The sequence below is a fragment of the Acidobacteriota bacterium genome, from assembly GCA_016716905.1.
Classification (GTDB): Bacteria; Acidobacteriota; Vicinamibacteria; order Vicinamibacterales; family SCN-69-37; genus SYFT01.
Genome location: JADJUS010000003.1, coordinates 288,358 through 403,700 on the forward strand (window position 1 = coordinate 288,358; position 115,343 = coordinate 403,700).

Below are 115,343 nucleotides of genomic sequence, written 5' to 3' on the forward strand. Positions count from 1 at the left end.
CACCGTGGTCTGCGGCCTCCCCCAGGATCTTCGGCACCGGCACCGGCATGGCGCCAAACAGCTCGGACACGTTCACGAAGGGCAACGTCTTGTAGTCGAATGGCCCGGCACTGACCGCAAGCACAAACGACTGTCCTCCCGGCGGCAACACACGGAAGTACCGCCGATCTGACGCATCACCGGTCAGCGGCACCACGCGCGCGGACGACTGTTTCGAACGGTCCAAATAGATCTGTACAGGAGCGGGAAGAGCGGGAGATGCCACGATCTGAGTCTACCGGGAAATTGAGGATACGATCACCCTCCATGCTTCCAACGGTCGTACTCACCGCCGGTTTAGGAACGCGCCTTGATCCGATCACGCGCTACGTGGCGAAGCCGGCCGTGCCGATGGCGGGGAAGACGCTGATCGAGCGAGTGCTCGAGTGGCTGCACCGCGAAGGGATCAATGACGTCGTGCTGAATCTGCACCACTTGCCAGAGAGCATCACGTCGGTTGTTGGTGATGGCGGCGCGCTTGGGGTGCGGGTGCGGTATTCCTGGGAGCCGGTGATTCTCGGATCTGCGGGTGGACCGAAGCAGGCGCTGACTTTGTGGCCTGGCCTGACGGGCCCGTGCCTGATTGTCAACGGCGACACCCTGACGGATGTGCCGCTGACGCCGCTGATCGAGGCCCATCGCGCGTCTGGCGCTCGCGTCACCATGGCCGTCGTGCCCAACACGCGCCCTGACCACTACAACGGTATTCGCGTGGATGCGAATCTTCGCGTGACGGACTTCGTGGCGAAGGGGCACACCGATCAGACGTGGCACTTCGTCGGCGTGCAGATCGTGAATGCGGATGTGTTCGACACCCTCCCGGCTGGAGCCCCTGCCGAGACCGTGGCCGGCGTGTATCGCGATCTGGTGCGCACTGAGCCGGGCGCCGTTCACGTGTGGACGGTGGAGGCGCCGTTCCTGGACGTCGGCACTGCGGCCGACTACATTGCGGCCGTACTCCACACAGCCGGTACGGAGACGTTCGTCGTCGAAGGCACGAGCGTTGTGGATTCGTCAGCCGTACTGACTCGTTGCGTTGTGTGGGACGGGGCGACAGTCGGCCCCGGCGCGACGCTCACCGACTGTGTCGTCCTCACCGGTGCGCACGTGCCTGCCGGCACCGTGGCGGCCCGCAGAGTGTTCGAGGGAGTGTAGGGCGTGGCTTTAGCCGCGCCGGCAGCCCCGTGTTACCGTCTTCCGCATCCGGACTCTCGGTAAAAAGGAGTTTCGTCATGACAGCAGGAAAGAGCGTCGGCAAGGCCACACCCTCCGAGACCGAGGAACTGAAGGACAGCGACCTGGAAGCGGTAGCTGGCGGCCTCTCGGCGTCGGGTGCCGGAACTATCAAGACCCCCACGTTCAAGATCGAGATCGAAGGCGCGAAGGGCACCTCGCCTGGGAAGGTCATGTTCGACGAGGCCGACGCTCTGTTCGGGAAGCGCTGAGCCATTTCCGGCCAGCACTCGGGCTTGAGGAACAGCCCGAGCTACGTACCGGACTGAGACTCTCCGAACGTAGCTCGGGCTGTTCCTCAAGCCCGAGGCCCCGGCGTTACCGCTTGCGGACGACCGCGACCTGTTCCTGGCCACCGCGCCACACGAGCACGCGGATGAGCGTGCCGACCGTGGCACGCGAGAGCCGGGTGGTCACGTCGGCGGGTGTCGAAACGGCCGCGCCGTTAATCGCGAGAATCACATCACCGGGCGCCAGCACACCAAGAGCTGCGCTGCGCGGCGATACCTCGGCGACCACTGCGCCTCCACGGCCATCGGGCACCCGCAAACGGCGCGAGATTTCAGGAGTGATGGGCTCGATCGAGACGCCAATGCCGGTCTCAATCGGCGCATCAGGCGCCGCCTCTTCAACCACTTCGGTTTCGCCGGCCTCGGTCGCCAGATCGAGTTCCTCGACCTTCACGTTGAGCGTCAGTTCCTTGCCGCCTCGCATGACCTTTACCGGCACGGATGTGCCAGGCATGGTGCGCGTGACCATGGCGATCAGGTCTTCGCTGCGGGTGACGGGCTTGCCACCGAACGCCACCACGATGTCGTCCGCCTTCATGCCAGCGCTATCCGCAGGACCGCCTTTGGTCAGGTCCACGATGATCGCGCCGCCAGGTTTGGCGAGGCCGAACTCCTTGGCGTCCGCCTCACTCATCATGCCGGGGAACACCTCAACGCCAATCCGGCCGCGCACGACTTTCCCGTTGCGCAGACCCGGCAGAATCTCTTTCACGGTGTTGATCGGAACCGCGAAGCCGATGCCGATGTTGCCGCCGGCATCGTCTGAAATGATGGCAGTGTTGATACCCACCACTTCACCGCGGACGTTCAAGAGCGGGCCACCCGAGTTGCCACGGTTGATCGCGGCGTCGGTCTGAATCATCTCGAGGTCGCGGCCGCGCACGGGACGCAACTGCGTGTCGGTGCGACCGACCGCGCTCACCACGCCCACCGTCACCGTGTTCGAGAAGCCGAAGGGGTTGCCAATGGCCATCACCCAATCGCCGGGCTGAATCTGCTGCGAGTCACCAAACTTGGCCTCGGACAGGGGCGTCTTCGGCATGTCCGTGATCTGCAGCAGGGCACTGTCGGTCAACTTGTCGCGGCCGACCACCTTGGCCTTCAGTCCGGTGCCGGTTTGCGCCACGTCCATGCCGAACAGGAACACTTCGATGCCCGTGGCGTCTTCGACGACGTGGTTGTTGGTGAGGATGAAGCCCGTCTTGTCGATGATGAACCCGCTGCCGGCGCCCTGGGCGTCGGGCAGTTCCTGCTGGCGCCCGCGGGGCTGCCGCTGCAGGAATTCTTCGAGCAGGCCGCCACCCTGACCAGGCGCCGTGCGCATGCGGCGCGGTGTGGTGGTGCGGATGCTCACGACCACCGGGTTCTGGTCGTGCGCGATATTGCGGAACGTGGCGGCGTCGATGGGACCATCAAGCGGTGCGCTGTTGGTCTCGGGCACGTTGATGGTGCCGGCGAACGAGGCCGGCGTGAAATCGAAGCGCGCCGCGATCACCATGCCGGCCACAACCGACGCCAAAGCAATCAGGAGCCCGTAAAAAAAGGTCGCCTTGCGATTTGACATGACTGTTGTTAACTCCTCAAAAAAGTGTTCCTGAATACCCCAGGTATTCCGGCAGTATACATACAGCTAGGACGCCGCCCCCCGACTGAAAGTTTCGGCCCGGGCGGGAGCTACAGATTCTTTACATTTCGCCGTTCCAGTCGTCGGGCTCAGCTGCCGTTGACCGGAAGACTTCCAGGTGCCACTTGCCGCCGCCCCAGGGTTCGATGATGTCGGCCGCAATGACGTCCACCAGGATTTCGGCGAACGACCGCTGCTCGGGATCCTTCTCCAGGTGGTACGCCGGATCGTCCCAGACGAAGCTGGGGTAGAGCAGCAGGGTCAGAAAGAGGTCGAATCCGTCATCGATGACCGTGATGAGCCCGACAGGCCGCTTCTGAGTGGAATGGTAGACGAGATACTTTTCGGCGCTTTGCGCACGGATATACCGCTTGAGCGTGAACTCGCGGGCCACGATGTCTTCGACCGCGATCTTCTTCTCCCAGCATTCGCGGCAGTAGCGCTCGTCGCCCCGGGGCTCCACCACGTCTTTCGCGTTGCACAACGCGCACCGCACCACATCCGCGCTCTTTCGGGCCATCGCCTGATTGTACCTTCCTACTTCCGGAACGAAGGCGCGTAGGCGCGTTCGATGTAGTCCTTCAGCATGCGCCTGGTGCTGAACCTGGGCGTCACCGTGGCAATCGACTGTTTCACGGTGGACATCCAACGGGTCGGTACCCCCTTGGTGGACCGTTCGTAGAAGCGCGGAACGACCTCGGTTTCGAGCAATCGATACAGCGCATCCGCATCCGCGTCGTCCACCGCGCCGTGGTCCGCGCCGGTGATTCCGCCGTCGATGAGCCACCCGTTGTCGCCGGTATAGCCTTCGGCCCACCAACCGTCGCCAATCGAGAGGTGGGGCACGCCGTTCATGGCCGCCTTCATGCCGCTGGTGCCACTGGCTTCGAGCGGCTTGCGCGGGTTGTTGAGCCACACGTCGCAGCCCTGCACCAGCTTGTGCGCCACGTGCAGGTCGTAGTCGTCGACAAACGCCACGCGTCCGCCGAACATCGGGTCCAGCGCCTGACGGAAGATGTTCTGCAGATGATGCTTGCCGCCGTCATCAGCGGGATGCGCCTTGCCGGCAAACACCAGTTGCATCGGGTGCTTGGGGTTGTTGATGAGACGCGCGAGCCGCGCCGGGTCGCGGAAGATCAGGTCGGGCCGCTTGTAGCCGGTGAAGCGTCGCGCGAAACCAATTGTCAGCGCGTGGGGATCGAGCATCGCGCCCCCGGCCACCACTCGCGCGGTGCCGGCGTTTTCTTCGGCGAACCGCACGCGTGCGCGTTCGCGCACGAACTCAAACAAGGACTCGCGCAGGGACCTGCGAACCGCCCAGAGTTCCTCGTCGGGAATGTCGAAGACTGCGGTCCAGAAGGCCGGTTCATCGTATCGGTCGCGCCATTGCGCACCCATGTGCCGGTCGAACAGCTTGCCCAGGTCTCCGGCCACCCACGTGGGCACGTGCACGCCGTTGGTGATGGCGCCCACAGGTCGGTCGCCGGTGGCCAGGTCCGGCCACAACGGCGCGAACATCTCGCGCGTCACGTCGCCGTGCAATTGGCTCACGGCGTTGATGGCGCCGGCCGATCGCATCGCAAGCGCCGTCATGTTGAACTGCGGTCCCGCGCCGTTGTCGTAGGTGCCGAGCGCCAGGAAGTGATCGCGCTCTTCGCCCATCGAGCCCCAGCAGTTGGCGAGTTGCTGTTCGACCAGGTTGAAGGGGAACGCATCGTGGCCGGCCGGCACCGGCGTGTGGGTGGTGAACACCGTGGTGCGCCGCACTTCAACGAGGGCGGTTTCCCACGTGGCGCCGGTCGCCAGTTCATCGCGCAACCGCTGCAATACAACAAACGCCGCGTGGCCTTCGTTCAGGTGCCAGACCGCGGGCGCGAGTCCGAGGGCTCGCAGCGCCAGGACGCCGCCGAGGCCGAGTATGACTTCCTGCTGCAGGCGCATGTCCTGACCGCCGCTGTACAGGCGCGCCGACAATTCGCGGTCCCACGGCTGGTTCTGCTCCAGGTCGGTGTCGAGCAACAGCAGTCGCACACGCCCCAAGCGCACTTCCCACACCTGCACCAGCACGGTTCGGGTGCCCAGCGGCACGGCCACCACACACGGTTTGCGATCGTGGGTCTGGGCCTTGGCGATCGGGGCATCGGCCCAATTCAGCCGCTCGTACACTTCCTGCTGCCAGCCATCGGCCGAGACGCGCTGGCGGAAGTAGCCCTGCGGATACATGAAGCCCACCCCGACAAACGGGATGCCCAGGTCGCTTGCTTCCTTGCAGTGGTCGCCTGCCAGCACACCAAGTCCGCCGGCGTAAATCGGCAGTGACTGATGCAGCGCGAACTCCGCCGAAAAGTAGGCGACGACGCGATCGGGGGCCCCGCCGGGACGTTCTGATGGCGCGCCTACGCGAGTCTGCCAGTACGTCCGCGCGTGGCCGTTGGCCGGTGCGCGCCACGCATCCATCGTCAGCAGCGCGCGATCGTAGGCGGCAAGGAAATCCGGGTCGTTGGCCGCGCGTTCAAGCACGGCCACGTCCATCTGCCGGAGCATGAGCACCGGGTTGTGCGCGGATTGTTTCCAGCGCAGGTAGTCGAGCCGCCGGAACACTTCCCGGCCGGCGTTCCAGGTCCATGACAGGTCGTGCGCAAGTTCGGGGAGCCGTGAGAGACGTTCGGGGAGCAGGGTCAGGTCTGGTGGAGTCATTCCGTAACAGTCATTCCGTCACAACCGCGGCGAAGCGGGAGAGATCAATGTTGCCGCCCGACACCACCACGACAATGCGTTTGTGGCCGGCCGCGCGAACCTTGGGAGAAAGTGCGGCGGCGATGGCGCATGCGCCCGCGCCCTCCGCGATGATGTGGCAACGCTGGGCGGCCAGGCGCATGGCAGCGGCGGTGTCGGCGAGTGACACCACCACCGACGCATCCACGGCGTCCTTGAGCAGGGGCCACATCGACGGCAGCACTGAGCGACCGCCGGCGCCATCCACAAACGATGGCGTCCACTGCTCGAACCGCATCGGGCGTCCGGCGGCGAGCGAGGCCGCGAGAGGCGCGGCAGTTTCCGGTTCGGCGGCGTAGACCTTGGCCTCGGGTTTCAGCGCACGCATCACGCAGCCGATGCCGGCCAGCAGGCCGCCGCCACCGATGGCGGCGATGACGGCGTCCACATCGGGCACCTCATCGAGAATCTCGAGGGCCACTGTGCCGTTCCCGCAAATGAAATCATCATCGTCAAACGGATGGACGAAGTGGCCGGTCATGCGCGACGAGCGATGCTCTTCGACGGTTTTCCAGCACTCATCGTAGGTGGCGCGATGAATCGTGGCGCCCAGCCGCTCGATGTTGGCGATTTTTGTCGCGGGCGCCGTGTCCATGACCAGGACCGAGGCGTGGGCGCCAGCTTCACGGGCTGCCAGGGCCACACCTTGTGCCGCGTTGCCCGCGCTCACCGTCCAGACACCTTCGGCCAGGGCGGACTTCGGGAGTCGGGCAATGGCGTTCGCCGCTCCGCGGAGTTTGAAGGAGCCGATGGGCTGGAAGATCTCGAGTTTGAGGAAGATTTCCGGGGCGCTGTGATCGATCGGATCCAGCCGGATGATCGGGGTGCGGATGGCGACCGAGTAGACCCGGGATGCGGCCGCACGAACGGCTTCCAGGGAAATGGCGCGGTTGGTTACGTCCATAGGAAACGGAAATCGTATCACTACGCGAAAACGACCAGTGAAAACGACCTCAGAGGTCGTTTTCATTGCCTCATTGGCTCATTCTCTTCTATGCTCCCGGAATGAGCAGAATCAGCAGGCGCGATTTCATGGCCAGTACGGCAGTGGCGGGTCTTGCGGCGGCAGCCGAACCATTGGTGGCGGCCTCCCATCGTGAAAGTCCTGAGCGGGCTCCGGGGGTGAAGGTGCAGAGCAGCGTACGTCCCGTCATCATCTCTTCGTCGAACGGACAGCGGTACAAGAACGGCGGCACAAAGACCTGTGTCGAGACCGCGTTCGAAATGATGATGAAGGGCAGCGATGTGCTCGACGCGCTCATCGCCGGCGTCAACATCGTGGAACTGGACCCGCTTGATACCAGTGTCGGGTACGGCGGGTTGCCGAATGCCGATGGCGTCGTGCAACTCGACGCGTCGGTGATGCATGGTCCGAAGAAGCGCGCGGGCGCGGTTGGTGCGCTCGAAGGTGTACGGACACCGTCGCTCGTGGCCAAGGCGGTCATGGACATGACCGACCATCACCTCATCGTGGGCAAAGACGCGCAGACGTTTGCCCGGAACATGGGCTTCACGATTGAGGCGGACATTAACAGCGACGTGTCGCGCAAGGCCTGGCAGGAATGGAAGCGGCGCAGCGATCCACTGCACTATCTGGACCCGAATCGCCGCGAGGCCGCGCTGCGTGACGTGATGATGAGCATGGTGGCGGATGGGTTCATCAATGAGAACCACATCTACGGCACCATCAATTGCAATGGTGTGAGCGCCAAGGGTGAAATCTGCGGCGTGACCACCACGAGCGGACTCGCATGGAAGATCCCGGGCCGGCTCGGCGACTCGCCGATTCTTGGCGCGGGCCTCTATGTGGACGGCGAAGTGGGCGCTGCCGGATCGACCGGCCGCGGTGAAGCCAATCTGTTCAGTCAGTGCTCCATGCTGATCGTCGAGGAAATGCGGCGCGGCAAGAGTCCGAAAGATGCCGGCCTGGAAGCGTGCCGCCGCATCCAGCGCAATACGATCGAGAAACGGCTGCTGAACGACCGCGGCACCCCGAACTTCAACGTGAACTTCTATGTCCTCAATGCGAAGGGCGACCACGCCGGCGTGGCGCTCTACGCAAACGCGGGCAGCACTTACGCGGTCTGTGACGAGAAGGGCGCGCGGCTCGAACAGATCGAAGCGCTGCTTCCCGGCGCCGCTTAGGCTGGTATTTCGTAGCGCGGCCTGGTTCTCAAGGCCGCGGTGGTCGGCGCGCTTGAGGACCAGCGCGCCCTACGTTCGGAATTGTCAAGTGTGGCGAGTGAAAGGGTGATCGGCGATGAAGCGAGTAGTGACGATTGTCGGAAGTCTGGCCGTGACGGCGGTTGTGGTGTGGGCGGCTGGGGCGCGCGCGGGGGCGCAGCAGGCGTCGGTGACCGCCGGGCAGACCGGGCCGGACGGCAAGACGTACCGCGTCGGTGGTGGCACGCGCGACGGGGCGTCGGCGTTCCCGCTGGTGAGGTACGAGCAGATGAAGCCGCTCGTGCCGGGGCAGGTGGACTTCAAGCACTTCCATAGTTACGAGGAAGCCAGCGACATCCTGCGCATGTGGGCGCGCCAGTATCCCGACCTGGTGGATCTCTACTCGGTGGGCCGTTCGCTTGAAGGCCGCGAGATCTGGCAGATCACGATCACCAACAAGAAGACAGGACGGCACACCGACAAGCCCGCGATGTTCATTGAGGGCGGACGGCACGCCGGCGAAATTTCCGGCATCGAAGCCACCTTGTATTTCGCCAATCACCTGCTGACCAGCTACGGCAAAGACGCCGCAATGACGAAGCTGGTGGACACCAAGACGTTCTACGCCAAGCCGCACAACAACCCCGACGGCGCGTCGGTGTATCACTACACGGCGCAGGCGCTGCGCTCCACCGTGCGGCCGTACGACAGCGACAACGATGGCCTCGTGGACGAGGATTCCGGCGAAGACCTGGATGGTGACGGGTTCGTCCGTCAGATGCGGAAGTACGTGGGCCCCGGCAAGGGCAACGCCAATGTGGACAAGGCGGATCCCAAGGGCCGGATCATGCAGAACGTGCCCATGGGCCAGGGCGAGTATCTGATGCTGGGCAGTGAGGGCTATGACAACGACGGCGACGGCCGCGTGAACGAGGACGGCATCGGCGGCCTCGATCTGCACCGCAACTACCCGGAAAACTGGCGGCCGATGACCGAAGAGACCAGCCGCGGCCAGACGCAGGGCGGCGCCGGTGAGTATCCGCTGTCGGAACCCGAGACGATGGCGGTGTTTTCGTTCCTGATGCGGCACCCGCACATCGGCGTGGTGCAGTCGCTCGATACGTCGGTGCCGATGATCCTGCGCGGGCCGTCCACCTCGAAGTCCGAGGAATCAGTGTTCCCCGAGGACCTCGTGTATCTGAAGAAGTTTGATGCCGAAGGGATCAGGATCACCGGTTATCCCTGGGCGGGTGACACGTACTGGCAGTACTCCAACCGTGGTCGGGGAGGCGCCGCGCCCAACCCGGACGCGCCGGGGTCGCCGCTCTTCGGGCACGGACCGGACTTCGGCTACCTGTATTACGGCGCGATTTGGTACGGCAACGAGATCTGGGATGGCGGCCGGTTGCTTGAAGCCGATGCGAACGGAGACGGCCAGTCGACCGACCTCGAGAAGCTGATGTGGTTCGACAAGAACTCCAAAGACACCAGCATCTTCCAGCCGTGGACGAAAACCTCGCATCCAACCCAGGGCGAGGTTGAAGTTGGTGGATGGAACCCGAAGTTCTGGAGCCAGAATCCGCCGCCGGAAATGCTCGAGAAGTGGGCGCGCAATGAGGCGATGTTCAATATCTACCTGGCGCAGCAAATGGCGCAGGTGAAGATTGTCTCGGCCACCACGAAGCCCGCGGCTGACGGCGCCACGGAGCTGACCGTGGTTGTCACCAACGAAGGCGGGCTGCCGACCGCGCTCGAGATCGCCAAGCGCGTGAAGATCGTACAGGAAGATACCGTCGCCGTTGACCACGCGGCAACACAGACGGTGTCACGCGTCGGCGCTGCGGCGGCACCAGGCGGCGGTCGCGGACGCGGCGGCTTCGGAGGTCGCGGCGGCGCGGCGCCGGATCCCAACGCTCGCCGGCGCACGGCCGAAGGCATCGGCTGGCTCAAGCCCGGCGAAACGAAGACCGTGGCGTGGACCGTGCGCGGCGCAGGACCCGTGACGGTGACGGTGGGGTCAACGCGCGGCGGCGTGGCGACTCAGACGGTCGAGATCAGGTAGGGGGACCGAGACAATAGGGGGACGGGTGTCGATCTGTGGAAAACTCCGACTGCGAAAACGACCTCTGAGGTAGTTTTCGTAGTGGTGGGTACCGAAAACTACCTCAGAGGTCGTTTTCGGTCCTGAGTTTTCCACAGATCGACACCCGTCCCCTTCATTTTCGCGCGCTGAGCCAGTCCAGCGGCAGCGCGCGAACCGTGCGCCCATTGCCCGTCATGTCGGTAGCGCGCAGGAGCGAGTTGTAGACCGCTTCCTCGGTCGCGTCCATCACGGCCTCGAACAATCCAGACACTGCGTCGGTGGGCAGGAAGGTCCGCGCTTGCGGGCCATTGGTGGCGGTGACGCGATTTTCGCGCGCGGTGGAAAACGCAATCGCGAAGTCGCCGCTGCCGTTTGAATACGTCGATCCCGTGCGTGCCAGCGCGAAGATGCCGCGCGCGGCCAGCCGTTCCAGGTCGCGTGCGTCGAGCGGCGCGTCCGTGGCAATCACGATCATGCACGACCCGTCCGCGTCACTGGCGCCCGGCGCGGGCGATACGCGCTGCCACACGGGAATGCCCGCGATCGTCAACCGGCCGCCGTAGTTGCTCTGCACGAGCACCCCGACGGTCCACACCGGCACCTCGCCACCGCCGCCATCCGTTGCGTTCCTGCGGACCACACGAGACGACGTTCCAATGCCGCCCTTCCAGCCGAACGCAATCGTGCCCGTGCCCGCGCCGACGGCGCCTTCACTCACCGCGCCGCCACGCGCATTCGTCAAGGCCTCCATGACGTGCTCACGCGTGACGTGCAAGCCGCGGATGTCATTCAAGCCGCCATCGTTGGTTTCGCCGACCAGCGCGTTCACTGAACGTACGTTGGCGTTGCCGGGCTGTTCGAGCGTCCACCGCACCACGGCGTCCAGGGCCGTGCCGACCGCGAGTGTGTTGGTCAGCACAATCGGCGTTTCAATCGTCCCAAGTTCCCGCACCTGAGTGGACCCGGCGAGTTTGCCGAACGCGTTCCCTACAAACACGCCGCCAGGCACCTTTTCGCGAAAGAGATTCCCTTCGTGCGGGAGGATGGCCGTGACGCCCGTACGCACATTCTCTCCACTGATCACCGTCGTCTGGCCCACCCGTACGCCCGAGACGTCGGTGATGGCGTTGAGGGCGCCCGGCGTGCCGGCACCGGGCGTGATGCCGATATCCCGCGCCCTGGGCCGCATCTGCGCGGATAGCGCCCCGGCCATCGCGAGAACCGCCAACACATTCACCAGTGCTCGCTGCATTTGTGCCTCCTCGGCCTTGAGGAACAGGCCGAGCTACGAAACATCCTCGGCCTTGAGATCCAGGCCGAGCTACGAAACATCCTCGGCCTTGAGATCCAGGCCGCGCTACGAAAACAGTTCCCCAGTTCCCCAGTTCCCCAGTTCCCCAGTTCCCCAGTTCCCCAGTTCCCCAGTTCCCCAGTTCCCCAGTCCCCCAGTCCCCTGTGGACTCTGGACCCCAGAGACCCCGATAATACTCGCGGTTTCCCTCCGGAGGAGTTCCTATGAGATTGCGGATGCGGCGGCAAGTACTGAGCGTGGTGTGTGTGATGACCCTGGTGGCGGCCTGGTCGGGCCTGCCGGTGGATGCGCAGGCGCCCGCCAAGCGACCGATCTCGTACGACACGATGGACTATTGGCGTTCGATTGGCGGTCAACGCCTGTCTGATGACGGCCAGTGGCTGGCCTACGGTGTTTCGTCACAGGGCGAAGACGGCGAACTCATCGTACGGAACCTGACATCGGGCAAGGAACTGAAACACCCAAGAGGGACCAACCCAGTCTTCACACCTGACGGCAAGTTCGTCCTTTTCACGATTGTTCCGGTGAAGACCAACGGAGACGATGACGCGGCGGCCGGTCGCGCGGGTGGCGCTGGTGGCGAGGCGGCCGAAGGCGCCGGGGCCGCAGCCGCGGCGCGCAACTCCGCGGGCATTATGGCGTTGCCATCGGGGCAGGTCACGGTTGTGGAACAGATCAGCACCATCCGTCTTGCCGAGGACTCAAGTGTGTGGCTTGCGCTGCACAAAGGCCGCGCGCCTGCGGCCGGTGGCCGTGGTGGACGAGGCGGAGCGGGCGGCGGACGTGCTGGTGGTGGACGAGCGGGTGGCGCGGCCACCGAGCCTCCGGCGACACCGCCTGCGGCCACACCCGCGACTGCGACGGCCCCCGGCACTCCTGCGGCACCTGCAGAGAAGCGCAAGGACGCCGGCAGTGACCTCATCATCAGGAACCTCGCAACCGGCGCGGAATTCACCCTCAATGAAGTGAACGAGTTCGCGTGGAACAAGGGTGGATCGTGGCTGGCGTATGCCGTGTCGTCCACCGACGCCGCGAAGGACGGCGCGTTCGCGCGCCAGATGTCGGACAACGCCGTCAAGACCCTGCACACCGGCAAGGGCCACTACAAGAGCTTCGCGTTCGACGAGGCGGGCACGCAGCTCGCGTTCCTCAGCGACCAGGCGGAATACGAGAAGCCCGTTGCGCCGTACCGCCTGTACTACTGGAAGGCCAACGACTCGGCCGCCGCTGAGATTGTCTCGGCGACGACACGCGGTGTGCCGCAGGGCCGGGTGGTCCACGACAGTGCGCCGCGGTTTTCTGAAGACGGCAAGCAGCTCTTCCTGAACACCGCCCCGCCTCCAGCCGCGCCGGCAGAGCCCAACGCGAAGCGCCCGATCAATGTGGACGTCTGGAACTACCAGGATGCGCAGTTGCAGCCGATGCAGCGCGTGCGGGCCACGCAGGATCGCAACCGCAGCTATCGCGCGGTGTTCCATGTGGGCGACAAGCGGTTCGTGCAACTCGCTACGGCAGACATGCCCACGGTGAATCCCGGTACCCATCCCGAGCGCGCGGTGGGCACGTCGGACCTGCCGTATCAGCAGCTTGTTTCGTGGGACCAGAGTTACAACGACGTCTACCTGGTGGATCTGAAGACGGGCCAGCGGCGGAAGATCATGGAGAAGGCGCCGCAAGCCGCCTCGCTTTCGCCCGCGGGCAACTACCTGCTGTCGTTTGATGAGTTCACCGGACACTGGTCCAGCTACCGCATTTCCGACGGGCTGAAGGTCAACCTGACCGAACGGCTCCCTGTGAAGTTCTACCAGGAAGACCACGACACGCCGGACATGCCGGGAGCCTACGGCTCCGCCGGGTGGACAGAGGGTGACAAGACCCTGCTGCTGTACGACCAGTTCGACATCTGGGAGATGCGTCCCGACGGCACGAACGCACGCATGATCACCGGCGGCGAAGGGCGCAAGCAGGGGCTGGTGTACCGCTACCGTTCGCTTGACCCGGAACTGCGCACGATTCCCAGCACCGGCCCCGTGCTGCTGGCCACCACCAACGATGCGACCAAAGCATCGGGGTTCTATCGCACCAGCCTGACCGGTACCGCCGCACCCGAAAAAGTGGTGATGCTCGACAAGTCGTTCGGTGCAGTGACCAAGGCGAAGAACTCGGACCGCCTTGTGTTCACGCTGTCGCGTTTCGAGGAGTTCCCGAACCTCTGGGTGAGCGACGGCAACTTCGGCGGCATGCAGAAGGTGTCGGATGCAAATCCCCAGCAGGCGGAGTTCGTGTGGGGCACCTCTGAGCTGGTCGAGTACATCAATGCCGACGGCATCAAGCTGCGCGCGATCCTGACGAAGCCCGAGGGCTTCGACCCGACGAAGAAATACCCGATGATGGTTTACATCTACGAGGGATTGACGGCGGGCCTGCACGGCTACTCGGCGCCCAACGTGGGCACGAGCGTCAACGTCACCCGGTATGCCAGCAACGGCTACGTGGTGCTTCGCCCAGACATCATCTACAACACCGGCTTCCCCGGTGAGGCCGCTGAAAAGTGCGTCATCCCGGCCGTGAACACGATCGTCGCGCAGGGTTACATCGATCCGAAGCGCATCGGCATCCAGGGCCACTCGTGGGGCGGTTACCAGATCACCCACCTGATCACGCGGACGAACATGTTCGCCGCGGTTCAGGCCGGCGCGTCCGTGTCGAACATGGTCAGCGCGTACGGCGGCATTCGCTGGGGCACCGGCATGGTGCGGCAGTTCCAGTACGAAAAGACGCAGAGCCGCATCGGCGCGCCGCCCTGGGACAAAACGCTGGAGTTCATCGAGAACTCGCCGATCTTCTGGGTCGAGAAGGTCAACACGCCGTACCTCACGATCCACAACGATGCCGACGACGCGGTGCCGTGGTATCAGGGGATTGAGTTCTTCACCGCCCTGCGTCGGCTTGGGAAGGAAGCGTACTTCTTCAACTACAACGGCGAGCTCCACGGCCTGCGCAACCGCGACAACATGAAGCACTGGACGGTGCATCAGGACGAGTTCTTCGACCACTACCTGCTTGGCAAGCCGAAGCCGGAGTGGATGGACAAGGGCGTGCCGTTCCTCGAGCGTGGCACGCGCGATGTCCTTGGGCTGTTCAAGCGCGAGAAGCCGGCACCGGCCGCCGCCGGCAAGTAGTGCGCATCCATCGTCTGTCGCCCGCCGTGCCGATGCCGTCGTACCAGACGGCCGGCGCGGCGGGGTTCGACCTCGCCGCCAGCGCCGACGTGACCGTGGCGCCCGGCGCCATTGTGCTGGTGCCGACCGGTCTCGTGGTTGAAGTTCCACCCGGTCATTTTCTCGGCATCTTCGCGCGCAGCAGCACGCCGCTCAAGAAGGGCCTGGTCGTGGCCAATGGGGTCGGAGTCCTCGACAGTGACTACTGTGGCCCCACCGACGAACTCAAGATCCAGGTGATGAACGTCACCTCCGCCGTCGTCGAAGTGAAGGTGGGGGACCGCCTCGCGCAAGGCGTGGTGATGCCGTACGCGCGTGTGGAGCTCGAGGATGGTGACGGTGCGACCGCGCCGTCACGCGGCGGCTTCGGCTCCACCGGCTGAGAGATCACGCTGCATCCCTGATCGGGGGTTCCGGTCTCCCCAAACCAGGGGCCCGCGCCCCCCCCCCCCCCCCCGGCCCCGCGCGGGGCCCCCGCCACGACGGATCACTGGGAGACGCTGAGGCTCGGAGTCTCCTTTTCTCCTTTGATCCTGCGTGGGATGCGCTGGGGGCCGTGGGGCCAGCGCGGGTCGTCCAATGGGCGTATGATGCTGATTGGGTGCTATGGACGCCATCAGTGGCGACTTTCTGCAGCCCGGCGATCGCCTGATCGCGATCGTCGGGAATTACGGCTCCGGCAAGACCGAAGTCTCGGTGAATCTGTCTCTGCAGCTCGCCCGGCACGGCTCCCACGTCCAAATCGCTGATCTCGACATCGTCAATCCCTACTTCCGTTGCCGCGAGGCGTCCACCCTGATGGAGGCCCACGGCATCCGTGTCGTCGTGCCGCCGGGGGCGCAGGCGTGGGCCGATTTGCCGATCGTGCTGCCGGAAATTCGCGGGATGCTGCACCCGCCCGCAGGCACGCTGTCCATCCTCGATGTCGGAGGTGATGACGTCGGCGCCCGGTCACTGGCGTCGTTCCGCACCAGCATCGCGGAGGGCGACTATCAGCTGTGGCAGGTCATCAATGCGAAGCGGCCGTTCACCGACACGGTGGCCGGCTGCCTGGCGATGCGCCGAGCCATCGAGACCGCCTCTCGCTGGTCGATCACCGGTCTCCTGGTCAACTCACATCTTGTCGACCAGACCACGCCGCAGGTGGTGCTGGACGGATGGACACTCGGCCAGGCCGTGGCGAAGGAGACGGGCCTGCCCATTCGCCTCGTGGCCGTGATGGACACTCTGGCTGACGCCCCTGAGCTCGCAGAAATCGGTGCGCCCGTGCTGCGCATGACCCGCCTGATGACGCCGCCATGGCTGGTGCCGCGTCCCGCCTCTCTCTCCCGTCTTCAAGGAGTACGCCCGTGAGCCGGATTGCCATCGACAGTATTCGCTGCAAGGGATGCGGCCGTTGCATCACCGCGTGTCCGAAGGACCTCATCTCGTTTTCCCACGAGCTCAACGATCGCGGCTACACCTACGTGGATTTCGGGGGGCACGCGGAGGACTGCACCGGTTGCACCCTGTGCGCAGTCGTGTGTCCAGACCAGGGCATCGAGGTATGGAACTTCAAGGAGAAGCAGACCTTCGTCAATACGGCCGGCCTCACCGAGAACATGTCGCACTACTGCCCGGGTTGTACGCACGGCGTGGTGCATCGCCTGGTGGCCGAGGTCCTCGAAGAACTCGGCCTGCTCGACCGCACGGTCGGGATTGCACCCGTCGGCTGTTCGGTGCTGGCCTACGAGTACTTCAACGTTGACATGTTCGAGGCGGCGCACGGCCGGGCTCCGGCTGTGGCGACCGGCGCCAAGCGCGCGCGGCCGGAGTTGATTGTGTTCACCTACCAGGGTGACGGTGATCTGGCGTCGATCGGCGGCAATGAAATCCTCCATGCGGCCAATCGCGGCGAAAAGATCACCGTCATCTTCGTCAACAACGCGATCTACGGCATGACCGGTGGCCAGATGGCGCCGACGACCATGCCCCAGCAGAAAACGACCACATCACCGCTGGGCCGGGACGTGGAGACGACAGGGTACCCGATGCGCGTCTCGGAGCTGCTGGCCACGCTGGCCACGCCGGCGTTTATTGCGCGGGGCTCGGCCCACGACGGCAAGCACTCGATGAAGCTGAAGAAACTCATCAAGCAGGCCTTCGAGTACCAGCGCGACAACACCTGCTTCTCGTTTATCGAAGTGTTGTCGACGTGTCCCACCAACTGGGGCCTGTCGCCCGATGAATCAGACGCGTGGGTGGAGAGCACGATGATGCCCTACTACCCGCTGGGCGTCTTCAAGCAGCCGGAGGCGCCGGCACCAACCGCGCCGGCAGGAGCGAGCCATGGCCACTGACACCGCGACACGCGTGGACACCGAAGTGCTGATGGCCGGCTTTGGCGGCCAGGGCACGTTGCTGGCCGGCAAGGTGCTGGCCCAGGCGAGCATGGAGGAAGGCCGGGAGGTGAGTTGGCTGCCATCGTACGGACCCGAGATGCGCGGTGGCACGGCCAACGTCATCGTCTGTATCGCGTCGAAACCGATCGGGTCGCCGCTCATTGAACGTCCCCGCGGGCTCATCGTGATGAACCTGCCGTCGATGGACAAGTTCGCGCCGAAGGTGAAGCCGGGCGGCGTGATTGTCATCAATCAGTCGCTCATCGAGAAGGATCCGCACCGGGATGATTGCGTGGTGATTCGCGTGCCGTCGCGCGAACTGGCGCAGGCGGCCGGGTCGGCCCGGGCGGCGAACTTCGTCATGCTGGGCGCGTACATCGGCGCCACGGGCGCCGTCTCGCCCGAGGCCATCGAACACGCGATTGCCGAGGAGTTTGCCGGCGGCAAAGAGAAGTTCATTCCGTCGTCAGTGGCGGCGTTTCGCGCGGGTGTGGAGGCGGTATGTCCAAAGTCCTGATGAAGGGGAACGAGGCGCTCGGCGAAGCGGCCATCCGTGCAGGGTGCGTCCATTTTTTCGGGTATCCGATCACGCCCCAGACCGAAGTGCCGGAGTACCTGGTGAAACGGCTGCCGGAAGTGGGCGGTGCGTTTGTGCAGGCCGAGAGTGAAGTGGCGGCCATTCACATGGTGTACGGCGCGGCCGGCGTGGGCATCAAGTGCATGACCTCGTCATCCTCGCCCGGCATCAGCCTGATGGCCGAGGGCATGAGCTACCTTGCCGCCTGTGAATTGCCGTGCGTGGTCATCAACATCATGCGTGCAGGTCCGGGACTGGGTGGCATCCTCCCGGCGCAGAGTGATTACTTCCAGGCCACGCGCGGACACGGCCACGGCGACTATCAACTGATTGTGCTGGCGCCGGCCTCCGTGCAGGAAGCCGTCGATCTCATGACGCTGGCGTTTGAGCTGGCCGAACAGTATCGCAACCCGGTGATGGTGTGCGCCGACGGAATGATCGGCCAGATGATGGAGCCGGTTGAATTTGCAAGTGAGGGCAGGGGAGCGCCGTTCAAGGAGAACGACTGGGAGTTGACGGGCCGAAAGGGCCGCGCGCGCCGGATCGTGAACTCGCTGTTCCTCTCTCCGGAGACCCTCTTCCAGCACAACGTGCATCTGAAGGAAAAGTACGACCGCATTCATCGCGACGAGGTGCGGTGGGAACTCTACGGTGGCGACGAGCCGTACGATTTGCTGCTGGTCGCATTCGGCACCATGGCCCGCATCTGCAAGACGGCGATTGACGATGTGCGGCGAGAGGGGCTGCGGGTGGCGCTGTTCAGGCCAATTACCTTAAACCCGTACCCGATGGCAGCATGCCGCGCGGCGATGGACGCGATGGGGGCCGCGGGCCAGGTGCTGACGGTGGAGATGAACATGGGGCAGATGGTGCACGACGTGCGCTACGCCGCCGCAGGTTCCAGGAACGTGGACTTCTATGGTATGGCCGGTGGCTTGGTGCCATCGCCCGATCAGGTGGCCGCTCAAATCCGCGCGAGGGTAAACGCCATGGCAGAACCGACTGACGACCGAACGCCGATCCGGGTGTGGACGGGCACGGGCCTGTGCGCGGAATCCCAGGGAGATGGGGTGCCCTGTACCGGCACAGACGGCACGTGTGACACGTGCGGACGCGCACTCGCCGGCCAGATCACGACGGATCACAGGAAGTTAGGAACTGAGGAACTGGGGAACTGAGGAGTTCCTCAATTCCTCAGTTCCCAAGTTCCCAACTTTCGTACGTTGTTACTTGCCCGCGTCCAGGTCGTTCCAGTGCATCAGGGTGTTGAAGCCCAGGATGAAGGTGCCCTGTGTCTGCCACCGCCAGAAGGGACGGATGGCGAACATGACGACGTGGCCCTTGCCGAGGGGCGCATCAATGACCTGCGGACGGCTCTGAAGATTCTCAGCGCCGAGTACGCCGCCTGACAGCAGCATGTCGCTGGCGCTTGGCGGGAACGCGAGGATGACCCGTGGTCGCATGAAGTCCATCAGCGCCGCGCCACCGCCCGCGCCACCGCGGCCGCCCCCACGACCACCGAAGGCCGCGCCGCCTGCGGGTGCCGCGGCCGCCGGCGCCGCCGTGGCGGCCCAGTCCACCAGCGGATTCCAGGTGCCGAACACGTTCGTGCTGGCGCCCATCGGCGCCGTGTTCTGGTAGTTGCCTCCGCCGCCACCGCGTCCACCGCGACCCGCCGCGGCCGCCGGCGCTTCCGCGAGCGGACCAGGCTGACCGGCGACGCTGAACAGCGGCCCGCCGGCGGCTTTGTAGTAGACGGGCAGGTTGTTGCGGGGAACGCCATACACGATGGGGCTCGTGCGGTCGGCCACCACGCCGCGATAGATCGAGCCCGGCGCCACCAGACCCGCCGCCTGATCCACCGTGATGCCTGGCGTCAGGTAGTTGGTCGGGAAGATCGATGAGGTGCCGCCTTCGGTGATGATCGTGCCGCCGGCCTGTGCAAACTCGTAGAGCTTCCGGAGCCCTGCCTGGCCGAGGCCGCCGCGGGTGTCTTCAGAGGAATCGGGATACCCGAGCGACTGGAACTCCGGCGTCTTCTTGAAGGGCACGGGTGTCCCGGTCGTCGGCGCTTCCTGGCCGACGCCACCGCCGTGCGGCCAGAGGATCACGTCGAACTGCGCGCGCAGATCGCGCTTCACCACTTCGTTCTCGCCGAAGTACGTGTACGGAATCTTGTAGTAGTCCAGCGCGGCGCGCACCCAGCCTTCGTCCTGGGTGTTGCCCCAACTGTGGATGTAGCCGATGCGCGGCACATCAAGGTCGTGGGTCTTCACCGTGGTGGGCACCGACGCCACCGCGTAGCCTGACAGACCCAGATCGCGCAGCACGGGTTCGAGTTGCGCACGATTGGCCCCGGGGATGATGAATGACCCGGCGCTGAACTTGTGCCCATCGGCTTCAAACGCCGTTTCTGCCGCGGCCATCTTCACGCTCGCGAACTGGAAGCGGAACTGCGCCAGCAGGTTGTCGCCCGAGTGTTCGACGACGATCGTGGAGCCGGTGCCGGTGACGCCGCCGGGCGCGCGAACGGGCGAGGTCACCGGCGCCATCGGCGCCGACAGCAGCGCCTTGTCGGTGACGGCGGTCATCACGAGGTTGCGCATCATCGGATACGTCCAGCCCAGGTCGTCATACGGGCTGGGGTTGGACATCGAATAGTCCTGCACCTCGAAGTAGATGTCGGCCACGGTGCGGTACGGCTGGTCGCCGCGCAGAATCCAGTCGCCGGGTTTGACCTGCACGTTGCCCGCTGTGAAGGCGGCCGTGGCAGTGTGCACTTCCATGCCCTGCGCCATAAGGCCGTTCACCGCTTCAGCGGCGTTGGCCTTGCTCGTTTGCGTGGCAGGAACGACCCAGCCGAACGAGGGACCGTTGGTGCCCTTCGCCACGGCGTTCTTGTTCTTGATCCAGTAGTTCTCGAGCCACCGCTCTTTGTCCTTGCCGGTAAAGCTCAGCGCAAACAGCACGGCCGACTGGCTCATGTTCACGTGCGCGCGCGGACCCCAGTTGACGTTGCCCGGATCGGGATTTGGGCGGAACCACTCGCGGCTGTTGCCGCGCCCACCGCGACCAGCCTGTGGTGCGCCTGCAGGCGCTGCGCCTGGTCCCGCGCCACGCGCGCCGCGACCCGCGCCCGGTGCCGCGACCGCTGCTGCAGCCGATGCCCCTGGCGGCACTGCTGGCGCGCCGGGATACGTCGTCGGGTTGCCGACGTTGTAGCCGCCCACCTCGTAGAAGCGTCCGGTCGCGTTGTGCGTGTGCACGGCATAGAACATGTAGTTGGGCGTCCAGCCGTCGTAGAACCCGTAGGTCCACACACCGGGCACGCCGCGTTTGGTCATCTCCATGACGTCGTTCTGCGCGAACATCCACCACTCACCAATGGTGATCGGGTCAAGCTGCTCGTTGTAGGGGCCCGTGCCGGTGGAGGCGTACAGCAACTGCGCCTGCTCGTGCAGGTCGTGCAGGACGGTGGGCTTCCATTCGGTGGCCACCTTCATCACGTTCTTGGTCATCGAAAGGAACTGGCCCATGCCGTCGCGGTTGTTGTCGTGTGCGACGTACTTGCCCCAGTAGGGAAGCCCGAGCTGGCCCGTCAGGCCTTCGGCGGCGCGTTTGGCGTTGTAGTAATACGTGTCCACGATGCGCTCGCGGCCGTCCACTTCAACGACGGGTGTGATGAACGTGATGACGTTGTTGCGAATCTGCTGGATGAAGGGTGATTCCTCCACCACAAGGCGATAGGCCAGTTCCATCAGCATCTCGGGACCGCCGCGTTCGGTGGAATGCACGCCGCTCGTAAGCCAGTAGATCGGCTTGGCCTGCGTGATGATCTGGCGCGCCTGGGTCTCGGTGGTCTTGCGCGGGTCGGTCAGCGACTGCAGGTAGCCCTTGTACTTGTCGAGGTTCTTGATCGTGTCTTCGTTGGCGATGGCCAGCACGATCTGGTCGCGGCCCTCTTCGGTCTGGCCGATGGTCCAGAACTTCGCGCGGCCCGTGCCTGAATCTGCGATGGCCTTCATGTACGCATGAATGTCCTTGGCGTAGGTGAGCACGCCGGGCTGGCCCGCGATGTGGCCGACCGCCGGGAACTTCAGCGGGGTCGGGACTTTATCGGACGCCGGCAGGTGGTCCACCAACTCGGTGTTGATGCGCGCGTCGGTCAGGTGTTGCTTGATGAGCGCCGTGTACTGCTCATCAACCTTCTGCGTCGACAGGCGCTGTGGCGGTGCCGCGGATTGGGCGGCCGGCGTGGCGAGTGGTGCCATGGCGGCAACCACCACCAGAGCCAGCGCGGCCCGGAGTGTAACGGTAGAGAATCTGGACATGAGGCCTCCTGCGGCAACCGAGGGAACGGCGCGCGCACCGGAGATGGTACATCAGGCACGCGCGCGGTGCGCGCCTACCAACGTGTGGAGAACTGGAACCCTCCGCCGCCGGGAATCGCCACCGGCGTGACTGTCCATGCGCGCGAATCATGACCGCGCGTGACCGCACGGGCAGATGCCAGGCCAAGCGCTGCGCCGAACACGACGTCGCTCACCCAATGCGCGCGGTCCCGCACGCGCGTCCACGCGACAAACCCCGCGACGGCGTAGGCGGGCGCGCCGGCCTTCCAGCCAAAGTGTTGCTGCAAGACGCCCGCAGACGCGAAGCTCGCGGAAGAGTGACCCGACGGAAACGCATGGCCGCCGTCACTGGGCCGCTGCCGGTTTACGGCAACTTTCAGGGCGCGTGTGATCACGCCGTTCAGCACCTGCGTGCGGATCAGGTCGCTGCCCACGTGGGTCAGCAGCGGTCGTTCAAGCGCCCGGCCCACGGCCCACGTGCCTACCGCCGCTCCCGCCATCGTCCATCCATCGCCACCGACGCGACCGATAGCCGTCACCGATGGCGCTGGGTGGTCAAGCGTCCAGCGGTCCACGCGGTCGTCCGAGTAGGACGCGATCACCGCTGCGAACCCACCGCCCCCGAGGATGCCGATGGTGTCGACCTTGCCGAGACTGACGAAGTCTGAGCCGAGGTTTTGGAAGAGCCGTGCGAACGGACGGTCAGGCGGCGGCGCGGGGGGCGCCTGCAAAACCGGCGGTGGCGCGGCCGCGCTCGCGGCCATGACAACGGGAACGATCCAGGCGAAGTGCGGCACGCGCGCAGGATATCAGCGCGACAAGCCGAAGGCGAAGCCCACCGCAACATGGTGCGACAGCGTCGTCGTCTGCCCGTAGCCGTTGTTTGCCGTCGTGATCTTCGGCTTGGCGTAGGTGAGTTTGTATTCGGTCACGAGCGACAGCCGGCCCTTCAGCCGCACGTCCAGGCCGATCGCCGCGTGGGCGCCCGGGCCCGCGTATTCGTACTGCTCCCGGGCTTCGCCGCGTACGGTGGTTTCGGCGTGCGGCAGCGTGATGCCCCCGCCAAGGCGGCTCACCAGCGCGAAGGGCGCCTCGCCATACGCCGAGCGGCCCAGCGGAATGCGTGAGACTACGTTGGCCACCAGGAAGTTGAGGCCGTGGGTCATCTGGTAGCGCTGGACGTCGGGCTGCAGTTGGTTCGGATTGCCGATGACCTTCAGGTGGATGAACTCCAGTTCCAGGCCCACGCGCCGCGTGTCGTTCAGGAAGCGGCCCAGCCGCCATCCGTAGTACTGCGGCGACGTGAAGGGCTGCGCTTCAAAGCTCACCTTCGGGAAGGTCAGGTCGTACCCGTCACCCTTGACGGTGACATCAGCCGCCCGTGTCGTATTGGCGCCCATATACAACGCCCCGTACCACTGAGCCGACGCGGGCGATGCGAAAGACAGGAAAACAACCGACGCAAGAAAGCGAAGCAGAACCACACGCATAAGCCCCCATTGTCTCATTTCCGAATGAGGTATTCTTAGTGGTTGGGTTAGGCAAGCGGAAGGGGACCAATGGCTGAGATCAAAGCGCTGCTCGAGAAACTCCGGATCGACGACGTGAATGCGGGCGCAAGTTCCGGCCACGACCAGTGGTATCGCAATGGTGACGAGACTGGGCGCGTGGTCTCCATCAACCCTTCGACGGGGGAGCCACTGGGGAGCGTGTCACTGGCCTCAGCCGCCACGTGCGACCGCGTGGTGGCCGCGTCGGCCGAGGCGTTTCGCAGTTGGCGTGAGGTGCCGGCGCCTAAACGCGGAGAACTCGTCAGGGATCTCGGTAACGCGTTGCGTGACATGAAAGAACCCCTGGGCGATCTGGTCAGCCTCGAGATGGGGAAGATCCGCGGCGAGGGTCACGGTGAAGTGCAGGAGATGATCGACATCTGCGATTTCGCGGTCGGTCTCTCACGGCAACTGTATGGACTCACGATGGCCTCAGAACGTCCGGGGCACCGGATGATGGAGCAGTGGCATCCCCTGGGCCCGGTGGGAGTCATCTCGGCGTTTAATTTCCCGGTCGCGGTGTGGGCCTGGAACGCAGCGCTGGCCGCAGTCTGCGGAGACACCGTGATTTGGAAGCCGGCCGAGCCGGCGCCCCTGTGCGGCGTGGCGGTGCAGCACATCGCGAATCGCGTGATGGCCGACCATGGCGTATCCGGGATTTTTTCGCTCGTCGTCGGCCAGGGCAGTCTCGTGGGTGAGCGCCTGGTGCGCGATGCGCGTGTGCCGCTGATTTCTTTCACCGGCTCAACGGCCGTCGGTCGTCACGTCGCCGAGGCGGTGGCCGGACGATTCGGGCGGAGCATTCTTGAACTGGGCGGCAACAACGCCATCATCGTGGCCGAAGATGCCGACCTGGCCCTCGCCACGCGGGCCATTGTGTTCGGCGCTGTGGGCACTGCGGGACAGCGCTGCACTTCAACGCGCCGCATCCTGGTGCAGAAGGGCATCGCCGACGAGTTGGTCAACCGGTTGGTGGCCGCGTATGCCCAGGTGCCGATTGGTGACGCGCTGGCGCCGGGCACGCTGATGGGGCCGCTCGTCAACATGCCGGCGGTCGATCAGATGTTTGAAGCCATCGAGAGCGCAAAAGCGCAGGGCGGCCAGGTGGTCTGCGGGGCCACGCGGCGTCTTGACCTGGGGCCGTTCTTCGTGGAGCCCACCATCATCCGGATGCCGGCACAAACGGCGATCGTCAAGCAGGAGACGTTCGCGCCCATTCTGTACGTCATGGAGTACGACCAGTTCTCCGACGCGTTGACGATGCACAACGATGTGCCTCAGGGGCTGTCGAGCGCGATCTTCACCGAGAGCATGCGGCGGGCGGAAGAGTTCCTGTCGGCCCGCGGGTCGGACTGCGGGATCGCGAACGTCAACATCGGCACGTCGGGCGCCGAAATCGGCGGCGCCTTTGGCGGCGAAAAGGAAACCGGCGGTGGCCGCGAGTCAGGCTCGGACGCGTGGAAGGCTTACATGCGCCGGCAGACCAACACCGTCAACTGGTCCGACCATCTGCCGCTCGCGCAGGGCATTACATTCGGCTAAGGGGTGATGTAAGCCCGCGTAATGGCGAAAATGCATTTCGTAGCGCGGCGTGGGTCTCAACGCCGCGATCCACGGCGGCCTTGAAACCCAGGCCGCCCTACGAGGACGGTCCGCATTTCGCTATTTCGGACATTTCGGTCATTTCGCCATTAACACGGCGGCCACGCGCTCCAACGCAGCCGTGACCGCCGCTTCCGTCGCGGTAGTCGGCCGCGCGTCGGCCTGCTGCAGTGTAGCGAGCAGGCCCGCGAGCGGCGAAGCGGCCGCGTTCAGCGCCTGGAGCCGCTCCGCCGAGGCTCCCGAACGGGCCGCCTCAATCTTCCGGAGCGCGTCGTCGACGGCCTTTGACAATTTGAACTGCAGCGTCAGGTCGGCGATCGGGGTGCGCACGCGCGGGTCGAGGCGCACCTGCACCGGCTGGCGAAACGTCTCGCCACCAACGGTGAGCCGCACCTGGTACTGGCCCGGCAGCGGCCAGATGCCCTGCGGCGTCTTCGGCGTATTTCGCAGAATTGCCGCGATGGGGTAACTGAAGCCGGACACCGCGGGCGGGGCGTAGCGGACATCCCACACGAATCGATGCAGCCCAGGTGTGGCGGGCAGTTTCTGCGCCGGCCGAATCCAGTAGTCGGGCAGGTTCGGCGCGTTCACCGGTGGCTCGTCAGGATCCGTGCTCGAGTAGCGGCGGATCACCGTGCCATCGACATTCGTGATTTCCAGCGTGACCGGTCCCTGCACATTCGGCCCAAGGAAGTAACTGATGGTGACGCCATCGGGCGGATTCGGCATGGCGGGCTCGTCGGGCGGCAGTGGTGTATCGGTGTTCTTGTTCCACCTGAACCGCCACGCCACGGGAGGCCGGAAGAGATAGGCGTTGGTTTGCAGGATGGCCGGCGTGATCTGTCGCAGCGGCGTGATGTCGTCAAGGATCCAGAACCCACGGCCATGTGTGCCCACCACCAGGTCATCGTCTTTGATGACCAGATCGCGAATGGAGGTGGCCGGCATGTTCAGCCGCAACGACTGCCAGGAGTCGCCGTCGTCAAACGATACCGACACATTCAGTTCGCTGGCCGCGAACAGCAGGCCTCGTCGCGCGCGATCTTCCTTCACGGCGTTGATCGTGGCTCCGTTGGGCAGCCCCTTCGTGATGTTGGTCCAGGTCTTTCCGCCATCGCGCGTGCGATAGATCCGGGGCCGCAGGTCGTCGAGCCGCAGCGTATTGATCGCCGCGTATGCCGTGTTCACATCGAAGTGTGACGCTTCGATGATTGATACTTTCTCCCACGCCTTCAGGTCGGGCGGCGTGACATCAACCCAGGTCTTGCCCCCGGTGCGCGTCACATGAATCAAGCCGTCGTCGGTGCCGACCCAGATCGTGTTGATGTCTACATAGGACGGGCCGATGGTGTAGATGACGCCGCGCTGTGTTGGGCGCGCATTCGGCCGATCGCGATAGGCTCCGACACTCGCCGGAACATCCCAGGTGGGTCGCGTCAGGTCTCCGCTGATTTGTGTCCAGTCGCGGCCGCCGTTGACGGTTTTCCACAACGTGTTGGACGCGAAATACAGGGTCCGTGGGTCGAGCGGCGAGAAGAGGATCGGCGCGGTGCGGAGTGTCCGATAGTCGGCGTCGCGCGGCGGGCTGACGTTCTGCACCTGCCCGGTTCGCCGATCGTACCGCGTGACTTTGCCGCCGTACACGATGTCGGGGTCCAGCGGATCGGGCGCCACGTAGCCGTATTCCTCCACCGCCACCGGATGCCATTCGCGGAACGTGATCTGGCCGTCGTCGCCGCGGCTCTGCACGCAGGCGGAACCGCTCTCCTGCTGGCCGCCGCACACGCGATACGGAAACGCGTTGTCCGTATTGACGTGGTAGAACTGCGCGGTGGACTGGTTGTACCAGGAACTCCAGGTGCTGCCGCCGTTGAGTGTCACGATGGCGCCCTGGTCGGCTGTCATCAGCATGACGTCGGGCATGGTCGGGTGAATCCACATCCGCTGATAGTCATCGCCACCGGGCGCGCCGCGCCATGCAGTGAACGTGCGACCACCATCCACCGACTTCCAGGCGACGATCGTCGGCACGTACACAATGTCGGGGTTGGTCGGGTGCACGCGCACGTCTGCGGCGTCCGCTGGCCTCGCCACAACGCGTGAGTCGGTGTTCGACCGCGTCCAGGTCTCACCCGCATCGTCGGACCTGAAGATGCCGCCGTTGCGTCCTGCGTCAACGGCCGCGTAGAGGCGGCGCGGATCACTGGGCGCGACGGTCACGCCGATGCGGCCCAGGCCGTCGGCAAACGACGGCAGGCCCTGCGTGAGCGGCCGCCAGGTGGTGCCGCCATCCACAGACTTGAACAGCCCGCTGCCGGGCCCGGTCCACACGCCGTTTTCCCAGGGCCCCTGGCGTGTCTCCCACATCACCGCGTAGATCGTGTTCGGGTCCGCCGGATCCATGGCGATGTCGATGCCGCCGGTATTTTCGTCCTTGTAGAGCACACGTTCGAACGATGTGCCGCCGTTGGTCGAACGATAGATGCCCCGCTCGGTGTTGGGACCGTACGGATGACCCAGCACGGCCACAAACAGCCGGTTCGGATTTTTCGGATCCACCACGATCTGCGGAATCTGCTGACCGTCCCGCAAGCCCAGGTGTGTCCACGTGCGGCCCGCGTCTGTGGACTTGTACATCCCGTCGCCGGTGGACAGGTCCGGCCGCGGCATGCCTTCGCCGCTGCCGACATAGATGATGTTTGGATCGGACTCGGCCACCGCGATGGCGCCGATGGAGCCGGTGGGCTGGTCGTCGAAGATCGGATTCCAGGTACGGCCGGCATCGTTGGTTTTCCACACACCGCCGTTGACCACGCCGACATAAAACGTGTGCGGCTGCGAGGGCACACCAGCCGCGGCTTTTGTTCGGCTGCCGCGCTGTGGCCCAATGTTGCGCCAGGTCATGGCTTTGAAGAGCCCGGGTTCGAAGGTGACGGTTGCTTGCGAAGCGGCACGGACTGGCGACGAACCCGCGAGCCACACCGCCAGTGCGCCAATCCCTAAAGTGGTGATCACGAAACGAATACGCATGCGCCGATTGTGGATCAGGAGGCGTGGCATCGGCCCTGAAATTCAGGCCGAGCTGCGTACGGAAACGCCTTGAGCCGGTACGTAGCTCGGGCTGTTTCTCAAGCCCGAGGCCTCGCGTCAGCGGCGCCGGACCAGAGGCTGGACGTCGAACGGAAACGACGGGCAGAGGCGGAGGTGCTGACCTGGCGTGGCGGTCAGGAGCCGCGCCGTTCCCGTGCCGGTCGCGCCGCCGAGCGACACCGGGAGAACGAGGGGTGCCCCAGGCGTTCTCCACGCTTCGATTCGGCTGACAAAACGTGAGGGCGGCGGCTGCGTGTAGGGCGGCAACCCATAGGTGCGGAGCTCGTCCCCCAGGTCGCGCACGTCGTCTGGGCGCGTGAGATCAAACGTTCGTCCGTGAAAGCCCCGGGTGGCCGCTGGTGGCCAGTCCAACGGCAGCATCGACAGTGCCATAGCCGCCGGCAGCAGAATCACCACTGGCCCACGTGACAGTTCATCCCCTGCGACGAGCGCCAGTTGAGTGTGACCGTCAAGTTGCGGCAGGGGCGACGGCCGCTCGGTCAGTGTGGGGGTGCACGCGTGCGCCTGGCGTACCTCGGCAAGGCCGGTCGCGCCATCGCGACCTACATGCATGAGTTCGAGGCCCAGATGCTGGAGCACCCGCTGAGATCGCGGCAATGCAAAGACGCGGCCCGCAGCCATCCCGGCGGCGACGGCCGCGCTGTCACGCGCCACAATGTGCAGGCGGTCGGCTGACCGTAACCTGCCGGGCAGCGCGCGCAACAACAGGTCGGTGGCGGCGTCTTCCTCCACCAGGGCGGCGCCCCGGGGCATCTCTCCCACGAGTGTGCCCATCGCGGACGTCGTCAAGCGCTCATGCCCATCGGGCATCCGGCCCTTCGGATCGCGCGTGGTGACGTGCAGCATCTGTAGCACCACGAGCGTCAGTGAAAGTGCGACGGCACCCACCCTTCCGCCGGTGGTGTGGCGCACCGCCTCCCACACGTCACGCAGACCTGTGGCGGCGAGCAGCCAGAACGCAACCACAAACGCGGCCATCGTCCCAGGTTGCGGCGTGGGCTCGATGATCGCGCCTGAGAACGACGCCACGGCCAGGGCCATCAATGACCAGCCGATGCCCGGTGCCAGGCGCGACATCGAGAGCAGCCCCAGCATCGCGAGCGCACCTGTCAGTGGACTCTGGGCCACAACATCCGCGAGAGCCCAGGTCGCACCCCCTATCGCGGTCACGCCGCGCGCTGGCAGAACGCAGGACATTTCACGCGGCACCACCATCTGCATGAGGAGCGCGCCGGCCACCACGGCGCCCATCGTCACGACCACCCGGGTGAGCCGCAATGCCGAGGGCGCCGAGGTGCGATGTCGCCACGCCAGCCACGCCCCGACAAGCGCTGCAGGCAGGGTGAGGGGAGGCGCGGTGGCCGCGAGCGTGGCCAGGAGCGCCACGGCAACCACGAGCGCGGCCGGCTCGTGACGCCGCGCATTCGCGCGAAGGACACACGCCCATGCCGCGATGACGGCCAGCACCTGCGCGGCCTGCGAAGGCGCCAGCGCCACAGCAAACACCGGCGAGACCGATGCCGCCACGGTGATGGCCAGCGTGACGCCGACCGCTGCGGTGATGCGGTAGACCGCGCGCGCGAGGCACAGCAACGCGAGGACGAGCACCGCAGCGTTGGCCATCGCCAGCATCGAGCCCAGCGCGGCGTCGCGCCAGGTGCGAGCCGCGACGATCGCGATCAGGTCGAAGAGGTTGGCACAGGTGCTGGGATCGGCCAGTGTGACCGGCTGCCGAAGCACCAGCAGGCTTCCGATGCCTGCCGCGATCGAGACGGCGGACCAGCCTGCGAGGGAACTTCGCACGACCGCGGCATGTTAGCATGCGCCCAACGATGCGCTCGCTCCTCCGCGCGCCAGAACTTCGCGCCGCGCTTGTCGTGAGCTGGCTTCTTGTCATCGCGCGAAGCCTGGTGTTCGTGGTCTACGAACATGCGCACTTCGACTCCGACCAGGCCATCGTCGGCCTGATGGCCAAACACCTGAGCGAAGGGCGCGCGTTTCCACTGTTCTTCTACGGGCAGTCCTACATGCTTGGCGTCGAAGCCTGGTGGGCGGTGCCGTTTTTCTGGGTGGCCGGCGCCACCGTCGCCGCGTTGCGCGCGTCGATCGTCGCGACGAATCTCGCGGTTGTGACGATGGTTATCATGGGCCTCCATCGGTGCGGTCTTCGTCCGTTCCATGCGCTGGTGCCCGCCTTGTTTCTGGTGTTTCCGCCTCCCGACACGGCAGCCTTCCTGGTGGAAGCCCAGGGTGGAAACATTGAGCCGTTCCTGTGGATTCTGTTGCTGTGGTTTGTGCGCGAACGGCCCTTCTGGCTGGGGTCCCTTCTCGCCGTTGGATTCCTGAATCGCGAATTTGTGTTGTACGCCGTCCCGGTCCTGCTGGCCGGCCAGGCCTGGTCGGGCACGCTTTTGAAGAGCGGCAGCATCCGCGCGTGGTTGTTCGCATTGGTCGCCTTCCTCGCGGTCTGGCAGGGCATACGCGCACTGGAACCACTTTCGGATGTGATGGGGCCGGGCACACGTGGAGCTGCGGCCATGGCGGCGCGCGGGTCGCAGATCGAGAACCTCTCGCAGCGCCTGCAGGTGGATGTGTGGGGGCTTCCCGCCAGGGCCTGGACGATCGTCACGAGAGATGTCGCCGGACTTCTGGGTGGCCGTTCCCTGGTTGACGCCGTCGCGCCGCAGGGCCGCGGCTGGTTTGGGTATGTCCTGGCGATCGCGCTGCTCGCTGCGATCGCACGTGTCGGTGTCCTGGCCGCACGGTCTCGGTCCACCCTTCACGCGATGTCGTTCGGGTGGTACGTATTGGGCCTGGGCGTGATGGCCGTACTGGCGTATTCGGCAACACGGCCTGCAGAAGATGTGGTTCGCCGGTATTTGTTGCTCGCTCTGCTGATGCCCGTGGGGCTGTCGGCGGTGTGGCTCATGCTGGAACCCCGGCGGCTCGTCCGGGCTGCTGTGATGACGTTCGTACTGGGGTGGGCGTTGCTGGCGGGTATCGACAACTGGCGCCAGTTCGATCGATACGCCTCCGGCCGGGTGCCTGATCCGATGCGGGAACTGGTGGTCGCGCTGGACGCCAGGGGGATTACGATCGCCGAAGCGCCATACTGGCGCGCGTACAAGCTGTCCTTTCTCAGTGAAGAGCGCATCACGGTGGCCTCCACGGATGTGATCCGGATTACCGAGTACCAACGGCGCGCGGAAGCCGCAGGCGACCGAGTGGTGCGTATCCGCGAGGAGCCGTGCGCGGGAGGGACGCAGGTGGGCGGGTGGTATTTGTGCCCTCATGGGCAATGAGCCAATGCATTTCGTAGCGCGGCGTGGGGCTCAACGCCGCGGAGCTTTGGCGGCCTTGAGACCCAGGCCGCCCTACGAGGGGAGGCAATGAGGTGACGACGATGAAACGACTGATTGCAGCAGTGTTGCTTGCCGTGGCGGTGCCGGTCGTCCAGGGGCAGGCGCCCTCGGCGGCTGACTTTGTCAGTGCGCCGTATCCCCATGATCTGGTGTCGGCCCGTCGGGTTGATCGACTGGCATGGATCACCTACGACGAAGGCAAACGCAACGTCTTCACTGCCGTCGCGCCTGCTTTCACCCCCGTGCGCCTGACGTCGTTCATGAATGACGATGGCGTGGATGTCACGAATCTGAGTGTGTCGGCTGACGGATCAGTTGCGGTCTTCGTGCGCGGCCACGATCAGAATCGCGACGGGTGGGTGGCCAATCCCGCCAGCAATCCCGACGGCACCGAGCGCGCGATCTGGGCCGTTCGTACGAATGGCGCCGGCCCGGCGATGCGGCTGGCGGAATTGCCGTCGGGTGCCCCGGTGATTTCCCCGGATGGCCGGTTTGTCCTCTATGTGAAGGACGGACAGATCTATCGCATGCGCGTGTCGACGGCGCCGAGGCTGACGCCGATCGACAAAGGCGAGCAGCCGTTCATCAAAGCGTGGGGACAGAACAGCGGGCCGCGATGGTCACCCGACGGGAAGAAGATCGCGTTTGTCAGCAATCGCGTCGACCACGGTTACATCGGTGTTTATGACGTGGCGACCCGCGCGGTGTCGTATCTGGCGCCCGACGTGGATCGCGACAGCAGCCCGACCTGGTCGCACGACAGCGCTCGCATCGCATTCATCCGTCGGCCGGGCCTGGCCTTTGGGCAACAAGCGCACGAGGGGAGCGGCGGCGTGGGCAACCCCGCCGGGCCGGCATTCGCCAGACAAGGCGGCGCGGGTGGCCGTCAGGGCGGAGCAGGTCGGCAGGGAGGCGCGCCCGCCCCTGGCGTGTCGGTGGCTGAGGCCGGAGGAACTGTGCCAGGTCTGATGCGTGCCGAGTTCAAGGGAGGCGGCACGTTGTCGTTCTGGGTGGCGGATGTGGCGTCTGGACAGGGCAAGGAGTTCTGGCGCCAACCCGCCAACGACCGAGTGGTGACGAACGTCAACGGCATCGAGTGGGCCGGGGAACACGTGGTGTTCACCAGTGTCGTGCCGGGCGACGACTTCGATCGGTACTTCTCGGTGGCCGTGAACGGCTCAACGCCCAAGCCGGTGCTGCTGACCACCACAGACGGCATCATCGAGGATGCGGCATCGGTCAATCTGTCGCCCGACGGCAAGACGCTGTACTACGCCACCAATGCGGGTGACATCGATCACCGCGACGTGTGGGCCGTGCCCACGGCCGGTGGCGCGCCGCGGCAGGTGACCTCGGGCGATGCCATTGAGATGTACCCGGCGCCGCTCGCGTCAGGCCGTCAGGTGGCGCTGTTGTACGCCGAGGCCACTCGTCCCCAGTCCGTGGCGGTGGTGCCGGCGTACGGCGAAAAGGCGCGCGTGGTGTATCCGGTGCTCACGCCGCGCTTCCCGACAGCGGCACACGTGGTGCCCACCAACGTCACGCTCACGGCCGAGGACGGCGTGAAGTTCAACAACCAGTTGTTCATGCCGGCAGACATCAAACCTGGTGAGAAGCGGCCGGCGATGATCTTCGTCCATGGTGGCCCGCAGCGCCAGATGTTGCTCGGGTATCACTATCGCCACGTGTACCACATGTTCTATGGCATCAATCAGTGGCTGGCGAGCAAGGGCTACATCGTGCTGTCGGTGAACTATCGCAGCGGGGTGGGGTACGGCCGCGCATTTCGGCAGGCCCCGAATACAGGTGGGCGCGGCAACGCGGAATACCAGGATGTACTGGCGGCCGGCAAATATCTCCACGCGCGGCCCGATGTGGATACCTCACGCGTGGCCATCTGGGGCCTTTCGTACGGCGGCGTGTTGACCGGCCAGGCCCTGGCGCGCAACTCCGACCTGTTCGCCGCCGGCATTGACCTGGCCGGCGTGCATCTCTGGGGCAGCCTGCTCGATCCGGAGGCGGTGTCCTTCAAGTCATCGGTCATCGGTGCGATCGACGGATGGCGATCGCCGGTGCTGTTGTTCCACGGCGATGACGACCGCAACGTCGCGTTCACGCAAACGGGCGGACTGGTGCAACTGCTGCGTCAGCGCAACGTGGACTACGAGCTGGTGGTGTTCCCCGACGACGTGCACGATTCGCTGCTGCACCGGCGCTGGATCTACACCTTCGAACGGATGGAGCAGTTCCTGATGAAACACATTGGGCGCTGAGCACGCTGCATTGCAGATCACGCCGGATTACAGGAGGCTCAGAGGCACAGAGGGTAGGGCTGTGAGCAGTAGCCTGGCGTGAGGCCGGCGGCGCGATGGTGACACAGAGAAAACGACCTCTGAGGTAGTTTTTGTTCTCACCCCGAAAAACTACCTCAGAGGTCGTTTTCTCTGTGTCACCATCGCGCCACCGGGCCGCCACGCGGCGACCGGCGGGCAAGCCCGCCGGTCACGCCAGGCTGTGTCCTCCGTGTCTCCGCGTCTCCCTGTTGGTCCGTCGTGATCGTGAGGTACTGATGAAGTCGGCAATCGTTCTTGGTGCAGTAGTCGTGGCGGTGGTGGCAATAGCGGCGCAGGGGACATGGACGCCGCTGACCAGCGGCGTCAACGTGACGTTTCGGGGAGTCAGCGCCGTCAACGCGGAAGTCGCGTGGGCGAGTGGGTCGCGCGGCACGGTGATGCGCACGCTCGACGCCGGCGCGTCGTGGCAGAACGTGTCGCCACAGCCACCGCTCGCGCTGGATTTTCGTGACGTGGACGCCATCGATCGAATGACCGCCTATATCCTGAGCATCGGCAACGGTGACGCGTCGCGCATCCTCAAGACGACCGACGGTGGCTCCACATGGGTCACGCAGTTCACGAGCCCCGACGCTGATGCCTTCTTTGACGCCATGGCGTTCTGGGACAAGGACAACGGCATCGCCTTCAGCGACTCGGCCAACGGCCAGTTCCGGATCATCAGCACCGGCGACGGGGGCCGCACGTGGACGCGCCTTGGCGGGTTGCCCCCCGCGCTCGACAACGAGGGCGCGTTTGCCGCCAGCGGCACGAACGTCGCTGTCTGGGGCGACCGCCATGTGTGGATCGGCACCGGAGCCGCAGCGAAAGCGCGCGTGCTTCATTCCTCCGATCGCGGCAAGACGTGGACTGTGGCCGACACGCCGATTCCCGGCGGCACGTCGGCGGGTATCTACTCCATCGCGTTTCGCGACGCGCTTCACGGCATCGTGGTCGGCGGCGACTATGCGAAAGAGGACCTCGCCCTCGACAACGTGGCCGTGACCGACGACGGCGGGAAGACGTGGCGGCTGGCTCCGGGCGTGGGAGGTTTCCGTTCGGTAGTGACGTACGTGCCGGCGGCGAACGGTCTTGCACTGCTGGCCGTGGGGCCGTCAGGGTCGGACTGGTCCACCGATGATGGCCGGACGTGGACCGCCATCCCCACACCCGCGCGAGGCCTGCATACCTACAGCCACGCACGCAGCAGCGGTGTGGGATTCGCCGCCGGGGGGCGCGGCCAGCTCGCCCGCTTCGAGGTCCGATAGGCAGGCGCATGCTCGAGCGAAGCAAAAATATCCTGCTGGTGGTGGCGTCCGTTCTGACGGCGACACTGCTCGGCGAGGGCGCCTTGCGCCTGTCTGGACGCTATTTGCCGCCCGACAATCCACTGCGGCCGACTCAGCCGCAACTCTACGAGGCTGATCCCCATGTCGGGTATCGATTCCGGCGATCACACACCGTGACGTACCGCTCCGCGGGCAGCCCGGCGCCGATGGTGATTGCCTCCAACTCTGACGGCTTTCGCAGCACTCGTGAGTTTGATGAGCCTGACGCCCGCAGGCGCGTCCTGGTGCTTGGCGATTCATTTGTCTGCGGGTGGGGTGTACAGGTCAGCGACCGGCTGACCGAACAGCTCGAAGCGTTGGAGCCCGGCTGGCGGGTGGACAACATGGGCATGACCGGGTGGGGGATCGACCTGATGGTTCGCGCGCTGGAGCACCTCGGCCCGAAGGCCGATCCCGACGTGGTCGTGCTCGCCGTGTATACGGACGACTTTCGGAGGCTCCATCCGTATTTCGACGCTTCCGGCATTCCATTCGAGAAGTTTGAACGTGCCGGAGACGGTGTGGTCAGCGTGCCTTTTCCGTATCCGGGATTCTGGGGCCGGATGCGCCTTGTCCAGGCGGGCTATCAAGCGTGGTGGAAGGTGAACAGCAATCGCTTCGATCTGAATCGGGCATTGCTGAATCGGTACCTCGATGACGTGGCGCGCCTCGGGGCGGTGCCCGTCGTGGCCTTTTTTCCAGGCCGATCAGATACGCCGGAAGACAAGCGCCGACGAACCTTTCTCATGAACTGGGCGGCGACACGCCACGTGCTTTTCCGTGACCTGACCGCAGCGATTCACGGCGCGGGCATCGACAACGTCTATCTGGCTGGCGACTGGCACTGGAACCCAGCCGGCCATCGCATCGCTGCCCAGCAACTCCGCGAGCTCATCCGCGAAGCGCGCGACCAGTAGATCCCAGCTACTTGATCGTGGCCTTCTCGAGAATGGCTTCGTACGCATAACCGGCGCCGAAGTCCTTCTTGACGGCCAGCGTCCCGGATACGGTGACCACGTCACCAACCTTCGCGAGCGCATCGGTCGTCACCGTCAGGTCGTTCGTACCGTCCGAGGCCTTGCCGGACCCGTCCTGCAAGTGAAGCCAGTTGAACCCGAGAATCCCGTTGTTGACCTTGACGACCGTGCCGCGCACGATCACGGTCTTGCCCGACAGCGAATCGCGCTTCGCCCACGTGTCGGCAATGGAGAGTCCGCCCGCAGGCGCCGCGTTGGGCTGAACCGCGACCGCGGCCGCAGCCTGAGGCGCCGGAGACGCGGTGGCGACCCCGTGGCTGGCCATCGGCATCAGACCAGGCGCAGCGGCGGCGCCTGATGCGCCCTGCAGCGGCTGTCCGGCCCGCGCCACTTGTGTGACGAAGTAGATCAGCGGAAAGTCCCGGTTCAGCGTGGTGCTGTGGAAGTTTTCCATCGGCATTTCGAGCGGCGCGGTCACGCTCTCACCCTTGGTCACAGGGAATTCATTGGCGGCGATCCATACATCCTTCTGACCGGTCTGCAGGCGCATGTAGGTGTAGCCGCCCGAGTTCATCGTCTCGGCCACGGTGCCCGTGACGGTGCCGGGGGTGGCCGGCGCGGCCGGGGCCGGCGTCGAAGCCGCCTGCGTGCCGGCGGCGGTGGTCGCATTGCTGGCCTGTGGGGTCGAGCATGCGGCGAGTGCTGAGAACGCGACCAGCAGGGCGAGGGTCTGAACGGTGGCAGGCTTCATGTGCTCAGGGTATCAAGAACGGGTCGCTGCCGGGCAGTATTGCGCCGTCTTCGCAGAGAGTGCGAGAATGACCGGGCCTTGGAGCCCCGGGGCACTGCAATCGGAGAATTCACAATGATGAAACGACTTTTGGGATGTGTTGCCACAGCAGCATTCGTGGCCGTGTTTTGGAGCACCGGCGTACCTGCGGCCGGCGCCGGTCAGGCACAGGCGCCGGGCCTGTCCGCCGATGCCCTCAGCGCGCTCGCGTTCCGCAGTCTGCCCACGAACGTGGTCACCGGCCGCGTTCAGGATATTGAGATCGACCCGAAGAATCCCAGCGTCTGGTACGTCGCCACCGCGTTTGGTGGGCTGTGGAAGACGGTCAACCGGGGCATCACGTTTGAGCCGATCTTCGATAACTACCCGGCGCACAACATGTGCTGCGTGGTGGTGGACCCGAAGGATTCCAATGTGGTGTGGTTGGGCACGGGCGAAAACGCCAGCCAGCGTTCCGCCCACTTTGGCGATGGCCTCTACAAGTCTACCGACGCCGGAAAGACCTGGGCGCGGTCGGGGCTCGCAGCCTCCGAGCACATCGGCAAGATTCTGGTGGATCCCACTAACTCCAACATCGTCTGGGTCGCAGCACAGGGACCGCTGTTCTCTGCGGGGGGCGAGCGCGGCGTCTACAAGACCACGGACGGTGGGGCCACATGGACCCGTTCGCTCCACGTGAACGACACGACGGGGTTCACCGACCTCGCGTTTGATCCGAGAAATCCCAACACCCTGTTCGCCGGCACGTACCAGCGCATGCGTCATGTCGGCCAGATGATTGGCGGCGGACCGGATGGTGGCGTGTTCAAGACCACCGACGGTGGCCGGACCTGGAACAAACTGACCAAGGGCCTGCCGCCTGGCGAAGTGGGCCGCATCGCGCTCGCGACCGACCCGAAGAAGCCGGGACGCGTCTACGCGCTCATCGATGCCAAGGTCTTTACGCCCGCCGGAGGCCGCGGCGGGCGCGGTGGACGTGGTGGTGACCCGGCAGGTGCTCAGGGCGCGGCCGGGGCAGCGGGGGCCGCTGGCGCCCAGCCGCCGGTCGCCGCTCCGGCACCGCCGCCGGAGCCGCCGCTGAATCCGGCGACCGAAGCCGATGGTCGCGGCTTTTACAAGTCCGACGACAACGGCGTGACCTGGGAGCGCATGTCGCGCGAACGCGGCGGTGGACCGGCGTACTACTCGGAGATCTACGTCGATCCGCGTCACGCCGACACCGTGTGGATGATCAACACCAACATGCAGTGGACCAAGGACGCCGGCAAGACGTTCACCAACGTGGGCATCGAGCGCGGCTCGGGTGCCTTTGCCGTGCACGTCGACCATCACGAGGTGGTCTTCGACCCGACCGACCGCAATCACATCATCATCGGCAACGACGGTGGTGTCTACGAAACGTACGACGATGGCCAGTCGTGGCGCATGTTCACGAACCTGCCCGTCACGCAGTTCTACAAAGTCGGCATTGGCAACGAGAAGCCGTTTTACTCGGTCTGCGGCGGCACGCAGGATAACTTCTCCATGTGCGGCCCGTCGGGTACGTTCCACGTCCTGGGCATCCGCACGAGCGACTGGTATCACATCGCCGGCGGCGACGGCTTCCAGGCGTGGCCCGATCCGGAAAACCCGAACTTCGTCTACGCCCAGTCCCAGAACGGTGGGTTGTCGCGCTACGACCGGCGCACCGGACGCGGACAGAGCATTCGTCCTCCGGCGGGCGGCACACTGGCGGCAGGCGCCGGTGGCGGAGCCGGAGGCGGGCGCGGGGGGGCAGGCGGCGACCGGACCAACTGGGATGCGCCCTACATGATCAGCCCTCACCTGAGCACGCGGCTCTATTGGGGCAGCAACTTCCTCTATCGGACCGACGATCGCGGCGCGAGCTGGGCGCGTGTCAGTCCTGATCTGACCCGGAACCTGGATGCGCGGGAAATCCCGATCATGGGCAAGCAGTGGCCCGCAGATTCCATCGCATTCCTCGAGTCGACGACCACGCTGAGCACGATTGTGGCGGTGGATGAGTCACCGTTGCTGGCTGGCCTGCTTTATGTCGGGACCGACGACGGGCTCTTTCAGGTCAGCGAAAACGGTGGCAAGACCTGGCGCAGGGTGGAGACGTTCCCGGGCGTGCCGAAGTGGACCTACGTGAGCGACGTCTTCGCGTCGCCCCTCGACGTCAATACGGTGTTTGTCACGCTCAATAACTGGCAGACCGGCGACTACAAGCCGTACATCGTCAAGAGCACCGACCGCGGGCAGACGTTCACGAACATTTCGGCGAACCTCCCGGCCAAGAACAATCTGTGGGCCGTGATTCAGGATCACGTGAATCCGAACCTGCTCTTTGTGGGCACAGAGTTCGGCGTGTTCACGTCGGTGAATGGCGGCGCACAGTGGGTGCAGCTCAAGGGTGGACTGCCGACCACGCAGGTGCGCGACATGCAGGTGCAGAAGCGCGAGAACGATCTGGTGCTCGGCACGTTTGGCCGGAGCTTCTACATCCTCGACGACTACAGTCCGCTGCGTGAAATCACTCCGGAGGCCCTGGCCGAAGACGCGCGGCTGTATCCCGTGAAGAACCCCTGGCTCGTCACGCTGGGCGGGATTGCGCAGGACGGTTCAGCCGGTCTTGCCACCATGGGCGGTAACTTCGCGAGCCCGAATACGCCGGTGGGCGCGAACTTCGCGTACTCGGTGGGCCAGGCCATTCCCGACGGCACCAACCTGGTGTTGACCATCACGGACGCGCGCGGCCAGCAAGTGCGCCGCATGCAGGTGGACAAGGCGCAGGGCCTGCGTCGCGTGCTCTGGAACATGCGGGCGGACCAGGCAGCAGGCGGCGGGCCGGGCGCGGGCCGCGGCGGCGCACCGGGTGGCGGCGCACCGCCACAGTTTGCCGGTCGCGGCGGTGGGGCAGGCGGCGCACTCGTCGCTGCCGGCACGTATCACGCTCAGCTCGGCAAACAGGTGGGCGACACGGTCACGCCTGTGGGGCCGATGCAGACGTTTCGAGTCCTCGAGATCGAGTAGTGGCGGGGACGGGTGTCCCCCTGTGGAAAACTCCGGGCGAGGAAACGCAGTCGCCGCCCTGGAGTTTTCCATAGGGGGACACCCGTCCCCCTAATTTGCCGCCAAGCTCCGAATGAGCGTCAGGAGCATGTCGATCGCGACACTATTGTGTCCGCCGAGCGGAATGATGATGTCGGCGTAGCGCTTTGACGGCACCGCAAACTCCAGGTGCATGGGCTTGACCGTGCCCAGATACTGATCGATCACCGACTCCACCGTGCGCCCGCGCTCGGTGATGTCGCGCTGCAACCGCCGGATGAACCGCGTGTCATCGTCGGTATCCACAAACACTTTCACGTCCATGAGTGCGCGGAGCGCGGGATCCGTGAAGATGAGAATGCCCTCGACAATGACGGCCGTGCGCGGCGTCACCGTCACGGTGTCCGGCTGTCTGGCGTGCCGCGCGAAGTCGTAGACGGGCACTTCCACCGGGTGGCCGGCGCGCAGGGCCTTGACGTGTTGTACGAGCAGGTCCGTCTCAAGCGAATCCGGATGGTCGTAGTTGAGTGCGGCACGTTCTTCGAGGCGCAGCGTCGGATGGTCGCGGTAGTAGCGGTCGTGTTCGATGACCGAGACCTGTGTGTTGCCCAGGGCTTCCACAATATTGCGGACGACCGTGGTCTTGCCGGAACCAGAGCCTCCGGCCACGCCAATGACGAACGGGAGTCGCGGCCGGCTCATCGCGCGCCCGCGCCGCCGCCGCGCCCGGCGCGTGGTTGCGGAATGGCGAACGCCACGAGTTCAGATGGCTGGCCCGACGCCTGCTGGCTGGTCCAGAGCAGTACGAACTGGCGTCCATTCACCATGTAGGTCATCGGGGAGCTGCTGGCCGAGCCCGGCAGCGCGCCCTCCCACACGCGGGCGCCCGTCGTTTTGTCGAGCGCGCGCAGCATGGCTTCGCCGCGATAGCCGTCCGCGGTGAAGAGCAGTGTCTTTGTCGCGAGCAGTACAGGTCGTGTCTGCGCGCCGGTCGCCGGAATGGTGAGTCCCTTGAGCGCGGGGTTGTTGGCGATGGCCGCAGGCGTGTTGCCGTTGGCCACCATCCACGCGTGTTCGCCCGTGCGCAGGTTGATGGCGGTGATGCGGGATGCGGAGGCTTGATGATCGGCAACCCGCGAACGTTGGGCAGGCGGCCGCCGCCGCCGACATAGTTCATGTCTGACCGCTGCGTGTCCTTGATGAGCGCGTGCACGGTGGGGTTGGTCCACGAGCCGACATAGAGCATGCCGGTCTCTGGATCAAACGCTCCGTGTTCCCAGTTGGTGCCGCCAAGGTTGCCAGGCAGGCTCAGCGTGCCTTTGGTGCCGTCAGGCGCGTCCGCCAGCGACGGCGGTGCAAAGAAGGCGCCCATACGCAGCTTGCCGTCTGCGATGAGCTTCAGCGCCTCGGCCCGCAGCTCCGGTGTGAAATCGATGAGGTCGTTCTCGGTCACGCCCTGGCGGTCGTAGGCTTTGGGTTTGGAAGGGAAGGGCTGCGTGGCGGCCGCGCGCTCTCCCGGCACATCAGAGGCAGGCACCGGCCGTTCATCGATCGGCCAGATGGGTTTACCAGTGACGCGGTCCAGCACGTACGCAAACGACTGCTTCGTCAACTGGACCACGATCTCGCGCGGCTGGCCATCAACCGTCACGTCGGCCAGAATCGGCGCCGTTGGATTGTCCCAATCCCAAATGTCGTGATGGACGGTCTGGAAATGCCACAGGCGTCGGCCTGTGCGCACGTCGAGGCAGGCAAGCGTCGAGGAAAACAGATTGGCGCCCAGCCGATGGCCGCCGTAGTAATCGCCGGTGGCCGCCTCAAGAGGCAAGTACAGGTAGCCGCGCTTCTCGTCGAGCGACAGTGGCGCCCAGGCGCCGGCGTTGCCCGTATATTCAGCGGAACCGGCCTCCCATGTTTCGTAGCCCTCTTCACCTTTCTGCGGAATGGTGTTGAAGCGCCACTTCAGGGCCCCGGTCCTGGCATCAACAGCCAGAATGCGGCCCGGGACGTTCTTGTACGAGGGCGGGCGCGTGCCCACTTCGAGCGCAGGCCCGATCACCACGATGTCCTCGAACACTAACGGCGGCGACGAATTTCCGATGGCCGCCGTCTTTGCGTCCACCTCAACGCCCAGCAGCGACTTCAGGTCCACGACCCCGTCACGGCCGAAATTCGAAACGGGCCGGCCGGTGCGGGCATCGAGCGCGACCAGGCGAAAGCCAGGGGTGACGGTGAAGATGCGCTCCTCCGTGCCGTTGGTCCAGTACGACACGCCGCGCCCGGCATCGCGCCTGGGCGCTGCCGCTGCGCGGTCGGACTCATCCAGGCGCCATGTCCACCGGGTGGCGCCGGTGGCAGCATCTGCGGCAATGACCCACCGCGACGATCCGGTGGTGAAGTACAGCGTGCCGCCAATCATCAGCGGCGTGCTCTCGTTTTTGTATTCGGGCGGCGCGCTGAAGTTATCCGACTTCCAGCGCCAGGCCACCGCAAGGCTCGTCACGTTCGCCGGCGTAATGGCTTCGAGCGGCGAGTACCGTGTTCCAGCCAGGTCGCGATGGTAGTGACGCCACTCGGCGGCAGCCGTCGTCGCAGGTGGCACAGGGGGCGCCTGAGTCGCGGTGAATACGGCGACCGACGCAAACACAAACAGGGCAGTTCCAACACGGATGCGCATCAACAGCCGCCTCCGGGCGACGCGGTCATTGTAAGATGCGTGAGCGCGGGGGGAAAGGGCATCATGGAATCTGGGCTGAAGGGCAAAGTCGCGATGGTCGCCGGCGCAAGCCGTGGTCTCGGATTGGCCGTGGCGCGCGGGCTGGCCGCCGAAGGCGTGAGCGTCTCGATGGCGTCGCGCAACACCGACTCGATCACCGCGGCCGCGGCTGCGATCACAGAGGACATGGGTGTACCGACACTTGCCTATGCCCTTGATGTGCGGTCTGGCGAGTCGATTCACGCCTGGTTCGATGCGACCACGGCGAAGTTCGGAGGCGTCGATCTCCTCTTTGTGAACGCCGGCGGACCGCCCGCCGGAACGGCGCTCTCGTTTGACGATGGGGCGTGGCAGGGCGCGTTTGAACTGCTGGTGCTCAGCGCCGTTCGCATGGTGCGGCTGGCCGTGCCTTCAATGAAACAGCGCGGCGGCGGCGCCATCGTCGTCTCCACCTCGTCTGCGGTGAAGGAACCGATTCCGAATCTGGCCCTGTCGAACGTCGTGCGTTCCTCGGTGGCGGCGCTGTCGAAGACACTCGCGAACGAACTGGCCGCGGACGGTATTCGCGTGAACCACCTGCTGCCGGGCCGTATCGACACCGACCGCATCCGCGAGCTCGACACCCTTCGGGCAACAGCCACGGGCACCTCGGCCGATGAGGTGAAGGCGGGGTTTTCGAAGGCCATCCCCCTGGGCCGCTACGGCACGCCGGCCGAGTATGCGAACGCCGCGGTATTTCTGTTCTCAGATGCCTCCCGCTACATCACGGGCGCGTCTCTCCAGGTGGACGGCGGCGCGGTCAAGGCGGCATCCTAGTGTCTGCGCTCGCCGCCGTTGCCGCAGGCGGCGCCGTTGGCGCGGTGTTGAGATACCTGGTCACGGGTTTCGTGCATCGGGCCATGTCGCCCGCGTTCCCGTACGGCACGTTGACAGTGAATGTGGTGGGTAGCCTGGTGGTGGGGTTTGCCGCCGGTGTGTTTGCGGCTCGCGCCGAGACACGTGACCATCTGCTGCAGCTGTTCCTGATCGTCGGAGTGTGCGGCGGGTTCACCACCTTTTCCGCCTTTTCGGCTGATACCTATCAACTGGTTCAGCGCGGAGACCTGGCGTCTGCGGCGCTCAACGTGACGCTTCAGGTGACTGGGTCGCTGGCTGCGGTCTTCGCCGGGTTCTGGCTCTCCCGCCAGCTCTGACGCCATGCGCGCCGCACAGTCCGGGCCGGATCGACCGAAGGCTCCACCCTCACTCCTCGTGCTCCTTGGTCCCGCCGTCTTGCTCGCGGGCCTTGAGATCGCGCGCATACGCGGCGTCGATCCGCGCGCGTTGCAGGCCTTCGTGGGCACGGTGATTGCGCTTGGCCTCTGGAGATTGTCACGAAGTTCGTCCCCGAGGCGCACGTCGCTCCTGCGCGACGTCGGCGTGACCGCCCTGGCCTCTTTGGCGATTGCCTTGGCGCCATGGGGACTGGGCTCGCCGGTTTTCAGCTCGATCACCACCGCCGTGCTTCCGGTGTTGGCCATGATCGGGAGTCTGCTCTGGCTTCGCTGGGACGAGGCTGAGCCGGTATCGATTCCAGCGGAGGCGCGCCTCGCTTCATCGGGCGCGTGGCTGTACGTCGCCCTGATCGTGTTTGTGGTGCTGGTCACGGTTGCCAACCGCGTGTTTGTTGGCGACTTTCCGGAGGCTACCGATGAGGCGAGCTACATGCTGCAGGCGAAGTGGATGCGGATGCCTGGGTTCTCCTGGCACTTCGACCCGTCGCTCAAGGACTTCTTCACTGAACGTCACCTGATCGACCGTCCCGGCCAACTCGCGACGTTGTATCCGCCCGGGTGGCCGGCGATGCTCGCGCTCTTCGACGCTGTCGGCCTTCGAGCTCAGTGGGGGCTGTTCGTGGGGAGTCTGACACTGCTCTGTACCTACCGCATAGGAGTGCTGCTCCACGAGCACCGGGTCGCAGCGCTGGCAGTCGTGTTGCTGGCGTGCTCGCAGTGGTTTCTCGCCACGTTCGCGTCGTACATGTCACACGGGGTCACGATGTTGTTCGCGGCGGCTGCGATGCTGGCCATGCTCGAAGCCGACAAGCGGGTAGGCAGGCAGGGGATTGTCCTCTGGTGCGCTGCGGGAGCGCTGCTCTCCTTCACCGTGGCCTCGCGTCCTTTGACGGGCGCGGCGCTGGGGGCCGGGCTGGTTCTCTGGGTCTGGCTCAGGGGCCAGGCGCCGCTCGTCCAACGGATGCGCCCGGCGGTGTGCCTCCTCGTCGGCGCGCTGCCTGGACTGGCCTTCCTGCTGTACTACAACGCCAGCACGACCGGATCGGCCCTGCTGTTTGGGTACAACGCTGTGTATGGTTCCATGCAGAATCTCGGCTTTGGACAACGTGGCTGGCTCGTGTACGACGAGACCCTGACACGGGTCGCGTCTGCCGAAGCGTTCACCCCGCAGATCGCGGCCATGAAGTTCGCGATGACGCTGGCGAACGCCGCGATGACGTGGCTTCCCGTGTTCGGACTCGCGCCGCTCCTGCTTGCGGCACGGCACGTCGGTGTCCGATGGCACGCGCGTTCGTGGCTGCCGCTTCTGCTGCTGCCGGTCGCGTACTACTTCTACTTCTTCAGAGGCCTGCGTTTCTGGAGCGAGGCACTCCCGTACTTCACCCTCGGCGTGGCATGGCTGCTGATTCGTGTTTCCGATCGGGCTCCGACGTTAGGCCGGCAACTCGTCGGGATCGCGTTGGCTGGACAAGTGGCGATCGGGTTCACGGGTGAGGGGGGCGCGCCGTATGGGGATCGTCCCTGGATGTCGTACCGGCAGGGCACGGCAACCCTCGTCAACTTCCAGGCCGTCGAGCAACTGCGGGCGAAGCACGGGAAGTTGCTCATCTTCGCGAAAGAACCGGGGCCCGGCTTCGCGCCACTGCGCGATCGGTTGATGGTGTACAACGGCGACGGCGAGTCGGGAGACGTGCTTGTGGCCCGCGACCGTGGTGACCAAAATGCCGAGCTGATACGGCGTTACCCAGACCGGACGCCGTTCCTGTTCACTCGCACCAGTTCGGACGGGCGTATCCCCGCCACTGTGACGCCACTGGCCCACGTTCGCGAAGGTCGTTAAGGGATACCCGAAAGGCCAACAGATGTTGGCCTGTTGTTGAACGCCCGCCTTCGCCAGGCAGTCGCTTCGCTTCTGGCTACGGTGGGCAACCTTCGCGGGCCACTGGCTGGCTCGCCAGCCGAAGCTGCCAGCGGAGCGAGCGATAAGCGAAGGTTGGTGCGGAAGAGAGGACTCGAACCTCCACCCTATTGCTAGGACTAGCTCCTGAGGCTAGCGCGTCTGCCAATTCCGCCACTTCCGCACGAAGGGGTCTTACAGGCAGGCCCGTCCACGTGAGACGGAAGCCGCAATTATATCCCAACCCAGTTCCTCATATACTGCAAGCAGGAGATCCCCCTGCTTTGAGTGCTCGCCGCGGTGTTGCTGTCGTCCTGTTCCTGATCTTTCTCGCCATGATGGCTTCGGCCGCGGGCCTGCTGATTCTGGCGCTCATGTTTGGCGGCGGGCAGACCACGCACGTGGTGGCGTCCAATTCCACCTTGTTTCTGCGCGTGCAGGCCCCATTCCCGGAAATCGACTCCGTCAGCGTCCTGTCGCCGTTTATGGCGGCGCCGCCGACGCTGCGGACCGTCCTGGCCGTCATCGACAAGGCCAAACGCGACGACCGCATTCGCGGCATGGTCGTCATCCCGAACACCAACGGTGCACTCTGGGCACAGGTGCAGGAAGTGCGCGACGCCATGGCGGCGTTCCGGGCCTCGGGCAAGTCGCTCGTCGTGTTCATGGAATACGGGGGAGCCGCCGACTACTATCTGGCATCGGCCGCCGAGCGCGTGCTGATGATGCCGGCCGGTTCCCTTGATGTCTCCGGGCTGGCCACCTACGAAGTGTTCCTGCGTGGCGCGTTCGACAAACTCGGGGTCTATCCCGACTTGCTCCACATGGGGGAGTTCAAGTCGGCCTCGAACACGTTCACCGAACGCGGCTTTACGCCCGCCCATCGCGAGATGACGCGGTCGCTGAATCGTGATGCCTACGACCAGCTGGTCAGCGCCATTGCGGCTGGACGCAAACGGAGCGTCGAGGACGTCCGGCGCGCACTCGACCAGGGCCCGTTCCTGCCCGAAGAGGCGAAGGCCGCCGGCCTGATTGATGATCTGGCCTACGACGACCAGATAGATGATGCCCCGCCCGTGCAGGGGACACGGCGGCTCGAAGGCGACGACTACACACGCGGCTTCATTGCGAGCACCGGATCGGGGCCACGGGTCGCCCTGCTGTACGGCGTCGGCACCATTGCCAGCGGCCGGAGCAGCTTCGACGGACCGACCGGCGCGGTGCTGGGTTCCGATACGTTCGTGGAGTGGATTCGCAAAGTACGGGCCGACAGCTCGATCAAGGCCATCGTGATTCGCATCGACAGCCCGGGCGGTTCGGCCATCGCGTCGGAAGTGATCTGGCGCGAACTCATGCTGGCCCGCCAGGTGAAACCCATCATCGTCTCCATGGGAGATGTTGCCGCGTCGGGTGGTTACTACATGGCCGTGCCCGCCACCGCCATCGTGGCGCAGCCGGGCACGATCACGGGGTCGATTGGCGTGGTGACCGGCAAGTACGTGCTCAAGGGGGCGTTCGACAAACTCGGGATCGGCACCGACAGCGTGAGCGACGGCAAGTTCGCCGAGATCTACTCTCCCTTCCGCGCGTTCACACCAGAGGAGCGCGCGAAGGTGGAAGCGCAGATGCAGGCCACGTACGAGCTGTTTGTCTCGCGTGTCGCAGAGGGGCGCCGGTCGTCGGCCGACAAGATCGACGCCATCGCCAAAGGGCGCGTCTGGACGGGGCAGCAGGCCCACGAACTTGGTCTCGTTGATGAGTTGGGTGGGCTCGACCGCGCCATCGCGTTGGCCAAGGAGCACGCAAAGCTCGACGCCGCCAAGCCGGTGACGCTGGTCATCTATCCGCAGAAGCCCTCCTTCGCGGACCTGTTCTCGAACCCCCTTGGCCTCAGCCTGGGCGCCTCGCTGGGACTTGCGACCCACCGACCGGAGGCACGCCTGGTGGACGCGGTCGCCGACCGGTTGCAGTTGTTCCGTCGGGGCGAGACACTTGCGCTGATGCCGAATCTGTTTTTCACTCAGGGACGGTGATTCCCGGTGGAGGGGTTTCCGCTGACGCACCTCACGGTGCTCGAGCGTATCCGCGCCGCTGACCCCACGACCCGCCTTGGGGCGTTCGGCGACCTTGCCGAAGGCTACTGGCGGCCCAGCTACCACTACCTCAGGCGCCAGTGGCGCCTGTCACCGGAGGAGGCTGAGGACATCGTCCAGGGGTTTTTTGCCGTGGCCTTCGAAAAGGGCTACCTCGAAAGATTCGATCCGGCGAAAGCGCGGTTCCGGACGTTCCTGCGCACCTGCCTCGACCGCTATCTGCAGAACCAGCGCAAGGCCAGCACGGCAGTCAAACGCGGCGGCGCGGTGGAAATCCGCTCCCTGGATTTTCCAGGCGCCGAGCGCGAATTGGCGCTCGTTTCCAGCGACGTGCAGGACCCCGACCGGTTCTTTCGCGACGAAACCATCCGCGCGCTGTTTGCGCGGACGGTCGCGGACATGCGCGAGGCCTACACGCGGGAAGGGAAGTCGCGGATCTTCGAAGGCTTCGAACGTCACGATCTGGCGGATCGAGATGATGGCCAGGCGCGGACGTATGCGTCGGTGGCGGCCGCCATGGGTGTGCCCGTCACGACGCTGACCAATGACCTTCACGCCGCCCGACGGAGATTCCGGGAGCTGGCCCTGGTCCACCTTCGAAACCTCGTCGGAAGCGACGAGGAGTTCCGCGCCGAAGCGCGCGAGTTATTCGGCGTCGAGGTGTAAGTGTTCCTGTCCAACGCCATCGTCGGGCACCTGCGTGACGTGGCTACGTGGCCGGATCTGGGCGACGGGCGATACACCAACGTCCGTCCCCTTGGTTCGGGCGGCATGGGACGCGTGTTTGCCGCGCTCGACGAACCCCTGGGACGCGAGGTGGCGATCAAGATCTCGCATGCTCCTGTGCTGGGAAGCGACCTCGATGCACGCCTGCGCCAGGAGGCTCGTGTGCTGGCGCAACTCGAGCATCCGGGTATTGTGCCGGTGCACGACCTTGGGCTGCTCGGCGACGGACGCGTGTTTTATGTGATGAAACTGGTGCGGGGCGAGACGCTCGTCCAGCGGCAGGCGCCGGCCACCGAGAGCGCGGCGCTGTCGGTGTTCGAGCGAGTGGCGGACGCCGTGGCGTTTGCTCACGCCCGCGACGTTATCCACCTGGATCTCAAACCATCGAACATCATGGTGGGCGCGTTCGGCGAAGTGCTGGTGATGGACTGGGGCGTAGCGAAAGTGCTGGCTCCTCAATTCCCCAGTTCCGCCAGTTCCGCCAGTTCCGCCAGTTCCGCCCAGTTCCGCCAGTTCCCCGGTTCCCCAGGTCGTCGGAACGCCCGGGTTCATGGCGCCTGAACAGGCGGCCGGTGGTGCTGTTGGGCCGGCGAGCGACGTTTATGCCTTGGGCGCGCTGCTGTTCTGGCTCCTGCGCGGTGTGGTGCCGCCGCGCGATCTGGCGTCGATGGTGTCGATGCTGAAGGGACAACCGGCACGGGTGCCACGCCGGCTCCGCGCCATCATCACGATGTGTCTGGCCTCGGACCCGGCCCATCGGTATCCTGACGCGTCCGCCGTGGTCGCGGACCTGGCGCGGTACCGCGCGGGAGACGCGGTGCACGCACTGCCCGAAACGCCGATCGATCGGGCGATTCGCTTCACGGCCAAACACGCGACCATCATCCTGCTGATTGCGGCGTATCTGGTGATGCGGGCGCTGGTGGCCTTCTTGAGATAGGGCGGCCACGCGCCGGGGTCCCGGGGTCCCGGGGTCCCGGAGTCCCGGGGTCTGGGGGTACGGAGGTCCCGGGCTTCAGCCCGGGACATCTTGGAAAATGGGCGACCTGCAGTACGGTTAACAGGATTCTGAAGGAGACAGTCGATGAAGAAACCGATTTTGGGAATGGTACTGGGTGGAGTGTTGGGCGTGTTCGACGGGCTGACGGCCCTGGTCTCGGCGCCGGAGTTGCGGGATCAGATGACCGGCATCGTGATCGGGTCCACGTTCAAGGGCCTTGTGGCCGGCGTGTTGATCGGGTGGTTCGCCTATCGCGTCCGGTCGCTCGGGGCGGGGATTGTTGCCGGGGTGCTGATTTCAGGCTTCTTCGCGTACCTGGTGGCCATGCAACCCACCAACGGCGTCTATTACTACCTCGAGATCATCCTGCCAGGCGCCGTGCTGGGCCTCATTGTGGGGTATGCCACGCAGCAGTATGGGACAGCGCGCAGTTAGGAACTGTCGGAAGTGACTGAACTGGCTGAACTGGCGGGATTGCAGTTCCGTCAGTTCCGTCAGTTCCGCCAGTTCCCCTAACTACCGAAGATGGTCCTGAGAGCGGCCTCGTTGAAGGTGATGCGCATCTTCTGCTTCGCCTTGGTCATGTAGGCCGCGAAGAAGTCCTGGCGGCGCTGCTGCAGCAGTTGATCGGATGACTGCGGCTTGCCTGCGGCGAGGGCTTCCGGCGTGACGTCCGTGCGGTCAACGACGCGCGCGACGACCACCGCCGAGTCGGTCTGGATGGTGCCCGACGTGGCACCCTTGGCCAGGGCAAACACCGCGTTGTCAACGGCCGTGTTCATGCCCACCTCCGGGTAGGCCGTGCCGCGCGTGATGAGTTCGGTGGTCTTGACTTCCACACCGGCCGCCTTTGCCGCCGCCGCGAATGACCCGCGCGCCGACGCCTGGGCCATGGCCGCCGCCTTGGTTGCCGCGAGCGCCACTGCGCTGACGCGAATGACGTCCTCGCGCACCTTGGTCTTCACTTCGTCAAGCGTCGGGATGGCCGGGGGCTTGATCTCGGTCATCGTGATGAACGCGATACCCTGGCTCGTCCGCAACTGCCCGCTGACCTTGTTCAGTTCCATCGTGAACGCCGCCGATGCCACGGCCGGGGCATAACCGAGTCCGGCCAGCGGCTCCTCACGCGAGAACAGTCCAGAGTCGGAAACCGTGAGTTTGCGCGCCGCCGCCACGCGGTCCAGGTCGCTCGGGTCGTCAATTTCCTTCGCGGCCGCGTCGGCGATGGTCTGCGCTTCGGCCTGCGCCTTTTCGAACTTCATCTGATCTTCGAGTTGAGCCCGCACTTCGGCCAGCTGCTGTGTGCCCGCCGCACGGCGCTCTGTGGTCTTGATGATGTGGAAGCCGAACTCCGACTTCACCACGTCGCTGATCTGTCCCGGCTGCATCGCAAACGCCGCGTCCGAGAACGGCTTGACCATGCCCTCGCGCGCGAAGAAGTTCAGGTCGCCGCCCATGGGGGCTGACCCGTCTTCTGAATACTGCTTCGCCAACGCGGCAAAGTCCTCGCCGGCCTTGGCTCTCACCAGCATCGCATCGGCGGCGGCCTTCTGCTTCGCCTCGTCCTTGCCTTCGCCGGTCTTGAACAGGATGTGGCTCGCCCGCACCTGTTCGGGCGTCGTGAACTGCGCGAGATTGTCGCGGTAACGGGTCTCCACTTCGGCTGGTGTCACCACGCGGGTGGCACGCAGGGCCTCGGCGTCGATCAGGAGATAACGGACGCGGCGTTTTTCAGGCGTCCGGTACGTCTCCTGGTTGCCGGCAAAATGCGCGGCGATCTGGGCGTCGGTTGGGGTGATCCCGGCGCTGAAATTGCCGGCCGTGAAGACCGCCATCTCCAGTTTCACTTTTTCGTTCTGCCGCCGGAATTCGCTCTCAGCCTCGGCATCCGTCACATGCACCCACGACGTGACCGCCGCCTGCAGCTTCTCCGACAGCAATCCCTTGCGCATCTGCTCTTCGAAATCCGCCGCGCGGATGGGCGGCCGCTGAAACGCCAGGACTTGCTTATACCGCACGTCCCCGATGAACACGCCGTTTTCCTGGAACCCGGGCATGCGGACGATGCGTTCCTTCAATTCAGCATCACTGACCGTCATTCCCAGACGCTCCGCCGTGGCGACGATGGCTTCTTCATCCACCATCCGCTGCACCACGCTCTGCGGGATCTGCAACTGCCGAATCATCTCTTCGGTAATCTGGCCGCCGTAGCTCTGCCGCACGCTCATCAACTGCTGCTGATACAGCCGCTGGTAGGTGCCCACCGTCAGCGGCCGGCCTTCCACGGTGACGATGGCGTCGTTCGGGTTCGTGCCCACGCCCGCCACGGGGCCGAGGAAGCTGGGCACGTAGAGAAGAACAAAAGTGACGACCACCAAGCCAAGGCTCCATTTCAGCCAGGCCTTATGGCGCCGCATCCGGTCGAGCATTGTCATGACGGAACTGTCTCCAAGCGTGCGCGGGACGACCCCGCGCAAAGTTTGCATTATGCCACGGCAGGGGGGGCGATCGCCCGAAGTGATAGAAAAATCAGGAGATTGGCATGGTAACATTCGACAACGCGATACCATGCCGGGACGACGACTGCGGGCACCTTCCACACGCCGAACGCCCCCCCCTCCAAACGCGGTGACACTGGCCGTGTTTCACCGTGCCGCAAAAGGGGAGAGCGTGGAACGACACGTGGCCCCGTTGCGGCGTACACGCCGGGTATCGCTGGTCATCACACGGCAGACGGCTTCGGCCGTACCGCCCCGGTCTGCCACGGGGATCTTGTGGGAAATTACGGCCGATGCCGGGCTCGATCGGCGTCGAGTGTCGTCGTTGCTCGAGCGGGCGCCCACGGCGTCGTATTCGGCGACCACCGACAAGCACCTGGGTGACTTGTCGCGATCGCTCGGCTTTTTGCACCACCTGACGGTGCCGCTCAGGTGGCCGGAAGTCGAACGGGCGTTGGGCCTTCCCGGCGCGGTGGACCTGGCGGATCGACTTGAGCGGGCAGCCACGAGTTTGCGGCGACTGGCCGAACGTGCCGAAGTGCTCAGCGACCTGCTGGCCGCGGTGAACGAGTCCACGGCGCCGCATGCGGTGGCTTCTGCACTGGTGGCGCGTGTGGCCACGTGGCTGCCGATGGCCACATGGTCGGTGGTGGCGGTGGAGGCCGACGGGCAGGTGCATTGGCTTGCGGGCCGCGAGGTGGAGCGAACGCTCAAGGCGCCGGCCGAGGCGATCGCGGACCTCGTCGTGCAGAGTGGCGAACCGTTCGCGACGGCGCGCGTGGCCGGTGACCGGCGCATAGGTGAGGCCGTGGAGGCGGCGGCCGTGGGGTTTCCGCTGATGGCCAACGGCGCCATCGTCGGTGTGTTGGTCGGGTTTGATCACGGCCGAGCACGGCGGGAGCCGGTCTGGCCGGTTGCCGTGAAGGTGGCATTGTCACGGCTGGTGCAGCCGGCCGCGTACGCACTTGGGCATGCCCTCCGGGTTGTGAGGGCCGAGGCCTTGTCGGTCACGGACGACCTGACGCAGTTGTTTAATTCGCGGTACCTGCACGACGTGCTGCGGAAGGAAGTCAAACGGGCTGTGCGAAGCGGCCGCGCGTTGTCGATGATTTTTGTGGACCTGGACGGGTTCAAGAAGATCAACGACGCCCACGGACATGTGCTGGGCAGCCGGGCCCTGGTGGAAGCGGCGGCGGTGATTCGCGGCGCGGCCAGGGAGACGGATGTGGTGGCGCGATTCGGCGGCGATGAGTTCGCCATCGTGTTGCCGGAGACAGACGACGAGGGCGCGCTCGGTGTGGCGACGCGCCTTCGGGAGCATGTCGCGCGGTATGTGTTTCTGGCGGATCGTGGCAACGGCAGCCGGCTGACGGTGTCGATCGGCGTGGCGACGTTGCCCACCGTGGCCGAGAACGCCGATGGGTTGTTGCACGCGGCGGATGCGGCGATGTACCGGGTGAAGGAAGCAGGCCGCGATGGCGTGCAGGTGGCGGTGGACCGGGTGGAATTGCCCGTGCCGCCCATGATGATCGACGATAGTGAAGAGGGAGAAATTCGTTGAATTTACGGTCGCTGTTTTCGCTGTTTTCCAGCGATCTTGCTATTGACCTTGGCACGGCGAACACGTGCGTCTACGCGCGCGGCAGGGGCATCGTGGTCAACGAGCCGTCCATCGTGGCCATTAACAAGATCTCGGGGCGTATTGAAGCCGTGGGGCGCGAGGCAAAGGAAATGCTCGGGCGCACGCCCGGCAACATCGTCGCCATCAAACCCATGAAGGACGGCGTCATCGCCGACTTCGAAGTCACCGAAAAGATGCTGGCGCACTTCATCAAGAAGGCGCACAACCGCACAATGTGGGTGCGGCCGCGCATTGTCATCGGGGTGCCGTCGGAAATCACACAGGTGGAAAAACGCGCGGTCAAGGACAGCGCGTATCGCGCGAAGGCCAGCGAGGTGTATCTGGTTGAAGAAGCGATGGCGGCGGCCATCGGCGCCGGGATGCCGATCGAAGAGGCGTCGGGCAACATGGTGGTGGATATTGGCGGCGGCACCACCGACATCGCCGTGATTTCGCTGGCGGGCATCGTCTATTCGAAGGCCATCCGCGTGGCCGGGAATGAGATGGACGAAGCGATCATCCAGTACATCAAGAAGTCGTACAACCTCCTCATTGGCGAGCGCACCGCCGAACAGATCAAGATGCAGCTGGGGTCGGCCTTCCCGCTCGAAGAGCGCATCACGATGGAGATCAAGGGGCGCCACCTGATTGAGGGCGTGCCCAAGACCATCACCATCACCGACGAGGAAGTGCGCGAAGCGCTGGCCGAAACGATCAATGTGATTGTGGACGCCGTGCGCGTGGCCCTTGAACGGACGCCGCCCGAACTCTCGGCCGACATCGTCGATCGCGGCATCGTGGTCACCGGCGGCGGCGCCCTGTTGAAGAACCTCGATCGGCGCTTGCGTGAAGAGACCGGGTTGCCTGTGGCGATGGCTGAAGATCCGCTGTCCACGGTTGTGCTCGGCGCCGGCAAGATGCTGTCGAACTTCGAACTCCTGAGAAAAATTTCGCTGGATTGATCTGTTGGGCAGCACGCGCCGCACCCTTCTCCTGTTCCTGGTGCTGAGCTTCGCCCATCTGCTGCTGATGTCAGTGCAGATGCAGGCGCGCAGTGGCGTGCCGTTGTTCCAGGCGGGCGCCTTCGGCGTGTTCGCGGCCATCCAGCGCGTCATCGCCGGTGGCTCCGACACGATTCGATCGGGCTGGTCCAACTACGTCGCCCTGCAGGGAGTCGTCGCCGACAACGACGCGCTGCAAAAAAAAGTGTTGTCGCTTGAAGGGCAAGTGCAGACGCAGGCGGCCATCGTCAGTCAGACGCGTGCGCTGGAGCAGTTGCTGAACCTGCAGCAGAGCCTGGTGGCCCAGACGCTCGCCGCGCGCGTCATCGCCGGCGATCCCGCGCCGGGCGCCTTCGTGATCACCATCGACCGGGGCAGCGCGGATGGCGTGGAACCCAACATGGCGGTGCTCGGGCATGCGGGTGTGATCGGCCGGGTGATCAACCGCCCCACGGCACACGCCGCGCAGGTGCAACTGCTCATCGGCCACAACGCGGGCGTCGGCGGCGTCACGGAGATGTCGGAAGCGGTTGGGCCCGTCAAAGGCGGAGCGGGCGATCCGCCGCTGGAGATGGCCTACGTGGACCTGCTCAAAGACGTGCGGGTCGGTGAGCGGGTGCTGACCTCAGGACTTGACGGCATTTTCCCCAGAGGGTTTGTGATCGGCACGATCGAACGTGTCGTCAAAGGCAGTGGCGTCTACAGCGAAATCGCCGTACGACCGGCCGTGGATTTTTCGAATATCTCGATGGTGCTGGTGATGTTGACTCGTCCGGCGCGTGCGGAAGGGGGCTCGTGAAGTTCGGGCGCGTTCTTCTGACCGTACTGGTGGCGTTGACGCTGCAGATGGCGCTGGCCCGGTTCGCGGTCGGGGGCCGGTGGGTGTTCGATTTTGTGCTGGTGGCCGTGGTCTATGGCGCCTTGTTGTGGGGGCCCGTCTCCGGAATGTGGATTGGCACCCTCGGCGGACTGATGCAGGACGCGCTGAGCGAAGATGTGATTGGTGTCGGCGGGTTTGCCAAGACGGTGGTGGGTTTTGGTGTGGGCCTGCTGGGCCTGCAGTTCCTGGTGGCCCGGCCTCTGGCGCGCGCCGCGGCGGTGGCGGCGGCAACGGTGGTGCATCGGCTGATTGTGGTCGCGTTGTGGGCGATTGCCGATCAGGATTGGAAGGGCGTGGCCTGGGCCGCTATGCTGATGGAGACCGGACTCAATGCGGCGGCCGGCCTGGCCGCGTTTCACCTGGCGCAGATGCTGCCCGGGGCGGTCCGGCACACGCGAGAAGGGCGCCGCTCGCCGCTGAGCCGGCGCAGGTGGTAACACGATGGTGAGTCCTGGCGCGAGCGGCGCATTCGGCGATCGACAGAGCACCGAAAGCCGGCTGATTGGCCTGCGCGCCATCAGCCTTGTGCTCTTCGTGTTTCTTGCGGTGGCGTTCTGGGTCCTGCAGGTGCTGCAGTATGCCGAACACCGCGAACGGGCCGAGCGCAATCACACGCGCACGTTGCCGTTGCTCGCGCCGCGCGGCGTGTTGTTCGACCGGCACGGCGAAGTCCTCGTGCAGAGTCGCCGGTCGTTCCGCATCGCCATCGTACGGGAACAGGCCCCTGACGTGCTGGCCAGTATTCGCCGTCTTGCCGCCATCACCCATGCGGACGAAGCCCACATGCTGGCGATTCTTCAGCGCCGGAAAAGTGATCCGATCTTCCGGCCGATCGCTGTGATCGAACATGCGACTGACGCGCAAGTGGCGGCCGTGGTCGCGCAACAACTTGAACTGCCCGAGGTGGTGGTTGAGCAGGTACCGACACGCACGTATCCCGAGGGTGGTCTGGCCGCGCACCTGTTCGGTTATGTGGGCGAGGTCCAACCGTCGCAACTGCTCAGGGCCGAATTCGCAGGGTTGAGCCAGGGAGCGATCGTCGGCCAGGCCGGCGTGGAGCAGGTCTACAACACCCTGCTGATGGGCACCGACGGCAATCGCTTCGTCAACGTCGACAGCCGCGGTCGCGAGGTCGAGGAGTTGCAGCGTCAGGAGCCGGTGGATGGACAACGCGTGCAGTTGACCATCGATGCCGACATGCAGCGCGCGCTCGAAGAGGCGTTCCGGGCCGACGGATACAACGGTGCCGCGGCCTTTATCGATCCCGCCACCGGGGAAGTGCTGGCGCTCACCAGTCTGCCGGCCTACGACCCGAACGACTTCGCGGCCGGGATCAGCAGTTCGGTCTGGCAGGCGTTGAACGCCGACCCGTTAAGACCGCTGGGCAACCGCCTCATTCAGGGCCTCTACATGCCGGGGTCTACGTTCAAAATCGTGATGGCGATCGCGGCGCTGGAAGAGGGCATCATCACGCCCGATTCCGTGATCGGGTGCCGGGGCAGCGGCGTGTTCTACGGCCGGTCGTTCAAGTGCTGGAACACCAAAGGCCATGGTGCCATGACGTTGCGCCATGCGCTGGAACAGTCGTGCAACGTGTTCTTCTACACCCTCGGCGAGCGGATGAACATCGACACGATCAACAAGTGGGCGGCGAAGCTCGGGCTGGTCGGCAAGACCGGAATCGACCTGCCGCAGGAGAACGCGAGCTTCATGCCCAGCACCGAGTGGGCCGCCCGCACCCGATCGGACGGCCGCTGGTACCCGGGCGAAACCATCTCGGTCGCGATTGGTCAGGGCGCGGTCACCGTGTCACCCATGGCCATGGCGATGATGATGGCGACGGTGGGCAACGGCGGTACGCTGCAGACGCCTCATCTGGTGAAGGCGGTCGACCGCGGTCAGGGCAAGGGCTGGGAGCCGGTACCGCCGCCGAACCCGCGATCCACGTTCGTGATGGCGCCAGACCATCTGGCGGCCGTGCGCGAGGGACTCTGGATGGCCGTCAACACGCCGATGGGCACGGCGACCAGACGCGGCAAGATCGACGGCAAGGACGTGTCCGGCAAGACGGGAACCGCGCAGGTGATTTCCAACGACAACAAATCCGCCGCCAAAGCAGCGGCCCGGGCCGCGGGCCGCAACCCCGCGGTCTTCGACGACCACGGGTGGTTCGTGTTCTTCGCGCCGCGCGACAAACCCGAAGTGGCCGGCGTGGTCTTTACGGAACACTCCGAACACGGCTATCTGTCGGCGCCCATCGCGAAACACGTGATGGAGACGTACTTCGCCAAGAAGGAAGGCCGGCCGCTGCCGGTCTATCAATCGCCGGCGGCTCCGGTGAAGAGCGTGGTCGGGCCGGTCATCGCGGGCGCGCCCGCGCAGGGCGGAGGGCGATAGTCGTGGAGCGCCGTCTGTGGCAGCACCTCGATTGGCCGTTGTTGCTGGCCGTGATGGCGCTGACCTGCGTCGGCCTCGCCACGATCTACAGCGTCACCTGGAACCTCGCCACAGGTGCGCCAGGCGGCGAGTTCTGGCGGCAGGCCTACGCGGTACCGGTGGGACTGGTCGCACTGATCGCCTGCGTGTTGGTGGATTACCGGACCCTGGCGCAACGCTCGCCGTTCTTCTATGTGGCCATGATTCTGGCGCTCGTAGCCGTGATGGTCTTCGGCGTCGAAGCGAAAGGGTCCCGGCGGTGGATGAGTCTCGGCGTCGGGTCCCTGCAGCCCTCTGAATTTGCACGCCTCGCGCTCGCCTTGATTCTGGCGATGGTCTACGGCGATGCGCGCCGCGGCGCGCGGTCGATGGGCGAACTGATGGTCGGCGCACTGGTCCTGGCGCCGGCATTCATCCTCATCTTCCTGCAGCCGGACCTGGGCACGGCGTCGATGTTGCTGCCGGTCTACTTCGGAATCGCCTACGTGGCCGGGTTGCGTATGCGATGGGTTGTTGGTGCCGTCGTTGTGGCGGCCATGCTGTCACCCGTGGTGTGGGCGTACGGCCTCCAGGACTACCAGAAGGATCGCGTGAGGACCTTCCTGGACCCCTACAAAGACGAGAAGGGCAAGGGATACCAGCAGATTCAGGCCCGCGTCACGGTGGGATCCGGCGGCATGCTGGGGAAGGGGTTCAAACAGGGGACCCAGGGGGCCTATCGGTTCCTGCCCGAGGGTCACAACGATTTTGTGTTCGCCGTGCTGGCCGAGGAACAGGGCTTTGTGGGCGTGATTACCGTGCTGGGCCTGTACCTCTTTGTGATCTGGCGCAGCCTCGAAGCCGCCAGGCTGGCCCGGGACCGGGTGGGGGCCTTTTTGGTGGTGGGGCTGGTGTCCTGGTTTTTGTGCCAAGTGGTGTACAACATCACTATGCAGGCCGGGTTGGTGCCCGTGAAGGGGCTGACTTTGCCGCTGATGAGTTATGGCGGGTCGTCGCTCGTGGCGACGCTCGCCGGTTTTGGCCTCATTCTCAACGTGCGGATGAGGCGTTTCACGAATTGAACGGATGACGGTCACACATGAACAAGGAGATGGTGGTCTCCTCGACGACCCACGAAACACGCGTGGCGATTCTCGAGGACGATCAGGTCGTCGAAGTATTCATTGAACGGGAACAGTCGCGGGGCGTGGTCGGCAATATCTACAAAGGCCGCGTCTCCAAGGTGTTGCCCGGCATGCAGTCGGCTTTTGTGGACCTTGGACTCGAGCGTGACGCGTTTCTCTACGTCACCGATGTCATCGACCCGACCGAAGAGAGTCTCGAGGAAGACGAAGACCAGCCGGTGGCCCCGGTGCCAGACCCCGAAGCGCTCTTCGCGGAAGGCCCGACCAACGGCGACGAGGCGGGCGCGGAGCCAGCACCCGATGCGGGAGCGCCAGACGCTCAGAAGAGCGCCGCCATACCGGCACAGGCCGGCCAGGCGGGGACAAACGGGGCCGGACAGGCCGCTCCAAGCAAAGACGCGCGCCGCGGCCGCGATCGCGATCGCACGCCGTCCACAGCCAGGATCGAAGACCTGCTGAAGGAAGGCCAGGAAGTGGTCGTCCAGGTCGTCAAGGAACCGCTGGGCACCAAGGGCGCGCGCATCACGTCGCACATCTCGCTGCCGGGCCGCTTCCTCGTCTACATGCCCACGGTGAACCACATCGGCGTGTCGCGAAAAATTGAGTCGCGCGACGAACGGCGTCGTGTGCGAGCCATCGTGCAGAAGTTCAAGGAAGACACCGGCCTTCCTGGCGGCGTCATCATCCGGACGGCGGCGGTCAACCGCCCCGAGGAAGACATCCTCAGCGACTTGCAGTACTTCCAGACGGTGTGGACCGAGGTGCAACGCCGTCGCGAGACGCAGCGTCCGCCGGCGGTGCTGTATCGCGAGGAAAGCCTCGTCGCCAAGTTGCTTCGCGATTTTCTGACCGAGCAGTTCACGGCCATCCGCATCGACGACGAAACCGAGTATCAGCGGGTGGTGACGCTGGTCGGCCGCATCATGCCGAACATGGCCGCGCGCGTGAAGAAGTACTCGAAGGACTATCCCATCTTCGACGAGTACGGCGTGCAGGGCGAAATCGACAAGGCGCTCCGCAGCAAGGTCTGGCTCAAGTCCGGCGGCTACATCGTCGTCAACCAGACCGAGGCGCTGGTGGCCATCGACGTGAACACCGGCCGGTATGTGGGCAAGAAAACCGCCGGCAGCCGCCTGGAAGACACCATCGTCAAGACCAACCTCGAGGCGGCCAAGGAGATTGTGCGGCAGATGCGTCTGCGCGATCTCGGTGGCATCATCGTGCTCGACTTCATCGACATGGAAGACAAGAAGAACCGCCAGAAGGTCTTCCAGGCGATCGAGCAGGAACTGCGCCGCGACCGCGCGCCGTCCAAGGCGGTGCAGGTCAGTGACTTCGGTCTGGTCATCATCACGCGCAAGCGCGTGAAGAGCAGCCTCGAACGCCTGCTGACCGAGCCGTGTCCCTACTGTTCAGGAACGGGTGCTATCAAGGCCAGCCCGACCATCTGTTACGACATCCTGACCGAAGTGAAGAAGGTGAGCGCCGATCTCGACGGGTATAGCCTCGTCCTGCGCGTGAACCCAGAAGTGGCCCGGGCTCTGCGCGAAGAGGGCCGGGGCGTCTTCAAGGAACTGGAGGCGGCTGTGGGCCGTCCCGTGACCGTCCGTCCGGACGATCAGCTCCATCACGAGCAGTTCGACTTGATGGCGATGTAGGCTAATATTGGGACCCATGACGATGACACGCAACGCGATTGGATTGGTACTGGCTGGCGCGATAGCTGTCGGGCAGTTCGGCGTATTGCAGGCGCAAACCCCGTCACCGGCACTCGGCAGTGTGCGGCTGAGCCGCGCGGTGATGGCCGACGGCAAGGCCTTGCCCGCAGGAACGTATTCACTTCGCCGCTCCGCAGACCCCGTGACGCCCGTTGTGGGCCAGGGGCCGGACCATGCCACCTGGGTGGAGTTCCTCCAGGGCGGTCAGGTCAAGGGCCGTGAGCTGGCGAGCGTAGTGCCTTCGGCTGAAGCGAAGACCGTCATCAAGGGCCGGGCGCCGGGCGCCAACACCTCACGCGTGGACCTGCTCAAGGGTGGGGAATATCTGCGCGTCTGGACGAACCGTGGCGGCAGCCACTACCTGATTCACCTGCTCGTCGGCAGCTAGATCCTACCGTGCTGGGTGCTCAGTGCTGACGTGCTCAGTGCTCAGTGCTCGTGTGCTCAGCACAGCAGCACCCAGCACCTAGCACCCAGCACCCAGCACTGCAGCACCTAGCACAGCACACCTAGCACTTATTTTCTGGTGACAACGACGCTTCCGCTGAAGCTGCGCGCTTCAATCACCGCAGAGCCATCGCCAAACGTGCCGTTGAGGCTGCGTGTGTCGCTCCTGCGCGCACCGACGCCGCGCGCGGCAGTGCGGCTGCCCTGAAGAGCCACGTCGCTGCGGACGCTGCCCGAGAAGGTGGACGCGTCAAATGAAAACCCGGTCTGGCCGACGAGCGTGATGCTCACATCGCCGGAGTGCGACGTGAATTCGTAGCGTCCCCGCGGCGTCAGCGAACCTTCGAACACGACATCATCGGACATCGACCCGAGCTTCACTTCTTCAGCCTGGACGTTGCGTGCGCTCACGCCGCCGGCGACCGCGCCGAGGTCCACCCGTCGGGCCTTGACCCCGGCCGCCACGATTTCTCCACTCATGGTGGAGGCTTCGAGCAGGCCTTCAGCTGCCACGTTGGTGAGTGTGAGATCGCCTGAAAGGGTTTTCGCGGACGTCAGGCGAGCCGCGTCCGTGATGACCACGTCGCCGCTCATGGTATTCACCGAGAGTTCGCCGTCGATGCCCTCGATTGAGACGTCACCCGAGAGTGAGTGGGTGGCGATCCTGGTGCCCGCGGGCGCTGAGACCACGTAGCTGACGCTGACGGAGTGCTGCTGCGTCCCCCGGCGCTGGTTGGGATACACCGTCTTGATGGTGACGCGTCCACCGCGCTCTTCGGACACGGCCTTCACTTCTGCCAGGCCGGTGCGAGCGGCCGCCTCCGTGGCGCCACGCGATTCGCGGACGATTTCGACGACGAGCTCGCGTCCTGAGCCGCGCCGCACCGTGACGTCGCCCGAGAGTGTCTCGAGGTCAAGTTGCCCGGTGGCGCCGATGTTGAACCGCCGCGTCTCGCGGTCGGTTTGCGTCGCCCGAAAGCGCTGGGACTGACCCTGGCCCCAGGTGTCTGCATCCCAGGTGAAATTGCCGAGATCGCCGAACGCCTCGGCAATGTCCCGGGCGGCGTGCCGCAATTCCTGGCGGAAGTCCGGGCCCATCGCCGAACGGACCGAATCACGGATGTCGCGCACCACGTCCTGCACGGTGTCCTGGATGACTTTGGTGTCCACCTTCATTTTGACGACCACTTCCTGCGCAAGCGCCGGGGTCGCCGTCAGGCCGACGAGAATTACCGCAGCCAATGTGTGTGATGTCATTTTCAACATGGAGTCTCTTTCGTCTACGACGGCTTGCCGCCGAACCCGGCGACGGCCTGGGCGGCGCCGGTGGCATCGCCCTTCCGCATTTCATTCATCAGCACCACGGTGTGCTGCAACAGCGTGACCTTGTTCCGCAGCGCTTCGAACAGGCTGGTGCGGGCGGGCTGGCTGTCTGGACTGCTGGTCAATGCCGCGCGACTTTCGGCGATGGCCGAGTCAATCGTGGAGAGGCTGCGCTGCAGTGTGCTGACCGACGCGGCCGAGACTGTGGCGTCTCCACTCTTGACGACCTGCTCGAGCTGAGCGATGGCCTTTTCATATTCCGCCTCGGCACGCCGCATTGTCTCTTCCACCGTTTCGACGGTGGGAACTTCGGTGGCGTTGCCGGCAGCGTCGGCGACCACCGCCGGTGACGACTCGGGGGTGGCCAGCGAATACACCGCGAGTGTGGTGAGCAGAAGCGCTGCCGCCAGACCGAGCCACTGCCAGGTGTCAGCGCGCCGCGCGACCACGGGTGGCGCTGGTGTTACTGCGGTGGCGATCGGCGTTCCGCCGTCCTGCCTGACACGGCCGGCGATTTCGAGCCAGAGGTGCGCCGGTGGTGTGATGGGGCCCAGACTCTGCGCGGCGCCGCGCACCCGGACGAGATCGTCGGCCAGGTGCCGGCAGTCGGCGCACGACGCCAGATGCGCGCGCATTTCGCGCGTGCCGGCTTCATCGAGGTGCCGGTCGAGGTAGTCGCTCAGCCGGGGCCGCAGTTGGGTGCAGGTGTTCATCGTCGCGCCCCATCCTGAGTACGCCGTGCCAGCACACTGCGCAGGCGCATACGCGCCTTGTGCAACTGCGACTTCGACGTGCCTTCCGAAATACCGAGCATCGCCCCCACCTCCCGGTGTTCAAACCCTTCCACATCGTACAAGACGAACACCTCTCGACAGCCTTGCGGCAACTCCAGCAGCGCGCGTTCCAGATCGATTCGGTCGATCACGCCGAGGATGGGCCCCAGTCCGCCTTCACGGGGCTGCGCGTCGTCTGCGTCAATCGAGTCGGTCACTTGCGCCGACCGGTTGGCCCGGCTGCGCAAGTGGTCCAGGCACAGGTTGGTGGCCAGCCTGAACAACCACGTGCCGAGGGCCGACTCGCCCTTGTACAACCGAATCTTCCGGTAGGAGCTGAGGAAGATCTCCTGCAGCAGGTCTTCGGCTTCGGTTCGGCCCACCATCCGGCACGCCAACCCGAACAACCGCGGCGAGTAGACGCGGTAGAGCTCCTCGAAGCTTCCCGGATCGCCGCTCGCACACCGTTGGGCAAGCGCCATGTCGGAATGCGCCGGCGCGGGAGTCTTCAGGGGGTTTGACGAGGACATGTGGCTGCGACGTTGCTTTGCGCTAGAGAAGACGGCAGGAACCGGCCTCCGGTTCATCTCTGGACAGTGTCCAGTCAGACGCCGTGGAATAATCGAACGGTTTGGATGCAACCCGCGGGTCCCATGCGTACCGGCCTGAGGTGGACGGCCTGCGCGCGCTGGCGGTGGCGGCGGTGGTCGTCTTCCACGCGTTCCCCTGGATGGCGCCGGGGGGCTTTGTCGGGGTTGACGTGTTTTTTGTCATCTCCGGCTTCCTCATTTCAGGAATCATCCTCCGCGCCGTCGAGCAGCGGACCTTCTCACTGACGGACTTCTATGTCCGCCGGCTTCGCCGAATCCTGCCTGCGTTACTCGTGGTGCTGGTGGCGTGCCTCGCGGCGGGTTACGCCTTCTGGCTGGTGGACGAATGGGAATCTCTCGGTCGCATGACGTTTGCGGGCGCGCTGTTTCACGCCAATATCGCGGCCGCCGGAGAGCCCGGCGGCTATTTCACAGCGCTGGGCGGGCGCACACCGTTGCTGCACCTGTGGTCGCTTGGTGTTGAGGAACAGTTTTATCTGGCCTGGCCGATCCTGTTCGCCGCCATCGTGCGCTGGTTTCGGCGGCCCTTGGTGGCGATTGTCGTGCTTCTGGCCGGGTCGTTTGTCCTGAATCTGGCCTGGGTCTACAACACGCCGGCTGACGCGTATTTCCTGCCGTTCAGCCGATTGTGGGAGCTGCTGGTGGGGGCCCTGCTGGTCTTCGTGACCGGAGGGCAGCGAGCCATGAAGCCGATGGCCGCGCAAGTGGCCGCCTTGGCGGGCCTGGCGCTGATCCTGTTCGCATGTGTGTCGCTCGACGGGTATTCGACGTTTCCCGGCTGGTGGGCGTGGCTGCCGACGCTGGGCGCGGCACTGGTGATTGCGGCGGGGCCGCAAGCCGCCGTCAATCGGTGGGGGTTGTCTGCGCGTCCGATGGTGTGGCTCGGTCTCATCAGTTATCCGCTGTACCTCTGGCACTGGCCGCTGCTGGTCTTCGGCCGGGCTGTCTGGATGGACAGCCGCTTCTGGCCCGGCACGCTTCTGCTGGTGGTGGTGTCGGTGGTGCTCGCGTATCTGACCTACCGCCTCGTGGAGTTGCGCGTGCGAACCGCACGCGGATGGACCGTCCCGGTTGCGCTCGCTGCGGCTCTGGTGGCCGTGGCAGCCGTTGGCGACGCGGTGGCAGAAGGACGCGTCCGCAGCCGGTTGACCACACTGATGGTGTCGGCGCCGACGCTGATCAAAGCGACGTCGGACTGGTCGTACACATTTACGGCGAACTTCAGGAAGCGGGCCGGGTTCGTGGGCGCGGAAGTGAACGGCGGCCGCGATCGCGCGGTGATTTTCATCGGGGACTCGTACCTCGAACAGTACTGGCCCCGCGTTGACTACCTGGTGAAAGCCGCACCACTCGACACGCCAACGGTGCGCTTCTTTACCCGAGGAGGATGCGCCCCGCTACGCCATCGTGAATCGCGGGGCCGATTGTGTGGCGACTTCCTTGATGCGGCACTCAGCGCTGCCGCGCAGCCCGATGTGCAGACCGTGGTGTTTGGCGGATTCTGGGAGTCGTACTTCGACACCGGCCGCCTGGGCGAGGCCGCAGTCCGGCCGTTGATTCAGCCAGGGAGCGAAACTGAGCGCGAGGTATTTGCCGCGTTTGCGGACATGGTGCGATCGCTTCGCGCGGCGGGGAAGCAGGTCTTTGTGCTGCTGACGAGCCCCACAGACCCGGCGTTTGATCCGCGTTTTCTCGTCTCGAGGCTGACAGGCAAACGCCTCGACGCTCCGGTGCCCGTCGGGGCATGGAGGGCGCAGGTGGGCCCCGTCCTTGCGCGTTTGTCAGAAGCTGCCGGGTCGGCGGGCGCGGTCATCCTGGACCCGGTGCCCTGGGTCTGCGATGGTGACACCTGTGCTGTGGTGGGCCCGGGTGGGGAACCCACCCACGCCGATCGTGGCCACATGCGGCCGTGGTTCGTCATCGAGCGCGCGACGTTCCTGGACCAGGTGCTGCGCTAAGACCCGTCCCAGCGGCGCGCGGCGAAGTTCGCGATCCGGCCTCGGCGAATCACGTGGCCCTCGGCGGCCAGCAGGCTGGCCTTCATCTGCGGATTGCCGCCGAATCCGCCCACCCGTCCACCCGCCGCAATCACCCGATGGTAGGGCAGTCCGGGCTCCTCGGCGCGCGCCATGATCTGGCCGACGGCGCGCGCCGCGCCGACGCGGCCGGCGAGGCGTGCGACGTCACCGTAGGTGACGACGCAGCCAGGGGGCACGCGGCGCAGCACGTGCAATACTCTACGCGTGAACGCCGATGGCGTCGGGCGCTTCATTGCGCCTCGCCCATTGCGCTTCGTTCGTAATGGCGAAATGTCACAAATGTCCGAAATGGCGAAATGTCGGACAAGCCAATGCGGACAACCATTGCAGGGAAGAATGTCCGAATGTCCTCGGTGGTCAATGGTTGAATCTGCTGATCCAAGATCATTCGTTCATTGTGCGCCTTGGACATTCCCACATTCTTTCCTGCATTGATTTGTCCGCACTTCGCCATTTCGGACATTTGTGACATTTTGCCATTGCCATGATCACCGCAGCTCCGCTTTTTCCATCCGACGTCGACGCCGTGATTGACGTGTTCAGCGACGCCTTCCACGACTATCCGGTCATGCGATGGGTGGTTGGGCCCGACGGCGATGTGCCGGCGCGGGTGCGCCGGTTGATCGCGTTGTTTGTGACACGCCGGGTGCGACGCGGGGGGCCGATGCTGGGCGTGACCGACGATGGGCGGCTGGTCGGCGCGGCGATTCTCACGCTCCCCGTGGAGCCGGAACCGCCGGCTGACGTCGCGATCCTGACCGAACGCGCGTGGCACGATCTGGGCACGGCGGCCCAGCAGCGATACGAGGCCTACGCCCAGGCCACGTCACAGTTCTTTACGGCGCTGGGGCCGCATCACCACTTGAACATGATCGGCGTCCGTCCGTCGCACGCCGGCCGGGGGCTGGCGCGGCCGTTGCTGGACGCGGTCGCCGGCATGTGTGACGCCGATCCCGGTTCAGCAGGCGTATCGCTGACCACCGAGCGCGAAAGGAACGTTTCGTTGTACCGCCATTTTGGTTTTGCGGCCATTGCGCACCAGACGTTCGGCGCCGGGCTTGAGACGTGGGGTATGGTGCGGCGCCGCGCGTAATGGCGAAATGTCGGACAAACCAATGCGGACAACCATTGCAGGGAAGAATGTTCGAATGTCCTTGGTGACTAATGGTTGAATCTGCTGCTCCAAGGTCATTCGTTCATTGTGCGCCTTGGACATTCCCACATTCTTTCCTGCATTGGTTTGTCCGCACTTCGCCATTTCGGACATTTGTGGCATTTCGCCATTACGAGCGAGCGTAATACGCGAAGCGCCTGGCGAAGCCCCTAGCGTAGCGCTTCGACGAGCACACGCCCAGTGGCCTGTCCCATAGTCAGGCCGACCAAGTGGGCGAGCGTCGGCGCGAGGTCCGCAGGCGTCGCGGAGGCGAGGTAGCGCCCTGGTTTGATGCCGGCGCCCGCGAAGATGAGCGGGACTCGCTGGTCGAACAGGTACGGCGTGCCGTGAGTGGTGCCGGTGGACTGCGCCATCCACTGCGGATCGAAGATCAGCATCATGTCGCCGCTGCGTCCCGGCATATAGCTCAGCCTGGCCGCGCGCAGGATGGGATCATCGGTCGCCACCAAGGAGCCCAGTTCGTCGGCCCAGTAGATCCGCGCGACGCCCTCGATGGCGACGAGGGACGTGTTGATGGCTTCGCGCGCGCCGGCAGTCGAGAGCACACGCGCGAGCACTCCGGGCGCCAGGTACACATTCGGCCCCAGCCGGCTCGTCACTGTTGATCCTGCCGTCCATGGTCCGCCTGGTCCGACATGGGTTTCGATGGCCGCACTGATCGCATTGCGCAGGGCAGTGGAGGAGTGGCGACCGCTGCCAGGCACCACGTTCTGATCCTGCTCAGGGATCTGCGCCACGCCGTGATCGGAACTCATGCCGAGCACGTACCGGTCACGCCCCACGAGCGTATCGAGCGTGTCGAGCAGTTCCCCCAGCGTTTCGTCAAGGCGCACCAGCACGTCCTGCACTTCGTGACTGTGCGGCCCATACTCGTGCCCGACAATGTCGAGCGCCGAGAAACTGACGGCCAGCACATCGGTGCCCGCCGATTGACCGAGCTTGAGTTCGCGAGCCAGGTGCTGGCTCAAGCGCCCCACATAGCGGTCGGCCAGAGGCGACCGGCGCCACAAGACGCCGTAATCAGAGTCGGGCTTGCCGGTCTTGCTCTCGAGCTTGTGCGGGAACTCGGCCGGGGCGATTTCGGCGACGCCGCTATCGCTGAACAGGTACGACGCCGGAGGCAGCGCTCGCGTCCACGCGTGGCCGTAGTCCTCCGAGATCGGATGCTTCGTCGCAAACGCGTCGACCACCGGCCAGGGCGTTGAAGTGTACGCGGTCGATGTGGTCCACGTCCCGTTGCCTGCTTCCCAGACCGCGTACGTCGTCGACGATGGCGTGCCGGCCATCGTGATTGCCGATCGGGCCTTCAGAGAGACCGCAACCACCGTCGGTTGGCGCACAGCGTGGATCCGAAGTTCATCAGTAAATGTGAGCGCGTTGAGCCGCGCGACGCTGTGATGTTCAACGACAGACCGTCCGCCGAAGGGCACGGACGTCTGCGAGGCATCGTCCGTGCAGACCACCGACTTGCCCAATTCGCGGTCGTACCATTCGTTGCCGATCATCCCGTGCGTGTTGGGAAACGTGCCGGTGGAAATGGTGGCGTGTCCCGGGCAGGTCACCGTGTAGGCATAGGGATACGCGGCGAGTGGGAACACCGCGCCTGTATCCAGCAGTCGCCGAAGGCCCTTGGTCCATTGGTGGCCGTAGAGCGAAATGTAGTCGGCGCGCATCTGATCCACAACGAGCATCACGACGAGTCGCGGCGGAGCGGGTGGTGCCTGCGGCGTCTGCGCGTCGGTCATCGCGCCGACGCCGCCGATGGCCAACACAAAAGCAGTCAGGGGGCGGAGTATCGTCATGGGGTTCACAAGTGGCCCGCGCGTCAATCAGGAGTCCCCGCGCGTCTTGCCAGCAAGCATAGGGCCCCGATGTGAACGTCGTATAACGTGAGGCCGAGTGTAAACCACTGCGGCACGAATTCCGCCGTGAGCATGGCGGGACGATGGGCCCACGCAAAAAAGGCGTGCGCCAGGAACAGCAGTCCAGCCCCGAGGAGCGCGTCGCGTGGTTCGAGGCGAAGCACCAGAACCGCTGCGGCCATGGCCAGAATGCCGGCGGTCGCTTCCACGAGAGCGCCTGGCGCTGCGGCGGACGCCACCGCCATGCCGATACCGGTTGCACCTACGGCCGCCAGCAGCAGCGCAGCCCACTGTGACAGCTTCAGCTGATCGATCAGGTACTCGTGTGATGAACGACCGGCGCGCGTCAGTTTCCAGGCAAAGGCCGCAAGCCCCACCGCTGACAGGATGCCGGCGGTCAGCAGGACACGCGCAGTCTCGGTCACGGTTTTAATATACTGGCAATATACTGGCGTGTGATGCGCGCGCTCGACATCATTCGCACCAAACGCGACGGCCACCCTCTGAGTCGAGAGGCCATCGACGCCTTTGTCAGCGGCGTCACCGACGGCACCTGGCCCGACTATCAAGTCACCGCATTGCTCATGGCCATCTTCCTGAAGGGGATGAGCCTTGACGAGGCGACATCGCTCACTCAGGCCATGGTGGATTCGGGCACCCGCCTGGACCTGTCTGATTTACTCAGGCCTGAGAACGGGTTGATGGCGGTGGACAAACACTCCACGGGCGGCGTGGGCGACAAGACCTCGCTCATCCTTGCGCCACTGGCGGCCGCCTGCGGCTGTCTTGTGCCGATGATGTCTGGCCGGGGACTGGGGCACACCGGCGGCACACTCGACAAACTTGACGCCATTCCTGGTTTCCGCACGGATTTGTCTGTGGCAAAGCTGCGTAAGGCCCTGGCGGCCAACGGGTGTGTGCTTATCCGCCAGACGGCCGAAGTCGCGCCAGCCGATCGACGGATGTATGCGTTGCGCGATGCGACCGGTACGGTGGAAAGCATCCCGCTCATCGCCGCGTCCATTCTGAGCAAGAAGGTGACTGAGGGGATTGGCGGGCTGGTACTCGATGTCAAAGTCGGGTCCGGCGGATTCATGGAAAATCTGGACGACGCGCGTGAACTGTCGCGCTGGCTCGTCGGTATCGCCGAGCGCAGCGGCTTGCGGACGCAGGCGTTACTGACCCGGATGGATACGCCGCTGGGCCGGCGCGTCGGCAATGCCAGCGAAGTGCAGGAAGCCATCCAGACCCTGAAAGGTGACGGTCCGAAGGACCTTGAAGATCTGTCGGTGACGCTGGCCGCCCGCATGGTGGTGCTCGCCGGATTGGCAGACGAGGACGGGGCTGAACCTCTTGTTCGCGACGCGTTGGGCAGTGGCCGCGGCCTTGAGAAATTCCGTCAGGTCATTGCGGCTCAGGGTGGCGACCCCCGTGTGATCGATGACCCGTCGCTCCTGCCCGTGGCGGATCGCGAGTCGTTGGTGGTGTCGCCCAGGACGGGTGTCATCACCCGGATCGATGCGGGTCGTGTGGGACGCGCGGCAGTCGTGCTGGGCGCGGGACGCGATCACGTGGAGGCAGTGGTCGATCCGGGTGTCGGCATTGACCTGCTGGCGGCCGAGGGCGACACCGTCAGCCGCGGAGAACCGCTCCTGCGCGTGTGTTACCGCGACAGTGGGCGCCTGGAAGCGGCCCTTGAGCACTTGCGTCTGGCCATCGAGGTCGGAGACACTGCGCCAGCACCTCGCCCGCTCGTGATTGAGACTATCGACATCAGGACCGCGAAAGTCTGAAACGCCTATGACCTCATCCCAGTCAGTGTCTTCCGATCGTTCCCTTCGTCTGATGGTGGCCGGCGTCGCGTTGGCCCTCAGCGTGGCCGTCGTGCTCATGGCCAACATGCTGTCGACGACGGTGCGCGGGGGGATAGGGATCGTGGTGTTTATCTTGATCATCGCCGCGTGTTCCACCAACCTGCGCGCGGTGAGTTGGCGCACGGTCGGTTGGGGAATCGCCTTGCAGTGGCTGATGGCGCTGTTCATCCTGAAACTCAACATCAACGGGTGGCGGCCCGGGTACGACTTGTTCGCGGCAATCTCCGGTGTCGTCAAACGCTTCCTGGATTTTACGAACGCCGGATCGCAGTTTGTGTTCGGTGACCTGGCGAACGGCGAGGCGCTGGGCCGTGTGTTGCCAAACGGGTTTGTGTTCGCGTTTACCGCATTGCCGACGATCATCTTCGTGTCGTCGTTTTTCACGGTGTTGTATTACTTCGGCGTTCTGCAATTCATCGTGCGCGTGATGGCGCGCGGGATGATGTATCTCATGCGCACCAGTGGCGCCGAGACGCTGTCGGCGGCGGCCAATGTCTTCATGGGCCAGACCGAAGCGCCCATCATCGTGAAGCCGTACGTGCCGCGAATGACGCAGTCTGAGTTGCTCGCGATGATGATCGGCGGCATGGCGACCATCTCGGGTGGAGTCATGGCGGTCTACATCACGCTGGGCGCCGACCCGGTGGCGATCTTGACGACCAGTGTCATGGCTGCGCCGTGTGGGTTGTATCTGGCCAAGATTCTGCTGCCCGAGACCGAGGTGCCCGAGACGCTGGGCAACGCCAACACCGCAGTGGAGCGCCTGCACGTGAACGCAGTCGATGCCGCGGCTGCGGGCGCGTCCGACGGCACGCAGCTGGCCATCAACGTCGCCGCCATGTTGATCGCGTTCCTGTCGTTTATCGCCATGTTCGACTACATGCTCGGTGCCGCGTGGCCGGGCCTGACGCTGGCGATGGTGTTCGCCAAGGTGTTTGCGCCGGCGGCCATTCTCATGGGTGTGCCCATGGGTGACGTGCCTGGCGTGGCGGACCTGCTGGGCACCAAGCTCGTGGCCAACGAGTTTGTGGCGTACGTGAAGCTGACCACGGTCTACCGCAATGTGCTGAGCCCCGAAGGCTATGTGCTGGCCACCTACGCGTTGACGGGGTTCGCAAATTTCGCGTCGATCGGGATTCTGCTCGGCGGCATTGGCGCCATGGCGCCGACCCGGCGCGGCGACCTGGCGCGACTGGGTGGACGTGCGCTGCTTGGTGGTTTCCTGGCCACCATGATCAATGCGGCCATCGCGTCGATGTTGATGTGATAGCCGGGAACCGCAATGTCAGACTTTGATTTGATCGAGCAGGCTGCCGGGTTTTTGCGCCAGGCGCTGGTTCCGGTGCCCGAGATCGCCGTGGTCCTCGGCTCCGGTCTAGGAGATTTCGCTGACACTCTGGACAATCCCACGGCTGTCGCATACCGCCAGATTCCAAACTGGCCGGTTTCGCGAGTGGTGGGGCATGCCGGCCGGCTCGTGGCGGGCGGTGTGGGCGGGCGGCGCGTACTGGCCCTCGCCGGGCGCTCGCATTTCTATGAGGGCCATCCCATGGGCGTGGTCACATTCGCCACGCGCGTGCTGGGCCGGCTCGGTGTGAAGACGCTCATCGTGACCAACGCCGCCGGAGGTATCAATCAGCGGTTTTCATCCGGCGCCCTGATGCTGATAGACGACCATGTGAACTTCATGGGGTCCAATCCGCTCATTGGCCCCAACGACGATCGGTTCGGCGTGCGGTTTCCCGACATGTCCGAGATCTACTCCGCCAGACTTCGGAGTTTGGCCACCGAAGTGGCCCGTGACCAGGGACTACCCCTTGAGCACGGCGTGTACGTCGGCGTCCACGGTCCGAGCTACGAAACCCCGGCCGAGATTCGAGCCTTCCGAGTGCTCGGGGCCGATGCCGTGGGTATGTCCACGGTACCAGAGTCGATCGTCGCTCGCCACATGGGGATGGAAGTCCTTGGCATCTCCTGCATCACGAACATGGCGGCCGGCGTACTGCCCCAGGCGCTGGTGCACGACGAAGTGATGGAAACCGCGCAACGCGTGAAGGGCGGTTTCATCGCCCTGTTGAAGGGCATCATTGGCCGCCTCTGACGCTCTGGTGGCGGCCGCGCGTGAGGCGCGCGAACACGCCATCGCTCCGTACTCCGGGTTTCGTGTTGGCGCTGCCATCGAAACCGCCGACGGAAGCGTAGTCGGCGGTTGCAACATCGAAAACTCGACCTACGGTTTGACGATGTGCGCGGAGCGGGTGGCGTTGCTCAAGGCGCTGTCCGATGGGCATCGAGCGTTTGTGCGGATCGTTGTGGTGGCCGATACCGCGGCGCCCACGCCGCCGTGCGGCCCATGCCGGCAATTGCTCTGGGAGTACTGCGGCGACATTCCCGTGGTGATGGCGAACCTCAGCACCGTCACGGCCACCGTGCCGCTCGCCGAATTGTTTCCGCTGCCATTCGACCGCCGGCTTCTGTAACGCCCGCGATATCATGCAGGTCGAATGCTTCCGACCGTAGCGTGGCAGGACAACTCCATCGTGATGGTCGATCAGCGAAAGCTGCCCGGCCGCGAAGTTTACGTGCGCTGCAAGAATGCGAAGGATGTGGCGCGTGCGATCACGACCATGGTCATTCGTGGGGCGCCGGCCATTGGCGTGGCCGCCGCCATGGGCATCGCGCTGGGGATGCGGCTGAGCAAGTCCACCGGCACGCGCCAGTTCGCCGTTGAATTTAATCAGACGTGCGACCTGATGGCGGCCACACGGCCGACAGCGGTGAACTTGTTCTGGGCCATCGAGCGGATGAAGCGGGTGTTCGGCGAGGCTGTGCTGGCCGGCGGGTCGGTGGGCGAGTTGAAGGACCGACTCGAGCGCGAAGCCCACGCCATCCACGATGAAGACGTGGCGTCGTGCCGCGCGATGGGGGCACACGGCGCGACACTGGTGCCGATGGGCGCGCGCATCCTCACGCACTGCAACGCCGGCGCACTGGCGACCGCCGGCTACGGCACCGCGCTGGGCGTGATTCGCGCCGCGGCCGAGCAGGGGAAGGTGGCCGCAGTGTTTGCCGACGAGACGCGGCCGTTCCTGCAAGGCGCAAGGCTGACGGCCTGGGAGTTGGTACGCGATGGAATAGCCACCACCGTGATCACCGAGAGCATGGCGGGCCCGCTCATGCGCCAGGGTGGCCTCGACTTCATCGTCGTCGGCGCCGATCGGATTGCCGCGAATGGAGATGTGGCCAACAAGATCGGGACCTACACCGTGGCCATGATGGCAAAGGCGCACGGTGTGCCGTTTTACGTCGCGGCACCGCTGTCCACGATTGACCTGGCGACGCCAGACGGCAGCGGGATTCCGATTGAGCAACGCGACGCGCGCGAGATCACTCACCTTGGACCGGTTCAACTGACGCCGGAGGGCGCGTCGGTATGGAACCCCGCGTTCGACGTCACCCCCAACGAGCTGGTGGCCGGGATCATCACCGAGCGCGGCGTCGCCCGCGCACCCTACGCCACCAGCCTTCCCGCATTGTTTACGACGACATGAAAATTCTCGGCATCGAGACGTCGTGTGATGAGACGGCGGCGGCCGTGGTGGAGACCACGGGCGATGCGGCACGGCCGTGGCGTGTGCGGTCCAACGTCATCGCGTCGCAGACCGATGTGCATCGCGAGTGGGGCGGTGTGGTGCCCGAGTTGGCGTCGCGACAACACGTGCGCGATATCTGCGGTGTGGTGGAACGCGCGCTCGCCGACGCCCAGTGCGGATGGCCGGACGTTGATGCGTTCGCTGTCACCCAGGGGCCCGGTCTGGTGGGGTCGTTGCTGGTGGGTGTGTCGTTTGCGAAAGCCGCGGCCGTGTCCCTCGGCAAGCCCGTGGTGCCGGTGCATCACCTGTCGGGGCATATCGAGTCCATCTGGCTCGAACATGGGGAGATTCCGTTGCCGGCCGTGGTGCTCGTGGTGTCGGGCGGTCACACATCGCTGTACGAGGTGCGGGAGAGCGGCGTCTATCGCCTGATTGGGCGCACGCGTGATGACGCAGCGGGTGAGGCGTACGACAAGGTGGCGCGGCTTCTGGGACTTGGGTATCCGGGCGGGCCCGTGGTGGACCGTCTGGCGCGTACGGGCAACGATCAGGCCGTTCCACTGCCGCGCCCGCGGTTCACAGGGCCCTCGCGGTCGAAGCCCCACCTCGAGGGGATGACCGAGTTCAGCTTCTCCGGGCTCAAGAGCGCGACCGTTCGCTTGCTGCAGGAACGGCTGAAGTCCGGGCCGCTGTCGGATGCGGAGATCGCGGACGTGTGCGCAAGCTTTCAGCGCGTGGTGGTTGAGACGCTGATCGATCGCACGTTCGCGGCCGCCATGGCCATGGGCGCGAAGAGCGTGGGCATTTCGGGCGGCGTGTCGGCGAACAGCCGCCTGCGCGCCGACGCCACCGCGCGCGGCGTGGCCGAAGGCATTCCCGTCTACGTGCCCGCGCTCTCACTTTCCACGGACAACGCGGCGATGATCGCCGCCTCGGGGCTCAGGCGCATTTCGCGCGGCGCGGTCTCGTCGCTGGACTTCAACGCCGACCCGGGCCTGGCAATGAGCCCATGAGCCAATTGGGCAATTCCCCAGTTCCCCAGTTCCTAAGTTCCCCAGTTCCGCAGGTTCCTGTATTGTGATGCGAGTGCTCGGAGAGTAGGAGATGGTCGGGGGGCGGGGCGCCGGGGGGGGGGGGGCGCGGCGGGCGGGGGGCGGGGGCGGGGGGCGGGGGCCCCGGGGGGGCCGGGGGGGGGGGCGCCGGGCGGCGGGGGCCGGGGCGGGCGGGGGGGCCCGGGGGGGGGGGGGGGGGGGGGGCCGCCGGGGTCCGGGGGGGGGGGGGCCGGGGGGGGGGGGGGGGGGGGGGGGGGGGCCGGGGGGGGGGGGGGGGGGGGGCCGGCCGGGGGGCGGGGGGGGGGGGCGGGGGGGGGGGGCGGGGGGGGGGTGGGGGGGGGGCGGGGGATGCGTCGATATGTGTTTGCGTGTGTGTTTGTGGCCCTGGTGTCGGCGCCGCTCAGCGCGGAGCTGAAGTTCACCAGCAAGATGACCGCGAAGGCTGTGGCGGGGGCGCCGGCCGGCAACGACATGATGGCCGCGATGGTCGGCCCGATGTTGCTGCAGATGTACGGCGGAGCAGAGGGCGTGGAGATGACCGTCACGATTCACGAAGACGGGCGGATGCGCACCGACTACGCGGCGTCGTTTGTGGGGATGCCTGCCGGCGCCGTCGTCCTGATGCGCGCCGATGGGACGGCCGTGGGGTACGACGCCGCGGCGAAAACCTGGTGGAAGATGACGGACCCCGGAACCAACCCCGAGATGACCGCCATGATGGCCCAGATGAAACCCGACGTGACCACCAAGAAGACCGGCGAGTTTGCGACCGTGGCCGGCCTGAAGGCCGAACGCGTGACCATGGTCATGGTCATGCCCATCCCGATGCCGCCTGGCGCCGAAAACTTGCCTGCCGAGGTCATGGCCATGATTCCGAAGGAAATCAGGATGGAGGGCGACATGTGGCAGGCCCCTGTGTACGGCAAGTACACCAAGGGCATGGCCAAGGCGCTTTCGCAGGGACCGATGGCAGCCATGGGTCTCGATAAGCTGATGGGAGACACCCAAGGATTCACCGTGCGCCAGGTCATGCGGATGAGCATGCTCGCCGGCTACGAAATGGAGACGATCGTGACGCGCGTGGCGGAGGAAGACGTGCCTGACACGGTGTTTGACCTGCCGACGGGCTTCAAGGAAATTCCGATGCCGACGTCGGTCATCAAGTAGACTTCCTGACCTGATGAGCGACTTGTCACGGCCACGCGCCTGGGCGCTGGTCACCGAGCACGTCCAGAGCGAGAGTTTGCGCAAGCACCTGCTGGCGGTGGAAGCGGCCGTGCGCGGCTATGCGCGCGCGGCAGGTGAGGACGAAGACGCCTGGGGATTCGTGGCTTTGGTTCACGACTTCGACTACGAGAAATACCCCGACCGCGAGAATCACCCCTACCGTGGTGTGGAGATCCTGCAGGGACTCGGTTACCCGGAGTGGGTGACACGCGCCATCCTGTCGCACGCCGACTATTCGGGCGTCACGCGCGAGTCGGCGCTCGAAAAGACGTTGTTCGCCTGTGACGAAATGGCCGGGTTCATCACCGCGGCGGCGCTCGTGCGTCCCTCCCGCAGCGTGCTTGATCTTGAAGCCAAATCGGTGATCAAGCGCATGAAGGACAAAGCCTTCGCGCGGGCCGTCCCGCGTGAGGACCTGGTGAAAGGCGCCGCCGAGATCGGGCTGCCGCTTGAAACCCACATCACAAACGTCATCGAGTTTCTGAAACCGCAGGCCGACGCGCTCGGGCTGCGCGGCACGTTATGATGCCCGCTGTCGAACTGACAGCGGTGCCTGTCCGTATACGACACTGACTCATGGCCGACACTCCACCAGCGGTGATCCTTGACCGCGTCACCGTTATTTACGGCAAGAACCGCGCGCTGCGGGATGTGAGCGCCGTGTTTCCGGCCGGCGCGGTCGGACTGCTGGGGCCAAACGGGGCCGGCAAAAGCACGATGCTCAAGGCGCTGCTGGGGTTCATCGAACCCACCAGCGGCCGACTCGAAGTGCTCGGGATGAACGTGGCCGAGAAGCCGCTCGAGGTGCGGGCGCGCCTGGGATACATGCCCGAGACCGACGGTCACATTCCCGGCATGAACGCGGTGACGTTTGTCGCCTACTGCGCACAACTGGCCGGGCTGCCCAAAGCCGACGCCATGCAGCGGGCCCACGAAACGCTGTTTTATGTCGGCCTGGGCGAGGCGCGTTATCGCAACCTCGAAACCTATTCCACAGGCATGAAGCAGCGCATCAAGCTGGCACAGGCGCTGGTGCACGACCCCGACCTGGTCTTCCTCGATGAGCCCACCAACGGCATGGACCCCAAGGGCCGCGAGGAGATGCTCGAACTGATTCGCGACATTGCCCACAACAAGGGGATCAACCTGATCCTGTCGTCGCACCTCCTCCCCGACGTGGAATACACCTGCGACCACGTGGTGGTGCTCGACAAGGGCACGGTGGCGACGTTCGGGCCGATCGAGGAACTCAAAGGCCCGTCGGGCCGCGTCTACGAAGTGCGCGTCAAAGGCGACCTCGCGCCCTTCATCGTCGCGCTTCATGCCGTCGGGATGGAATGCCGGGAGACTGACGAGGACGTGATGCGCGTCTTTGTGCCGGGCGCGCTCACACGCCCCGGCGGCGACCAACAGAATATCTGCGCCGTGGCGGGGCAGGTGCGCGTGCAGGTCCGGCACCTCAAGACCAGCCTGCCCACGCTTGAAGACGTGTTCGCGCGCGCGATAGGTGAACTATGAGTCCCATTCACGACCAGTCCTATCGCCGGTATGCGGGCACCCGTCTGCCTGTCGGGCGCAACTGGGGTGTGATCGCCAGTCACGGCATCCGGGCCATGGTCGAGAAGCGGCCATTTCTGGCGCTCATGCTCTTTGCCTGGATCCCCTTCATCGTCCGTCTGGTGCAGCTCTACATTGTGGCGAACTACCCACAGGCTGGCGCGATCATTTCCGTGAACCCTGCGATGTTCCGTGAGTTCCTGGACCAGCAGGGTGTGTTTGTCTTCTTCACCACCATCTATGTTGGCGCGGGACTCATCGCCGCCGACCGGCGCGCCAACGCCCTGCAGATCTACCTGTCGAAGCCACTGCTGCGCATGGAGTACATCGGCGGGAAGTTGCTGGTGCTGGTCTCGTTCCTGCTGGCTGTCACGCTGCTTCCGGCGCTGCTGCTGATCCTGATGCAAGTGGCGTTCTCAGGCACGCTGGAGTTCGTCCGCAACAACTTCTTCGTCATTCCCGCCGTGGTGCTCGCGTGCTTCGTGCAGGTCATCGTGGCGTCGTTCACCATGCTGGCGCTCTCGTCGCTCTCGAAGAGCACCCGGTATGTGTCGCTGCTTTACACCGGCGCCATCTTCTTTACCGAGGCGCTGTTCAACACACTGCGCATGATCACCGGCTCCACGCGCGTCGCCTGGATCTCCATCACGGCCAACCTGCAGCAGGTCATCGATGCCATGTTCAGGATGCCGGCGAGATATGAAACACCGGTGCTGGTGTCTGCCCTTGTGCTGCTCGCCCTCGTGGCGGTGTCGGTCTCCGTCCTCGAACGGCGGGTGAAAGGCGTCGAGGTGGTCTCGTGAGCGCGCCCATTGTGGCCGCCGACCACCTCTCGAAGTGGTACGGCCAGGTCATCGGCCTCAACGACGTCACCGTATCGGTGCCTCCGGGCATCACCGGTCTTCTTGGTCCCAACGGCGCCGGCAAGAGCACGTTCATGAAGCTCATCACCGGCCAGCTTCGCCCCAGCAAGGGTGAAGTGACCGTGTTGGGTGAACCGATCTGGAAGAACCCGAAGCTCTACTTCCGCGTCGGGTTTTGTCCTGAGCAGGACGCCTTCTACGAGCGCATGACGGGCCTCGAATGGGTCAGCGCGTTGGTGCGCTTGAACGGATATTCAGAAAAAGAAGCCGGTCAGGCGGCCGAGGCGGCGCTCACCAGCGTGGACTTGATGGAGGCCGCCAACAAGAAGATTGGCGCGTACAGCAAGGGCATGCGGCAGCGCGTCAAGCTCGCGCAGGCCATTGTGCACGACCCGGAAATGCTCATCCTCGACGAACCGCTGTCGGGCATGGATCCGCTGGCCCGGCGCAGAACGATGAAGATGATCCGGGAGTGGGCGCGTCAAGGGAAGAGTGTCCTGGTATCGAGTCACATCCTCCATGAAGTGGAGTCGATGACGTCGAACATCCTGCTCATCAACAACGGGCGCATCCTGGCCGAGGGCAACGTCCACCAGATTCGCGATCTCATCGACACACATCCGCATACGGTGTACGTGAAGGCCGCAGACCCGCGAGGCCTGGCGCGCGAGTTCCTGTCGCGCGCCGATGTGATCAGCATGCGGTTCGAGCCAGGCGCGGTGATTGTGGAAACCGGAAAACCCGACGAGTTCTACAGCCGGCTCACGGAGCTGGTGGCCGAGGGCGCCTGTGGCGCCGTCGAGGAAGTCTCGTCGCCTGACGACAACCTCCAGGCCGTCTTCAAGTATCTGGTGAAGCAGTGAGCGTCCCCATGCAGACAGCCCCTCCTCGTCAGGCACCTGGCTTTGTATCGGCGTCACTGCGCGTGTTCGAACTGTCGCTGGGCGAGATGTTGTGGTCGCGCCGCACCATCTTCATGGGGCTCGTGGTGGGCCTTCCCGTGGTGCTGGCGCTGGTCGTTCGCTTGTTCGATCTGGCCGGGGTCAGCGGGGTCAGAGTCAACAACATGGCCGTGGATGGCCCGGCGGTGTTTGGCCTGATCATCTGGGCGTTCTTTGTGCGGTTCAGCATTCCCGTGCTCGGCGTGTTTTACGGCACGTCCCTCATCGCCGACGAAGTGGAAGACAAGACCATCACGTACCTGTTTTCGCGGCCCATCTCGCGGCAAGCGGTGTTGTACGGCAAGTACCTGGCCTACCTGGTCTGCACCGTGATGGTGGTGCTGCCCTCCATCGTGCTGGTGTGGCTGCTGGTCATTCCGATGGGCGGAAGCCTGGGCGGCAATTTCATCGACCTGGTCAAAGACCTGGCCATCGTCGCGACGGGCCTGGCGGTGTATGGGGCGGTGTTTGCCTTTATTGGCGCCAAGTTCAAGCGCCCCCTGCTGGTGGGCCTGGTGTTTGTGTTCGGCTGGGAGCCGGTGGTGCTGGCGCTGCCCGGCTATATGAAGCAGTTCTCGGTGGCGTACTACCTGCAGGGTTTTGTGCCGCACGCGATGCCGAACGACTCATTTGCCAGTCTGGTTCAGTCCATCTTCCGCGAGACGCCCGCCCTGGGCACGAGCCTGGTCACTTTGGGGCTGATCGAGGTGGTATTCTTGTATTTTGCGGCCAGAATCGTGGCAAATCGGGAGTACGTGCTGGAACAGTAGGTCACCAGACCCCGTATTGGTGCTTAGAGGTATCGCCGATGAACAAGCGCACTCGCTATTTTGTGGTTGGTTCGGTCGCCATTGTCGCCGTGGGCCTGTGCACGGGGCTGGTGGCGTTCTACAACGGGGGCATGACCCTGATGTCGGCGGCGCAGGGCCCCAGCGAACTGGCGTACCTGCCGGCGAACGCCACTGCCGTGGCCTACGCCAACGTTCGCGACGTGATGAATTCGGAGTTCCGCCAGAAGCTCAATCAGGCGATTCCGACCGGCGAAGGCCGTGACGAATTCCTCAAAGAGACCGGCATCGATATCGAGCGCGACATCGACACGGTAGTGGCCAGCATGAGCGCCGCCGAAAAAGAAGCGGTCGTTCTGGTGCGCGGGCGATTCAACGAAGGACAGATTGAGTCGCTGCTTCGCCAGGGTACCGGCGACGTGGAGCAGTATCAGGGGATTCGCGTCGTCACGGGAGCGCCCAAGCCCCCCGCGATGATGGACGGCGCCGACGGCACGATGCCGCGCGATATCGCGAACCCAGGCGAACACACCATGTCAGTGGCGTTCCTTGAGACCGGGCTCCTGGCCATCGGCCAGACGGCCGCAGTCAAGCGCGCGATTGACTCCAAGGTGTCGGGCCAGAACGTCACCACCAACGGCGAACTGATGAAGTACGTCAACGACATCCGCGGCGGCCAGAGCGCATGGGCCGTGGGCCGCATGGACGCGATGAAACAGCAGGCCGAAATCCCCGAGCAGGTCCTGCAGCACATGCCGGCCGTGCAGTGGGTGGCGCTGACTACGCAGATCAACGGCGGCGTGACCGGTTCCATCCGTGCCGACACGCTGGACGATGCTGCGGCCGAGAACCTTCGCGATGTCATCCGTGGCGGGCTCGCCATGGGGCGTCTGGTGTCTGGCCAGGATCAGAAGTTCAAGATGTTGCTGGATTCGCTCCAGATGTCGGGCACGGGCAAGACGGTGGCGCTCACGTTCTCGGTCTCACCCGAGATGGTGGATGTGCTGGCCGGACTCGCGCAGCTCTCAGACATGCAGCCCAAGCCGGCGACCACGCCGGAGGCCGGGAAGATTCAGTAAGACCTTCAGCCGGAAGGCTGACGGGCCCGGGTGGTTCCTTCCAGGAATCGCCCGGGCCTTTTGTTTTTGGTAGACTCTGGCCACCCGTGAAAACCTGCGTGTTCTTTTATGGCACCCTCATGGCCGGTTTTGATCGCCGGCGCCGTGCCGGGATTGATGATCGGTTGACGTACCTCGGCCGAGGCTGGGTGAAGGGGAATCTGTACGATTTGGGCCTGTACCCGGCAGCGGTGCCGGCTGAGGGCGGCCGTATCTGGGGCGAACTGTACGAGACGGATGCCCCTGAACCGGTGCTTGCCGCACTCGACGCGCTCGAGGGGTATCACCATGGAGATCCCGACCGGTCGCTGTATCAGCGGCAGATGGTGGCGGTGACGCTTCCGCAGGGGGCCACCGTGGATTCCTGGGTGTACTTCTACAACGCGCCCATCGGCCAGGCCTCCCGCATCCCGTCGGGCGATTACCTGGAACACTTCAAGCACCGATAGCACCCAGCACACATCAGCAGCACCCAGCAGTTCCCCAGCGGTATGATCGGTGCTTATGTCTGTCGTCATCGTGGGCGCAGCCCGCACACCCATCGGCCGCTATGGCGGCACTCTTCGCCAAACCCATCCCGCTGATCTCGGTGCTCGCGCCGCGAAGGCCGCACTCGAGCGCGCCAACGTCCCACCGGGGGATGTTGACGAAGCTATGTTTGGCCACGGCCGACAGGCCGGCTCGGGACCGAACCCGGCCAGGCAGGTGTGCCAGCGCGCGGGCCTGCCGTTCACGGTGCCTGCTCAGACCATCAACCAGGCGTGCGCATCGGGGATGCAGACCGTCGCCCTTGGAGCGCAGGCGATCCTGCTGGGCCAGTCGCGCATCGTGCTGGCAGGCGGCATCGAGTCCATGAGCCGGATGCCGTACCTGGTGGATGCCGAAGACGCCCGGTGGGGTCACAAGATGGGGAACTTCACGCTGGTGGACGCCATGTATCGCGATGGCTTCCGCTGCTCGCTGTCGGGCCTCATCATGGGAGAGACTGCGGAGCTTCTGGCGCGCCAGTACGGCATCACGCGCGAGGAATCAGATGCGTTCGCGCTTGAGAGCCAGCGCAAAGCCGAAGCCGCGATCGGGGCGGGCCGTTTCAAGGACGAGATGACGTCGGCCCCCGGCCAGGACGCGAAGGGCAAGCCGGTGGAGCTTGAGGCGGACGAACATCCGCGTGCCGGCGTCACCCTCGAGATGCTTGGAAAACTGCCGCTGGTGTTTCCGACCGTGGAAGGGCAGACCGGCATCATTACCGCCGGCTCGTCATCGGGGATTACTGACGGAGGCGCAGCGGTGGTGCTGGCCCACGCAGACGAAGCGAAGCAGCGCGGCCTGAAGCCACTCGCCCGCATCGTCGGCTGGGCCACGGCAGGTGTTGACCCACGCATCATGGGCATCGGTCCCGTTCCCGCAGTCCGGCGCCTCTTCGCGCAGACGGGGCTGACCATGGATGATTTTGACCTGGTCGAGATCAACGAGGCCTTTGCGCCGCAAGTGCTGGCCGTGTTGAAAGACATGCCGGTTCCTGCCGACCGGCTCAACGTCAACGGCGGCGCCATCGCCCTCGGCCACCCCATCGGCGCCACCGGCACCCGCATCCTCGTCACGCTCCTCTACGAGATGATCCGCCGCGACGCCCGCCGGGGCCTCGCCACCCTCTGCGTCAGCGGCGGTCTGGGGATGGCGATGGCGATTGAGAGATAGCGGGGACGGGTGTCGCCCTGTGGAAAATTCGCGCCGGGAAACGACCTCTGAGGTCGTTATTTTCTTCAGAGGGGAAAAAATAACGACCTCAGAGGTCGTTTCCTCAAGGGCGAGTTTTCCACAGGGCGACACCCGTCCCCTTATAATTGCTAGGTCGTGAATATTGCAGTAATTGCGGGAGATGGGATTGGCAAGGATGTGACGGCTGAGGCCGTCAAGGTCCTGCGGGCTGTGAGTGAGGTGTCGGGCCGGTCGCTCGAGCTTGAGATGTTGCCGTGGAGCGCGGACCACTATCTGGCCACCGGCGTGACGCTCCCGCCGAACGGCTACGACATGCTGCGCGACGACTTCGATGCGATCCTGCTGGGCGCATTGGGCGATCCGCGCGTTGCCGACAACCGCCACGCGCGCGACATCCTTCTGGGGACGCGCTTCGAACTCGACCTCTACGTCAACTACCGCCCGGTCAAGCTGCTCAACGACGCCCTCTGTCCGCTGAAAGACCGCGGCCGCAAGGACGTGAACTTCGTCGTGTTTCGCGAGAACACCGAAGGCGTGTACGTCAGCATCGGCGGCCGCTTCAAGGCGGGGACCGACGATGAGGTGGCGATTCAGGAAGAGATCAACACGTTCAAGGGTGTGAACCGGATCATCCGGCACGCGTTTGAGTTTGCGGCCGCGCAGGGATTGACCAAGGTCTGCATGGCCGACAAGAGCAACGCCATGCAGCAGGGCCACGCGCTCTGGCAGCGCGTGTTCAAGCAAGTCGCGTCCGAGTATCCCGCGATCAAGGCCAGCCATATGTACATCGATGCGCTGGCGATGTTTCTGGTGAAGGACCCCGGCCAGTTCGAGGTGGTCGTCACCAACAACCTCTTTGGCGACATCGTGACCGACATCGGCGGTGCACTGCAGGGTGGGTTGGGCATGGCAGCGTCGGGCAACATTCATCCTGGCCGAACGTCCCTGTTTGAACCCGTGCACGGTTCCGCGCCTCCGCTCGCCGGCAAGAACATCGCGAATCCGATGGGGGCGATCCTGTCGTCGGCGCTGATGCTCGAGACTCTCGGCTGGTCCGAAGAGGCCCGCCGCATCGAGGCCGCCGTTGAGGCTGCGGTCGTCGCCGGCGAAACAACAACGGACATCGGCGGATCGCGGGGCACCTCGCAAGTGGGGGACTGGATCACTGGGGAACTTAGGAACTTAGGAACTTAGGAACTTAGGAAATTAGGAAATTAGGAACTGGGGAACTGGGTAGACATTTCGTAGCGCGGCCTGCACCTCAAGGCCGCGGGTTTTGATTAGGGATGGGAACTTATGACTGACGTATTGATTCTTGGCGGGGCGCGGACCCCGATGACTGATTACACGGGCTCGCTGAAAGACATTTCGGCTCTGGAACTGGGCGCGATTGCGGCGCGCGGCGCGTTTGAGAAAACCGGCGTCAAGCCGGAGTGGATTGAGCACGCGGTGGTCGGCAACGTGCTGCAGACCAGTAGTGATGCGATCTACGGCGCGCGCCACGTGGCGCTCAAGGCGGGTGTGCCCATCGAGGTGCCGGCGCTGACGGTCAACCGTCTGTGCGGGTCGGGCATCCAGGCTGCGGTGAGCGGCGCCCAATTGATTCAGCTTGGCGAGGCCGGCATGGTGCTGACGGGTGGCATCGAGAGCATGAGTCAGGCGCCCCACATCATGCGCGGATTGCGCACGGGACTTCGCCTCGGACAGGGCAAGCTTGAGGACTACCTCTACGAAGCGCTGCTCGATCCCTACTGCGGCCTCTTCATGGCTCAGACGGCCGAGAAGTGCGCGTCAAAGTACGGCATCAGCCGCGAGGATCAGGACGCGTACGCGATCCGGAGCCAGAAGGCCGCCGCGGCCGCCTGGGCCGAAGGGCGTTTCGCCGCTGAGATCACTCCAGTGGAGATCAAGTCGCGCAAGGGCGTGACCGTGATCGACAAAGACGATCATCTGCGGCCCGACACCACAATGGAGGGCCTCGCCAAACTGCCGGCGGCGTTCTCGAAGGAAGGCACGGTCACGGCCGGCAATGCGAGCGGCATCGTGGACGGCGGCGCCGCGCTCATCCTGTCGTCCGAAGCCGCGGCGAAAGACAAGGGACTGACGCCGTTGGGGCGTCTCGTGGCGTGGGCCAGCGTGGGTGTGGACCCGTCGTACATGGGCATGGGCCCCGTGCCTGCCACACACAAGGCGCTCGCGCGCGCCGGCATGACACTGGATCAGATCGACCTCATCGAAGTGAATGAGGCGTTTGCCGGTCAGTATCTCGCCGTGGAAAAAGACCTTGGTCTGGACCGCAACAAGACCAACGTCAACGGCGGCGCTATTGCGCTCGGCCATCCGCTGGGAATGACCGGCACGCGCCTGCTGCTGACGCTCACGCTCGAACTGGGCCGTCAGGGCAAGAAATACGGCCTCGCTACCGCCTGCATCGGCGGCGGACAGGGGATTGCGGCAATTGTGGAAAGATTTTAGGAAGTCGGGAGTAGAGTGATGGCGATCAAGACAGTTGGCGTGTTGGGTTGCGGTTTGATGGGTGGCGGCATTGCGCAGGTGTCGGCGGCCGCCGGGTTCAAGACCATCGTGCGCGAAGTGAATCAGGCTGCGCTCGACAAGGGCATGGCGCGGATCAAGAAGTTTCTGGATGGGGGCGTTGAGAAGGGCAAGATGACCGCCGAGCAGCGCGACGCCGTGCTGGGCAACCTCTCGGGCACCACCGACTTCGCGGCCATGAAAGACTGCGACCTCATCATCGAGGCCATCATCGAAAACGTTGACGTGAAGACGGAAGCCTTCAAGGCGCTTGAGCAGGTGGTGGGCGCGCACACGATCTTCGCGTCGAACACCTCCTCGCTGTGCATCATGGAACTGGCGGCCAGGACGAGCCGTCCTGACAGGTTCGGCGGCCTGCACTTCTTCAACCCGGTGCCGCTGATGAAACTGGTGGAGGTCATTCGCGCCCTCACCACGTCGGACGACACCTACAAGACCCTGTTTGATTTCGCGGTGGCGATTGGCAAGGAACCGGTCACGGCGCCCGACAAGTCGGGCTTCATCGTGAACCGCCTGCTGGTGCCGTATCTGCTGGATGCGATTCGCTGCTACGAACGCGGGCTGGGCACCAAGGAAGATATCGACAACGCGATGAAACTCGGATGCGGCTACCCAATGGGACCGCTCACGCTGCTCGACTTCGTGGGCCTCGACACCACGTACTACATCGCGAACATCATGTTCGATGAGTACAAGGACCCGATGTTCGCCGCGCCGCCGCTGCTCAAGCGCATGGTGCTGGCCGGCAAACACGGCCGCAAGTCAGGCGAAGGCTTCTATAAGTACTGACGCTGCGATTGAGGATTGAGGATTGAGCGATTGAGGATCGGGATTTTGATGGCGGATTTTAGGATTCTTGATCGGGATTGACGGATTGACGGATTGACGGATTTGGGAATCGTCCGATTGATCGATTGACGAGATTGGGGACCCCGGGACTTCGGGACCCCAGGACCCCGAACTCTGGACCCTGGACTCTGGACCCTGGACTTGTATGGAAGAGCTTGTTCGCGAACTGCTGAGCCAGTTGGGTGAAGACCCGGCGCGTGATGGACTGCGGGAGACGCCGCGGCGGGTGGCGAAGTCTCTTCGGTTCCTGACCAGCGGCTACAAGGTGGATCTGTCCACGATCGTCAATAACGCGCTCTTTGACGTCGAGTACAGCGAGATGGTCATCGTCCGCGACATCGACTTTTACAGTTTGTGCGAGCACCACCTGCTGCCGTTTTTCGGCAAGTGCCACGTCGCGTACCTGCCGTCGAAGAAGGTGATCGGTCTCTCGAAACTACCCAGGATCGTCGACATGTTCGCCCGCCGCCTCCAGGTGCAGGAGCGATTGACGATGCAGGTGGCTGAGACGATTGCGGAAGTCACGCAGCCGCTGGGTGTGGCGGTGGTGATGGAGGCCACGCACTTGTGCATGGCCATGCGCGGCGTGGAGAAACAGAACTCCGTCACGGTCACGAGTGCGATGCTGGGTGTGTTCCGCGAAGATGCCCGCACACGCAGCGAGTTCCTTGAGCTGATCCGCCACCGCGGCAAGATCGCCGGCGAGTAGTCCCGCCCTCTCCGTTCGTCAACAGGCCTTCACCATGAAGGTCCATGAAGATCCATGAAGTCTGATGAACCGATGTCACGCAGTCAGAAGCGCGTGGTTGGGGGCCCGGCTACGCCGGGGCCGCGGGATCGGAGGGAAGTCGCAAACGAACGCAGGCGAAAACCAAACGACCTCTGAGGTAATTTCCGGAAACTGCCGGCGGTAATTACCTCAGGGGTCGTTTTGCGCCGTGCCTGCGTTCGTTTGTGACTTCCCTCCGATTCCGCGTGCCGCCGAAGGCGGCACCCAACCGCGCGCCTTCATGGAGCTTCATGCGCTTCATGGTGGAAGTCCTGGCTCTACTCCCGGTCCATGAATTTTTTCCACGCGGCCACCTGATCGGCGGCGGGGCCGCCGGCCTTGTCGTACAGGGCCGCGTAGCGGTTGAAGCGATCGCGGTCGGCGGCCACTGACTCCACCGTGGCATTCAGAGAGCGGGTCTCAAACAACATCCGCAAGGCGAGCAGCAGGCGTTCGTGGTCGTCGGGATGGCGCTCCACGAACGGGCCCAGAGTGCGTACGGCTTCGGCCGGCTGGCCCGAGAGCGCCTGCGCAGTGCCGAGGCGCACGAGAAAGTCCTCGCTCTGGGGCCACAGGCGCGCCGCGTCCGCGAGTACCTCGAGCGCGAGCCGGACATCGCGCGAGCGCAGAAGCGCATCGATGAGCGTCGTGTAGATCCAGGGGGCGCGCACATCGGCGATGAGGCCGCTGCGCCAGGCGATTGCCGCTTCGCGGTCGCGGCCGGCGGAGGCGTAACACGCGCCCAGGTAGTACGCGGCCGGCAGGAAGTCGGGGGCGGCGGCGAGTGACGCCGCAAAGTCCTGCGACGCGCGGTCGAGTTCGCCGCGCGCCAATGCCGCCAGTCCCGTGAAGAACGGCGCCGCGTAGTGCGAGACGCCTGCGCGTTCCACCACGGCCTGCGCGGCATCGAAGCGGCCGGCGCGTGAGAGGCCCAGCGCAGGCACCAGCGCCTCGGGCAACGGGGGAAGGCCGGCGGGTTGCAGTCGATCGAGGAAGAAGCCGACGGCCGGACGCGACAGGATCTCGGCGCGGTTGAAGGCGTCGATGCGCGCCGAAAACGTTGCGGCCGGCGGAGCAGGCGAGGAGGGCCGCGTGTTGCCCCTGGCGAGAGTGAAGGGCCGCACCACGGTGCCAATCGGTCGGCCGCTGGAGGCCAGTACGAGGCGCGCGACGTACTCGCCATCTGGCAGCAGCGCCACCGGTACCCCAGCTTCAACCGTCCGCTGTCCCTGAATTTCAGACCCAATGAGGCGCATCGGCGCGCTCTCAAGGGCGCGGCCGGCCTCATCGCGCGCCACTTCGAGCGTCACGGATGCATTCTGCAACTGCGGTTCGGCCGCCGAGTACAGTTCCGCGTACGCGACGAGGGTGTTGGTGGTGACGCGGCCGTTGACGACGGGAGACACCACTCGCCCTGCCGCAGGGGGTTCCGCCAGCATCACGTCGCTCAGTCGCAGTTGCCCGACGGACGTGACGCGTGCCTCGAAGCTGTGTTCCACCGTCGCCCGACGGCCTTCGTCATCAACGGCCGCCACCGTAAGGCTGTACACGCCGGGATCGAGCAGCACCGCGCCGGCAAACGTCTGGGGCTGGCCTGCGGCGGCGGGGGTGGAGAGAGCGATGCGTTGCTCGTCCTGAATGGACACGACTCGGCCGGTGGTATCGGTCACGAACCAGGCGAGCGAGAAGTCGCCTTCCCGGTTGAACGCACGGTCCATCGTCACGGCCACGAGCACTTTGACGCGGCCCGTCGCGACGTCCTGATAGTGATACGTCGTGGCGTTGATGGTGAAGTCCGTGAGTCCGAGGGGCGACTTCAGTGCCTCCACCAGATGATCCGCCCTGGTGCGGGGCCGTTCGGCTTCCACAGAAAATTCGCGCCGCGCACGCAGGCGCACGTCCTTGCGCGACGTTTTCACATCGATGCGGTGCGGGCGGCCGTCGCGGTCACCGGGCAGCGGCGCGAAGCTCAGCAGGTAATAGCCCGACAATTCGAGGTCGAGGCGCGAGAACACTGCCCCGGCATTCACGGCGACCGGGAAGACGCTGCCGCGAGCCTCGCCGACGAGCCGGTCAAGGCCGTCCTTCATCAAGTCGCGATCCGCACCGCGCGTGGGGGAGATGCGGGAACTCCCGGCATCAAACACATCGTTGCTGAGACGCAGCGCGTACAGCGTGGCTTGTGCTCGAGCCGCCTGGGGACCCACCCATGCCACTTCGCTCCCCGCGTCGCGGTCCAGGACCAGACCTTCGGTGACCATGACCACGGTCTTGGAATCCGGCGTCGCGGCGAGATGGTCGAACAGACCCCGCAGTGACGTGAGGCTCCGCGTGGTGCGGGCCCGCGTGGCGGAGAAGACCTGGCGCGCCTCGGCTTCCACCATGCGCCGGCAGGTGGTCAGCGACGCCGCAGTGTTTTCGCCGGCGCACTCCCGCTCGAATACGGCCTCGAGCAACGAGCCGGGGACGACACCGGTCGGCGAATCCACGCTCGGCGGGCGGTCCAGAATTTCGTAGGCTTCGGCGATGCCCACCCGCGAAGAGGAGTCCGAGTCGAGCGTCTGACCCGAGGCGCGTTCGAGCAGGCGCAGGACCAGCGCATGGTTGCTGGTGAATCCGGTGACCGGTCCCGTGCCAGGGATCAGGTACAGCGCGATGCGGTCCGCCCTGTCGAGGCGCCGCACAAACTCGGCCGCGGCCGCGAACGCCGCCTTGGCGCCGCCCCGCGCGATGTGAGCCTCGTCGATCACGAGGGCGATCAGTCTGCCCGGGCGTTGCCCGGCGTTTGTGCTGAACGTGGCCCGGTCGGGCGGCGCGTCTCCGAGCCGTTCGGTGGAGATGTAGCTGGCCGAGGCCACCGCCCGCGGTTTGCCATCCACGGTCAGGGTGAAGTCGGCGGCGGTCAGGTCGTTCACGGGGCGGCCATTCCGGTCCACCACGCTGACGTCCACGGGCACGAGGTCCACCCCGGTCTTGAAGGTGGAGGTGGGCTGCTGAGCCGTCAGGCCTGCCGAGGCCGCCAGGCAGCACGCGAGGATGGCTGGGCGCATGCCTGGATTGTCCGCCAGAAGTCATTTTGGGACGAAACACATTTGTACGCTTTCCACCGCACAACGGGATGACGCGGGTGTAACATTCCCCAACCACGTGGGGCGGCATTTTCGTCCCTGTTTCCCGTCATTCGTCCCACGAGGCATTTGAGGAGGACAGCACATATGCGTAAGGCATCACTCGTAGGGGCGTTGCTGGCGTTTGCCCTGGCATGGACAGCGCCCGTAGCCGCTCAGGAGTTGAGAGGTTCGATCGAAGGCACAGTCAAAGACACGTCAGGCGGCGTACTGCCGGGCGTGACCGTCGAGGCCAAGCACCTCGCGACGAACAGCACACAGATGGCGGTCACCGACGCGAGCGGCATGTACCGTTTTCCGTCGCTGATCACCGGCAAATACGTGGTGACGGCCACCTTGTCGGGTTTCAACTCTTCCAAGATGGAAAACGTTGAGATCAACCTGGGCCTGCACCTGAAAGTTGACCTGGCCATGTCGATCTCGGGCGTGGCCGAGACGGTTCAGGTGACGGGTGAATCCCCGATCGTGGACGTCAAGCAGAACTCCGTGACGGCGACGATTTCGAAGGACATCATCGCGCTGCTTCCGACCGGCCGCAACTTCCTTGACGCCATCACCGGTGTGGCCGGCACGGGCCAGGAAAGCCGCGGCGGCGGTTTGATGATTGACGGCGCGGGCGCGTCCGAAGTGCGTTATATGGTCGACGGTCTCGACACGACCAACCTCCGCACGGGTGTCGCGGCGGTCAGCGTCATCACCGACTTCATCGAACAGATTCAGGTGAAGCAGTCCGGCTACAACGCCGAGTTCCGCGCGGCCACCGGCGGCGTCGTCTCGGCCGTCACCAAGAGCGGCACCAACGTGTATCACGGCACGGTCGGCGGCTACCTGAGCGGTCGGCGCCTGCGGCGGCTGGCGGGTGAGCCCCGTCCCACCCTGCGGCTCATGCCGAGCGATCAGACCAAGGCCGAGTACTTCACCACGCCCCGTCTGAATGAATCCGAGCGCATCGAACAGGTCTACGACATCGGCGGCCCGATCTTCCGCAACAAGACCTGGTTCTGGTTCGGGTACAACGACGTGGTCAACAACACCGACCGCACGGTGACCTGGACGAATAACCGCGGCTTCGCGCCGACGCAGTCGTTCAATTCAAAGACGACGAGCAAGACGTTCCAGTACAACGTGACGCACCAGTTGACCAACTCGATGCGGGTGCGCCTGACGGGCGCGAACTCACCCAGCACCGGCGGCCTGACGTTGCCAGTCATCGATGCCACCAACGGCACGAGCTCTTCCAACGCGACGAGCTTCAATCCGCGTCCCACGGTGTACACCAAGTCGTTCAACAACTCGTACACGGCCTCGTTTGACTGGGTGGCCAACAACCGGATGTACGCCAACCTGACCGGTGGTTACCTCGGCTACGGCAGCGGTTCGGCCGGCGGCGATTACTTCCGTGGCACGGGCCGGTCGTTCGGCTCCACCAACGTTGGCCTGCTTGATGTCCCCGCTTCGTTGCAGCAGCTCTCTGGGTTCAGCGAGAATCCATCGAACAGCTTCACCAAGTATGACAACTACAGCCGCTTCACGCTGAATTCGGACCTCACGATGTTCCGCGACTGGAAGGGCGAACACGCCTTCAAGTTCGGCGTGCAGCTCGAGCGCATCTCCAATGAAGTCAGCTCCGGCGCGCAGCACCCGAACATCTCCTTCAGCTGGGACAGCTCAAGAGCGACGTTGTCCAACACGCTGGTCCGTGGCAAGTACGGCTATTACACGGTGCAGCGCATCTACACGGACGGCGACATCAAGTCCAACAACCTGGGCTTCTTCCTGCAGGACCAGTGGACGATCAACGGCAAGCTGACCGTCAACTACGGCGTGCGGGCCGAGCACACGGACATCCCGTCCTACCAGCCCCAGAACCCCGGCATCACGTTCGGGTGGGGAGACAAGATCGCGCCACGCCTCGGCTTTGCCTACGATGTCAAGGGCGACAGCAAGTGGAAGGTCTACGGCTCGTGGGGCACGTTCTACGACATCGAGAAGCTCGACATGCCGCGCGGCGCATGGGGTGCGGATCGATGGATTGCCTACTACTGGACGCTCGACGACTACAACTGGAACACCATTGATTGCGATGGCACGCCCGGCAGCGGCTGCCGCGGCACGTTCATCGAGCAGGTGGACTTCCGGCACGTGTCCAACGACCCGAAGGACAACCTGGTGGATCCAAACCTCAAGCCGGTCAAGACGCAGGAACTGACGGTCGGCGTGGATCACGAACTGGGCCGGCTGATGTCCGTGGGCGTCCGTTATGCCCACAAGTGGCTGAACGAGACGATCGAAGACGTCGGCGTGCAGGTGCCCGGCGTGGGCGAGGTCTACTACATCGCCAACCCCGGCAAGGGCTTCGGCGAATACCCCCTTGGCACGGCCTACCCGGCCACGCCGCGGCCGCAGCGCAAGTACGACGGCGTGGACTTCTCCTTCAAACGGCGTCTGGCGAACAACTGGTTCCTCAACGCCAACGTGTTGATCAGCCGCACCTACGGCAACTACGCCGGCCTGACCAACTCGGATGAGAACGGCCGCAACAGCCCGAACGTCAACCGCTCCTTCGACGGCCTCTACATGGCCTTTGACCAGACGGGCAAGGCCCTCTACGGCCGTTTGCAGAGCGATCGGCCCGTGCAGTTCAAGGCGCAGGGCGCATACGTCATGCCCTGGGGCACGCAGATGGGCGTGAACTTCGTCGCCTTCTCGGGCCTGCTCAACACGACGTCGGTCACCTACAAGGGCGTGCCGGTGTTTGTGTATGGCCGCGGCGACCTCGGACGGTCGCCGGTCTACACGCAGACGGACCTGAACTTCACCCAGAGCTTCAGCCTGCCTCGCAGCATGCGGCTCAACGTGCAGTTCAACATCGACAACCTGTTCGACCAGATGACCGAGACGGGCAGGCCGTGGCCGCGTATCGCGACGCGCTGGTGCTGGCGAGCGACACGGCGTTCTTCGCCGGGTTCGACACGGTCGCCAAGATGGCGACGCAGGAGCCCGGTCGGCCGGCCCAACGCCACCTACAACCAGGCGTCCGCTTTCCAGGGGGCGCGGTCGGCGCGTCTCTCCCTTAAGCTGACGTTCTAGGAACGAGCGACGTACGTATCTGGACGGGTGGTGGGCTTGCCCACCGCCCGTTTTTTTTGTAATGGGGAAATGGCCGAAATGTCCGAAATGGCGAAATGTTCGGACTGGCGTCTATACTCAAACAATGGTCAAAGTGTTCGGCGGAGTTGTCGCGATCGCGGCACTGGCTTGGCTGCCGCTGCCTGACGTCACCACCGCATTTTCCTGCGCCACCGACCTTGGCGTCGGACTCAAGAGCCGCAGGAAGTTCTGCGACGTGGTGGTCAGCACAAGTGCCAGGGACGGCGTCATGATGACCGTCCCGCCGCACACAGGCACGACCACCCTTATGTTCGATCTTCACAACCGGTACACGCCGCCTCCAGCGGGTGCCGCCGGTCCCCAGATGTACGCCAAGCACACGGCCGTGGTGGCCGTGCTCGATCAGGCCGGCACCGAGATCTCGAAGGCCGCCGTGTCGCGCGAGCTGCGGACTGAAGTCGACATTTTCGACCGCGTGGCAGGCGGCATTGGCCCCGGAGGCGCGATCGCTGTCGTGCCGGGGCGTGCCGAGTCGATCACACTGCAACTGGCCGAGTCAGTGACCGCGATCGCGGTGGTCGGCGTCAGCCTGGAAATCACGTCGCTCGGTGAGCAGGGCGTGTTCAAGTCCTCGGGTCGTCCGGTGGCTGTTGGGAGTAATTTCCGCATTGAGTACACCCGCAAGTAACGTCCTCGACCTCATCATCATCGGCGCCGGCCCCGCGGGCCTGGCGGCGGCCATTGCCGCAGGGCAGCGAGGCCTCACGCACGTCGTGCTCGAGAAAGGCGCGCTGGTCAACTCGCTGGTGCACTACCCGCCGGCCATGGTGTTTTTCACCACGCCCGAACTGATGGAGATCGGCGGGCTCCCGTTTGTGAGCCCTCACGAAAAGCCCACGCGGCAGGAAGCGCTGCGGTACTACCGCCGCGTGACCGACACCTACAAGCTCGACGTGCGTTTTGAGGAACCCGTCACGGGACTGACCCGCGACGGCGACGGGCTGTTCGCCGTGACGTCCCGCACCCGCCATCATGGCGAGGTGGTCCGCCAGGCGCGGTTCGTTGTGCTCGCCACCGGCGCCTATGACATTCCTAACCCACTCGGAGTGCCTGGCGAGGACTTGCCACACGTCTCGCACTTCTTCCGCGAGCCGCACGCCGGATTCCGCCGCGAGGTGGTCGTGGTCGGCGGCAAGAACTCGGCGGCCGAAGCGGCGCTTGAGTTGTACCGCGCCGGCGCGCGCGTCACGATCGTCCATCGTGGAGAGGGTATGGGCGATTCGATCAAGTACTGGGTCAAGCCGGACATCGACAATCGCATCAAGGAAGGCTCCATCCGCGCCCACTTCTCGTCGTCTGTAACGGAAATCACCGCCGAGCACGTCGTCGTGTCCGGGCCGGCTGGCCGCCAGCAGATCCCGGCGGATCAGGTGTATCTGATGACCGGCTATCGCGCGGACACCGCGTTGCTGCGGTCAGTTGGCGCGGCCGTGGACGAGCCCATCTACGCCCCGGTGTTTGACGAAGCGACGTTCGAGACGACGGTGCCGAACCTCTTCGTGATCGGCGCCTGCGTCGCCGGCAAACAAAGCGGCAAGATCTTCATCGAAAACGGACGATTCCACGGCGAGGCGGTTGTGCAGACCATCGCCCGGCGGGTGAGCGCCGGGACGGCAGGAAAAATTGAGGGTTGAGGATTGAGCGATTGAGGATCGGGATGGAACGGATCGCTGATGTGGGATTGATGATGGGAATTGTCCGGGATTGCGCGATCGCTCGATTGTGGGATTGAGGGATCTCGCGATTGCGGGATGGTGATTGCGGGATTGCCCATCGCGCCATCAGCGATCAGCGATCACGGCCTATTCGCAATCCGGGGATGGGGGGGGGGGGGGGGGGGGGGGGGGGGGGGGGGGGGGGGGGGGGGGGGGGGGGGGGGGGGGGGGGCTCTCACGGAAAGGGTGCTGATTGCGGATGGCCTGTCGCGCCGCATCACCTGTCAATCCGCCAGTCCCATCCTCAATCCTCCTATCCAATCCCGCAATCGCGAAATCCCACCATTCCACCATCCAGCGATCGAGCAATCCAGGACAATTGCCATCGTCAATCCGAAGATCAGCAATCCGTTCCATCCCGATCCTCAATCGCTCCATCCTCAACTCTCAATGTGAGCGCCGCAGCGAGCGCGTCAGTGCACGTTACGGGTCTTTTTCGTCAGATAATCGTGCAACACGTACTGTCCTAACGTCTGCGGCGTCGTGAAATACGCCTTGCCGTGGCAGATGCGGGCCACGCGGCGAACGAACGCGACCAGGTCGTAGTCGCGCGCCAGCATGAAGGTGTTGATGAGGATGCCGGCGCGGCGGCACGCGGCCACCTCCGCGAACGTTTCGCGCAGTACATACGGGTCCAGGCCAAACGCGTTTTTGTAAATGCGGCCGTCGGGCAGGCTGATCGCTGACGGCTTGCCGTCGGTGATCATGATGATCTGCCGCATGTCCTTGCGCTGCCGTTCGAGAATGCGGCGAGCCAGGCGCAGGCCTTCGCGGGTGTTGGTGTAATACGGCCCCACCCGAACGCGGCCCAGGTGCGCGAGCGGCACCTCTTCAGCCGAGTCGTGAAAGAGGACGACGTTGAGTGAGTCGCCGGGGTACTGGTGCTTGATGAGGTTTGTCAGTGCCAGCGCCACGCGTTTGGCCGGCGTGAAACGGTCTTCGCCGTACAGCACCATGCTGTGGCTGCAGTCGAGCAGCAACACCGTGGCGCACGAACTTTGGTAGTCGCCCTGCGTCACCATCAGGTCTTCGTGATCGACATCCAGGCCGGCTCCGCGCCGCACGGCGTTGAGGATGGTGGCCGAGGCGTCGAGGTTCATCGTGTCGCCAAATTCGTACGGCCGCGGCGGTCCGCCAGCTTCGATGCCGGTGGACAGTTCGCGGGTATCGTGGCCGCCCACGCTGCTGCGGCCCATTGAACCGAGCAAGTCACGCAGAGCCCGGTAGCCGAGAAAGTCCAGTGCCTTGTCGGTGACCTCGAACCGCGCTTCGCCCTCCGGACTCGCGCCCGCACCAACCGAACCTGGTGCCTCCTGGCCCGACGGCGGCGTTCCGGTCGTGGATACGAACCCCTGATCGGTCAGTTGTTCAATGACCTTCTGCACCATCTCCTCAATCCTCGCCCGAGCGTCGTCGTCAGATGGCTCGCGCATCAGGCGTTGCAGCATCTCGTCGGACATGACGCCGCCATTGAGGAGCGCGTCGAGCACGGCGTCGTGCAGCGCCTGCATCGACTGGTCGCCCTCGCTCTGCGGATCCCACGGATTGTTGAAGCCGCTCGAAAGGAGCAGATCAGACAGGCGCGAGACGAGCGCCTCCATATCGAGGCCGTCGAGCAGTTCTTCGATGTACTTGGTGTAGCGGTATTTCATCAGGGTCGATCAGTTGTAGTATTTCTTGCGCCCCTTTGATCCCGGCGGGCCGGGCTCGTCTTCCTCATCCTCGAGCATCGCGCGGATGTCGGCCTGCGGGCTGTCGCCGCGATGACGAGACTTTCGCTCGTGCGGGGAGCCCTCGATCTTTCCGTCTTCGGTGCGGCTGATCTTCTTCATCGAGCAGAGGCCTTCGAGCACGAAGTCGGCAAGCGAGGCCTGCCCGGGGGCGGAGGCGCCGGCCTGCACGCCCATGCGTTCGAGCAGGTCGCTGAATCCCTCGATGGGTGCGGTGGCCGCAAGCAGTTCATCCGACGGGGTCGTGTCTGACGAATCCACGGTGCCACCCTGGTCGAACCAGGCGATGACTGGTTTCAGATTGGCGCGTGATGTGTAACCGTCAAACACGTTGGCCACAGCAGACCGCACGAGTTCCCGAGCCACGATCTCGGGACCCTTGAGCTCGCCTTCGTATTCCAGTTCGATCTTGCCCGTCAGGGCTGGGAGCGAAGCGTAGATGTCGCTGACACGGGGCACCACGACAGGTTCTGCAGACAGTGCCGCGCGCCGCTCGGCGTTCGAGACGACGTTTTCCAGGGCGGTGATCGAAAGCCGTTGACTGACGCCGGACCGGCGGTCGACCTTCGAGTCCAGCCGCGCTTGAAACGCGATTTCTTCGACGACCTCGCGCACGTAGGCCGGGACGTCGATCTGGACGTCGGCCGGGCGATCGGTCCAGGCTTCCTGCGCGGTGATCGCAATGGCGTCGACGCGCGTCCGCGGATAGTGCGTCCGGATCTCTGAGCCGATGCGATCCTTGAGGGGCGTGATGATCTTGCCGCGGGCGGTGTAGTCCTCGGGGTTCGCCGAAAAGACCAGGAGCACATCCAGGGGCAGACGGACAGGGTAGCCCTTAATCTGGACGTCGCCTTCCTGAAGGATGTTGAACAGGCCCACCTGCACCTTGCTGGCAAGATCGGGCAGTTCATTGATGGCGAAGATGCCGCGGTTGGCTCGTGGCAACAGCCCGAAGTGCATGGTCCGGGCATCACCCAATTCAAAGCCCGATCTGGCGGCCTTGATGGGGTCTACGTCGCCGATGAGGTCGGCGATCGTGACGTCCGGGGTGGCGAGCTTTTCGACGTACCGCCGTTCGGCGGTGCGCCAGCCAATCGGCATGGCGTCTCCTTCAGCGGCTACGCGCGCCTGGCACGGTCCGCAGATGGGCGCCAGCGGGTCGTCATGGATCTCGCAGCCGGGCACTACGGCCGAGTGCGAATCGAGCAGCGAGGTGAGCGCGCGAAGCAGCCGCGTCTTCGCCTGCCCGCGCAGGCCGAGCAGAATGAAGTTGTGCTTCGACAAAATCGCGTTGACCATCTGGGGCACGACAGTGTCGTCGTACCCGATGACGCCGGGAAACAGCGGCTGGCCGCTGCGCAGCCGCGCGATGAGGTTGGACCGCAGTTCGTCTTTGACGGATACGTGCGGTCGTGCGCCCGAGGTGATGGCGCGCCGGAGTTCCCCGAGCGTGGCCGGCAGAGTAGTGGAAGAAGGCATATGCTGACTATAGTGCCTTGGACGTTCTGACGTGTCCCTGCTATCACTCAATCATGTCGTCGCCGTCGCCCACCGCGGCGGGTCCGCCCTGCGCCCGGAGAATACCGTTCCGGCGTTTGACCATGGCGTGGCCCTCGGCGCCGACTGGCTCGAGTGTGACATTCACCTTTCACGCGACGGTGAAGCCGTGGTTCTCCACGACTCCACGCTGGATCGCACGACCGACGCGACCGGCGCGGTTGAAGACTTCACGGCTGACGCGCTCGCGCGAGTGGATGCCGGTGCGCGGTTCGGCGCCGATCAGGGATGGCCGTATCGGGGCCAGGGCATCGGCATTCCGACGCTCCGATTTCTCCTGAGGAGATATTCCACCCTTCCGTTTCTCGTAGAGATAAAAGGCGAGCGGATCGAAGTGGCCGACCGCGCCCTTGCCGTGATCCGCGAGTGCGATGCGGATGACCGGGTGGTGGTGGCGGGATTTGACGATGGCGTGCTCAGGCATGTGCGCCAGGTGGCGCCGCATCTGCCAACGAGCGCGTCGCGTGGTGAAGTGCAGGCGGCACTGTCGCGCACGGCTCACTCGATGGAGCCGCTCCTGACCGGGTATGCCGTGCTGCAGGTGCCGTTTGTGTTCAGGGGCGAGCGGGTCCTGACCGAGGCGCTTGTCCGATTGGCTCGACAGGCAGGGATACCCGTCCATTCGTGGATCGTCGATCAGCCAGAGGACATTCAGATGGTCATTGATTGGGGTGTGTCGGGTGTCATCAGTGATCGTCCCGACCTGGCGGTGCACGCGGTCCGACAGGCAAACGCCCGGAGACTTTCTCGATAGTGCGCCGTCGCGATATGCTCTTCTCGATGATTCGCCGGCTGCAATACCTGAGCGTCGCCGTGTTCGTCGCGGCATTTGCGATAACCCAGGCCTCTCCCGAAGCGCAGGTCACGAGGGGCACCGTGGACACAACCGGGAAGACCGGCGCCGAGTTGTTCGCGCAGGCCTGTTCCGCGTGTCACGGACTCGACGGCAAGGGGAAAGAGGCCGGCGCGCTCGGCTTCGATGTGCCGACGCCCGATTTCACCGACTGCCAGTTTGCGCCGCGCGAAGCCAATGCCGATTGGGTCACGGTGGCGCACGAAGGTGGACCGGCGCGCGGCTTCTCAAACCACATGCCGGCGTTTGGCGGCGCCTTCAGCGAAGCGGACCTGTACAAGATCATTGGGCACGTCAAGACGTTTTGTGAAGTGCCGGAATGGCCCCGAGGTGAGTTGAACCTGCCCAAGGCGCTGTTCACTGAAAAGGCGTTCCCCGAAGATGAATGGATCATGACGACGGCGTTTGGGCGTGGCCCGGCGAGTGCGTCAACCACGTTCGTGTACGAGAAGCGATTCGGACCCCGCAACCAGATCGAGATCAAGGTCCCCTTCGCGGCTTCCAGGAGTGGTGGGTCGTGGGTGGGTGGCGCCGGTGACCTGGCATTGGGCTTCAAGCGCGCCCTGGCTCACAGTCTGGACCGGGGGTACATTTTCTCGCTCTCAGGCGAGGTGATTCTGCCGACCGGAGACACCGCGGACGGCCTGTCGAAGGACACCACGGTGTTTGAGTCGTTCGTGACACTCGGGAAGTTGCTGCCCTCCGACGGATTCTTCCAGTTTCAGGGCGGCGTGGAACTTCCGGTCGATACACAGAAGGCCGGGCGCGAAGCGTTCTGGCGCGCAACAGTGGGCAAGACCTTCACCCAGAACGGCCCGTTTGGTCGCGCCTGGTCTCCGATGGTCGAAGTGCTTGCTGCGCGCGAACTTGAGTCTGGCGCGACGATCGATTGGGACATCGTGCCGCAGTTCCAGGTCACGCTGAATACCCGGCAGCATGTGCGGTTCAACATCGGGTGGCGCACACCGCTGACCGGTCGCGGCCACCGCAGTTCGAGCGTGGTCATGTATTTCCTGTGGGATTGGTTTGATGGGGGATTGCGCGATGGTTGGTAAGGTTGCGGCCTGCGCGAGCATCGCCCTCTGGGCTACGACGCTGGTGGTGAGTGCGGAAAAGACGTCGAGCGTGGGAACCGAAAACGACCTCAGAGGTCCTTCGTCGTCTCAGGTAAGACCTCTGAGGTCGTTTTCGAATTCCGCCCAGGCGAATCCCCACATCACTGCGGCTGGACTTTTCGTCGCGGCCGATACGTGCAGCGTCTGCCACAACAACGTGGTGACGCCGGCGGGTGAAGACGTGTCGATCTTCACCGACTGGCGCGCCTCGATGATGGCCAACTCCGCACGCGATCCGTATTGGATGGCTGCGGTGCGGCGAGAGGTGATGGATCACCCGGCGTCGGCCGCCGACATCGAAAACGAGTGCTCGATCTGCCACATGCCGATGACGACGTTCCCGGACCGAGCGGCGGGACGCAAGGGGCGCATCTTTGATCACTTGCCGCTGGGCCGCCCGGACGATCCCGACAACGCCCTGGCCGCAGACGGCGTGTCCTGCACGGTGTGCCATCAAATCCAGCCGGCCGGGCTGGGCACTCCGGCGAGCTTTACGGGTGGCTACGTCATCGACGTGGCCGCCGCGCCAGGCACCCGACGCCTCTTTGGGCCATTCCAGATCGATACCGGGCGCACCCGTGTGATGCAGTCATCGTCGACCTTCCAGCCGGCGCAGTCCACACACATCCAGCAGTCCGAAGTGTGCGCCACGTGCCACACGCTCTTCACGCACTCGCTGGCGACCGGCGCGACCGATGTGAAGTTGCCGGAGCAGACGCCGTACCTCGAATGGCAGCAGAGTGCGTACAAGGACACGCAGAGTTGCCAGTCGTGCCACATGCCGGTGGTCGAAGGCGAGGTACCGCTGACCCAGATTCTGGGCCAGCCGCGGGCGGGGGTGTCACGGCACACGTTCCTGGGCGGCAACTTCTTCATGATGAAGATGCTCAACCGCTATCGAACGGACCTGGGCGTGCGAGCAACGCCGCGCGAGATGGATGCGGCCGTGGCGCGCACGCTGAGGCACCTGCAGGAAGACACCGCGCGCGTGTCGGTGACACGCGCCGAACGTACCTCCGCCGGTCTGTCGATCGATGTTGATGTGCAGAATCTGGCGGGGCACAAGTTGCCCACTGCCTATCCCTCGCGCCGGGCGTGGCTCCATGTCGTGGTGAAGGATGCCGGTGGACGCGTGGTCTTTGAGTCGGGCGCATTCTCATCCGAAGGCCGCATCGCCGGCAACGACAACGATGCCGATGCGACGAAATTCGAGCCGCACTACGCCGAGATCACCCAGGCCGATCAGGTGCAGGTCTATGAGTCGATGATGGTGGACCCGGCGGGCCGTGTGACCACGGGCCTGCTGTCGGGCGCGCGTTACGTGAAGGACAATCGCCTGCTGCCTCGTGGGATGAACAAGGCGACCGCGACGGCTGACGTCGCCGTCCATGGCGCCGCCGCCACGGATACGGATTTCGGCGATGGCCGCGATCGCGTGACCTATCGCGTGGCCCTTGAGAACGCGCAGGGGCCACTGACGGTCACCGCCGAGCTGTGGTACCAGCCCATCGGGTACCGCTGGGCCGTGAACTTCCGCAACTACGATGCACCGGAGCCGAAGCGCTTTATTGGCTACTGGGATTCGATGGCCAATGAGTCCGGCATCGTGTTGGCCAAAGGCTCGGCCGCGGTCAGGTAGCCTATCGGCCCTTCCGCTTCAACCACTCGCGTTGCTTCGCGTCCATCGCGGCGTCGCGGGCGTTTGCCGGCCCGATCCATTCCTTCTGGTAGACGGGGTTCTTTTCCAGCAGGTCCACGTATCGTGTGATGGTCGCTGGGTCTGCACCGCCGAGGATGTTCAGCGTCTGGGCGCTTGCGGCGGCGGCGAAGGCGTTCCAGATCTGTTCGCCGAACGCGGCTGTGGCCAACCGCGGCGACCCGAGGTAGCCGGGCCACTCGGGCCGGCGAGCGACGCCGATCGCTTCCTCCAACGTCTGGCCGGTGACGGCTGTCGCGGTTTTGTAACCCGGCGCCACGAGTTCGGGACGCAGATGGAGCATGAGGCTGTGTTCGTCCATGCCGGCATGCAGTGAGCGGCCGTCTTCCCGCTTTTCCGCGTCGGTCATCGATCCCATGGCGTTGCCCCACCCGCTGATTACCGGCACCAGGTCCCACAGATTGACCATCCTGCCGCCGTAGGTGTCATGAAAAAAGTCGCCGGCATCGTCGATCGCACGAATGTGCAGCGGCGATCCATGGACGTGCACCACCATGATCCATCGGAATCCCTGTTCACCGAGTTCGGATGCCAGGTCCATGAACATCCCGCGCAATGTCGAGGGGCGGACCGCATATGTGCCAGGGAAACTGAAGCGGCCGCCGATTTCGTTCGATCCACTCGCGCCGATCGGAATCTGCGGGAAGAGGAGCACCGACCATCCGGGTTTGTTCGCGATGACGGACTGGGCGATCGCCTGCGTCAAGCGCTCGCTGAGGATGCCGTCGGTATACGCAGGGAGGAAGGGGCCGTGTTCTTCAAGCATGCCGCCGGTCAGAAGGACCACTGTCTTCGTTTTGTCGAGCGCCTGCAATTGAGCGCTGTTCAGCTCGGCTAGTTTCAGCACCTGCGCACTGGCGGGAGACGCGAAGATCGATAGAGAAAGCGCACACACGACGACTCCAAAACGCATAGTCACCCCCATTTGGCTTTGCGATAAACTGGCCCCGCCATGAAACATACCCTATTGACCTTTGCAGCCGTCGGCATGCTCGCCACCGGCTTGCCCGTCTTCACCAGTTCTGCACCTGAACTCCAGGGCGCCGGGCAGGCACCCGCGGGTGGCGCGGCCCCTTCGGCAGGCTCAGGGCAAGGCCAAGCGGCGCCGGATCCCATCCGTGAACTCGTGGGACACCTCGAACTGGAGCGGTACAAAGCAACGCTCAAGGGATTGGCGCAGTTCGGCGACCGCCAGCAAGGCACCAAGCGCAACCGCGATGCGGTCGATTGGATCGAGGCGCAGCTCAAGAGTTACGGCTGCACCAACACGGAGCGCATCACGTACACCTACGCACCCGCGGCACGTGGCGGCGGCGGTGGACAGGCCGCAGCCGGGCGCGCTGCCGGCGCGGGGCAGGCTGCTGGCGCGGGGCAGGCCGCCGGTGGGGGGCAGGGCGCCGCTCGCCAGGGTGGGCGAGGCGCCGCCGCAACGCCGCCAGCGCCGGGTTCCGCCGAGTGGGTGCGCCGCGGTCGCGAGGGCGGGTCCACTCAGTACGGATTCCGCGGTCGCACGGGCGTGAACAGCAATCTCGACTCGCAACCCAATGAGGCGCTCCGCGCGCTGAACGCCGAACCGAGCGTGCCTGGTGAACGCCAGCAGGTCTTCTGCACCAAGATTGGCACCACGCGTCCCCAGGAGATGTACATCATTGGCGCCCACATGGACGGCCTCGGCAAGGGTGAAGCGGTGAATGATGATGGGTCGGGGACGGCGTTGGTGATGGAAATCGCGCGCATCCTTCACATGCCGGGTGTGACCAGCGACGTGTCCATCCGCTTCGCGCTCTGGAACAACGAAGAGAGCGGCCTCAACGGCGCGCGTGCGTACGTGGAACAGCGCGAGAAGTTGCAGGGCCTCGAGAGCCCGGCTGGATCTGGCAAGTATCCGGAGCCGAAGTGGCTCGGGATGATCCAGCACGACATGATGATGTGGGACCACGGGATGCCGCGCGCCGACGGCACGGTCAGCTCCGAGCAGCGCCCCGAGGCCGACGTGAACATCGAGTTCCAGTCCAATTCGAAGATGGTCGACCAGTCGATGAAGCTGGCGTTTGCGCTCAAGGCGGCCGCCGACGCGTACACCACGCACTACCCGGCGACAGTGGGGCCGCACATGACCAACACCGATTCCACGCCCTTCATGGATCTGGTGCCGGCGATCAGCCTGCGCGAGAACGAGCGCGGCATGCAGACCGGCGCCGGCTGGAACCCCCACTGGCACCAGCCGACTGACCTGTTCGCGACGTTCTCCGACAAGGACTTCCTGCTCGGTCTCAACGCCGCGCAAGTGACACTTTCAGGCGTTGCGCGGCTGGCGGGAGTCAAGACCGCCAAATAGCGTCACGACGTTCACGACGGATTACACGGAGGCGCAGAGGCACAGAGGCTCTTCTTGGTTCTTAAGAAGGAACCATGGCATTGGTTTTCCCCAAAGAACTCTGCGTCTCGGCGCCTCCTATGATCCTTCGTGGGGTAAGGGTTTTTATGATCCTTCGTGGGTGACGATGTTGTTGATCTGGTAGACGCCAGTCGCAAGCGTTGTCGCGACTCCTTCCGCGACGAGCGCGCGGTTACCCAATCCAGCGTCTGCGCGCGAGAGGCCGGTGACTCGCGCCAGTTCACCTCGCGTCGTCATACCGGCGCCCTGCAGGAACGCGCGGGCGATTTCACGGAGCGCGGCCTCCCTGGGCATGGGCTGCGTCAATTGGTCGGGAAAGCGCCCGATCGCCAGTGTCCAGATGTAGGTGAACTTCGGCCGGTAGACGACCTCGCTCGGTACCACGAGCATCGCCGCTTGCAGTTCGTCCAACGCCTTCTGAAATGACGGCCGATCGTGCACGCCCGACTCCTGGCGCAGGTCAATCGAACTCATCTCCCATTCGTGGCGCAGGACCTTGAGGACGGCCTGCGCGTTGGCACTCAGGCGGCGCCGTTCTCCTTTTTCAGGTACGCCCCAGATCGCCCAAAACGCGGGAATCAGCCGGGGCGCGATGAACATCGCTTTTCCGCGCGCCATCTTGCCGTAGTACACCTTGCCGCGCCGCAGCACTTCGTCTTTCAATTGCCACGTGAGTGACGCCTCGGGGTCGGTCTGCACGTTGCGGGGCATCACGGCGTCGCGCCTGCCACACACGGCGACGTAGAGTGACGGCCCCGGCCGGCGCGAGTCGGTCAGGCACGCCGCAAAGCCAACCCGTTCCACAAAACGTTCGGCATCCGGCGCCGTCTCCACTTGCCGCGTGCCCTCGCGTCGCCACTGAGCATCACGGTAGTCTTCAATTTCCTCAGGAAGGGGGAAACTGCGGGGGAAGGCACGGTCGACAATTGTGCCACGCGTGATCCTCGTCAGGTAACTCTGATACCCTGACGCCGCCAGAGGATCTTTCATGAACAACGATGACGACCTGCCGCCCCGGGGGCCACTGGATTGGGTGCCTGACTTTCGTGAAGCCGGTCGCATACCGCGACCAGGGTGGGCCACGACGCGCTTCCTGAAGCTGGGGATCGTTACGGTGCTGGCGATCATCACGGTGACCAGCACGGCGTTCCAGATCAAACCCGAAGAAGTCGGCCTGGTGCTGCGTTTCGGCCGGGCGGTTCGTACCACAGAGCCCGGGCTCCACTTCAAAATGCCGTTTGTGGAGCAGGTGCTGCGCGTGCCAGTGCAGCGCCAACTCAAGGAAGAATTTGGCTTCCGCACGACGACGCCAGGGATCCGGTCGACGTTCTCGACCGAGGATTTCAGGGGCGAGTCGGTGATGCTGACCGGCGACCTCAACGTGGCTGTCGTTGAATGGGTCGTCCAGTATCGCGTGACCGATCCCTACAGCTACCTCTTCAAGCTTCGCAGCCTCACCGATACGTTTCGGAGCATGAGTCAGGCGGTCATGCGCGAAGTGGTGGGCGATCGTACGGTCACAGAAGTCCTCACCGTCGGCCGACAGGAAATCGCGACCACGTCCGGAGCGACTTCTGCAGGAGATGGTCAACCAATACGAAATGGGCATCGTCATCGAGCAGATCGTGCTGCAGGATGTGACGCCTCCCGATCCCGTGAAGCCCTCCTGGGATGAAGTGAACCAGGCGCAGCAGCAGCGCGATCGCCTGATCAACGAGGCGCGTGCCGAATACAACAAAGTCGTGCCGCGCGCCAAGGGCGAGGCCGAGCAGGCCGTGCTTCAGGCGGAAGGGTACGCGCTTGAGCGCGTCAACGGTGCGCGGGGCGATGCGTCGCGGTTCAAGTCGGTGTACGAGGCCTATCGAAAGGCGCCTGAAGTCACGCGACGGCGGTTGTATCTGGAGACGATGCAGCGCGTGCTGCCGCAATTGGGCGCCAAGGTCTTCATGGACAAGGGCACCGGCACCGTCATTCCGCTGCCGATCGACAGCATCAAGGGGCTTCTTGGCGTGACCGATCCGAAGGCAGGAGGTGGCCGATGACCATCGCCAAAGGCGCCGTCGCGCTGCTCGCCCTGATCCTGGTGTCGTCGTCCACGTACACGGTCAGCGAGACCGAGCAGGTCATCATCACGCAGTTTGGTGAGCCTCGCGGGAATCCCATCAGTCAGCCGGGGATTCACTTCAAGATTCCGTTCGTGCAGCAAGCAAACGTATTCGAGAAGCGTTTCCTCGAGTGGGATGGCAGCCCGAATCAGATGCCCACCAAGGACAAGCGCTTCATCTGGGTGGACATGTACGCACGGTGGCGGATTACCGATCCGCTGAAGTTCTTTCAGCGCCTGCGGGACGAGCGCGGGGCGCAGTCGCGCCTCGACGATATCCTGGACGGCGAAACGCGCAACGCCGTTGCCAGCTACGACCTGATTGAACTGGTGCGCAGCAGCAACCGGCCCGCCGACAGCATCCCAATCGAGAGCGAAGAGGAACGCATTGTCCTTGAGCAGATCTCGAAGGGCCGCCGGGCGATTGCCGCCAGCATCCTGGAAGCCGCGCGCGCGCGAACGCTCGACCTCGGCATAGAGGTGCTCGACATTCGCCTGAAGCGCATTAACTACGTGGACGAAGTGGCCAAGGACGTCTACGCGCGCATGATCGCCGAGCGGCGGCGGATCGCGGAGCGCTTCCGGTCAGAGGGTGAAGGCGAGGCCGCGCGCATCCAGGGCGAACGTCAGCGCGACCTGCAGCGCATCCAGTCTGAGGCCTACCGCCTGGCCCAGGAACTGCGCGGCAAGGCCGACGCCGAGGCGACGGCGATCTACGCCGAGGCCTACGGCCGAGACGCGGAGTTCTACGCGTTCTTCAAATCGCTCGAGACCTACGAGCGCGTGATCGACGGCAAGACCTACTTCGTCCTGGGCACCGACAGCGATCTGCTGAGATACCTTCGCTCGCCGCGATAGTCTCACGACGCATTACAGGAGACGCCGAGACACGGAGGATTGCCGCTGAATCTGGCGCGGCCGCGGTCCGGCACGCAGCCCTGCGAAAACCCAGCCTCTGAGTCTCTGCGTCTCTTGTGATCCGTCGTGATCAGTTATGCGCCAAGCGCGGCCAGGAACGCGTCCACGATTTCCGCGAAGGCCTGTGGCCGCGTGATGCAGCCCAGGTGCCCGGTGTGTGCCAGCGTGACGCTGCGTGACCCCGGGATGAGGCGCGCGAAGTCGGCCGCGCCGCCTGCAGGGACGACGTGATCCAAATGGGCTTCGCCCGAGATGATGAGCGTGGGCGCGGACACGGCGGCGCACTCGTCGGCGATGTCCAGCCCGTCGATGAGCGCGGCGCGCGCCGCCATTCGCGTGGGTGACAGCGGCGCCCGACAAAGCTGCCGGGCCTGTCGCATCACAAAGTCTCGCCGCTGCCGTCGGTCTGGAATCGCCACCGCCAACTCCGACCAGAGCCGCGCGCCCATGATTGAGAAGAAGGCCGGCGCGGCCAGCAGGGGATGGCGCGCGGCCCACCGGTGTGAGGGCCTCAGGTGCCACCCGGGGCCGGGAGCCGACACCAGCACGAGCGCCTCAGTGCGTTCCGGCCGGCGCGCGGCGAAACGCAGCGCGATGCGGCCGCCGAACGAGACGCCGCAGATCGTGGCCCGCGTGATTTCGCGATCGTCCAGCGCCGCTTCAACCTGCGCGACCAGACCATCAAGACCGCCCTGTTCATCACGCAAGGAAAACGTGATGACCCGGTGCGACCGTGTGAGCGCATCGACCGCTGGCTCCAGGTACTCCCAGCGCCCCTGGAGGCTGGGCACCAACACAATCGGGTTCCCATGCCCCCTGTCTACGATCGTCACGCTGTTGATCACGGATCACGCAGGATCACAGGAGACACAGAGACTGGGAGTTACTTTCTTTTCTTCCAAGAAGAAGATTCTCCTGACCTCATCATCTCCCTGTAATCCGTCGTAGACGCATTACTTGACAGCGGTGAACCTTGGTTCGATGTCCACCGGCACGCCCTTTAACTTGTCGAGCACAGCCTGCACCTGCGGGCGCACCACCACCATCGTCTTCAGCATCTCCTGCGCCGCCGCATAGTCTCCCACCGCCTGCATCGTCATGATGTCGCGCGTGAGGTTGGCCACGGCCTGGCGGATCTTGGAGTCCACCACAGAGAACGTGCCGTCGGCATTCACGATCACCGCGCCCTGGTCGAGCAGGTAGTTCAACTGGAGGATCTGGCCTCGGCCGTGCGCCGACGTCAACCCGAAGCGAATCGAGCGGAACGAGGAGGCGACAAACGTCGTGTACATCGCCCGCGAGATGTCCGCAGAAATGGTGCCCTTCTCGGCCAGTTGCGCAAGCGCCCAGAGGCCGGAGATGTCGGCCTTGGCTTCTTCGAGAGCCGAATACGTGTCTTTGAGGGCCTCGCGCACGGGAGTGTTGGTGCCGTGCACGACGTGCGGCCCAAGGCCGTGCATCAGTTCGTGCATGAGGATGTGCGTGAAGAAGGCGTCGAACTTCACGTTGGGCCTGTCAGCGACGGCCATGGCCACCTGGGCGATGGGCGTCAAGGCGTACTTGAACTTCGCCTCCTGCGTGTTCTTGAGCATCACGCGCTTCGAACCTTTTTCGCGGATGACGCGGTCGTCGTTCGGCAGGTTGAACGCAGCCGTCTGCACGCCGCGATTGCCGTCGCCGCCGCTGAACACCACGTTGACGACGCGCATGGGCGCCATCGCGCCAATCTTCGGTGTGCGGTACTTCGGATCGATGGGGAGCGCGTCTTCCAGGCCTTGAAGTTCGCCACCGAAGACATCCAGCTTCTTCGTTTCCGCGTCATCGCGCACCGTGATGAACGCCTCGAACGCGGCCTTGTAACCGAACCAGCCGTCCTCATACGTTTCGTAGGGACCGATCGTGGGCTCTATGGAGGCGTCGAGTTCCATCCACGCCACGTCCGACGCGTAGTAGTCGTTGGACTTGAACGCGTCGGCGCGCAACTCAAGGAAGCGCTTGAGCGTGGGCTGGGTGGTGAGTGAGGCGGCCTTGCGCAGCAGGGTGGCCGCCGCAGTCAGCGTGTTCTGGTATTCCACGCTGTAGGGCACGGCCATCAGCGAACCCGATGCGTTGCGTCGAATCGTGCTGAAGAACCCGACGGCCAGGTCGCGGTCGGCGCCGCGCAGAGTGTTCATCCACTTTTCCACCTCTTCCTTTGTGGCGTCGGCGGGGTAGAAGTTGGCCTGGTCGGGCTTTGGTCCCACGCCCGGTACAAACGGCGCATCTTCGTCGAGCCGCGACCACGGGCCTTTGTTGATCAGGAAGTAGTGCAACAGCTTCTGGCCTTCGGGGGACCGGTCGGCGGCCAGGCGCACCAGGGTGCTGGCATTGCCCGACCACGCCTGTTCCAGGAACAGGCCATCGATGAGCCGGGCCGCCTCCACCATGGCGGTCACCGCCTCGCGCTCGTTCGGCGGCAGCGGCGAAAGGTCTACGCCGATGTCGACAGGGGCGAAGCGGGCAATCTGGGCGTCGAGAGGCGAGGCGGTCACGGCAGGCTCCGTCGTAGGCGGGGCTTCGGCGGTGCAGGCCGAACCCAGTGTGAATGTGACAGGAATGAAAACAAGCAGGGCTGAGGCCTTCTGCGTCAGGGTCATCTGCCTAATTTGGCACACATCTGCATGACGCCGCCATGAACAAGCGCGGCCGGCGGGGCCTTTTGCCTCGGTGCGCGCGAGGAGTACAATAGTGGGCTTAGGACAAACGAGAGATGAAGAACATGGCTCCTGTAGACGCGTCTGCCTTGGAATCGATTGAAACGCGCGAGTGGATTGACTCGCTGGATTACGTATTGCGCACGGGGGACCGCAGCCGGATCTTCCGGTTGCTTGACGCCCTCCGGACCCGCGCGCGCGCGGCCGGCTTCCGCGAACCCTTTTCGTCGAATACCCCGTACATCAACACCATCCCATCCACCGAGCAGGTGCCGTACCCGGGCAACCGCGAACTCGAGCGCCGCATCAAGAGCGTCATCCGGTGGAACGCGCTGGCCATGGTCGTGCGCGCCAACCGCGAGTCGGATGGCATCGGCGGCCACATTTCGACCTACGCCTCGGCGGCCACCCTGTATGAGGTGGCGTTTAATCACTTCTTCCGCGGCAAGGAAGCCGGCGCCGATGCCGACATCATTTATTTTCAGGGCCACGCCTCGCCCGGTATCTATGCGCGGGCGTTCCTTGAAGGCCGCCTGACCGAAGAGCACCTTCGCGACTTCCGCCATGAGATGCGCGAGAGCGGCGGACTGTCGTCGTACCCGCACCCGTGGCTGATGCCGGACTTCTGGGAATACCCCACGGTCTCGATGGGCCTGGGCCCGCTCATGGCCATCTACCAGGCCCGGTTCAACAAGTACCTGGAGAATCGCGGCCACAAGCCCGTCTCGAACCAGAAGGTGTGGGCGTTCCTCGGCGACGGTGAAACCGACGAGCCGGAAGCGCTGGGCGCCATCACACTCGCCACGCGGGAAAAGCTCGACAACCTCATCTTCGTCATCAACTGCAACCTGCAGCGCCTCGACGGCCCCGTGCGCGGCAACGGCCAGATCATCCAGGAACTGGAGGCCGTGTTCCGTGGCGCCGGGTGGAACGTCATCAAGGTGCTCTGGGGTTCCGAGTGGGACGAATTGCTCGCGCGTGACACCGAAGGCCTGCTGGTCAGGCGCATGGGCGAGATCGTTGACGGTGAATACCAGCGCTACGTTGTCGAAGGTGGCGCGTACCTGCGCAAGCACTTCTGGGGCGCCGACCCGCGCCTTGAGGCGATGGTGCGCCACCTGTCAGACGACGACCTGAAGAAGTTGCATGTGGGCGGTCACGACCCGGTGAAGGTGTACAACGCCTACCGAGCGGCCGTGAACTCGCAGGGTGTGCCGACCGTGGTGCTCGCGCGCACCATCAAGGGGTATGGCCTGGGCGAAGCCGGTGAGGGCAAGAACATCACCCACCAGCAGAAGAAGATGAATGAGGGCGACCTCAAGCACTTCCGGGGCCGCTTCGGTATTCCGATCTCGGATGAAAAGATCGCCGACGCGCCGTTTTACCGGCCCGACGGAGACAGCGCCGAGATCAAGTACATGGCCGAGCGCAGGAAGGCGCTTGGCGGCGCCGTGCCGCGCCGTGTCGTGAAGGCCGGGCTGCTGAACGCCACCGTGACGACGCAGCTTGATGCCGAGTTCGAGGAGTTCTACAAGGGCTCCGATCGAAAGGCCTCGACCACGATGGTCTTCGTCAAGATGCTGACGAAGTTGCTGAAGGACCCGATCATCGGAAAGCTGATTGTGCCGATCGTCCCCGACGAGGCGCGCACCTTCGGCATGGAGTCGCTCTTCCGCGCCGTCGGCATCTATTCGAGCACCGGTCAGGTGTACGAGCCGGTGGACATGGACACGCTGCTCTACTACAAGGAAGCCAAAGACGGTCAGATCCTGGAAGAGGGCATCACCGAGGCCGGTTCGATTGCCTCGTGGATCGCCGCAGGCACCGCGTATGCCGCCCACGGCGTCAACACGATTCCGTTCTTCATCTTCTATTCGATGTTCGGCTTCCAGCGCATCGGCGACTTCATCTGGGCCGCCGCTGACGCGCGCTGCAGGGGCTTCATCCTTGGCGGTACCGCAGGACGCACCACGCTTGCCGGCGAAGGCCTGCAGCACCAGGACGGCCAGAGCCATGTGCTGGCGTTGTCAGTGCCCACCTGCCGGTCGTACGACCCGGCATTCGCCTACGAACTGGCCGTGATCATCAAGGACGGCATCAAGCGGATGTATGTGGATGGCGAAGACACCTTCTACTACATCACCGTGATGAACGAGCAGTATGCGATGCCCGCCGCGCCGCCTGCCGACGTTGCGGCCGGCATCATCAAGGGCCTGTATCGGTTCAGTGAATCGAAGAACACGAAGGCCAAGCTCAAGGCGCAGTTGCTGGGCAGCGGCACGATCCTCAACGAGGTGATCACCGCGCAGGGCATGCTCGAGAAGTACGGCGTGGCGGCCGATGTGTGGAGCGCCACCAGTTACAACGAGCTCTACCGCGATGGCCACGCGGCCGACCGGTGGAACCGCCTGCATCCGACTGAGACGCCCCGCGTGCCGTACGTCGCCCAGTGCCTGGCCGGCACGGAAGGCGTGATTGTGGCGGCGTCCGACTACCTGAAGAGCCAGCCCGGCATGATCTCGCAGTGGGCCGGCCGGCCGATCGTCACGCTGGGCACCGACGGCTTCGGCCGTTCTGAAGACCGCGCGTCACTGCGCGACTTCTTCGAAGTGGATGCGCGCTACATCGTCATTGCCACCCTCTCGGCGTTGCAGCAGCAGGGCAAGGTGGAGGCTGCGGTGGTGGCCAAGGCCATCAAGGATCTCGGTGTGAATCCCGAGAAGCCCAACCCGGCGATTTCCTAACAAGGCGAGGACAACGAGCACTCATGGCACTGGAATTCAAAGTCCCCGAGCTTGGGGAAAATGTGGAAAAAGGCGATGTCGTTCGCGTCATGGTGAACGCCGGCGACGTCATCGCGGTCGATCAGGCCGTCTTCGAACTTGAGACGGACAAGGCCACCATCGAGGTCCCGTCAACCGTGGCGGGCACAGTGGGTGAGGTCCGAATCAAGAAGGGCGACAAGGTCAAGCCGGGGCAGGTGGTCCTGACAATTACAGCCGCGTCGGGGTCCGGGAGTCCCGAGGTCCCGGGGGCAGAGGTCAAGGAGCCTGTCGCGGTTCCGGAGTCCCGGGGTCCCGAGGTCCCCGAGGTGAAGGCACCTGCGCCGGTCGTGAACATTGCGACTGCGCGGCCGGTTGCGGTTGCGGCGGCGGTGGCCGTCGCGCCTTCCGTGGTGACGGGCCCGGTGGAGCTGGCGCAGTCGGTGCCGGCGGCGCCGTCCGTGCGGCGGTTCGCGCGCGAACTGGGCGTTGAGATCGCGCAGGTCACCGGCACCGGGCCGGGAGGCCGCATCGGCCAGGATGATGTGTCGGCCTACGTGAAGGCGCAGATGACGTCGGGCGCAGCGACTGGTGGCTCCATCGGGGTGCGCGTTCACACGGCGCTTCCGGATTTCTCGAAGTGGGGCACGGTCGAGAGCAAGCCGATGTCGAACATCCGCCGCAAGACGGCGGAGCATCTGGCGCATGCCTGGCAGGCGCCCCATGTGACGCAGAACGACAAGGCTGACCTGTCGGGCTTTGACGCGTTCCGCGATACGTTCGGCGGTCGTGTGGAAAAGGCCGGCGGGAAACTCACGATCACCGCCGTGGTCATCAAGGTGCTGGCGGCCGCGATCGACCGCTTCCCGCAGTTCGCGTCCTCGGTGGACATGGCGAACGAAGCGATCGTCTACAAGCAGTATCGCCACATCGGCGTGGCGGTTGATACGCCGAATGGCCTGTTGGTGCCGATCATTCGCGACGTCAATGCGAAGACCGTGACGCAGATCACCGTCGAACTCGCTGCACTGTCGCAGAAGGCGCGCGACAAGAAACTGAGCCTGGACGAAATGTCCGGCGGCGTGATGACGGTGACGAACCTCGGCGGCATCGGCGGCACGTCGTTCTCGCCGATCGTCAACCAGCCCGAAGTGGCCATCCTCGGGATGTCGCGCAGCAGCATCGAGCCCGTGTGGCTCAACGGCCAGTTTG

92 protein-coding genes, 1 tRNA gene and 2 pseudogenes (2 of these 95 only partly in view) are annotated in these 115,343 nt (G+C 64.8%); 64 read left to right on the plus strand and 31 right to left on the minus strand.

All coding sequences use genetic code 11. The features are described 5' to 3' along the window. Nucleotides 1-265, minus strand: the beginning of a protein-coding gene (locus tag IPL75_01580) for a phosphotransferase (GenBank protein MBK9238959.1). The gene continues 737 nt to the left of window position 1, outside the view; 265 of the gene's 1,002 nt are visible here — the first part of the coding sequence; it begins with the start codon at nucleotides 263-265; its stop codon lies off the left edge, out of view. Nucleotides 266-306: 41 nt separating this feature from the next. On the opposite strand from IPL75_01580, the gene IPL75_01585 reads away from it, so the two are divergent. Together IPL75_01585 and IPL75_01590 are read left to right on the plus strand one after the other, a co-directional pair. Continuing rightward, entirely contained in the window at nucleotides 307-1,194 is an 888-nt protein-coding gene (locus IPL75_01585; GenBank protein MBK9238960.1) for an NTP transferase domain-containing protein, read from the plus strand. Nucleotides 1,195-1,271: 77 nt separating this feature from the next. Continuing rightward, nucleotides 1,272-1,484 (plus strand): hypothetical protein, encoded by a 213-nt coding sequence (locus IPL75_01590; protein ID MBK9238961.1) that lies wholly within the window; start codon nucleotides 1,272-1,274, stop codon nucleotides 1,482-1,484. Nucleotides 1,485-1,590: 106 nt separating this feature from the next. Here the strand turns inward: IPL75_01590 and IPL75_01595 are convergent, their stop codons facing one another. The 4 genes from IPL75_01595 to IPL75_01610 form a co-directional block, all read right to left on the minus strand. Continuing rightward, nucleotides 1,591-3,126, minus strand: a complete 1,536-nt coding sequence (locus IPL75_01595) for a trypsin-like peptidase domain-containing protein (protein ID MBK9238962.1) — start codon at nucleotides 3,124-3,126, stop codon at nucleotides 1,591-1,593. A gap of 121 nt (nucleotides 3,127-3,247) precedes the next feature. Then, complete coding sequence (locus tag IPL75_01600; protein ID MBK9238963.1) at nucleotides 3,248-3,706, minus strand: hypothetical protein; 459 nt, start codon at nucleotides 3,704-3,706, stop codon at nucleotides 3,248-3,250. A gap of 17 nt (nucleotides 3,707-3,723) precedes the next feature. After that, nucleotides 3,724-5,883 (minus strand): alpha-glucan family phosphorylase, encoded by a 2,160-nt coding sequence (gene glgP, locus IPL75_01605; protein ID MBK9238964.1) that lies wholly within the window; start codon nucleotides 5,881-5,883, stop codon nucleotides 3,724-3,726. Nucleotides 5,884-5,893: 10 nt separating this feature from the next. Beyond that, the gene (locus IPL75_01610; protein ID MBK9238965.1) at nucleotides 5,894-6,865 is read right to left on the minus strand and encodes a pyridoxal-phosphate dependent enzyme; all 972 of its coding nucleotides are present in this window, start codon (nucleotides 6,863-6,865) and stop codon (nucleotides 5,894-5,896) included. A gap of 101 nt (nucleotides 6,866-6,966) precedes the next feature. Here IPL75_01610 and IPL75_01615 point away from each other — a divergent pair, with 101 nt between their 5' ends. Further along, nucleotides 6,967-8,106 (plus strand): N(4)-(beta-N-acetylglucosaminyl)-L-asparaginase, encoded by a 1,140-nt coding sequence (locus IPL75_01615; GenBank protein ID MBK9238966.1) that lies wholly within the window; start codon nucleotides 6,967-6,969, stop codon nucleotides 8,104-8,106. Between the two features lie 115 nt (nucleotides 8,107-8,221). After that, a complete protein-coding gene (locus tag IPL75_01620) occupies nucleotides 8,222-10,186 on the plus strand; it encodes a peptidase (protein MBK9238967.1) in 1,965 nt (654 codons plus the stop codon). A 154-nt stretch (nucleotides 10,187-10,340) separates the two neighbouring features. On the opposite strand, the gene IPL75_01625 is transcribed toward IPL75_01620, so the two are convergent. Continuing rightward, a complete protein-coding gene (locus IPL75_01625; GenBank protein MBK9238968.1) occupies nucleotides 10,341-11,459 on the minus strand; it encodes a P1 family peptidase in 1,119 nt (372 codons plus the stop codon). Between the two features lie 275 nt (nucleotides 11,460-11,734). Here IPL75_01625 and IPL75_01630 point away from each other — a divergent pair, with 275 nt between their 5' ends. The 6 genes from IPL75_01630 (at nucleotide 11,735) to vorB (ending at nucleotide 18,876) form a co-directional block, all read left to right on the plus strand. Continuing rightward, nucleotides 11,735-14,701 (plus strand): prolyl oligopeptidase family serine peptidase, encoded by a 2,967-nt coding sequence (locus IPL75_01630; GenBank protein MBK9238969.1) that lies wholly within the window; start codon nucleotides 11,735-11,737, stop codon nucleotides 14,699-14,701. A gap of 32 nt (nucleotides 14,702-14,733) precedes the next feature. After that, a complete protein-coding gene (gene dut, locus IPL75_01635) occupies nucleotides 14,734-15,123 on the plus strand; it encodes a dUTP diphosphatase (protein MBK9238970.1) in 390 nt (129 codons plus the stop codon). 223 nt (nucleotides 15,124-15,346) lie between these two features. Next, nucleotides 15,347-16,093 (plus strand): cobalamin biosynthesis protein CbiA, encoded by a 747-nt coding sequence (locus IPL75_01640; GenBank protein MBK9238971.1) that lies wholly within the window; start codon nucleotides 15,347-15,349, stop codon nucleotides 16,091-16,093. After that, nucleotides 16,090-17,079 (plus strand): 4Fe-4S dicluster domain-containing protein, encoded by a 990-nt coding sequence (locus IPL75_01645; GenBank protein ID MBK9238972.1) that lies wholly within the window; start codon nucleotides 16,090-16,092, stop codon nucleotides 17,077-17,079. Before IPL75_01640 ends, IPL75_01645 begins: the two co-directional genes overlap by 4 nt. Before the next feature lie 13 nt (nucleotides 17,080-17,092). Beyond that, the gene (locus IPL75_01650; GenBank protein ID MBK9238973.1) at nucleotides 17,093-17,638 is read left to right on the plus strand and encodes a 2-oxoacid:acceptor oxidoreductase family protein; all 546 of its coding nucleotides are present in this window, start codon (nucleotides 17,093-17,095) and stop codon (nucleotides 17,636-17,638) included. Continuing rightward, nucleotides 17,623-18,876: a 3-methyl-2-oxobutanoate dehydrogenase subunit VorB gene (vorB, locus tag IPL75_01655; protein MBK9238974.1), complete on the plus strand. Its 1,254-nt coding sequence runs from the start codon at nucleotides 17,623-17,625 to the stop codon at nucleotides 18,874-18,876. Before IPL75_01650 ends, vorB begins: the two co-directional genes overlap by 16 nt. A gap of 2,049 nt (nucleotides 18,877-20,925) precedes the next feature. Here vorB and IPL75_01660 read toward each other — a convergent pair. From IPL75_01660 to IPL75_01670, 3 genes and pseudogenes are all read right to left on the minus strand, one after another. Beyond that, nucleotides 20,926-22,029: pseudogene (locus IPL75_01660) on the minus strand (hypothetical protein). Between the two features lie 74 nt (nucleotides 22,030-22,103). Then, entirely contained in the window at nucleotides 22,104-22,847 is a 744-nt protein-coding gene (locus tag IPL75_01665; GenBank protein ID MBK9238975.1) for a phosphatase PAP2 family protein, read from the minus strand. Between the two features lie 12 nt (nucleotides 22,848-22,859). After that, a complete protein-coding gene (locus IPL75_01670) occupies nucleotides 22,860-23,540 on the minus strand; it encodes an outer membrane beta-barrel protein (protein MBK9238976.1) in 681 nt (226 codons plus the stop codon). A gap of 69 nt (nucleotides 23,541-23,609) precedes the next feature. Between IPL75_01670 and IPL75_01675 the strand changes: the two genes are divergently transcribed. Beyond that, nucleotides 23,610-25,142 (plus strand): aldehyde dehydrogenase family protein, encoded by a 1,533-nt coding sequence (locus IPL75_01675; GenBank protein ID MBK9238977.1) that lies wholly within the window; start codon nucleotides 23,610-23,612, stop codon nucleotides 25,140-25,142. Nucleotides 25,143-25,280: 138 nt separating this feature from the next. Here the strand turns inward: IPL75_01675 and IPL75_01680 are convergent, their stop codons facing one another. After that, the gene (locus IPL75_01680; GenBank protein MBK9238978.1) at nucleotides 25,281-28,232 is read right to left on the minus strand and encodes a glycoside hydrolase; all 2,952 of its coding nucleotides are present in this window, start codon (nucleotides 28,230-28,232) and stop codon (nucleotides 25,281-25,283) included. A gap of 117 nt (nucleotides 28,233-28,349) precedes the next feature. After that, a complete protein-coding gene (locus IPL75_01685; GenBank protein MBK9238979.1) occupies nucleotides 28,350-30,116 on the minus strand; it encodes a hypothetical protein in 1,767 nt (588 codons plus the stop codon). Nucleotides 30,117-30,145: 29 nt separating this feature from the next. Here IPL75_01685 and IPL75_01690 point away from each other — a divergent pair, with 29 nt between their 5' ends. From IPL75_01690 to IPL75_01705, 4 genes are all read left to right on the plus strand, one after another. Beyond that, the gene (locus IPL75_01690) at nucleotides 30,146-31,615 is read left to right on the plus strand and encodes a hypothetical protein (protein ID MBK9238980.1); all 1,470 of its coding nucleotides are present in this window, start codon (nucleotides 30,146-30,148) and stop codon (nucleotides 31,613-31,615) included. A gap of 101 nt (nucleotides 31,616-31,716) precedes the next feature. Further along, nucleotides 31,717-33,948, plus strand: a complete 2,232-nt coding sequence (locus IPL75_01695; protein MBK9238981.1) for a S9 family peptidase — start codon at nucleotides 31,717-31,719, stop codon at nucleotides 33,946-33,948. Between the two features lie 296 nt (nucleotides 33,949-34,244). Beyond that, complete coding sequence (locus IPL75_01700) at nucleotides 34,245-35,276, plus strand: oxidoreductase (protein ID MBK9238982.1); 1,032 nt, start codon at nucleotides 34,245-34,247, stop codon at nucleotides 35,274-35,276. Nucleotides 35,277-35,284: 8 nt separating this feature from the next. Further along, nucleotides 35,285-36,253, plus strand: a complete 969-nt coding sequence (locus IPL75_01705) for an SGNH/GDSL hydrolase family protein (protein ID MBK9238983.1) — start codon at nucleotides 35,285-35,287, stop codon at nucleotides 36,251-36,253. A gap of 7 nt (nucleotides 36,254-36,260) precedes the next feature. Here the strand turns inward: IPL75_01705 and IPL75_01710 are convergent, their stop codons facing one another. Further along, entirely contained in the window at nucleotides 36,261-37,064 is an 804-nt protein-coding gene (locus tag IPL75_01710; GenBank protein MBK9238984.1) for a DNA-binding protein, read from the minus strand. Between the two features lie 114 nt (nucleotides 37,065-37,178). Between IPL75_01710 and IPL75_01715 the strand changes: the two genes are divergently transcribed. After that, the gene (locus tag IPL75_01715) at nucleotides 37,179-40,136 is read left to right on the plus strand and encodes a glycosyl hydrolase (GenBank protein ID MBK9238985.1); all 2,958 of its coding nucleotides are present in this window, start codon (nucleotides 37,179-37,181) and stop codon (nucleotides 40,134-40,136) included. 90 nt (nucleotides 40,137-40,226) lie between these two features. Here IPL75_01715 and udk read toward each other — a convergent pair whose 3' ends face one another. From udk to IPL75_01730, 3 genes are read right to left on the minus strand one after another with little or no spacing between them, the layout of a single operon-like run. Continuing rightward, on the minus strand, nucleotides 40,227-40,856 hold the full coding sequence (udk, locus tag IPL75_01720) for a uridine kinase (GenBank protein ID MBK9238986.1): 630 nt from the start codon (nucleotides 40,854-40,856) through the stop codon (nucleotides 40,227-40,229). Beyond that, nucleotides 40,853-40,990, minus strand: a complete 138-nt coding sequence (locus tag IPL75_01725) for a hypothetical protein (protein ID MBK9238987.1) — start codon at nucleotides 40,988-40,990, stop codon at nucleotides 40,853-40,855. The genes udk and IPL75_01725 overlap by 4 nt, the downstream gene beginning before the upstream one ends. Continuing rightward, nucleotides 40,987-42,831, minus strand: a complete 1,845-nt coding sequence (locus IPL75_01730; GenBank protein MBK9238988.1) for a PQQ-binding-like beta-propeller repeat protein — start codon at nucleotides 42,829-42,831, stop codon at nucleotides 40,987-40,989. Before IPL75_01730 ends, IPL75_01725 begins: the two co-directional genes overlap by 4 nt. A 63-nt stretch (nucleotides 42,832-42,894) precedes the next feature. On the opposite strand from IPL75_01730, the gene IPL75_01735 reads away from it, so the two are divergent. From IPL75_01735 to IPL75_01745, 3 genes are read left to right on the plus strand one after another with little or no spacing between them, the layout of a single operon-like run. After that, nucleotides 42,895-43,686, plus strand: coding sequence for an SDR family oxidoreductase (locus IPL75_01735; GenBank protein MBK9238989.1), 792 nt, complete (start codon nucleotides 42,895-42,897; stop codon nucleotides 43,684-43,686). Beyond that, nucleotides 43,680-44,063: a fluoride efflux transporter CrcB gene (gene crcB / locus IPL75_01740; GenBank protein MBK9238990.1), complete on the plus strand. Its 384-nt coding sequence runs from the start codon at nucleotides 43,680-43,682 to the stop codon at nucleotides 44,061-44,063. The genes IPL75_01735 and crcB overlap by 7 nt, the downstream gene beginning before the upstream one ends. 4 nt (nucleotides 44,064-44,067) lie before the next feature. After that, the gene (locus IPL75_01745; GenBank protein ID MBK9238991.1) at nucleotides 44,068-45,984 is read left to right on the plus strand and encodes a hypothetical protein; all 1,917 of its coding nucleotides are present in this window, start codon (nucleotides 44,068-44,070) and stop codon (nucleotides 45,982-45,984) included. A 154-nt stretch (nucleotides 45,985-46,138) separates the two neighbouring features. On the opposite strand, the gene IPL75_01750 is transcribed toward IPL75_01745, so the two are convergent. Continuing rightward, nucleotides 46,139-46,225 (minus strand) — tRNA-Leu (locus IPL75_01750). Nucleotides 46,226-46,325: 100 nt separating this feature from the next. Here IPL75_01750 and sppA point away from each other — a divergent pair. From sppA to IPL75_01775, 5 genes are all read left to right on the plus strand, one after another. Next, complete coding sequence (gene sppA, locus IPL75_01755) at nucleotides 46,326-48,074, plus strand: signal peptide peptidase SppA (GenBank protein MBK9238992.1); 1,749 nt, start codon at nucleotides 46,326-46,328, stop codon at nucleotides 48,072-48,074. 6 nt (nucleotides 48,075-48,080) lie between these two features. Continuing rightward, nucleotides 48,081-48,800: a sigma-70 family RNA polymerase sigma factor gene (locus IPL75_01760; GenBank protein MBK9238993.1), complete on the plus strand. Its 720-nt coding sequence runs from the start codon at nucleotides 48,081-48,083 to the stop codon at nucleotides 48,798-48,800. Further along, entirely contained in the window at nucleotides 48,801-49,421 is a 621-nt protein-coding gene (locus IPL75_01765) for a serine/threonine protein kinase (protein MBK9238994.1), read from the plus strand. Next, nucleotides 49,411-49,800, plus strand: coding sequence for a hypothetical protein (locus IPL75_01770; protein MBK9238995.1), 390 nt, complete (start codon nucleotides 49,411-49,413; stop codon nucleotides 49,798-49,800). The genes IPL75_01765 and IPL75_01770 overlap by 11 nt, the downstream gene beginning before the upstream one ends. Before the next feature lie 144 nt (nucleotides 49,801-49,944). Then, nucleotides 49,945-50,295 carry a hypothetical protein gene (locus IPL75_01775; protein MBK9238996.1) on the plus strand — a complete coding sequence of 117 codons (351 nt, stop codon included), beginning with the start codon at nucleotides 49,945-49,947 and terminating at the stop codon, nucleotides 50,293-50,295. Nucleotides 50,296-50,372: 77 nt separating this feature from the next. Here IPL75_01775 and IPL75_01780 read toward each other — a convergent pair whose 3' ends face one another. Continuing rightward, nucleotides 50,373-52,295 (minus strand): peptidyl-prolyl cis-trans isomerase, encoded by a 1,923-nt coding sequence (locus tag IPL75_01780; GenBank protein ID MBK9238997.1) that lies wholly within the window; start codon nucleotides 52,293-52,295, stop codon nucleotides 50,373-50,375. A 235-nt stretch (nucleotides 52,296-52,530) separates the two neighbouring features. Here IPL75_01780 and IPL75_01785 point away from each other — a divergent pair, with 235 nt between their 5' ends. From IPL75_01785 to IPL75_01820, 8 genes are read left to right on the plus strand one after another with little or no spacing between them, the layout of a single operon-like run. Beyond that, nucleotides 52,531-53,919 (plus strand): diguanylate cyclase, encoded by a 1,389-nt coding sequence (locus tag IPL75_01785; protein ID MBK9238998.1) that lies wholly within the window; start codon nucleotides 52,531-52,533, stop codon nucleotides 53,917-53,919. A gap of 11 nt (nucleotides 53,920-53,930) precedes the next feature. After that, entirely contained in the window at nucleotides 53,931-54,941 is a 1,011-nt protein-coding gene (locus IPL75_01790) for a rod shape-determining protein (protein ID MBK9238999.1), read from the plus strand. Nucleotides 54,942-54,945: 4 nt separating this feature from the next. Further along, entirely contained in the window at nucleotides 54,946-55,779 is an 834-nt protein-coding gene (locus IPL75_01795; protein MBK9239000.1) for a rod shape-determining protein MreC, read from the plus strand. After that, nucleotides 55,776-56,297 (plus strand): rod shape-determining protein MreD, encoded by a 522-nt coding sequence (gene mreD, locus IPL75_01800; protein ID MBK9239001.1) that lies wholly within the window; start codon nucleotides 55,776-55,778, stop codon nucleotides 56,295-56,297. Before IPL75_01795 ends, mreD begins: the two co-directional genes overlap by 4 nt. 4 nt (nucleotides 56,298-56,301) lie before the next feature. Further along, nucleotides 56,302-58,257, plus strand: a complete 1,956-nt coding sequence (mrdA, locus tag IPL75_01805) for a penicillin-binding protein 2 (protein ID MBK9239002.1) — start codon at nucleotides 56,302-56,304, stop codon at nucleotides 58,255-58,257. A gap of 2 nt (nucleotides 58,258-58,259) precedes the next feature. Further along, the gene (gene rodA / locus IPL75_01810; protein ID MBK9239003.1) at nucleotides 58,260-59,357 is read left to right on the plus strand and encodes a rod shape-determining protein RodA; all 1,098 of its coding nucleotides are present in this window, start codon (nucleotides 58,260-58,262) and stop codon (nucleotides 59,355-59,357) included. A gap of 17 nt (nucleotides 59,358-59,374) precedes the next feature. Continuing rightward, nucleotides 59,375-61,078 (plus strand): Rne/Rng family ribonuclease, encoded by a 1,704-nt coding sequence (locus tag IPL75_01815; GenBank protein ID MBK9239004.1) that lies wholly within the window; start codon nucleotides 59,375-59,377, stop codon nucleotides 61,076-61,078. 16 nt (nucleotides 61,079-61,094) lie between these two features. Then, nucleotides 61,095-61,526: a hypothetical protein gene (locus tag IPL75_01820; GenBank protein ID MBK9239005.1), complete on the plus strand. Its 432-nt coding sequence runs from the start codon at nucleotides 61,095-61,097 to the stop codon at nucleotides 61,524-61,526. A 128-nt stretch (nucleotides 61,527-61,654) separates the two neighbouring features. On the opposite strand, the gene IPL75_01825 is transcribed toward IPL75_01820, so the two are convergent. The 3 genes from IPL75_01825 to IPL75_01835 are packed head-to-tail and all read right to left on the minus strand — an operon-like array spanning nucleotide 61,655 to nucleotide 64,163. After that, nucleotides 61,655-62,842, minus strand: coding sequence for a DUF4097 family beta strand repeat protein (locus IPL75_01825; protein MBK9239006.1), 1,188 nt, complete (start codon nucleotides 62,840-62,842; stop codon nucleotides 61,655-61,657). A 23-nt stretch (nucleotides 62,843-62,865) separates the two neighbouring features. Then, nucleotides 62,866-63,621, minus strand: a complete 756-nt coding sequence (locus IPL75_01830; GenBank protein MBK9239007.1) for a zf-HC2 domain-containing protein — start codon at nucleotides 63,619-63,621, stop codon at nucleotides 62,866-62,868. Then, nucleotides 63,618-64,163: an RNA polymerase sigma factor gene (locus IPL75_01835; GenBank protein ID MBK9239008.1), complete on the minus strand. Its 546-nt coding sequence runs from the start codon at nucleotides 64,161-64,163 to the stop codon at nucleotides 63,618-63,620. Before IPL75_01835 ends, IPL75_01830 begins: the two co-directional genes overlap by 4 nt. Nucleotides 64,164-64,312: 149 nt before the next feature. Between IPL75_01835 and IPL75_01840 the strand changes: the two genes are divergently transcribed. Beyond that, the gene (locus tag IPL75_01840; protein ID MBK9239009.1) at nucleotides 64,313-66,250 is read left to right on the plus strand and encodes an acyltransferase; all 1,938 of its coding nucleotides are present in this window, start codon (nucleotides 64,313-64,315) and stop codon (nucleotides 66,248-66,250) included. On the opposite strand, the gene IPL75_01845 is transcribed toward IPL75_01840, so the two are convergent. Together IPL75_01845 and IPL75_01850 are read right to left on the minus strand one after the other, a co-directional pair. Then, the gene (locus tag IPL75_01845; protein ID MBK9239010.1) at nucleotides 66,247-66,507 is read right to left on the minus strand and encodes an MGMT family protein; all 261 of its coding nucleotides are present in this window, start codon (nucleotides 66,505-66,507) and stop codon (nucleotides 66,247-66,249) included. The two genes, IPL75_01840 and IPL75_01845, sit on opposite strands and share 4 nt — an antisense overlap. Nucleotides 66,508-66,560: 53 nt before the next feature. After that, complete coding sequence (locus IPL75_01850) at nucleotides 66,561-66,794, minus strand: hypothetical protein (protein MBK9239011.1); 234 nt, start codon at nucleotides 66,792-66,794, stop codon at nucleotides 66,561-66,563. Between the two features lie 21 nt (nucleotides 66,795-66,815). Between IPL75_01850 and IPL75_01855 the strand changes: the two genes are divergently transcribed. Next, on the plus strand, nucleotides 66,816-67,424 hold the full coding sequence (locus IPL75_01855; GenBank protein MBK9239012.1) for a GNAT family N-acetyltransferase: 609 nt from the start codon (nucleotides 66,816-66,818) through the stop codon (nucleotides 67,422-67,424). Nucleotides 67,425-67,654: 230 nt separating this feature from the next. Here the strand turns inward: IPL75_01855 and IPL75_01860 are convergent, their stop codons facing one another. Together IPL75_01860 and IPL75_01865 are read right to left on the minus strand one after the other, a co-directional pair. After that, nucleotides 67,655-69,307, minus strand: coding sequence for an alkaline phosphatase family protein (locus IPL75_01860; protein MBK9239013.1), 1,653 nt, complete (start codon nucleotides 69,305-69,307; stop codon nucleotides 67,655-67,657). Nucleotides 69,308-69,330: 23 nt separating this feature from the next. After that, nucleotides 69,331-69,792 (minus strand): hypothetical protein, encoded by a 462-nt coding sequence (locus tag IPL75_01865; protein ID MBK9239014.1) that lies wholly within the window; start codon nucleotides 69,790-69,792, stop codon nucleotides 69,331-69,333. Between the two features lie 33 nt (nucleotides 69,793-69,825). Between IPL75_01865 and IPL75_01870 the strand changes: the two genes are divergently transcribed. The 19 genes from IPL75_01870 (at nucleotide 69,826) to folE (ending at nucleotide 88,210) form a co-directional block, all read left to right on the plus strand. Next, nucleotides 69,826-71,160, plus strand: a complete 1,335-nt coding sequence (locus IPL75_01870; protein ID MBK9239015.1) for a thymidine phosphorylase — start codon at nucleotides 69,826-69,828, stop codon at nucleotides 71,158-71,160. A 106-nt stretch (nucleotides 71,161-71,266) separates the two neighbouring features. Continuing rightward, nucleotides 71,267-72,508, plus strand: coding sequence for a hypothetical protein (locus IPL75_01875; protein MBK9239016.1), 1,242 nt, complete (start codon nucleotides 71,267-71,269; stop codon nucleotides 72,506-72,508). 15 nt (nucleotides 72,509-72,523) lie between these two features. Beyond that, the gene (locus IPL75_01880) at nucleotides 72,524-73,342 is read left to right on the plus strand and encodes a purine-nucleoside phosphorylase (GenBank protein MBK9239017.1); all 819 of its coding nucleotides are present in this window, start codon (nucleotides 72,524-72,526) and stop codon (nucleotides 73,340-73,342) included. After that, nucleotides 73,329-73,721 (plus strand): cytidine deaminase, encoded by a 393-nt coding sequence (locus IPL75_01885; GenBank protein MBK9239018.1) that lies wholly within the window; start codon nucleotides 73,329-73,331, stop codon nucleotides 73,719-73,721. The genes IPL75_01880 and IPL75_01885 overlap by 14 nt, the downstream gene beginning before the upstream one ends. Before the next feature lie 24 nt (nucleotides 73,722-73,745). After that, a complete protein-coding gene (mtnA, locus tag IPL75_01890) occupies nucleotides 73,746-74,792 on the plus strand; it encodes an S-methyl-5-thioribose-1-phosphate isomerase (protein MBK9239019.1) in 1,047 nt (348 codons plus the stop codon). Then, nucleotides 74,789-75,847 carry a tRNA (adenosine(37)-N6)-threonylcarbamoyltransferase complex transferase subunit TsaD gene (gene tsaD / locus IPL75_01895; protein ID MBK9239020.1) on the plus strand — a complete coding sequence of 353 codons (1,059 nt, stop codon included), beginning with the start codon at nucleotides 74,789-74,791 and terminating at the stop codon, nucleotides 75,845-75,847. The genes mtnA and tsaD overlap by 4 nt, the downstream gene beginning before the upstream one ends. A gap of 387 nt (nucleotides 75,848-76,234) precedes the next feature. After that, nucleotides 76,235-77,053 carry a hypothetical protein gene (locus IPL75_01900; GenBank protein MBK9239021.1) on the plus strand — a complete coding sequence of 273 codons (819 nt, stop codon included), beginning with the start codon at nucleotides 76,235-76,237 and terminating at the stop codon, nucleotides 77,051-77,053. A gap of 13 nt (nucleotides 77,054-77,066) precedes the next feature. Beyond that, nucleotides 77,067-77,639, plus strand: coding sequence for an HDIG domain-containing protein (locus tag IPL75_01905; protein MBK9239022.1), 573 nt, complete (start codon nucleotides 77,067-77,069; stop codon nucleotides 77,637-77,639). 50 nt (nucleotides 77,640-77,689) lie between these two features. Next, nucleotides 77,690-78,631 (plus strand): ABC transporter ATP-binding protein, encoded by a 942-nt coding sequence (locus tag IPL75_01910; protein ID MBK9239023.1) that lies wholly within the window; start codon nucleotides 77,690-77,692, stop codon nucleotides 78,629-78,631. Next, nucleotides 78,628-79,473 (plus strand): hypothetical protein, encoded by an 846-nt coding sequence (locus IPL75_01915; GenBank protein ID MBK9239024.1) that lies wholly within the window; start codon nucleotides 78,628-78,630, stop codon nucleotides 79,471-79,473. The genes IPL75_01910 and IPL75_01915 overlap by 4 nt, the downstream gene beginning before the upstream one ends. An 8-nt stretch (nucleotides 79,474-79,481) precedes the next feature. Next, complete coding sequence (locus IPL75_01920; protein MBK9239025.1) at nucleotides 79,482-80,396, plus strand: ABC transporter ATP-binding protein; 915 nt, start codon at nucleotides 79,482-79,484, stop codon at nucleotides 80,394-80,396. Between the two features lie 8 nt (nucleotides 80,397-80,404). Next, nucleotides 80,405-81,244 carry an ABC transporter permease subunit gene (locus tag IPL75_01925; GenBank protein MBK9239026.1) on the plus strand — a complete coding sequence of 280 codons (840 nt, stop codon included), beginning with the start codon at nucleotides 80,405-80,407 and terminating at the stop codon, nucleotides 81,242-81,244. Between the two features lie 38 nt (nucleotides 81,245-81,282). Then, nucleotides 81,283-82,341 (plus strand): hypothetical protein, encoded by a 1,059-nt coding sequence (locus IPL75_01930; GenBank protein ID MBK9239027.1) that lies wholly within the window; start codon nucleotides 81,283-81,285, stop codon nucleotides 82,339-82,341. 86 nt (nucleotides 82,342-82,427) lie between these two features. After that, nucleotides 82,428-82,829 carry a gamma-glutamylcyclotransferase gene (locus IPL75_01935; GenBank protein ID MBK9239028.1) on the plus strand — a complete coding sequence of 134 codons (402 nt, stop codon included), beginning with the start codon at nucleotides 82,428-82,430 and terminating at the stop codon, nucleotides 82,827-82,829. Nucleotides 82,830-82,884: 55 nt separating this feature from the next. Continuing rightward, a complete protein-coding gene (locus tag IPL75_01940; GenBank protein ID MBK9239029.1) occupies nucleotides 82,885-84,078 on the plus strand; it encodes an acetyl-CoA C-acetyltransferase in 1,194 nt (397 codons plus the stop codon). A gap of 156 nt (nucleotides 84,079-84,234) precedes the next feature. Then, nucleotides 84,235-85,293, plus strand: coding sequence for an isocitrate/isopropylmalate dehydrogenase family protein (locus tag IPL75_01945; GenBank protein MBK9239030.1), 1,059 nt, complete (start codon nucleotides 84,235-84,237; stop codon nucleotides 85,291-85,293). A gap of 102 nt (nucleotides 85,294-85,395) precedes the next feature. Continuing rightward, nucleotides 85,396-86,574 carry an acetyl-CoA C-acetyltransferase gene (locus IPL75_01950; protein ID MBK9239031.1) on the plus strand — a complete coding sequence of 393 codons (1,179 nt, stop codon included), beginning with the start codon at nucleotides 85,396-85,398 and terminating at the stop codon, nucleotides 86,572-86,574. Nucleotides 86,575-86,592: 18 nt separating this feature from the next. Continuing rightward, the gene (locus tag IPL75_01955; GenBank protein MBK9239032.1) at nucleotides 86,593-87,441 is read left to right on the plus strand and encodes a 3-hydroxybutyryl-CoA dehydrogenase; all 849 of its coding nucleotides are present in this window, start codon (nucleotides 86,593-86,595) and stop codon (nucleotides 87,439-87,441) included. 205 nt (nucleotides 87,442-87,646) lie between these two features. After that, on the plus strand, nucleotides 87,647-88,210 hold the full coding sequence (gene folE, locus IPL75_01960; GenBank protein ID MBK9239033.1) for a GTP cyclohydrolase I FolE: 564 nt from the start codon (nucleotides 87,647-87,649) through the stop codon (nucleotides 88,208-88,210). A gap of 338 nt (nucleotides 88,211-88,548) precedes the next feature. Here the strand turns inward: folE and IPL75_01965 are convergent, their stop codons facing one another. Then, a complete protein-coding gene (locus IPL75_01965; GenBank protein ID MBK9239034.1) occupies nucleotides 88,549-91,320 on the minus strand; it encodes a VWA domain-containing protein in 2,772 nt (923 codons plus the stop codon). Nucleotides 91,321-91,485: 165 nt separating this feature from the next. Between IPL75_01965 and IPL75_01970 the strand changes: the two genes are divergently transcribed. The 3 genes from IPL75_01970 to ypdA all read left to right on the plus strand — a co-directional run bounded on the left by IPL75_01970 (nucleotide 91,486) and on the right by ypdA (nucleotide 96,203). After that, complete coding sequence (locus IPL75_01970; protein MBK9239035.1) at nucleotides 91,486-94,488, plus strand: TonB-dependent receptor; 3,003 nt, start codon at nucleotides 91,486-91,488, stop codon at nucleotides 94,486-94,488. A gap of 124 nt (nucleotides 94,489-94,612) precedes the next feature. Then, nucleotides 94,613-95,197: a hypothetical protein gene (locus IPL75_01975; GenBank protein ID MBK9239036.1), complete on the plus strand. Its 585-nt coding sequence runs from the start codon at nucleotides 94,613-94,615 to the stop codon at nucleotides 95,195-95,197. After that, nucleotides 95,169-96,203, plus strand: coding sequence for a YpdA family putative bacillithiol disulfide reductase (gene ypdA, locus IPL75_01980; protein ID MBK9239037.1), 1,035 nt, complete (start codon nucleotides 95,169-95,171; stop codon nucleotides 96,201-96,203). Before IPL75_01975 ends, ypdA begins: the two co-directional genes overlap by 29 nt. Before the next feature lie 494 nt (nucleotides 96,204-96,697). Here ypdA and IPL75_01985 read toward each other — a convergent pair whose 3' ends face one another. Both IPL75_01985 and IPL75_01990 read right to left on the minus strand, forming a co-directional pair. Further along, nucleotides 96,698-97,936, minus strand: coding sequence for a VWA domain-containing protein (locus IPL75_01985; GenBank protein MBK9239038.1), 1,239 nt, complete (start codon nucleotides 97,934-97,936; stop codon nucleotides 96,698-96,700). 9 nt (nucleotides 97,937-97,945) lie between these two features. Continuing rightward, on the minus strand, nucleotides 97,946-99,493 hold the full coding sequence (locus IPL75_01990; protein ID MBK9239039.1) for a sigma 54-interacting transcriptional regulator: 1,548 nt from the start codon (nucleotides 99,491-99,493) through the stop codon (nucleotides 97,946-97,948). Nucleotides 99,494-99,524: 31 nt separating this feature from the next. Between IPL75_01990 and IPL75_01995 the strand changes: the two genes are divergently transcribed. The 3 genes from IPL75_01995 to IPL75_02005 are packed head-to-tail and all read left to right on the plus strand — an operon-like array spanning nucleotide 99,525 to nucleotide 103,178. Then, a complete protein-coding gene (locus IPL75_01995; protein ID MBK9239040.1) occupies nucleotides 99,525-100,325 on the plus strand; it encodes a glycerophosphodiester phosphodiesterase in 801 nt (266 codons plus the stop codon). Next, nucleotides 100,325-101,479, plus strand: coding sequence for a c-type cytochrome (locus IPL75_02000; protein ID MBK9239041.1), 1,155 nt, complete (start codon nucleotides 100,325-100,327; stop codon nucleotides 101,477-101,479). Before IPL75_01995 ends, IPL75_02000 begins: the two co-directional genes overlap by 1 nt. Beyond that, nucleotides 101,469-103,178, plus strand: coding sequence for a hypothetical protein (locus IPL75_02005; GenBank protein MBK9239042.1), 1,710 nt, complete (start codon nucleotides 101,469-101,471; stop codon nucleotides 103,176-103,178). Before IPL75_02000 ends, IPL75_02005 begins: the two co-directional genes overlap by 11 nt. A gap of 1 nt (nucleotide 103,179) precedes the next feature. Here the strand turns inward: IPL75_02005 and IPL75_02010 are convergent, their stop codons facing one another. Continuing rightward, on the minus strand, nucleotides 103,180-104,169 hold the full coding sequence (locus IPL75_02010) for a creatininase family protein (GenBank protein MBK9239043.1): 990 nt from the start codon (nucleotides 104,167-104,169) through the stop codon (nucleotides 103,180-103,182). Nucleotides 104,170-104,244: 75 nt separating this feature from the next. Between IPL75_02010 and IPL75_02015 the strand changes: the two genes are divergently transcribed. Continuing rightward, the gene (locus IPL75_02015) at nucleotides 104,245-105,594 is read left to right on the plus strand and encodes a M20/M25/M40 family metallo-hydrolase (protein MBK9239044.1); all 1,350 of its coding nucleotides are present in this window, start codon (nucleotides 104,245-104,247) and stop codon (nucleotides 105,592-105,594) included. A gap of 144 nt (nucleotides 105,595-105,738) precedes the next feature. Here IPL75_02015 and IPL75_02020 read toward each other — a convergent pair whose 3' ends face one another. Beyond that, nucleotides 105,739-106,644 (minus strand): winged helix DNA-binding domain-containing protein, encoded by a 906-nt coding sequence (locus IPL75_02020; GenBank protein MBK9239045.1) that lies wholly within the window; start codon nucleotides 106,642-106,644, stop codon nucleotides 105,739-105,741. Here IPL75_02020 and hflK point away from each other — a divergent pair. Both hflK and hflC read left to right on the plus strand, forming a co-directional pair. Continuing rightward, nucleotides 106,643-107,696 (plus strand): annotated as a pseudogene (gene hflK / locus IPL75_02025) (FtsH protease activity modulator HflK). The gene IPL75_02020 and the pseudogene hflK sit on opposite strands and share 2 nt — an antisense overlap. After that, nucleotides 107,693-108,616 carry a protease modulator HflC gene (gene hflC / locus IPL75_02030; protein MBK9239046.1) on the plus strand — a complete coding sequence of 308 codons (924 nt, stop codon included), beginning with the start codon at nucleotides 107,693-107,695 and terminating at the stop codon, nucleotides 108,614-108,616. The pseudogene hflK and the gene hflC overlap by 4 nt, the downstream one beginning before the upstream one ends. Before the next feature lie 134 nt (nucleotides 108,617-108,750). On the opposite strand, the gene IPL75_02035 is transcribed toward hflC, so the two are convergent. Continuing rightward, a complete protein-coding gene (locus IPL75_02035) occupies nucleotides 108,751-109,509 on the minus strand; it encodes an alpha/beta hydrolase (GenBank protein MBK9239047.1) in 759 nt (252 codons plus the stop codon). Between the two features lie 120 nt (nucleotides 109,510-109,629). Then, nucleotides 109,630-111,312 (minus strand): hypothetical protein, encoded by a 1,683-nt coding sequence (locus tag IPL75_02040; protein MBK9239048.1) that lies wholly within the window; start codon nucleotides 111,310-111,312, stop codon nucleotides 109,630-109,632. 122 nt (nucleotides 111,313-111,434) lie between these two features. Here IPL75_02040 and aceE point away from each other — a divergent pair, with 122 nt between their 5' ends. Continuing rightward, nucleotides 111,435-114,113, plus strand: a complete 2,679-nt coding sequence (gene aceE / locus IPL75_02045) for a pyruvate dehydrogenase (acetyl-transferring), homodimeric type (GenBank protein MBK9239049.1) — start codon at nucleotides 111,435-111,437, stop codon at nucleotides 114,111-114,113. A gap of 23 nt (nucleotides 114,114-114,136) precedes the next feature. After that, a protein-coding gene (locus tag IPL75_02050; GenBank protein MBK9239050.1) for a 2-oxo acid dehydrogenase subunit E2 crosses the window boundary here: on the plus strand, nucleotides 114,137-115,343 show its 5' portion. 125 nt of this gene lie beyond the right edge of the window; only the first 1,207 of its 1,332 coding nucleotides appear in the window; the start codon lies at nucleotides 114,137-114,139; its stop codon lies beyond the right edge, outside the window.

Bases quoted from the DNA above. Each gene is read 5' to 3' on its own strand.
- IPL75_01585 (MBK9238960.1), top strand. From the start codon at position 307: ATGCTTCCAACGGTCGTACTCACCGCCGGTTTAGGAACGCGCCTTGAT.
- IPL75_01590 (MBK9238961.1), top strand. From the start codon at position 1,272: ATGACAGCAGGAAAGAGCGTCGGCAAGGCCACACCCTCCGAGACCGAG.
- IPL75_01595 (MBK9238962.1), bottom strand. From the start codon at position 3,126: ATGTCAAATCGCAAGGCGACCTTTTTTTACGGGCTCCTGATTGCTTTG.
- IPL75_01600 (MBK9238963.1), bottom strand. From the start codon at position 3,706: ATGGCCCGAAAGAGCGCGGATGTGGTGCGGTGCGCGTTGTGCAACGCG.
- glgP (MBK9238964.1), bottom strand. From the start codon at position 5,883: ATGACTCCACCAGACCTGACCCTGCTCCCCGAACGTCTCTCACGGCTC.
- IPL75_01610 (MBK9238965.1), bottom strand. From the start codon at position 6,865: ATGGACGTAACCAACCGCGCCATTTCCCTGGAAGCCGTTCGTGCGGCC.
- IPL75_01615 (MBK9238966.1), top strand. From the start codon at position 6,967: ATGAGCAGAATCAGCAGGCGCGATTTCATGGCCAGTACGGCAGTGGCG.
- IPL75_01620 (MBK9238967.1), top strand. From the start codon at position 8,222: ATGAAGCGAGTAGTGACGATTGTCGGAAGTCTGGCCGTGACGGCGGTT.
- IPL75_01625 (MBK9238968.1), bottom strand. From the start codon at position 11,459: ATGCAGCGAGCACTGGTGAATGTGTTGGCGGTTCTCGCGATGGCCGGG.
- IPL75_01630 (MBK9238969.1), top strand. From the start codon at position 11,735: ATGCGGCGGCAAGTACTGAGCGTGGTGTGTGTGATGACCCTGGTGGCG.
- dut (MBK9238970.1), top strand. From the start codon at position 14,734: ATGCCGTCGTACCAGACGGCCGGCGCGGCGGGGTTCGACCTCGCCGCC.
- IPL75_01640 (MBK9238971.1), top strand. From the start codon at position 15,347: ATGGACGCCATCAGTGGCGACTTTCTGCAGCCCGGCGATCGCCTGATC.
- vorB (MBK9238974.1), top strand. From the start codon at position 17,623: ATGTCCAAAGTCCTGATGAAGGGGAACGAGGCGCTCGGCGAAGCGGCC.
- IPL75_01670 (MBK9238976.1), bottom strand. From the start codon at position 23,540: ATGCGTGTGGTTCTGCTTCGCTTTCTTGCGTCGGTTGTTTTCCTGTCT.
- IPL75_01675 (MBK9238977.1), top strand. From the start codon at position 23,610: ATGGCTGAGATCAAAGCGCTGCTCGAGAAACTCCGGATCGACGACGTG.
- IPL75_01680 (MBK9238978.1), bottom strand. From the start codon at position 28,232: ATGCGTATTCGTTTCGTGATCACCACTTTAGGGATTGGCGCACTGGCG.
- IPL75_01690 (MBK9238980.1), top strand. From the start codon at position 30,146: ATGCGCTCGCTCCTCCGCGCGCCAGAACTTCGCGCCGCGCTTGTCGTG.
- IPL75_01695 (MBK9238981.1), top strand. From the start codon at position 31,717: ATGAAACGACTGATTGCAGCAGTGTTGCTTGCCGTGGCGGTGCCGGTC.
- IPL75_01700 (MBK9238982.1), top strand. From the start codon at position 34,245: ATGAAGTCGGCAATCGTTCTTGGTGCAGTAGTCGTGGCGGTGGTGGCA.
- IPL75_01705 (MBK9238983.1), top strand. From the start codon at position 35,285: ATGCTCGAGCGAAGCAAAAATATCCTGCTGGTGGTGGCGTCCGTTCTG.
- IPL75_01710 (MBK9238984.1), bottom strand. From the start codon at position 37,064: ATGAAGCCTGCCACCGTTCAGACCCTCGCCCTGCTGGTCGCGTTCTCA.
- IPL75_01715 (MBK9238985.1), top strand. From the start codon at position 37,179: ATGATGAAACGACTTTTGGGATGTGTTGCCACAGCAGCATTCGTGGCC.
- udk (MBK9238986.1), bottom strand. From the start codon at position 40,856: ATGAGCCGGCCGCGACTCCCGTTCGTCATTGGCGTGGCCGGAGGCTCT.
- IPL75_01725 (MBK9238987.1), bottom strand. From the start codon at position 40,990: ATGACCTACATGGTGAATGGACGCCAGTTCGTACTGCTCTGGACCAGC.
- IPL75_01730 (MBK9238988.1), bottom strand. From the start codon at position 42,831: ATGCGCATCCGTGTTGGAACTGCCCTGTTTGTGTTTGCGTCGGTCGCC.
- IPL75_01735 (MBK9238989.1), top strand. From the start codon at position 42,895: ATGGAATCTGGGCTGAAGGGCAAAGTCGCGATGGTCGCCGGCGCAAGC.
- IPL75_01745 (MBK9238991.1), top strand. From the start codon at position 44,068: ATGCGCGCCGCACAGTCCGGGCCGGATCGACCGAAGGCTCCACCCTCA.
- IPL75_01770 (MBK9238995.1), top strand. From the start codon at position 49,411: ATGGCGCCTGAACAGGCGGCCGGTGGTGCTGTTGGGCCGGCGAGCGAC.
- IPL75_01775 (MBK9238996.1), top strand. From the start codon at position 49,945: ATGAAGAAACCGATTTTGGGAATGGTACTGGGTGGAGTGTTGGGCGTG.
- IPL75_01780 (MBK9238997.1), bottom strand. From the start codon at position 52,295: ATGACAATGCTCGACCGGATGCGGCGCCATAAGGCCTGGCTGAAATGG.
- mrdA (MBK9239002.1), top strand. From the start codon at position 56,302: ATGGTGAGTCCTGGCGCGAGCGGCGCATTCGGCGATCGACAGAGCACC.
- IPL75_01815 (MBK9239004.1), top strand. From the start codon at position 59,375: ATGAACAAGGAGATGGTGGTCTCCTCGACGACCCACGAAACACGCGTG.
- IPL75_01820 (MBK9239005.1), top strand. From the start codon at position 61,095: ATGACGATGACACGCAACGCGATTGGATTGGTACTGGCTGGCGCGATA.
- IPL75_01825 (MBK9239006.1), bottom strand. From the start codon at position 62,842: ATGACATCACACACATTGGCTGCGGTAATTCTCGTCGGCCTGACGGCG.
- IPL75_01830 (MBK9239007.1), bottom strand. From the start codon at position 63,621: ATGAACACCTGCACCCAACTGCGGCCCCGGCTGAGCGACTACCTCGAC.
- IPL75_01835 (MBK9239008.1), bottom strand. From the start codon at position 64,163: ATGGCGCTTGCCCAACGGTGTGCGAGCGGCGATCCGGGAAGCTTCGAG.
- IPL75_01850 (MBK9239011.1), bottom strand. From the start codon at position 66,794: ATGTCCGAAATGGCGAAGTGCGGACAAATCAATGCAGGAAAGAATGTG.
- IPL75_01855 (MBK9239012.1), top strand. From the start codon at position 66,816: ATGATCACCGCAGCTCCGCTTTTTCCATCCGACGTCGACGCCGTGATT.
- IPL75_01860 (MBK9239013.1), bottom strand. From the start codon at position 69,307: ATGACGATACTCCGCCCCCTGACTGCTTTTGTGTTGGCCATCGGCGGC.
- IPL75_01870 (MBK9239015.1), top strand. From the start codon at position 69,826: ATGCGCGCGCTCGACATCATTCGCACCAAACGCGACGGCCACCCTCTG.
- IPL75_01875 (MBK9239016.1), top strand. From the start codon at position 71,267: ATGCTGTCGACGACGGTGCGCGGGGGGATAGGGATCGTGGTGTTTATC.
- IPL75_01880 (MBK9239017.1), top strand. From the start codon at position 72,524: ATGTCAGACTTTGATTTGATCGAGCAGGCTGCCGGGTTTTTGCGCCAG.
- mtnA (MBK9239019.1), top strand. From the start codon at position 73,746: ATGCTTCCGACCGTAGCGTGGCAGGACAACTCCATCGTGATGGTCGAT.
- tsaD (MBK9239020.1), top strand. From the start codon at position 74,789: ATGAAAATTCTCGGCATCGAGACGTCGTGTGATGAGACGGCGGCGGCC.
- IPL75_01900 (MBK9239021.1), top strand. From the start codon at position 76,235: ATGCGTCGATATGTGTTTGCGTGTGTGTTTGTGGCCCTGGTGTCGGCG.
- IPL75_01905 (MBK9239022.1), top strand. From the start codon at position 77,067: ATGAGCGACTTGTCACGGCCACGCGCCTGGGCGCTGGTCACCGAGCAC.
- IPL75_01910 (MBK9239023.1), top strand. From the start codon at position 77,690: ATGGCCGACACTCCACCAGCGGTGATCCTTGACCGCGTCACCGTTATT.
- IPL75_01915 (MBK9239024.1), top strand. From the start codon at position 78,628: ATGAGTCCCATTCACGACCAGTCCTATCGCCGGTATGCGGGCACCCGT.
- IPL75_01925 (MBK9239026.1), top strand. From the start codon at position 80,405: ATGCAGACAGCCCCTCCTCGTCAGGCACCTGGCTTTGTATCGGCGTCA.
- IPL75_01930 (MBK9239027.1), top strand. From the start codon at position 81,283: ATGAACAAGCGCACTCGCTATTTTGTGGTTGGTTCGGTCGCCATTGTC.
- IPL75_01940 (MBK9239029.1), top strand. From the start codon at position 82,885: ATGTCTGTCGTCATCGTGGGCGCAGCCCGCACACCCATCGGCCGCTAT.
- IPL75_01950 (MBK9239031.1), top strand. From the start codon at position 85,396: ATGACTGACGTATTGATTCTTGGCGGGGCGCGGACCCCGATGACTGAT.
- IPL75_01955 (MBK9239032.1), top strand. From the start codon at position 86,593: ATGGCGATCAAGACAGTTGGCGTGTTGGGTTGCGGTTTGATGGGTGGC.
- folE (MBK9239033.1), top strand. From the start codon at position 87,647: ATGGAAGAGCTTGTTCGCGAACTGCTGAGCCAGTTGGGTGAAGACCCG.
- IPL75_01965 (MBK9239034.1), bottom strand. From the start codon at position 91,320: ATGCGCCCAGCCATCCTCGCGTGCTGCCTGGCGGCCTCGGCAGGCCTG.
- IPL75_01970 (MBK9239035.1), top strand. From the start codon at position 91,486: ATGCGTAAGGCATCACTCGTAGGGGCGTTGCTGGCGTTTGCCCTGGCA.
- IPL75_01975 (MBK9239036.1), top strand. From the start codon at position 94,613: ATGGTCAAAGTGTTCGGCGGAGTTGTCGCGATCGCGGCACTGGCTTGG.
- IPL75_01985 (MBK9239038.1), bottom strand. From the start codon at position 97,936: ATGAAATACCGCTACACCAAGTACATCGAAGAACTGCTCGACGGCCTC.
- IPL75_01990 (MBK9239039.1), bottom strand. From the start codon at position 99,493: ATGCCTTCTTCCACTACTCTGCCGGCCACGCTCGGGGAACTCCGGCGC.
- IPL75_02005 (MBK9239042.1), top strand. From the start codon at position 101,469: ATGGTTGGTAAGGTTGCGGCCTGCGCGAGCATCGCCCTCTGGGCTACG.
- IPL75_02010 (MBK9239043.1), bottom strand. From the start codon at position 104,169: ATGCGTTTTGGAGTCGTCGTGTGTGCGCTTTCTCTATCGATCTTCGCG.
- IPL75_02015 (MBK9239044.1), top strand. From the start codon at position 104,245: ATGCTCGCCACCGGCTTGCCCGTCTTCACCAGTTCTGCACCTGAACTC.
- IPL75_02020 (MBK9239045.1), bottom strand. From the start codon at position 106,644: ATGAAAGATCCTCTGGCGGCGTCAGGGTATCAGAGTTACCTGACGAGG.
- hflC (MBK9239046.1), top strand. From the start codon at position 107,693: ATGACCATCGCCAAAGGCGCCGTCGCGCTGCTCGCCCTGATCCTGGTG.
- IPL75_02040 (MBK9239048.1), bottom strand. From the start codon at position 111,312: ATGACCCTGACGCAGAAGGCCTCAGCCCTGCTTGTTTTCATTCCTGTC.
- aceE (MBK9239049.1), top strand. From the start codon at position 111,435: ATGGCTCCTGTAGACGCGTCTGCCTTGGAATCGATTGAAACGCGCGAG.